At 63.3% G+C, this 110083-nt stretch carries 118 protein-coding genes, 1 pseudogene and 1 riboswitch (2 of these 120 running past the window's edge); of the genes and pseudogenes, 70 read left to right on the forward strand and 49 right to left on the reverse strand.

Features of this window, described 5'->3' with window-relative positions; translation table 11 throughout:
* Together LB571_RS15705 and LB571_RS15710 are read right to left on the reverse strand one after the other, a co-directional pair.
* Positions 1-78, reverse strand: partial view of an efflux RND transporter periplasmic adaptor subunit gene (locus LB571_RS15705; protein ID WP_015318882.1) — the beginning only. The gene continues 1074 nt to the left of window position 1, outside the view; only the first 78 of its 1152 coding nucleotides appear in the window; the start codon lies at positions 76-78; its stop codon lies beyond the left edge, outside the window.
* Positions 79-93: 15 nt separating this feature from the next.
* Complete coding sequence (locus LB571_RS15710) at positions 94-3270, reverse strand: efflux RND transporter permease subunit (protein WP_140617599.1); 3177 nt, start codon at positions 3268-3270, stop codon at positions 94-96.
* Between the two features lie 491 nt (positions 3271-3761).
* Here LB571_RS15710 and LB571_RS15715 point away from each other — a divergent pair, with 491 nt between their 5' ends.
* A complete protein-coding gene (locus LB571_RS15715) occupies positions 3762-4352 on the forward strand; it encodes a TetR/AcrR family transcriptional regulator (RefSeq protein ID WP_015318879.1) in 591 nt (196 codons plus the stop codon).
* A gap of 307 nt (positions 4353-4659) precedes the next feature.
* On the opposite strand, the gene LB571_RS15720 is transcribed toward LB571_RS15715, so the two are convergent.
* The 5 genes from LB571_RS15720 to LB571_RS15740 form a co-directional block, all read right to left on the reverse strand.
* Complete coding sequence (locus tag LB571_RS15720; protein WP_015318878.1) at positions 4660-5682, reverse strand: LacI family DNA-binding transcriptional regulator; 1023 nt, start codon at positions 5680-5682, stop codon at positions 4660-4662.
* Between the two features lie 31 nt (positions 5683-5713).
* Positions 5714-6505 (reverse strand): ATP-binding cassette domain-containing protein, encoded by a 792-nt coding sequence (locus LB571_RS15725; RefSeq protein ID WP_224595789.1) that lies wholly within the window; start codon positions 6503-6505, stop codon positions 5714-5716.
* 3 nt (positions 6506-6508) lie between these two features.
* A complete protein-coding gene (locus tag LB571_RS15730; RefSeq protein WP_140661452.1) occupies positions 6509-7495 on the reverse strand; it encodes an ABC transporter permease in 987 nt (328 codons plus the stop codon).
* A 118-nt stretch (positions 7496-7613) separates the two neighbouring features.
* Positions 7614-8549, reverse strand: coding sequence for a substrate-binding domain-containing protein (locus tag LB571_RS15735; RefSeq protein WP_224595791.1), 936 nt, complete (start codon positions 8547-8549; stop codon positions 7614-7616).
* 295 nt (positions 8550-8844) lie between these two features.
* Positions 8845-10002 carry a fumarylacetoacetate hydrolase family protein gene (locus LB571_RS15740; protein ID WP_224595793.1) on the reverse strand — a complete coding sequence of 386 codons (1158 nt, stop codon included), beginning with the start codon at positions 10000-10002 and terminating at the stop codon, positions 8845-8847.
* Between the two features lie 258 nt (positions 10003-10260).
* Between LB571_RS15740 and LB571_RS15745 the strand changes: the two genes are divergently transcribed.
* Positions 10261-10863, forward strand: a complete 603-nt coding sequence (locus LB571_RS15745; protein ID WP_224595795.1) for a 2'-5' RNA ligase family protein — start codon at positions 10261-10263, stop codon at positions 10861-10863.
* 125 nt (positions 10864-10988) lie between these two features.
* The gene (locus LB571_RS15750; RefSeq protein WP_140617345.1) at positions 10989-11342 is read left to right on the forward strand and encodes a nuclear transport factor 2 family protein; all 354 of its coding nucleotides are present in this window, start codon (positions 10989-10991) and stop codon (positions 11340-11342) included.
* Between the two features lie 93 nt (positions 11343-11435).
* On the opposite strand, the gene LB571_RS15755 is transcribed toward LB571_RS15750, so the two are convergent.
* Positions 11436-11915, reverse strand: coding sequence for an SRPBCC family protein (locus tag LB571_RS15755; RefSeq protein WP_140661449.1), 480 nt, complete (start codon positions 11913-11915; stop codon positions 11436-11438).
* Entirely contained in the window at positions 11912-12268 is a 357-nt protein-coding gene (locus LB571_RS15760) for an ArsR/SmtB family transcription factor (RefSeq protein WP_140661448.1), read from the reverse strand. The genes LB571_RS15755 and LB571_RS15760 overlap by 4 nt, the downstream gene beginning before the upstream one ends.
* 163 nt (positions 12269-12431) lie before the next feature.
* On the opposite strand from LB571_RS15760, the gene LB571_RS15765 reads away from it, so the two are divergent.
* Positions 12432-12782 carry an ArsC family reductase gene (locus LB571_RS15765; RefSeq protein ID WP_224595798.1) on the forward strand — a complete coding sequence of 117 codons (351 nt, stop codon included), beginning with the start codon at positions 12432-12434 and terminating at the stop codon, positions 12780-12782.
* Positions 12783-12881: 99 nt separating this feature from the next.
* Here the strand turns inward: LB571_RS15765 and LB571_RS15770 are convergent, their stop codons facing one another.
* The 3 genes from LB571_RS15770 to LB571_RS15780 are packed head-to-tail and all read right to left on the reverse strand — an operon-like array spanning position 12882 to position 15504.
* Positions 12882-13235 (reverse strand): DUF488 domain-containing protein, encoded by a 354-nt coding sequence (locus LB571_RS15770; RefSeq protein WP_015318868.1) that lies wholly within the window; start codon positions 13233-13235, stop codon positions 12882-12884.
* A gap of 23 nt (positions 13236-13258) precedes the next feature.
* Positions 13259-14515 (reverse strand): aminopeptidase, encoded by a 1257-nt coding sequence (locus tag LB571_RS15775; protein ID WP_224595801.1) that lies wholly within the window; start codon positions 14513-14515, stop codon positions 13259-13261.
* The gene (locus LB571_RS15780) at positions 14512-15504 is read right to left on the reverse strand and encodes a LysR substrate-binding domain-containing protein (protein ID WP_140617340.1); all 993 of its coding nucleotides are present in this window, start codon (positions 15502-15504) and stop codon (positions 14512-14514) included. Before LB571_RS15780 ends, LB571_RS15775 begins: the two co-directional genes overlap by 4 nt.
* 95 nt (positions 15505-15599) lie before the next feature.
* Here LB571_RS15780 and LB571_RS15785 point away from each other — a divergent pair, with 95 nt between their 5' ends.
* From LB571_RS15785 to sbmA, 3 genes are all read left to right on the forward strand, one after another.
* On the forward strand, positions 15600-15818 hold the full coding sequence (locus LB571_RS15785) for a hypothetical protein (RefSeq protein WP_015318865.1): 219 nt from the start codon (positions 15600-15602) through the stop codon (positions 15816-15818).
* A gap of 78 nt (positions 15819-15896) precedes the next feature.
* Positions 15897-17057, forward strand: coding sequence for a YbfB/YjiJ family MFS transporter (locus LB571_RS15790; RefSeq protein WP_224595803.1), 1161 nt, complete (start codon positions 15897-15899; stop codon positions 17055-17057).
* A gap of 113 nt (positions 17058-17170) precedes the next feature.
* Complete coding sequence (gene sbmA / locus LB571_RS15795) at positions 17171-18430, forward strand: peptide antibiotic transporter SbmA (RefSeq protein WP_015318863.1); 1260 nt, start codon at positions 17171-17173, stop codon at positions 18428-18430.
* A gap of 30 nt (positions 18431-18460) precedes the next feature.
* Here sbmA and LB571_RS15800 read toward each other — a convergent pair whose 3' ends face one another.
* Positions 18461-19468 carry a polysaccharide deacetylase family protein gene (locus LB571_RS15800; protein WP_224595805.1) on the reverse strand — a complete coding sequence of 336 codons (1008 nt, stop codon included), beginning with the start codon at positions 19466-19468 and terminating at the stop codon, positions 18461-18463.
* 259 nt (positions 19469-19727) lie between these two features.
* Here LB571_RS15800 and LB571_RS15805 point away from each other — a divergent pair, with 259 nt between their 5' ends.
* Together LB571_RS15805 and der are read left to right on the forward strand one after the other, a co-directional pair.
* Entirely contained in the window at positions 19728-20393 is a 666-nt protein-coding gene (locus LB571_RS15805) for a tetratricopeptide repeat protein (RefSeq protein ID WP_140715064.1), read from the forward strand.
* 61 nt (positions 20394-20454) lie between these two features.
* Entirely contained in the window at positions 20455-21885 is a 1431-nt protein-coding gene (gene der, locus LB571_RS15810; protein ID WP_224595806.1) for a ribosome biogenesis GTPase Der, read from the forward strand.
* 37 nt (positions 21886-21922) lie between these two features.
* Here the strand turns inward: der and LB571_RS15815 are convergent, their stop codons facing one another.
* The gene (locus tag LB571_RS15815) at positions 21923-22843 is read right to left on the reverse strand and encodes a LysR substrate-binding domain-containing protein (RefSeq protein WP_140724721.1); all 921 of its coding nucleotides are present in this window, start codon (positions 22841-22843) and stop codon (positions 21923-21925) included.
* 116 nt (positions 22844-22959) lie between these two features.
* Between LB571_RS15815 and LB571_RS15820 the strand changes: the two genes are divergently transcribed.
* The 7 genes from LB571_RS15820 (at position 22960) to LB571_RS15850 (ending at position 28524) form a co-directional block, all read left to right on the forward strand.
* A complete protein-coding gene (locus LB571_RS15820; protein ID WP_224582877.1) occupies positions 22960-24240 on the forward strand; it encodes an MFS transporter in 1281 nt (426 codons plus the stop codon).
* Between the two features lie 144 nt (positions 24241-24384).
* A complete protein-coding gene (locus LB571_RS15825) occupies positions 24385-25566 on the forward strand; it encodes a cell wall hydrolase (RefSeq protein WP_224595808.1) in 1182 nt (393 codons plus the stop codon).
* A 257-nt stretch (positions 25567-25823) separates the two neighbouring features.
* Positions 25824-26225 carry an AtpZ/AtpI family protein gene (locus LB571_RS15830; protein WP_015318857.1) on the forward strand — a complete coding sequence of 134 codons (402 nt, stop codon included), beginning with the start codon at positions 25824-25826 and terminating at the stop codon, positions 26223-26225.
* Between the two features lie 85 nt (positions 26226-26310).
* On the forward strand, positions 26311-27069 hold the full coding sequence (locus LB571_RS15835) for a F0F1 ATP synthase subunit A (protein ID WP_015318856.1): 759 nt from the start codon (positions 26311-26313) through the stop codon (positions 27067-27069).
* Between the two features lie 66 nt (positions 27070-27135).
* Complete coding sequence (locus LB571_RS15840) at positions 27136-27360, forward strand: F0F1 ATP synthase subunit C (RefSeq protein ID WP_013896722.1); 225 nt, start codon at positions 27136-27138, stop codon at positions 27358-27360.
* A gap of 62 nt (positions 27361-27422) precedes the next feature.
* The gene (locus LB571_RS15845) at positions 27423-28022 is read left to right on the forward strand and encodes a F0F1 ATP synthase subunit B (protein ID WP_015318855.1); all 600 of its coding nucleotides are present in this window, start codon (positions 27423-27425) and stop codon (positions 28020-28022) included.
* Between the two features lie 10 nt (positions 28023-28032).
* A complete protein-coding gene (locus LB571_RS15850; protein ID WP_015318854.1) occupies positions 28033-28524 on the forward strand; it encodes a F0F1 ATP synthase subunit B in 492 nt (163 codons plus the stop codon).
* 128 nt (positions 28525-28652) lie between these two features.
* Here LB571_RS15850 and LB571_RS15855 read toward each other — a convergent pair whose 3' ends face one another.
* Together LB571_RS15855 and LB571_RS15860 are read right to left on the reverse strand one after the other, a co-directional pair.
* Positions 28653-29348 (reverse strand): ribonuclease HII, encoded by a 696-nt coding sequence (locus LB571_RS15855; RefSeq protein WP_015318853.1) that lies wholly within the window; start codon positions 29346-29348, stop codon positions 28653-28655.
* A gap of 152 nt (positions 29349-29500) precedes the next feature.
* Positions 29501-30655 (reverse strand): PA0069 family radical SAM protein, encoded by a 1155-nt coding sequence (locus tag LB571_RS15860; protein ID WP_041163509.1) that lies wholly within the window; start codon positions 30653-30655, stop codon positions 29501-29503.
* Between the two features lie 150 nt (positions 30656-30805).
* Here LB571_RS15860 and LB571_RS15865 point away from each other — a divergent pair, with 150 nt between their 5' ends.
* Positions 30806-31333: a glycosyltransferase gene (locus LB571_RS15865; RefSeq protein ID WP_015318851.1), complete on the forward strand. Its 528-nt coding sequence runs from the start codon at positions 30806-30808 to the stop codon at positions 31331-31333.
* A gap of 28 nt (positions 31334-31361) precedes the next feature.
* On the opposite strand, the gene moaB is transcribed toward LB571_RS15865, so the two are convergent.
* The 6 genes from moaB to LB571_RS15895 all read right to left on the reverse strand — a co-directional run bounded on the left by moaB (position 31362) and on the right by LB571_RS15895 (position 35066).
* Positions 31362-31916 carry a molybdenum cofactor biosynthesis protein B gene (gene moaB, locus LB571_RS15870; protein ID WP_015318850.1) on the reverse strand — a complete coding sequence of 185 codons (555 nt, stop codon included), beginning with the start codon at positions 31914-31916 and terminating at the stop codon, positions 31362-31364.
* Complete coding sequence (locus tag LB571_RS15875) at positions 31903-32826, reverse strand: 4-(cytidine 5'-diphospho)-2-C-methyl-D-erythritol kinase (RefSeq protein ID WP_015318849.1); 924 nt, start codon at positions 32824-32826, stop codon at positions 31903-31905. The genes moaB and LB571_RS15875 overlap by 14 nt, the downstream gene beginning before the upstream one ends.
* A gap of 5 nt (positions 32827-32831) precedes the next feature.
* Positions 32832-33017 (reverse strand): membrane protein, encoded by a 186-nt coding sequence (locus tag LB571_RS15880; RefSeq protein WP_015318848.1) that lies wholly within the window; start codon positions 33015-33017, stop codon positions 32832-32834.
* A gap of 82 nt (positions 33018-33099) precedes the next feature.
* The gene (locus tag LB571_RS15885) at positions 33100-33963 is read right to left on the reverse strand and encodes a S49 family peptidase (protein WP_140724898.1); all 864 of its coding nucleotides are present in this window, start codon (positions 33961-33963) and stop codon (positions 33100-33102) included.
* Between the two features lie 78 nt (positions 33964-34041).
* Positions 34042-34842 (reverse strand): tRNA1(Val) (adenine(37)-N6)-methyltransferase, encoded by an 801-nt coding sequence (locus LB571_RS15890; protein WP_015318846.1) that lies wholly within the window; start codon positions 34840-34842, stop codon positions 34042-34044.
* A complete protein-coding gene (locus LB571_RS15895) occupies positions 34842-35066 on the reverse strand; it encodes a DUF2007 domain-containing protein (RefSeq protein ID WP_015318845.1) in 225 nt (74 codons plus the stop codon). Before LB571_RS15895 ends, LB571_RS15890 begins: the two co-directional genes overlap by 1 nt.
* Positions 35067-35254: 188 nt before the next feature.
* Between LB571_RS15895 and LB571_RS15900 the strand changes: the two genes are divergently transcribed.
* The 5 genes from LB571_RS15900 to LB571_RS15920 all read left to right on the forward strand — a co-directional run bounded on the left by LB571_RS15900 (position 35255) and on the right by LB571_RS15920 (position 40104).
* Positions 35255-36271 carry a polyprenyl synthetase family protein gene (locus tag LB571_RS15900; protein WP_015318844.1) on the forward strand — a complete coding sequence of 339 codons (1017 nt, stop codon included), beginning with the start codon at positions 35255-35257 and terminating at the stop codon, positions 36269-36271.
* Between the two features lie 100 nt (positions 36272-36371).
* On the forward strand, positions 36372-37040 hold the full coding sequence (locus LB571_RS15905) for a GntR family transcriptional regulator (RefSeq protein WP_140788101.1): 669 nt from the start codon (positions 36372-36374) through the stop codon (positions 37038-37040).
* Between the two features lie 106 nt (positions 37041-37146).
* Positions 37147-37740 carry a biotin transporter BioY gene (locus tag LB571_RS15910; protein ID WP_140661438.1) on the forward strand — a complete coding sequence of 198 codons (594 nt, stop codon included), beginning with the start codon at positions 37147-37149 and terminating at the stop codon, positions 37738-37740.
* Positions 37737-38186, forward strand: a complete 450-nt coding sequence (locus tag LB571_RS15915; protein WP_224595810.1) for a DUF1284 domain-containing protein — start codon at positions 37737-37739, stop codon at positions 38184-38186. Before LB571_RS15910 ends, LB571_RS15915 begins: the two co-directional genes overlap by 4 nt.
* A 142-nt stretch (positions 38187-38328) precedes the next feature.
* Positions 38329-40104, forward strand: a complete 1776-nt coding sequence (locus tag LB571_RS15920) for a tetratricopeptide repeat protein (protein ID WP_140617320.1) — start codon at positions 38329-38331, stop codon at positions 40102-40104.
* Positions 40105-40178: 74 nt separating this feature from the next.
* Here the strand turns inward: LB571_RS15920 and LB571_RS15925 are convergent, their stop codons facing one another.
* On the reverse strand, positions 40179-40640 hold the full coding sequence (locus LB571_RS15925) for a GNAT family N-acetyltransferase (RefSeq protein ID WP_224595813.1): 462 nt from the start codon (positions 40638-40640) through the stop codon (positions 40179-40181).
* A gap of 196 nt (positions 40641-40836) precedes the next feature.
* Here LB571_RS15925 and LB571_RS15930 point away from each other — a divergent pair, with 196 nt between their 5' ends.
* On the forward strand, positions 40837-41781 hold the full coding sequence (locus LB571_RS15930; protein WP_140617319.1) for a glycine--tRNA ligase subunit alpha: 945 nt from the start codon (positions 40837-40839) through the stop codon (positions 41779-41781).
* A gap of 3 nt (positions 41782-41784) precedes the next feature.
* Here LB571_RS15930 and LB571_RS15935 read toward each other — a convergent pair whose 3' ends face one another.
* Positions 41785-41961 (reverse strand): hypothetical protein, encoded by a 177-nt coding sequence (locus LB571_RS15935; RefSeq protein ID WP_181166353.1) that lies wholly within the window; start codon positions 41959-41961, stop codon positions 41785-41787.
* A gap of 195 nt (positions 41962-42156) precedes the next feature.
* On the opposite strand from LB571_RS15935, the gene glyS reads away from it, so the two are divergent.
* Positions 42157-44544, forward strand: coding sequence for a glycine--tRNA ligase subunit beta (gene glyS, locus LB571_RS15940; RefSeq protein WP_224595816.1), 2388 nt, complete (start codon positions 42157-42159; stop codon positions 44542-44544).
* A gap of 198 nt (positions 44545-44742) precedes the next feature.
* The gene (locus tag LB571_RS15945; protein WP_015318835.1) at positions 44743-45030 is read left to right on the forward strand and encodes a hypothetical protein; all 288 of its coding nucleotides are present in this window, start codon (positions 44743-44745) and stop codon (positions 45028-45030) included.
* Between the two features lie 71 nt (positions 45031-45101).
* Here the strand turns inward: LB571_RS15945 and LB571_RS15950 are convergent, their stop codons facing one another.
* Complete coding sequence (locus LB571_RS15950) at positions 45102-45488, reverse strand: hypothetical protein (RefSeq protein WP_015318834.1); 387 nt, start codon at positions 45486-45488, stop codon at positions 45102-45104.
* A 175-nt stretch (positions 45489-45663) separates the two neighbouring features.
* Positions 45664-46134: a hypothetical protein gene (locus tag LB571_RS15955; protein ID WP_140661433.1), complete on the reverse strand. Its 471-nt coding sequence runs from the start codon at positions 46132-46134 to the stop codon at positions 45664-45666.
* A 159-nt stretch (positions 46135-46293) separates the two neighbouring features.
* Between LB571_RS15955 and LB571_RS15960 the strand changes: the two genes are divergently transcribed.
* The 3 genes from LB571_RS15960 to LB571_RS15970 all read left to right on the forward strand — a co-directional run bounded on the left by LB571_RS15960 (position 46294) and on the right by LB571_RS15970 (position 49465).
* Positions 46294-47268 carry an L-threonylcarbamoyladenylate synthase gene (locus LB571_RS15960; protein WP_224595818.1) on the forward strand — a complete coding sequence of 325 codons (975 nt, stop codon included), beginning with the start codon at positions 46294-46296 and terminating at the stop codon, positions 47266-47268.
* A 9-nt stretch (positions 47269-47277) separates the two neighbouring features.
* Positions 47278-48708: an FAD-binding oxidoreductase gene (locus LB571_RS15965; protein ID WP_015318831.1), complete on the forward strand. Its 1431-nt coding sequence runs from the start codon at positions 47278-47280 to the stop codon at positions 48706-48708.
* Between the two features lie 190 nt (positions 48709-48898).
* Entirely contained in the window at positions 48899-49465 is a 567-nt protein-coding gene (locus LB571_RS15970; protein WP_041163896.1) for a DUF6101 family protein, read from the forward strand.
* Between the two features lie 41 nt (positions 49466-49506).
* Here the strand turns inward: LB571_RS15970 and ubiA are convergent, their stop codons facing one another.
* Positions 49507-50490: a 4-hydroxybenzoate octaprenyltransferase gene (ubiA, locus tag LB571_RS15975; RefSeq protein ID WP_224595946.1), complete on the reverse strand. Its 984-nt coding sequence runs from the start codon at positions 50488-50490 to the stop codon at positions 49507-49509.
* A 68-nt stretch (positions 50491-50558) separates the two neighbouring features.
* Complete coding sequence (locus tag LB571_RS15980) at positions 50559-51470, reverse strand: LysR family transcriptional regulator (protein ID WP_224523536.1); 912 nt, start codon at positions 51468-51470, stop codon at positions 50559-50561.
* A gap of 90 nt (positions 51471-51560) precedes the next feature.
* Here LB571_RS15980 and LB571_RS15985 point away from each other — a divergent pair, with 90 nt between their 5' ends.
* Together LB571_RS15985 and purD are read left to right on the forward strand one after the other, a co-directional pair.
* Entirely contained in the window at positions 51561-52382 is an 822-nt protein-coding gene (locus LB571_RS15985) for a phytanoyl-CoA dioxygenase family protein (protein WP_224595821.1), read from the forward strand.
* Between the two features lie 151 nt (positions 52383-52533).
* A complete protein-coding gene (purD, locus tag LB571_RS15990; protein ID WP_140617310.1) occupies positions 52534-53811 on the forward strand; it encodes a phosphoribosylamine--glycine ligase in 1278 nt (425 codons plus the stop codon).
* A gap of 19 nt (positions 53812-53830) precedes the next feature.
* Here the strand turns inward: purD and LB571_RS15995 are convergent, their stop codons facing one another.
* Both LB571_RS15995 and LB571_RS16000 read right to left on the reverse strand, forming a co-directional pair.
* Positions 53831-54997, reverse strand: a complete 1167-nt coding sequence (locus tag LB571_RS15995) for a glycoside hydrolase family 25 protein (RefSeq protein ID WP_411969708.1) — start codon at positions 54995-54997, stop codon at positions 53831-53833.
* An 83-nt stretch (positions 54998-55080) separates the two neighbouring features.
* Positions 55081-55317 carry a hypothetical protein gene (locus LB571_RS16000; protein ID WP_224595824.1) on the reverse strand — a complete coding sequence of 79 codons (237 nt, stop codon included), beginning with the start codon at positions 55315-55317 and terminating at the stop codon, positions 55081-55083.
* Positions 55318-55528: 211 nt separating this feature from the next.
* On the opposite strand from LB571_RS16000, the gene LB571_RS16005 reads away from it, so the two are divergent.
* Complete coding sequence (locus LB571_RS16005; protein WP_224595827.1) at positions 55529-57298, forward strand: acyl-CoA dehydrogenase; 1770 nt, start codon at positions 55529-55531, stop codon at positions 57296-57298.
* Positions 57299-57317: 19 nt separating this feature from the next.
* Complete coding sequence (locus LB571_RS16010; protein ID WP_015318822.1) at positions 57318-58070, forward strand: crotonase/enoyl-CoA hydratase family protein; 753 nt, start codon at positions 57318-57320, stop codon at positions 58068-58070.
* 8 nt (positions 58071-58078) lie between these two features.
* Here the strand turns inward: LB571_RS16010 and pdxH are convergent, their stop codons facing one another.
* Positions 58079-58696, reverse strand: coding sequence for a pyridoxamine 5'-phosphate oxidase (gene pdxH / locus LB571_RS16015; RefSeq protein WP_224595832.1), 618 nt, complete (start codon positions 58694-58696; stop codon positions 58079-58081).
* Positions 58697-58736: 40 nt separating this feature from the next.
* On the opposite strand from pdxH, the gene LB571_RS16020 reads away from it, so the two are divergent.
* The 4 genes from LB571_RS16020 to LB571_RS16035 all read left to right on the forward strand — a co-directional run bounded on the left by LB571_RS16020 (position 58737) and on the right by LB571_RS16035 (position 61795).
* Positions 58737-59198, forward strand: a complete 462-nt coding sequence (locus LB571_RS16020) for an RT0821/Lpp0805 family surface protein (protein ID WP_140715020.1) — start codon at positions 58737-58739, stop codon at positions 59196-59198.
* Positions 59199-59298: 100 nt separating this feature from the next.
* Positions 59299-60231 (forward strand): DnaJ C-terminal domain-containing protein, encoded by a 933-nt coding sequence (locus LB571_RS16025; RefSeq protein WP_015318819.1) that lies wholly within the window; start codon positions 59299-59301, stop codon positions 60229-60231.
* 105 nt (positions 60232-60336) lie between these two features.
* Positions 60337-61155 carry an enoyl-ACP reductase FabI gene (gene fabI, locus LB571_RS16030; RefSeq protein WP_015318818.1) on the forward strand — a complete coding sequence of 273 codons (819 nt, stop codon included), beginning with the start codon at positions 60337-60339 and terminating at the stop codon, positions 61153-61155.
* A gap of 52 nt (positions 61156-61207) precedes the next feature.
* Complete coding sequence (locus LB571_RS16035) at positions 61208-61795, forward strand: histidine phosphatase family protein (protein ID WP_015318817.1); 588 nt, start codon at positions 61208-61210, stop codon at positions 61793-61795.
* A 21-nt stretch (positions 61796-61816) separates the two neighbouring features.
* Here the strand turns inward: LB571_RS16035 and LB571_RS16040 are convergent, their stop codons facing one another.
* Positions 61817-62080, reverse strand: coding sequence for a DUF1344 domain-containing protein (locus LB571_RS16040; RefSeq protein ID WP_015318816.1), 264 nt, complete (start codon positions 62078-62080; stop codon positions 61817-61819).
* Between the two features lie 183 nt (positions 62081-62263).
* Between LB571_RS16040 and aroC the strand changes: the two genes are divergently transcribed.
* Together aroC and ribB are read left to right on the forward strand one after the other, a co-directional pair.
* Positions 62264-63379, forward strand: coding sequence for a chorismate synthase (aroC, locus tag LB571_RS16045; protein ID WP_224595834.1), 1116 nt, complete (start codon positions 62264-62266; stop codon positions 63377-63379).
* A gap of 93 nt (positions 63380-63472) precedes the next feature.
* Positions 63473-64573, forward strand: coding sequence for a 3,4-dihydroxy-2-butanone-4-phosphate synthase (gene ribB, locus LB571_RS16050; RefSeq protein ID WP_224595845.1), 1101 nt, complete (start codon positions 63473-63475; stop codon positions 64571-64573).
* 19 nt (positions 64574-64592) lie between these two features.
* On the opposite strand, the gene LB571_RS16055 is transcribed toward ribB, so the two are convergent.
* On the reverse strand, positions 64593-65813 hold the full coding sequence (locus tag LB571_RS16055) for an MFS transporter (protein WP_224595849.1): 1221 nt from the start codon (positions 65811-65813) through the stop codon (positions 64593-64595).
* A 120-nt stretch (positions 65814-65933) separates the two neighbouring features.
* Here LB571_RS16055 and LB571_RS16060 point away from each other — a divergent pair, with 120 nt between their 5' ends.
* The gene (locus tag LB571_RS16060; protein WP_224595852.1) at positions 65934-66542 is read left to right on the forward strand and encodes a TetR/AcrR family transcriptional regulator; all 609 of its coding nucleotides are present in this window, start codon (positions 65934-65936) and stop codon (positions 66540-66542) included.
* A gap of 90 nt (positions 66543-66632) precedes the next feature.
* The gene (locus LB571_RS16065; RefSeq protein ID WP_224595855.1) at positions 66633-67616 is read left to right on the forward strand and encodes a hypothetical protein; all 984 of its coding nucleotides are present in this window, start codon (positions 66633-66635) and stop codon (positions 67614-67616) included.
* Positions 67617-67732: 116 nt separating this feature from the next.
* On the opposite strand, the pseudogene bluB reads toward LB571_RS16065, so the two are convergent.
* A pseudogene (gene bluB, locus LB571_RS16070) lies at positions 67733-68407 on the reverse strand (5,6-dimethylbenzimidazole synthase); the annotation flags it as partial.
* 2 nt (positions 68408-68409) lie between these two features.
* Positions 68410-68592: riboswitch (cobalamin riboswitch) on the reverse strand.
* Between the two features lie 178 nt (positions 68593-68770).
* Between bluB and LB571_RS16075 the strand changes: the two are divergent.
* From LB571_RS16075 to LB571_RS16100, 6 genes are all read left to right on the forward strand, one after another.
* Positions 68771-69697: a histone deacetylase family protein gene (locus LB571_RS16075; RefSeq protein ID WP_224595858.1), complete on the forward strand. Its 927-nt coding sequence runs from the start codon at positions 68771-68773 to the stop codon at positions 69695-69697.
* A 3-nt stretch (positions 69698-69700) separates the two neighbouring features.
* Positions 69701-69952 (forward strand): exodeoxyribonuclease VII small subunit, encoded by a 252-nt coding sequence (locus tag LB571_RS16080; RefSeq protein WP_015318808.1) that lies wholly within the window; start codon positions 69701-69703, stop codon positions 69950-69952.
* A 92-nt stretch (positions 69953-70044) separates the two neighbouring features.
* Positions 70045-70311 carry a DUF2277 domain-containing protein gene (locus LB571_RS16085; protein ID WP_015318807.1) on the forward strand — a complete coding sequence of 89 codons (267 nt, stop codon included), beginning with the start codon at positions 70045-70047 and terminating at the stop codon, positions 70309-70311.
* Positions 70312-70350: 39 nt separating this feature from the next.
* Positions 70351-71271, forward strand: a complete 921-nt coding sequence (locus LB571_RS16090) for a pirin family protein (protein WP_140661418.1) — start codon at positions 70351-70353, stop codon at positions 71269-71271.
* Positions 71272-71344: 73 nt separating this feature from the next.
* Positions 71345-73282 (forward strand): 1-deoxy-D-xylulose-5-phosphate synthase, encoded by a 1938-nt coding sequence (gene dxs, locus LB571_RS16095; RefSeq protein ID WP_224595860.1) that lies wholly within the window; start codon positions 71345-71347, stop codon positions 73280-73282.
* 148 nt (positions 73283-73430) lie between these two features.
* Complete coding sequence (locus tag LB571_RS16100) at positions 73431-73724, forward strand: hypothetical protein (RefSeq protein WP_140724811.1); 294 nt, start codon at positions 73431-73433, stop codon at positions 73722-73724.
* Here the strand turns inward: LB571_RS16100 and LB571_RS16105 are convergent.
* Positions 73721-74122 (reverse strand): GFA family protein, encoded by a 402-nt coding sequence (locus LB571_RS16105; RefSeq protein ID WP_140617295.1) that lies wholly within the window; start codon positions 74120-74122, stop codon positions 73721-73723. The genes LB571_RS16100 and LB571_RS16105 overlap by 4 nt on opposite strands.
* Before the next feature lie 174 nt (positions 74123-74296).
* Here LB571_RS16105 and LB571_RS16110 point away from each other — a divergent pair, with 174 nt between their 5' ends.
* Positions 74297-75061, forward strand: coding sequence for a TlyA family RNA methyltransferase (locus LB571_RS16110; RefSeq protein WP_140724814.1), 765 nt, complete (start codon positions 74297-74299; stop codon positions 75059-75061).
* Positions 75058-76302: a class I SAM-dependent RNA methyltransferase gene (locus LB571_RS16115; RefSeq protein ID WP_224595868.1), complete on the forward strand. Its 1245-nt coding sequence runs from the start codon at positions 75058-75060 to the stop codon at positions 76300-76302. Before LB571_RS16110 ends, LB571_RS16115 begins: the two co-directional genes overlap by 4 nt.
* A 219-nt stretch (positions 76303-76521) precedes the next feature.
* Here LB571_RS16115 and LB571_RS16120 read toward each other — a convergent pair whose 3' ends face one another.
* The 3 genes from LB571_RS16120 to LB571_RS16130 form a co-directional block, all read right to left on the reverse strand.
* Positions 76522-77205 (reverse strand): transglutaminase-like cysteine peptidase, encoded by a 684-nt coding sequence (locus tag LB571_RS16120; RefSeq protein ID WP_181171246.1) that lies wholly within the window; start codon positions 77203-77205, stop codon positions 76522-76524.
* A gap of 235 nt (positions 77206-77440) precedes the next feature.
* The gene (gene tldD, locus LB571_RS16125) at positions 77441-78853 is read right to left on the reverse strand and encodes a metalloprotease TldD (RefSeq protein ID WP_140791883.1); all 1413 of its coding nucleotides are present in this window, start codon (positions 78851-78853) and stop codon (positions 77441-77443) included.
* Positions 78854-79025: 172 nt separating this feature from the next.
* Positions 79026-79586 carry an invasion associated locus B family protein gene (locus tag LB571_RS16130; RefSeq protein ID WP_015318798.1) on the reverse strand — a complete coding sequence of 187 codons (561 nt, stop codon included), beginning with the start codon at positions 79584-79586 and terminating at the stop codon, positions 79026-79028.
* A 378-nt stretch (positions 79587-79964) separates the two neighbouring features.
* On the opposite strand from LB571_RS16130, the gene coxB reads away from it, so the two are divergent.
* From coxB to LB571_RS16205, 15 genes are all read left to right on the forward strand, one after another.
* A complete protein-coding gene (gene coxB, locus LB571_RS16135; RefSeq protein WP_015318797.1) occupies positions 79965-80831 on the forward strand; it encodes a cytochrome c oxidase subunit II in 867 nt (288 codons plus the stop codon).
* 37 nt (positions 80832-80868) lie between these two features.
* Positions 80869-82521, forward strand: coding sequence for a cytochrome c oxidase subunit I (ctaD, locus tag LB571_RS16140; RefSeq protein WP_015318796.1), 1653 nt, complete (start codon positions 80869-80871; stop codon positions 82519-82521).
* 75 nt (positions 82522-82596) lie between these two features.
* Positions 82597-83541: a heme o synthase gene (locus LB571_RS16145; protein WP_140714998.1), complete on the forward strand. Its 945-nt coding sequence runs from the start codon at positions 82597-82599 to the stop codon at positions 83539-83541.
* A gap of 2 nt (positions 83542-83543) precedes the next feature.
* Positions 83544-83705 carry a hypothetical protein gene (locus LB571_RS16150; protein ID WP_015318794.1) on the forward strand — a complete coding sequence of 54 codons (162 nt, stop codon included), beginning with the start codon at positions 83544-83546 and terminating at the stop codon, positions 83703-83705.
* Positions 83705-84337 carry a cytochrome c oxidase assembly protein gene (locus LB571_RS16155; RefSeq protein ID WP_224595871.1) on the forward strand — a complete coding sequence of 211 codons (633 nt, stop codon included), beginning with the start codon at positions 83705-83707 and terminating at the stop codon, positions 84335-84337. Before LB571_RS16150 ends, LB571_RS16155 begins: the two co-directional genes overlap by 1 nt.
* 1 nt (position 84338) lies before the next feature.
* Positions 84339-85220 (forward strand): cytochrome c oxidase subunit 3, encoded by an 882-nt coding sequence (locus LB571_RS16160; RefSeq protein WP_015318792.1) that lies wholly within the window; start codon positions 84339-84341, stop codon positions 85218-85220.
* A gap of 160 nt (positions 85221-85380) precedes the next feature.
* A complete protein-coding gene (locus LB571_RS16165) occupies positions 85381-85533 on the forward strand; it encodes a L,D-transpeptidase family protein (protein ID WP_224595874.1) in 153 nt (50 codons plus the stop codon).
* A gap of 21 nt (positions 85534-85554) precedes the next feature.
* Positions 85555-85941, forward strand: coding sequence for a DUF983 domain-containing protein (locus LB571_RS16170; RefSeq protein WP_015318791.1), 387 nt, complete (start codon positions 85555-85557; stop codon positions 85939-85941).
* Entirely contained in the window at positions 85938-86693 is a 756-nt protein-coding gene (locus LB571_RS16175) for an SURF1 family protein (RefSeq protein WP_181763123.1), read from the forward strand. Before LB571_RS16170 ends, LB571_RS16175 begins: the two co-directional genes overlap by 4 nt.
* An 88-nt stretch (positions 86694-86781) precedes the next feature.
* On the forward strand, positions 86782-87792 hold the full coding sequence (gene ispH / locus LB571_RS16180; RefSeq protein WP_015318789.1) for a 4-hydroxy-3-methylbut-2-enyl diphosphate reductase: 1011 nt from the start codon (positions 86782-86784) through the stop codon (positions 87790-87792).
* A gap of 6 nt (positions 87793-87798) precedes the next feature.
* Positions 87799-88776, forward strand: a complete 978-nt coding sequence (locus tag LB571_RS16185) for a homoserine kinase (protein WP_140714996.1) — start codon at positions 87799-87801, stop codon at positions 88774-88776.
* Positions 88773-89306 (forward strand): ribonuclease HI, encoded by a 534-nt coding sequence (gene rnhA / locus LB571_RS16190; protein ID WP_015318787.1) that lies wholly within the window; start codon positions 88773-88775, stop codon positions 89304-89306. Before LB571_RS16185 ends, rnhA begins: the two co-directional genes overlap by 4 nt.
* Positions 89307-89350: 44 nt before the next feature.
* The gene (locus tag LB571_RS16195; protein ID WP_015318786.1) at positions 89351-89926 is read left to right on the forward strand and encodes a histidine phosphatase family protein; all 576 of its coding nucleotides are present in this window, start codon (positions 89351-89353) and stop codon (positions 89924-89926) included.
* A 122-nt stretch (positions 89927-90048) separates the two neighbouring features.
* Positions 90049-90330 carry a type II toxin-antitoxin system ParD family antitoxin gene (locus LB571_RS16200; protein ID WP_140714993.1) on the forward strand — a complete coding sequence of 94 codons (282 nt, stop codon included), beginning with the start codon at positions 90049-90051 and terminating at the stop codon, positions 90328-90330.
* Positions 90320-90631 (forward strand): type II toxin-antitoxin system RelE/ParE family toxin, encoded by a 312-nt coding sequence (locus tag LB571_RS16205; protein WP_015318784.1) that lies wholly within the window; start codon positions 90320-90322, stop codon positions 90629-90631. The genes LB571_RS16200 and LB571_RS16205 overlap by 11 nt, the downstream gene beginning before the upstream one ends.
* A gap of 4 nt (positions 90632-90635) precedes the next feature.
* On the opposite strand, the gene LB571_RS16210 is transcribed toward LB571_RS16205, so the two are convergent.
* The 3 genes from LB571_RS16210 to LB571_RS16220 all read right to left on the reverse strand — a co-directional run bounded on the left by LB571_RS16210 (position 90636) and on the right by LB571_RS16220 (position 92570).
* Complete coding sequence (locus LB571_RS16210) at positions 90636-91112, reverse strand: DUF2938 domain-containing protein (RefSeq protein WP_140617286.1); 477 nt, start codon at positions 91110-91112, stop codon at positions 90636-90638.
* Between the two features lie 93 nt (positions 91113-91205).
* Entirely contained in the window at positions 91206-91688 is a 483-nt protein-coding gene (locus tag LB571_RS16215; protein ID WP_015318782.1) for a peroxiredoxin, read from the reverse strand.
* 75 nt (positions 91689-91763) lie between these two features.
* The gene (locus tag LB571_RS16220) at positions 91764-92570 is read right to left on the reverse strand and encodes a protein-disulfide reductase DsbD domain-containing protein (protein ID WP_224595877.1); all 807 of its coding nucleotides are present in this window, start codon (positions 92568-92570) and stop codon (positions 91764-91766) included.
* A 172-nt stretch (positions 92571-92742) separates the two neighbouring features.
* Between LB571_RS16220 and LB571_RS16225 the strand changes: the two genes are divergently transcribed.
* The gene (locus LB571_RS16225; protein WP_015318780.1) at positions 92743-93351 is read left to right on the forward strand and encodes a YqgE/AlgH family protein; all 609 of its coding nucleotides are present in this window, start codon (positions 92743-92745) and stop codon (positions 93349-93351) included.
* Between the two features lie 153 nt (positions 93352-93504).
* Here LB571_RS16225 and LB571_RS16230 read toward each other — a convergent pair whose 3' ends face one another.
* A complete protein-coding gene (locus LB571_RS16230; RefSeq protein ID WP_224595881.1) occupies positions 93505-94296 on the reverse strand; it encodes an MBL fold metallo-hydrolase in 792 nt (263 codons plus the stop codon).
* Positions 94297-94394: 98 nt separating this feature from the next.
* On the opposite strand from LB571_RS16230, the gene LB571_RS16235 reads away from it, so the two are divergent.
* Positions 94395-95285, forward strand: coding sequence for a LysR family transcriptional regulator (locus tag LB571_RS16235; RefSeq protein ID WP_224595884.1), 891 nt, complete (start codon positions 94395-94397; stop codon positions 95283-95285).
* 49 nt (positions 95286-95334) lie between these two features.
* Here LB571_RS16235 and LB571_RS16240 read toward each other — a convergent pair whose 3' ends face one another.
* Genes LB571_RS16240 through thrC form a run of 4 tightly spaced genes read right to left on the reverse strand, consistent with a single transcriptional unit; the run spans position 95335 to position 101540 of the window.
* The gene (locus LB571_RS16240) at positions 95335-98223 is read right to left on the reverse strand and encodes an EAL domain-containing protein (RefSeq protein WP_140617282.1); all 2889 of its coding nucleotides are present in this window, start codon (positions 98221-98223) and stop codon (positions 95335-95337) included.
* Positions 98224-98226: 3 nt separating this feature from the next.
* Positions 98227-98823, reverse strand: a complete 597-nt coding sequence (locus LB571_RS16245; RefSeq protein ID WP_140661409.1) for a GNAT family N-acetyltransferase — start codon at positions 98821-98823, stop codon at positions 98227-98229.
* Between the two features lie 12 nt (positions 98824-98835).
* The gene (locus tag LB571_RS16250; RefSeq protein WP_140617280.1) at positions 98836-100128 is read right to left on the reverse strand and encodes a M16 family metallopeptidase; all 1293 of its coding nucleotides are present in this window, start codon (positions 100126-100128) and stop codon (positions 98836-98838) included.
* Positions 100129-100142: 14 nt separating this feature from the next.
* Positions 100143-101540 carry a threonine synthase gene (thrC, locus tag LB571_RS16255; protein WP_140823317.1) on the reverse strand — a complete coding sequence of 466 codons (1398 nt, stop codon included), beginning with the start codon at positions 101538-101540 and terminating at the stop codon, positions 100143-100145.
* Between the two features lie 129 nt (positions 101541-101669).
* On the opposite strand from thrC, the gene LB571_RS16260 reads away from it, so the two are divergent.
* Complete coding sequence (locus tag LB571_RS16260; RefSeq protein WP_140661407.1) at positions 101670-102401, forward strand: hypothetical protein; 732 nt, start codon at positions 101670-101672, stop codon at positions 102399-102401.
* Positions 102402-102443: 42 nt separating this feature from the next.
* On the opposite strand, the gene LB571_RS16265 is transcribed toward LB571_RS16260, so the two are convergent.
* The gene (locus LB571_RS16265) at positions 102444-103133 is read right to left on the reverse strand and encodes an HAD family hydrolase (protein ID WP_140617277.1); all 690 of its coding nucleotides are present in this window, start codon (positions 103131-103133) and stop codon (positions 102444-102446) included.
* A 178-nt stretch (positions 103134-103311) separates the two neighbouring features.
* Between LB571_RS16265 and LB571_RS16270 the strand changes: the two genes are divergently transcribed.
* The gene (locus LB571_RS16270; RefSeq protein WP_140617276.1) at positions 103312-104445 is read left to right on the forward strand and encodes a site-specific DNA-methyltransferase; all 1134 of its coding nucleotides are present in this window, start codon (positions 103312-103314) and stop codon (positions 104443-104445) included.
* A gap of 64 nt (positions 104446-104509) precedes the next feature.
* On the opposite strand, the gene LB571_RS16275 is transcribed toward LB571_RS16270, so the two are convergent.
* Together LB571_RS16275 and mutY are read right to left on the reverse strand one after the other, a co-directional pair.
* Positions 104510-105121: an HAD family hydrolase gene (locus tag LB571_RS16275; protein ID WP_224595887.1), complete on the reverse strand. Its 612-nt coding sequence runs from the start codon at positions 105119-105121 to the stop codon at positions 104510-104512.
* Entirely contained in the window at positions 105114-106253 is a 1140-nt protein-coding gene (gene mutY, locus LB571_RS16280) for an A/G-specific adenine glycosylase (RefSeq protein ID WP_224595890.1), read from the reverse strand. Before mutY ends, LB571_RS16275 begins: the two co-directional genes overlap by 8 nt.
* A gap of 53 nt (positions 106254-106306) precedes the next feature.
* On the opposite strand from mutY, the gene LB571_RS16285 reads away from it, so the two are divergent.
* From LB571_RS16285 to smc, 3 genes are all read left to right on the forward strand, one after another.
* Positions 106307-106807, forward strand: coding sequence for a DUF721 domain-containing protein (locus tag LB571_RS16285; protein ID WP_140878153.1), 501 nt, complete (start codon positions 106307-106309; stop codon positions 106805-106807).
* A gap of 268 nt (positions 106808-107075) precedes the next feature.
* Positions 107076-107819 carry a DsbA family protein gene (locus LB571_RS16290; RefSeq protein WP_015318767.1) on the forward strand — a complete coding sequence of 248 codons (744 nt, stop codon included), beginning with the start codon at positions 107076-107078 and terminating at the stop codon, positions 107817-107819.
* 123 nt (positions 107820-107942) lie between these two features.
* Positions 107943-110083, forward strand: partial view of a chromosome segregation protein SMC gene (smc, locus tag LB571_RS16295; protein ID WP_224595913.1) — the 5' portion only. It continues 1318 nt past the right edge of the window; 2141 of the gene's 3459 nt are visible here — the first part of the coding sequence; its start codon is at positions 107943-107945; the stop codon falls past the right edge of the window.

A 110083-nucleotide genomic window follows, 5' to 3' on the forward strand; every position in this document is an offset into this window, starting at 1 on the left:
ATCCAGCAGGTGGACACTGGCCACCGAGATCGCACCCAGCGCGACAGCCGTTCCCAACGCGATTTTCCATTTACGCATGATGATTCTCCAATCTTATTCGGCCGCTTCCGCCAGAGGAGGAAAGGCGGGTTTGGCCGTTGGTTCAGTGTGTTGAGAAGCGGGCTCGTCGCCGCCGCGCCGTTCGCGCAGCTGTTCGATGACCGCGTAGAAGACCGGCACGAACACCAGCGACAGGATGGTCGCGGCGACCATGCCGCCGAACACGGTGGTGCCGATGGACTGGCGGCTGGCGGCACCCGCGCCGGTGGCGATCATCAGCGGCACCACGCCGAGGATGAAGGCAAACGCGGTCATCAGGATCGGCCGCAGTCTCAGCCGAGCGGCCTCCATCGATGCCTCGACGATGCTGAGGCCTTCCTCGCGCCGCCGTCTTGCGAACTCGACGATCAGGATCGCGTTCTTGGCCGCCAGGCCGATCAGCATGACGAAGCCGATCTGCGAATAGACGTCGATCTGCATGCCGCGCACCCAAAGTGCGGCGAACGCGCCGAACAGTGCGAGCGGCACGGCCAGCAGCACCATGAAGGGCATCGCCCAGCTCTCGTACTGCGCCGCCAGGATCAGGAAGACGAAGACGATGGCGAGGGCAAAGACCACCGACGCGATCGACCCCGCCTTGAGCTCCTGGAAAGTGATGCCGGTCCATTCGAAACCGAAATCCCTGGGCAGCGCGGTCGCCGCGGCCCGTTCCATGGCGGCGACCGCCTGGCCCGACGAATAACCGGGAGCGGCGCCGCCATTGATGGTGGCCGAGGCGTTGTTGTTGTAGTGCGGCACGGTTTCCGGGCCGACGAACGGCACCAGTTTCCCCAACGTGCTGAGCGGCACCATGCCGCCGGAGGCATTGCGCACATAGAGCCGTGAAATGTCGGCTGCACCGGCACGTGAATCCTTGTCGGCCTGGATGGTCACCCGGAAGGTGCGGCCAAACAGGTTGAAGTCGTTCACGTAGAGCGAGCCGAGATAGATCTGCAGCGTGTTGAAGACGTCGGGCAGGTTGAGGCCGAGCAGCTTCGCCTTGGCGCGGTCGAGATCGTAGTTGAACTGCGGCGTCGAGGTCGAGAACGGCGAAAACAGCTGCTGCGGATTGATTTCAGGCTGCTTGCGGGCCTCGGCGATCACCGCTTGCGTGGCGTCGTTGAGGGCCGTGCTGCCGCGGCCGGTGAGGTCCTCGACGACGAATTCGAAGCCGCCCGTGGTGCCGATGCCGGGGATGGAGGGTGGATCGAAGGAGAGCGCGAAAGCTTCCGGAATCTGCATCAGCTTGCCACGCACGTCGCCGACGAGCTTCGAGGCGCTCTGGTCGGGGCCACGCTCCTCCCACGGCTTGAGGATGGCGAACTCGACCGCCGAGTTCGACTGCGCCGCGCTGGTGAGGAAGTTCAGGCCGCTGATCGAGCCGACGATGTCGACGCCTGGCGTTGCCTGCAGGATGTCGCGCGCCTTCTGGGCCACCGCATCGGTACGCTCCAGCGAAGCGCCGTCGGGCAGCTGGATGACGACGAAGAAATAGCCCTGGTCCTCGACCGGAAGGAAGGTCGAGGGCAGCTTTTGCCAGACGAAGTAGGTGGCGACCAGGCCGGCGGCGAACAGGCCAAGCATGATCCAGCGCAGCCGGATAAGGATGCGCACGCCATGGGCATAGGCATGCGACAGCCTGTCGAAGCCCGTGTTGAACCAGCGGAACAGGAAGAATTGCGTTTCGCCGCGATGGCGCAGGAAGGCTGCACTGAGCGCCGGGCTGAGCGTCAGCGAGTTGAAGGCGGAGATGCCGACGGAGATCGCCACCGTCAGCGCGAACTGGTTGTAGAGCTTGCCGGAGACACCGGGAATGAAGGCAACCGGCACGAACACCGCCATCAGCACCGCGGTGGTCGCAATGATCGGGCCTGTAACCTCGGCCATGGCGGCCTTTGTCGCCGCCAGCGGTTTCAGTCCGGCCTCGAGCTGTCGTTCGACATTCTCGACCACGACGATGGCATCGTCGACGACAAGGCCGATCGCCAGCACCATGCCGAGCAGCGAGAGCATGTTGAGCGAGAAACCCATCATCTCCATGATGACGAGCGTCGCCACCAGCGACACCGGAATGGCGATGGTCGGAATGATGGTCGTGCGCCAGCTCTGCAGGAAGATGAAGACCACGGCGACGACGAGCACCAGGGCTTCGCCAAGCGTGATCAGCACGTCATGCATCGAGGCCGAGACGAAGCGCGTCGTATCGTAGTGCATCGCATAGTCGACGCCCTTGGGAAAACGGGCCGACAGTTCCTGCATCTTGTCCTTGACGCGCTGCTGCAGATCGAGCGCGTTGGAGCCGGGCATCTGATAGACGGCGAGCACCACGGTCGGGTCCTTGCCGAAAAAGGCCGAGGACGAATATTGCAGGGCACCAAGCTCGATACGGGCGACGTCGCGCAGCCGCACCAGCGAGCCGGTGTCGGTGTTGGCACGCACGACGATGTCGCCGAATTCCTTCGGGTCGCTCAACCGGCCGACGGCGTTGACCTGCATCTCGAAGGCGGTGCCGGCGGGCGCCGGCGACTGGCCGATCTTGCCGGCCGCCACCTGGACGTTCTGTTCGGCGATGGCATTTTGCACATCGACCGCGGTGATGCCGAGATTGGCGAGCTTGTCCGGATCGAGCCAGACGCGCATCGAATAACGCCGTTCGCCGAAAATCTGCACGTCGCCGACACCAGGCAGCCGCTTCAGCGGATCCACCACCTGCAGATAGGCAAGGTTGGAGAGCGCCACCGGATCGACCGAATGGTCGGGCGAGGTCAGGTTGACGATGAGCACGAAGTTCGGGTTCTGCTTCTTGATCGTCACGCCGCCCTGGTTGACGATCGCCGGCAGCGACGAGGCGGCCTGCGAGACGCGGTTCTGGACGTCGACGGCGGCCGTGCTCAGGGAATAACCGACATCGAAGGTGATGGTGATGGTCGACGAGCCGTCATTGGAGCTCGTCGAGGACATGTAGGTCATGCCTTGCACGCCGTTGATCTGCTGCTCCAGCGGCGTCGTCACCGTGTCTGCCACCACTTGCGCGCTGGCGCCCGGATAGTGGGCGCTGACCACGACTTGCGGCGGTGTGATGTCGGGAAACTGCGAGACGGGCAGCAGGAAATAACAAATCGTGCCGGCGAGCACCATGATGATGGCGATCGCCGAGGCGAAGATCGGACGATGGATGAAGAAGTTTACCACGACACGCACGCCTCTCCGGCCGCTCTTGCCCGCCCGAAGGCGCTGGCGACCCTGGATAACTGGCCGCGCCCGTCCCGGGACCCTTCCCGTGAACGCAGCAACGGCACCTCGCGACGCTGCCCATCGGCAAGCGAACGCAACATGTTCTCGAACGCGCGGGGGTCGACCCCGTCTGCCTTCATGACCAGCCGGATCATCGGATCCCGGACGGCCTCATCTATGGTAAGATCGCGGCGCTGTGGCATTGGCCGGCTCCTTGTCTGTCGATTCGCAGCCCGTGCTCACGAACCGTTTTTCATCTCTTCACCGGCCGAGGCCGCATGATTGGCAATCTTTTCGTCCATCTCGATCTGGTAGGACCAGTTCACGACCTTGTTATTGACGACGGACGATATAGGTGTTACCAGTAAGTAACATTCTGGAAGTTACAGACCGGTAACACCCTAGTCAAGAGGTGGCCGAGGGTTTTTTGGAAACGAAAGGAGATCATGATGACAGACGGCGTCGTGGAGCGCTCTCGTCCCCGGGATCGGATTCTGGAGACGGCGCGTGACATGTTCCACAAGCACGGCATCAAGGGCGTCGGCGTCGACGCCATCACCGAGGCTGCCGGCACGAACAAGATGACGCTCTATCGTCACTTCGAATCCAAGGACGAACTGATCGTCGAATGCCTGCGCGCCAACGCACTGAAAGCTGGCGCGATGTGGGAAACGTTCGAGGCCGAGCATCCGGGTGACAAGCTCGCTCAACTTCATGCCTGGGTTCGCAAGGCCGCCGCCATGCTCAACACCGACGGCCGTGGCTGCGACATGGCCAACGCCGCCGCCGAGCTGACCGAACCCGATCATCCGGCAAGGCGCGTCATCAAGGAACTCAAGGAAGCCCAGCGCGAACGCCTGGTCGGGCTCTGCCGGGATGCCGGCATCGGCCAGGCCGAGCTTCTCGCCGATACGCTGTCGCTGCTGTTTGAAGGTGCGCGGGTCAGCGTGCAGACCGTCGGTGCCGAGGGCCCGAGCACGCAGTTCGTGCGGATGGCTGAAGGACTGATCGTTTCCTTCCGGGGCACTGCCGCCGGTTAAGTATTGCCGTGGCTGCTGGTGATTTTGCGGTCGCGCCGAAACGATGTCTGCTGCCCTATAGGCAGCAGACTATTTCCCGTTGACTGAACGAAAAAAGCCCGCTGCCGGGAGGAGGTGGCAGCGGGCTCGATTTCGAATGTGGCGCGGGAGGAGGTGCACCCCATTCAGCGTCGGCATCGCATCTGGGAGGAGTAGATGGCCGACAACCAGAACCTACGAGTTGCCCAATGATTCGGCAACAATGAATTGTGCATAGCTGCTGTGCAGATTTGCAGGGGCGGTCAGGTTCCCCAAAAGATGCGGGATCTCACTGCACGGGTACGTTTTCCCGGAAGATCAATCGCGGCTCGATGAATTTGCGGGTGAGATAGGGCGCCGATGATGCGATCGAGCCGAGCAGTTGGATCACCGACTGCTCCGCGATAAGCCTGGCGTTCTGGTCGATGACGACGTCGGCGAGGTCGTCGACGAGGTAGCCGCGTGTCTCCCTGGTCAGGTCGTGGCAGATGAAGACCGGCTTGCGGTTGGGCCTGGTTTCCCGGATCGCCTTGGCAATGCCGGAGCGCCCGGCGCCGACACAATAGATGCCGAGCAGTTCCGGCTCGTTGCGCAACGCTTTCATGGTTGCGGCATAGCTGGCGTCGGGCTCGTCATTGATCTCGACGGCGCTGCTGACGGTGAGGTTGGGAAACTCCTCGCCAAGCACGGAGCGGAAGCCCATCTCGCGCTCTTCATGGCCGCGATAGGAACGCGAACCGACGACCATCGCCAGCTGCCCCTCGCGGCCGCCGAGAAAGCGTCCCATCAAAAGTGCCGCCGTCCGTCCCGCCACGCGGTTGTCGATGCCGACATAGGCCGAGCGGGGAGCGGCCGGAATATCGGACACCAGCGTCACCAGCCGGATACCGGCCTCGACCATGTCGCGCAGGATGTTGCGCGTCCTGGGATGATCGACCGCGATGACACCGACGCCGTTGGCGCGCAGCGACAGCTTTTCGACCGCGGTCTGCAAGGCATTGGGCGAGATACCGGCGAGATTGTGAATCCGGCAGGACGCCACCAGCGGCAGGCGCGAGGCGTAGTCCTCGATGTGCTTTGCCAGGTCGTGCATGAAGTCGTTCGAGCCGATCGGCAGGAAGAATTCCAGGTTTGCGGGCCTCGAGGGAAGCGTCACCTGGTCGGCGACCGGCAGATAGCCGAGCTGCTTGGCGGCCTCCATGACGCGTTGCCGGTTGGCGGCACTCGCTCCGGGCCGGTTGTTGAGCACCCTGTCGACCGTCGCGGTCGACAGCCCGCAGTTCCTGGCGATGTCGGAGACGGTAGCCTTCATGCCGCAACCCTACACGTCGCTCCGTACGTCCTCAGTGCGCCGGCTTGCCGTCGGCGAGGGCGTCGCGGATGTCCTTGTCCGACATGCCGGTGATGATGCGCTCGACTTCCGCCACGGTTGTCGTCTTCGGATCGATGTCGTCGGCGACCACCTTGCCCCTGCGCATGACGACGATGCGGTCGACCACCTGGAAGACATGGTGGATGTTGTGCGCGATGAAGATGCAGGAGTGGCCGGAATCGCGGGCGTTGCGCACGAAGCTGAGCACGCCTTGGGTCTCCGCCACGCCGAGATTGTTGGTCGGCTCGTCGAGGATGATCAGGTCGCTGTCGAAATGCATGGCGCGCGCGATCGCGACCGCCTGCCGCTCGCCGCCGGAGAGCGAGCCGATCGGTGTCGTCGGCGGGATGTTCTTGGAGATTCCGACCTGTTTGAGCAGATCGCGCGCAACCGTGTTCATGGCGTCCTGGTCCATGCGGTTGAGGAAGCGCGGCGGCTTGATCGGTTCTCGACCCAGGAACAGGTTGCGCGCGATCGACAATTGCGTGACCAGGGCGGAGTCCTGGTAGATAGTCTCGATGCCGTGGGCGATGGCGTCGCTGGTATCGCGCAAGGTGACTTTCTTGCCGCGGATGAAAATATCGCCGCTGGTCAGCGGCACCGCGCCGGAGAGAACCTTGATCAGCGTCGATTTGCCGGCGCCATTGTCGCCCAGAAGGCCGACGATCTCACGCTCGTTGACATGGAAATTGGCGTCCACCAGCGCCTGCACGCGGCCATAGGACTTGCGGATGTTGTGCATGCGGATCAATGGCTCGGCCATGGTTCAAGTCCCCGCCTGGTGTCGGCGTTCCAGCCATGAATGCAACGCCATCATGCCAAGGATGATCGCGCCGATGAAGATGTTGTAGGCAAGGCCGGGCACGCCGATCAGCACGATGCCGTTGCGCATCACGCGCAGGATCAGGATGCCGAGCACGGTGCCGATGATGGTGCCGCGCCCGCCGGTGAGTGCGGTGCCGCCGATCACCACCATGGCGATCACCTCGAGCTCGTAGCCGGTGCCGCTGTTGGGGTTGGCGGCGGATGTGCGCAGCGAGGAGATGACGCCGGCAAGCGAGGCCATGACCGACGACAGGACGAACAGGCCGACCTTGACGCGATTGACATTGACGCCGCGGGCACGCGCCGCGTTGGGATTGCCGCCCGCCGCCTGGATCCAGTTGCCTGTCCGGCTTTGCGTCAGGACAAAGCCGAGCGCGATCGCCGCGGCGATGAACCAGAACAGCGACATGTAGATGCGGAACGGCCCGATGAAGAAGTCGCCGACCAGAGCCTCCGCCAGCCAGCTGCCCTCGGCACTCCAGGTGCGCTGCGGAAACCCGTCGGTGATGAAAAGCGCGCTGCCGCGCACCACCAGCAGCATGCCGAGCGTCACCAGGAAGGACGGGATCTTGAGCTGCGTGACGAACCAGCCATTGACCAGGCCGATCAAGGCGGCAACCACCAGCGCGACAAGGAAGCCCATTTCCAGCGAGGTGACGCCGGCATTGAACAGCGTCCACATCAGAACGGGCGAGAAGCCGAACAGGGACCCGACGGAGAGGTCGAATTCGCCCGAAGTCATCAACAGCGTCATCGCCAGCGCGATCAGGCCGAGCTCGACCGTGAAGGCCAGCGTGTTGGAGATGTTCTGCGGCGACAGGAAGTCGTGGTTGAAACCCCAGAAAACGGCGATCTCCACGATGAGCAGAATGAAAGGTCCGAATTCCGGCCGCGCGATCAGGCGTTGGATGAGCGAATGATTTTCCACTGGGAACCCGCGACATGGTTGAGACGGGCCGCGAGCTCCACCGCATCGGGTGGCATGCCACGGCGCAGGAAGATATCTGGCGCCGTGCGAAAAACGCGCGGCGCCAGGGGATCGCGGATTATTTGCCGGACAGGATCTTGTCGTAGACCGCCGCGGTGTCCTTCTCATAGAGCGCGCCGGTGATGACGTTGAAGCCCGGAGGAATGCCGCTGGCCGCCATGTTGGCGAGCGACAGCGCCACATAGCTGGTCGCCTGCGGATCCTGCCACTGGCCGGCATTGACATAGCCGTTCAGCACTTCCTGGGTGGTGTCGAGCGAGTTGCCCCAGCCGACCACCGGGATTTCGCCCGGCTTGACGCCGACCTGGTCAAACACGCGCTTGATCGAACCGGTTACGAGGTCGCCCAGGCCGATGATGGCGTTGACCTTGCCCTTGTGAGCGGTGAGGTAGTCGACCATGCGGTTGATCACCTCGGCCTGGTCGAGCGTCGCTTCGGTCACTTCATAGGTGATGCCGAGCGGGCCGAAGACGCTCTTGATGCCTTCTTCTTCCTGCACGCCGTAGGTGGCGCCGGGGATCTCGACCGGCATCCAGACGAAGTCGCCCTTCTTCACCAGGCCCTTGTCGACCAGATACTGCGCCCAGTGCTTGCCGAAAGTGACGTTGTCGCCGCCGACATAGGCGTTGAAACTGGCCTTGGGATCGGGCGTGTTGAAGTTGATGATCGGGACGTTGGCCGCGCGCGCTTCCTTGACGATCTCGACCAGGCTGCCCGGATCGGGGCTGGTGGTGACGATGCCGTCGGCCTTGGCCGAGAGGGCGGCGCGGACCGCCTCCTGCTGCGAGGCGACGTCGCCATTGTGGAACGACGTGTTGACGGTGTTGCCGGTGTCCTTGGCCCATTGCTTGGCGCCGGCGAGGAAGTAGGTCCAGACCGGGTCGGCCGGGCCGCCATGTGAAATCCAGTAGAACGTCTTGGCCTGCGCGGCTGCCGGAATGACCGTCAGCGCGATCAGCAGGCCGTAGAGCACAAGTCTTAGTCTCGTCAGCATTTGATTTCCTCCCGGTTGAAGATGATCCGTCCCTTGTTCCGGCTTCAGCCGGATTGCGTCTTTTTGCCAGCGCCGCTCGGATGCATAAGAGCATTCCCTTTTTCGACGAATGGCAAGCCTCCATCTGCAGATGTAGTTGGCGCCTGACGCGGCGCCATCAGCGACCCCATCAGATCGCATCAGTCGGGATGATTTTTCCCGGGCAGTCGGATGATTGTCGCCGAGAGCTCAGCCGGGCGGACTATCCCGATCACGTCTGGGCGGTCTCTGAGGGCGAAAGCCCCCAAAGAGCCGCTTAGAGCAGGCCGGCCTTGGCCAGGTCGCGCATCAAATGGCTGGCGCCGTAGGTCCAGTGCGGGCAATCGGGCGACAGCCGCACGCGGTTGACCAGCGCGCCGAATTTTTCCGACGAGATGGTGACGATGTCGCCGACCTTGTGCGTGAACCCCTTGCCCTTTTCGCCGCGATCCTTCGACGGCACGAACATGGTGCCGAGATAGAGCGCCAGCCCGTCCGGATACTGGTGATGCGGGCCCATGGCCGCGGCAACCAGCTCCTCCGGCGAGCGGCTGATCTCGGCCATCGAGCTTGCCCCCTCCAGCGAAAACCCGTCCTCGCCCTCGACCTTCAGGCGCACGACGGCCTGCTTCACGTCGGCGATGGAGAACGTGTCGTCGAACAGCCGGATGAAGGGGCCAAGCGAGGCCGAGGCGTTGTTGTCCTTGGCCTTGCCGAGCAGCAGCGCCGAACGGCCCTCGACGTCGCGCAGATTGACGTCGTTGCCGATGGTGGCGCCGACGATCCTGCCGCTCGAGGCGGCGATCATGGCGATCTCCGGCTCCGGATTGTTCCAGGTCGAAACCGGATGCAGGCCGACATCGGCGCCGAAGCCGACCGAGGCCATCGGCTGGCACTTGGTGAAGATCTCGGCATCTGGGCCGATGCCCACTTCCAGATATTGCGACCAGGCGCCGCGCGAAATCAGCTTGGCCTTGATCTCCATCGCCTCTGGCGAACCGGGCTTGAGCTTCGAAAGATCATGGCCGATCAGACCCGCAATGTCGGCGCGGATGGCGTCGGCCTTATCAGCCGAGCCACGCGCCTGTTCCTCGATCACCCGTTCGAGCAGGCTGACGACGAAGGTGACGCCGGAAGCCTTGATCGCCTGCAGGTCGACCGGCGACAGCAGAAAGGGTCTTGCCCGGTCGCGCGTGGCTTCGAAACTGTTGGACGCGATATCGTCGAGTGAACCGATCGGCTTGCCCGTGGCCGAGCGCACATGGCCGGCCGGGTCGGCCAATTCGCAGATGTCGCGCACGGTGGGCGCCGCGCTGGATGTGATGTCGAAGACGGTGCCGTCGCGCACCGTGACGACCAGGGGGTGCGAGGCATCGCCGCTCCTGGCGCGGCCGACAAACAAGCCTTCAGCGGGCAGATGTGTCGGGTTGGTCATGAGTTGGGTTCCTCGTTGAATCGAAAATGCTGGCCCGGTCGGCGCGGCACTTTCGCCGGATTCCATTCAAAGGTCTATCCCATCCAAGCAGTCGAGCGGTGGCCGCGAATATGCCGACTGGGTCATCCACGATGTCCGGATGTCAAGGACATCACCGGGCTTAGGGTCCGGTTACTTGAACTTGACTCAGAGAATTGTTCGTGTTTTGTTCTGGGCGCCAGAACAGAACGGAGGCGTTCCTTGGCGAGCGTATAGGTAATGTACCAAGGCGAACTAGATTTCGGAATTCCAGAACCGCCAAGGCGGCTCAAAAAGCCCGATCGTGTCTTCTTCGGCGTGTTTCTGCAGGCAGGGGATTATTTTCGGTTTGCTGATTGTCAAAGCCGGCTATGCGACAAATGTGGCATAGCCGGCTCACCGCTGATACCGGAGCGTTTTCATGTCAGCCAGCAGCATGTCGGGGACTACAAGCGGCTGCGGTCGAAGATCATCTTTGCGGCCACCCGATCGGGGCAGCGCGTCAAGATGCCTGCTTTTGAGATCACCTTTCGCCACGCCAGGAGCTTTCCTGGCCGCCCGGCGACAACAGGCCGACCGGCCAAGCATCCCTTCGTGCTTGTGGCCGATGTCGGACCGGTTTGTGAACTGAGCGGGAATCTCGGCGTCGAAATGCTGCGTGAAGGCCTGAAGGCGTCAGACGGGTTCGTCCCTCATATGACCCTTGCCTATGACCAGAAACTTATCCCACAACTGCCGATCGAGCCGATCAGCTTCGTGGCGCGGGAGTTCATTCTCGTGCACAGCCTGCGCGGGCTGACGCAATATGACTTTCTGGAACGTTGGCCGCTGATTGCGATGTAACGAAGGACGCGCTGGTTCGCGCGACACCCCATCCTGACAGGGTCATGTCAGCTATCGACCTGTCCGCGATGGCAGGTCCGCAAGCGGTTCCCTACTTGCAATGCGTCTGAACAGGAGGAACAAAAATGACCGTCACGGAAATCGCCAAGGAGTTCACCGAACTTCTCAAGCAGGGCAACAACGAAGGTGCTGCCGAAAAATACAATGCGGACGATATCATCAGCTACGAAGCGATGGAGGGACCGATGGCCGTCAGTCACGGCAAGGAGGCCCTCAGGCAGAAAAGCCAGTGGTGGCAAGAGAACCACGAAGTGCATGGCGGCTCGGTCGAGGGCCCTTATGTCAACGGCGATCAATTCGCGGTGCGCTTCACCTTTGACATAACGCCCAAGGCCACCGGCGAGCGTGTCACCATGGATGAGGTTGGCCTGTACACGGTCAAGAACGGCAAGATCACCGAAGAGCGCTTTTACTACTGAGGCCGGAAATCGGTCTTCCCAGCTTTGCTCTCTTTGCGGCAAGGTTGAAAATTTGCACGGCGGCCAGAGCGATCCTCTGGCCGCTGGGAGCGTTCAAATCGTCTTCACATACTGCGCAAGTTGATCGGCCACCGTGCCCCAGCCGTCGAAGAAACCCATCTCTTCATGGTTGTCGCGGGTGGCTTGGTCACGGTGAATGGCTGTGGCGGTATAGCGCGTACCCTGGCCATCCTGATGGAGCGAAATGACCGCGGTGATGAAAGGCTCGCCCGAGGGTCGATAGCCGGGCAGCAGCGCATCCGTCCACACCAGCCGCTCGTTGGGCACGATTTCCAGATAGCAGCAGTGGCGGTCACTGACCTCCTTGCCGTCGGGCGACTGCATGCGTGTCCGAAACAGGCCGCCCGGCCTGAGGTCGATCTCGCAGTCGGTGATCAGCCACGGCTTCGGCGTGAACCACTGCCTGACATGCTCAGGTGTCGTCCAGGCTCGCCAAAGCAATTCGCGCGGCGCATCGATTACGCGCTCCAGCGTCAGGTCCAGTCTAGGATCCGGCTTGAACGGATAGCTCATTTTTCTGTCTCCTTGAGGGTCATGACATAGGCATCGAACTGGTCGAGGCGGCGTTCCCAAACTGTACGCTGTTCGGCCAGCCAGCTTTCGGCGAGCTTCAACGGTTCAGGCGCAAGCTCGTAAGTCCTGACCCGTCCGGTCTTTTGCGAACGAACCAGCCCGCAGCCTTCGAGAATCTTGAGATGGTCGATGAAGGATGGCAGGGCCATCTCGAAAGGCTGGGCCAGTTCGCTGACCGAAGCAGGGCTCCTGTTCAGCCGCTCGACCACGCGCCGTCGCGTCGGGTCGGCAAGCGCGCGAAAAATGCCGTCGATCGGCGGGAGGCTTGGATTTCTACTCTGGAGGCTGGTCATCGATCGGTCCCCGGGTTGTCAAAGCGGTCGAAAATACTTAGGTAATTTCCTTAGTGTTGGCAAGCGCAAATTTACGGCAATGTTGGCCAAGCTGCTGGCCAAGCGGGAAGGGCGGTTTTAGGCTGCGAAACGGATTCGACTGTCAGCCCAAGGGAAGAGCACTTTGACCATCACCGTGTACGGCATCACCAATTGCGACACGATCAAGAAGGCGCGCGTCTGGCTGGAGAACCATGACCTTCCCTATCGTTTCCACGACTATCGGGCAGAAGGGATCGAGGCGGGCAAGCTGAATGGCTGGGTCGGCAAGGTCGGTTGGGAAAAGCTGCTTAACAAGGGCAGCACGACGTTTCGCGAACTGCCGGAGGCGGACAAGCAAGGCCTCGACGAGAAGAAGGCGAAAGCGCTCATGCTGGCCAAGCCGACAATGATCAAGCGGCCGGTCTTGGAGATCGGCGATCGGGTGGTGGTTGGCTTCAAGCCGGAGGTTTATGAGCAGACGGTGGGGAAGTAGGCGGAAGCGTCGCGACGTCCGATCTCCACCCTCGTGGGGGAGATGTCCGGCAGGACAGAGGGGGGCGCTGTCCCGCCTGCTTGCGAAGGTCCGAGCGCCTCAACCCGCGCTCAAATACTCCGCCAGCGCCACCGCATTATTGTGCGCCTCATCATGCGCGCCGTAGAGCAGCGTTACCTTGCCCTCGCCAAGCAAGCCGCGCAGCTGCGCAACCGCCTCACCATTCCCGTCGAGCTCAGCCCCGTACCGCTTCCGAAATTCCGCCCAACGTGCCGGCTCGTGCCCGAACCACTTCCGCAGGTCGTCGCTCGGCGCGATCTCCTTCAGCCACAGTGCCAGCGCGGCATGCTCCCTGCTGACGCCGCGCGGCCAGATGCGGTCAACCAACACCCGCTGCCCGTCATCGGCAGCGGGCGGTTCGTAAATCCGCTTGACCATCAGGTCGAAAGCCATTCGACCTCCCTACGCCGAACCCCTCAGGCCCACTCGCCCTTGCGCATCACCGGCACGCGGCTGCCATCCTTGGCGACGCCGTCAATGTCGATCTTGTCCGACCCGATCATCCAGTCGATATGGATGAAGCTCTTGTTGCCGCCGCGCGCCGCGATTTCGTCAGGGCTGAGCGAGGCGCCGTCGACGAAGCATTTCGAATAGCATTGGCCGAGCGCGATGTGGCAGGCGGCGTTTTCGTCGAACAGTGTGTTGAAGAACAACAGGCCGCTGGCCGAGATCGGCGAGGAATGCGGCACCAGCGCCACTTCGCCCAGACGACGCGCGCCCTCGTCGGTGTCGAGCACCTTCTTCAGGACGTCCTCACCTTTCGACGCCTTGGCCTCGACGATCCTGCCGCCCTCGAAGCGCACCGAGATGTCGTCGATCAGCGTGCCTTGGTAGGACAGCGGCTTGGTCGAGGAGACATGGCCCTCGACGCGCCGCGCATGCGGAGTTGTGAAAACTTCCTCGGTCGGGATGTTGGGATTGCAGGTGATGCCGTTCTTGGCGGTCGAGGCGCCGCCCATCCACTCATGGCCATCCGCCAGCCCGACCGTCAGGTCGGTGCCCGGTCCAGCGAAATGCAGGGCATGGAAATCATGGCTGTTGAGCCATTCGGTGCGGCCGCGCAGCGCCGCATTGTGCGCCGTCCAGTTGCCGATCGGGTCTTCCACATCCACCCGCGAGGCGGCGAAGATGGCGTCGGCGAGCTTCGCGACCGCCACATCGTCGGCATCGCCGGGGAAAACCTGCCTGGCCCAGGCCAGATCCGGATAGGCGACGATGTTCCAGTTGATGTCGAAGCCGGTGATCTTCTCCAGCGCCGGCTGGTAGGCCATCGAATTGGCCTTGTTGGCGCGCGCCACCTTCGCCGGATCCTGCGCCGACAGGAGCGACGGATCCTCGCCGCGCACGGCAAGCCGGGCTGCGTTGTTGGAGAAGGCCTTAGCCATGCCTTCGTAGAGCCAGCCGGCGGCATGGTCGAAGCCAGCATCGGCGCCGAAGCGGTAGCGCGCCAGCGTCATCTCGTCATCGTTGAAGATCGGCGTCACCAGCCCGGCACCGGCCTTGTAGGCGTGTTCGACGATGCGCCTGGTCAGCGGCAGGGCCGCGATCGACGATGTCAGCACCAGGTCCTGTCCGGGCTGCAATTGCAGCCCCACCTTGATGGCGACTTCCGCCAGCCTGTCGAGCTTCACCGGGTCGATCGTTGCGGAAACGCCGCGCGAATGTGTGGTCATGATCCTGCCTGTCGTCTTGGGATGTTCGATTGAACATAGACCGGTGCCGCGGTGCTTTCCACCGTGATCGTGCCGCTGGGCTCCGCGACCGACGATCCGAACCGCGCCATCGTCGCCGCGATCTCTTCCTTGATCCAGATCATGAAGTCCCGGACCTTGCGGCTCTCGGCCTTGGTGGCGGAGGTCACCAGCCAGTAGCCGAGGCCGCTCTGGGCGCGAATTCCGAACGGCGCCACCAGGCGCCCGTCGGCCAGCGCATCGGCCGTCAGCAATTGCCAGCCGAGCATCACGCCATGGCCGGCGATCGCCGATTCCAGGCACAGCATCGGGTCGGTGAAGCTCGCGCCTTTCTGGAAGGTAACGGGTTGAACGCCGGCGGCCGCGAACCAGCTTTCCCAGTTGATCATGGCCCGCTCGTCGGTGATGGCGCAGGTCTGGGCGAGGTCGCAGATCGACGTAAGTTTTCTGGCAATCCCGGGCGCGCAGACCGGGAAGACTTCCTGCGCCAAAAGCAGCTCCGCCTTTCCACCCGGCCATTTGCCGTCGCCAAGCCGGATGGCAATGTCGACGTCCGAGTGATCGAGATTGGCCAGCCGCACTGAAGCGTCGATACGCAGCAGCACGTTGGGATGCCGGTCGAAGTGCCGCGACAGCCGTGGCAGCAGCCATTTGGAGGCAAAGGCCGGTGCCGCCGAAACGACCAATGTGCACTGGCTGGCTTCGTCGGCCAGTGCCACGGCCTGGGCAAGCTCGCGAAATCCAGTGCCCAGGCGGGCCGCGAAGACGGCGCCGAATTCGGTCAGGACGAGGCCGCTGGTCGTGCGCTCGAACAGTGCCTGGCCGAGCTGTTTTTCGGTGCGGCTGATCTGCTGGCTGACGGCGCTGACGGAAACATTGAGTTCGCCGGCGGCGGCGGCGAGCGAGCCGAGACGGGCGACGGTTTCCACGGCGCGAAGGCCGTTGAGATGAACGCGGTTGAGCATGGCCATTTGAGATTTTCTAAACCGATCCGGCCGAAATCTCAATTGAAACGGATATCGAAACGGCAGACCTTATGGGTGGAAACAGGCCCATGGAGCCGGAAATGCTGAGCATGTTGCTGAAGGCCCTGGTCGCGGCCACTTCGCCGGATGACACGGACTGCGACTTCGATACGCTGAGTTGGCTGACCGATCCGCTTGCCCATCCCGCGCTGGGTGTAATGTCGGAGCGCGAACTCGGTGATGTGCCGTTCCGGTTGACGGCGCGCCGGACCGCGTATGAGACCGTTTCACCGAGCGCCGGTTTCGGCGATCGCTGCTGAGCGCGCGATCGCGATCAGGGCACTGGCCCAACACGAGGCGGATTGTTTCACCCGCTCGCACATCTATTGTGCACTGCAATGACTTCGCCCCAATCGACAGCGCTGCGTTACGCCTTCGCCGGCATGATCGCCATGGCCGTCGCCATGGGCATCGGCCGCTTCGTCTACACGCCGATCCTGCCTGGCATGATGGAGGAACTGCATCTGTCGCCGGCCAATGCCGGCTGGATCGCCTCGGCGAATTATCTAGGCTATCTCGTTGGCGCGTTGGCGGCGGCGGGCAGCTGGGCACATGGACGCGAGCGTTTGCTGATGCTGGGCGCCCTCGGTGCCAGCGCCGTGCTGGCCGCCTCGATGGGGCTGACCGACGCTATGGCCGCCTTCGTCGCCATTCGTTTTCTGGCCGGTCTGGCGAGCGCTTTCGTCATGGTGTTCATGGCCAGCATCGTTTTCAGCCATATCGCGGCCGCCGGGCGCGGCGACCTGCAGGCCTGGCATTTCGGCGGCGTCGGCCTCGGCATAGCGATATCGGCGGCGATGATGACGGTGCTGGTCACCGAGCATGCCGGCTGGGCGCAGGGCTGGCTGTGGTCGGGGGCGATTTCGGCTGGCGGCTTCGTCGCCGTGGCGCTGCTGGTGAACCAGGGTCCGCTCATCAATGGCGAGGTCGGCCGTGAACCGGCGCTGCCGAAAGATCGGTCGCTGATGAAGGTGATCGTCGCCTATGGCCTGTTCGGTTTTGGCTATGTGGTGACGGCGACCTTCCTCGTCGCCATCGTCCGCCAAGGCGGCGGCAGCCGCGTCTTCGAGGCCATGGTGTGGATGGTTGCCGGCCTTGCCGGTTTCCCTTCGGTCTGGCTGTGGCAGAAGATAGCGGCGCGGATCGGGCTTTATGCCGCCTATGCCTTGGGATGCTTCGTCGAAGTTGTCGGCGTTACCGCGAGCGTCGCCGCCGGCGGGCGCATGGGGCCGCTGCTTGGTGGCGTGCTGCTCGGCGGCACGTTCATTGCCATCACGGCACTTGGCCTGCAGGCCGCCCGGCAGCAGGCCCCAGCGTCGCCCCGGCGCATCTTTGCCCTGATGACCGCCTCCTTCGGGCTTGGCCAGATCATCGGCCCGATCGCGGCCGGGCTTTTGGCGCAGGCATCGGGCGATTTCTTCCTCGCCTCGATCGTCGCCGCGGCCGTCCTGGTCGTCTCCGGCGCCGTCACATGGTCGGCTGCGCCAAAATCGCCATGATTTGTGGTCTTGCTCTGCACCGGCATCGGGCAGGCATTTTCTTTCCCCCTAATGTGTGACCTTATGCCGGCTCAAACCTGCTGATTTGCGCATCGATCGAGGAATTCGCCACAGTGTTCGTATCCTTCTTCCCGCAGCCGAAGCTGTTCTTCTCTTCGGCCGCCATCTGGAGCCTTGCGGCGATCCTGTTCTGGTTTTTCGGCGGGGAGCAATTGGGGGCGGTTTTCGGCATGCCGCCTGCTGCTCCCGGAGCGCCACCCATCATCGGCATCGCCATTCTCGTATCGAAGCCATTTCTCTGGTTTTATATCTACTTCACGCTTTGCGTGGCCATCTTCTACGCGTTCTGGAGTTGGTATTCGCCGCACCCATGGCAGCGCTGGTCGATCCTGATGACGGCGGTCATCCTGTTCTTCATCTATTTCAACGTGCAGGTCAGCGTCGCCGTCAACGCGTGGTACGGCCCGTTCTTCGACTATGTACAGGGGCTGATGTCGGGGACCGGAAAGTCGACGAACGCCGAGTTCTACACCGGATTGGCCGACTTCTCATGGCTGGCCCTGGTCGGCATGAACGTGCAGGTGGTCAACGCCTTTATCGTCAGCCATTGGATCTTCCGCTGGCGCACAGCCATGAACAACTACTTTATCGAGAACTGGAGCAGGCTGCGCCATATCGAGGGCGCTTCGCAGCGCATCCAGGAAGATACGATGCGGTTCTCGCAGATCATGGAGGATCTCGGTTCCAGCTTTGTCCAGTCGATCATGACCCTGATCGCCTTCCTGCCGGTGATGATCCAGTTGCAGGCCCACATCAGCGAACTGCCGATCATCGGCGCGATCCCGCAGCCATTGGTGGTCGCGGCACTTGCCTGGTGTCTGTTCGGCACGATCTCGGTGATGATTGCCGGCATGAAGCTTCCCGGCCTGCAGTTCCGAAACCAGCGCGTCGAAGCCGCTTACCGCAAGGAGCTGGTCTATGGCGAGGATCATGCGGACAGGGCGCAACCCGCCACCACCGCCGAGCTGTTCGCCAATGTCCGGCACAATTATTTCCGGCTCTATTTCCACTACATCTATTTCAACGTCGTCCGGTACACCTACCTGCAGGCCGACAACATTTTCTCGCTGCTGATCCTGGGTCCGTCGCTGGTCGCGCACAAGATAACGTTCGGCGCGCTGAACCAGATATCGAACGCGTTCGGCAAGGTGACGGGTTCGCTGCAGTTCCTGCTTACCTCATGGTCGACCATCGTCGAGCTGCAATCGGTGCACAAACGCCTGCGCGCCTTTGAGGCGACGCTGCAAGGCGAGCCGTTGCCCGACATCGACCAGCGCTATCTGGCAAGGCAAGGGGCCGGGGATCCGGCCTAGGAATGCTCTGACGAAACGCCGGTTGGCGGCTCAGCCGCCAACCGGCGCCTGCTTCTGGCCGCCATCCTGCCGCGAGATGTAATCGCGAAAGCTGATGCACTCGACATCTGATTTGACGCAGACTTCGCCGGCAAAATGCTCCAGCGCATTCCAGTAGGCGCCGTCATTCATCAGCGTGAAGTGGAAGCCGAGTTCCAGCGGAAGGCGCTTGCCCCGATATTGCGCGTCGAAGGCGGCGCGAAACGCCTGATAGGTCCGGTCCGCGAACTCGCCGGCGTTGCTCGGCCGCTCGAAGCCGCCGGAATGGCGGACGTACAGATTGTAGTCCATGGCGATCACCGGCCGTGATTTCGGCCCTTCGGGAATCTGCGGCAGGGAAAAGCGGGTGACGCCGCCAACGGTCGGCGGCAGGGCAGGACCCATTGAAACGCCGCTGGCGTCGAACCGATAACCGGCTGTCGGGAGTGCCTCGTAAAGCGCTTTGCCAGTCGACAGATACGGCGCCCGGAAACCCGCCACCGCATGCCGCGCGAATTCCCGCCAGCCCTCGGGTTCGGGCGCAATGCCGTTGATCGCATAGGCGTTCTCAAAAATGTGCTCGAAAGAGGCGAACTCTTTCAGCCAGTCTGCCTTGCTCCAGTCCTTGCCGTCGAAATGACCGCAAGCGTGGCTGGCAATGTCGTGACCCTCATGGGCGGCGAGGCCGATCTGTTCCAGCCGCTCGGCCACGTCCTGCCTGGAGGCGGCAAAGCCGATGTTGGATTTGCCCGCCGTCTTGCCAGGCGCGGTGTATTGGCCGCGTGTCTCGGGCGACAGCAGGAAGACGCAGGACAGGAAATAGGTGAAATGCGCGCCGGTGCGCTGGGCCAGCGCCCGGCTGCGCTTCCACTGCGAGATGTCGCGCGCGCTGTCGAAGGAGATGATCACGATCTGCTTCGGCCTTGCCGGTGCTGGTGGCGCGGGCGGATCGGCCAGGGCCACGCCGGCGGTGGCGAGTGAGGCAAGCGAGAACAAAACAACGCGGGACAAACAAGGCATCGGCAAATTCACGGGCTCCGGGTGGTCGGCAAGCCGGCTATCGCGCAAATGTGGCGCCGGTGCGATTGGGTTTTCGTGGGTTTGCCCCCGGGGACAAACATTGGTTTGCCCGGGGGACAAACAGTTGTTTGCCGGGGACAAACATTTGTTTGCCCCGGGAATAGCCGATTTTCCGGCCGAACCCCTTCCATGCCGACAAAATTTCGCTAAAACGCGGGCTCATGAACCGCCCCGGCCCGGGGCAGGAATGGTTTGATTGATGTCCGACGACAGTTTTATTCGCGAAGTCAATGATGAGATGCGCCGCGAGCAGGCGCAGAAGCTGTGGGACCGTTTTGGCCCGGCCTTGCTTGTCATTGCGGTGCTTGTGGTGCTCGGCACCGCGGCCTTCGTCGGCTATCGCTATTGGGACGAGACGCGCGCCAATCGCTCCGGCGATGCCTTCTCGCAGGCGCTGAAGCTCGCCAATGACGGTAAGAACGATGACGCGCTGGCCGCGCTCGATCAGCTGGAAAAGGATGGCTACGGCGCCTATCCGCTGCTCGCTCGCATGCGTGCCGCGACGGTCAAGGCCAACAAGGGCGACGTCGATGCCGCCGTCAAGGACTTCGACGATGTCGCCGCCGACACCGCCATTCCCCAGGGCCTGCGCGACATGGCGCGGCTGAGGGCGGCGTTCCTGCTCGTCGATCATGGCTCCTTCGCCGACGTGTCGAGCCGCGTCGAGGCGCTGACGTCGGACACCAACACGCTGCGCCACAGCGCGCGCGAGGCGCTTGGCCTTGCCGCCTGGAAGGAAGGCAAGACCCAGGATGCGCTGAAGCTGTTCGATCAGATCGCCGCCGATGATGGCGCCCCGCGCAACACGCGCGAGCGGGCGACCTTGATGTCCGAGCTGATCCGCGGGTCGGGCAGTGCATCGTGACCCCTTGCCCAAGGCGCGCAGCGGTTTGGCACCACGACATGCGTGGAAGATGTAGGGTCGGATGACATTCAAAGTCGCCATCATCGGCAGACCTAACGTCGGCAAGTCGACGCTTTTCAATCGGCTGGTGGGAAGAAAGCTGGCGCTCGTCGACGACACGCCGGGCGTGACCCGTGACCGCCGCGTCCACGCCGCCAAGCTTTACGATCTGCATTTCGATGTCATCGATACCGCGGGCTTCGAGGACGCCGGCGCTTCGACCTTGCCAGGCCGCATGCGCGCGCAGACCGAAATCGCCATCCGCGAGGCGGATCTGATCTTTTTCACCATCGACGCCAAGTCCGGCCTGCTGCCGGATGACAGGACCTTTGCCGAGATCGTGCGAAAATCCGGCAAGCCGGTCGTGCTGGTCGCCAACAAGGCCGAGGCGAAGGGCGCCCAGGGCGGCATGCTGGAGGCCTGGGAACTTGGCCTGGGCGAACCGATCCCGGTTTCTGCCGAGCACGGCCAGGGCATGCCCGAACTGCGCGACGCCGTGATCGAAGCGCTCGGCGAGGGGCGCGCCTTCGGTGAAGACGAGGATACAGACGACGAAGAGGCCGCCGCCAGCGAGGTGCTGATCGGCGAGGACATCGCCGATCCGGACGCCGAGCCATCCTATGACGATACCAAGCCGATGCGCATCGCCGTCGTCGGCCGGCCGAACGCCGGCAAATCGACCTTGATCAACGCGCTGATCGGCGAGGAGCGGCTGCTGACCGGACCGGAAGCCGGCATCACCCGCGATTCCATTTCGGTCGACTGGGACTGGCGCGGCCGCCGCATCAAACTGTTCGACACCGCCGGCATGCGCCGCAAGGCCAGGATCCACGAAAAGCTGGAAGTGATGTCGGTGCAGGATGGCCTGCGCGCCATCCGTTTCGCCGAGATCGTCATCATCGTACTCGACGCCACCATTCCCTTCGAGAAGCAGGACCTGCAGATCGCCGATCTGATCATCCGCGAGGGCCGGGCACCGGTGATTGCCTTCAACAAATGGGACCTGATCGACAACCCGCAGGAACTGTTGGCCGAACTGCGCGAGAAGACCGAGCGGCTGTTGCCGCAGGCGCGCGGCATCCAGGCCGTGCCGGTCTCGGCCGAGACCGGACGCGGCCTGGACAAGCTGATGGATGCGGTGTTGAGAACGCACAAGGTCTGGAACAGCCGTGTTTCGACCGGCAAGCTCAACCGCTGGCTTGAAGCCATCCTGACGCATCACCCGCCGCCCGCCGTCGCCGGACGCCGGCTGAAGGTCAAATACGTCACCCAGGCCAAGACCCGGCCGCCGGGCTTCGTGGTCCAGTGTTCACGGCCGGACGCGATGCCGCAAAGCTATGTCCGTTATCTCTCCAACAGCCTGCGCGAAGCCTTCGACATGCCGGGCGTGCCGATCCGCATCGCGCTGCGCACTTCGGACAATCCGTTCGCCGGCCGCGCGAAGAAGCGTTAACCATAGGGGCGGCGACCCCCTCCGCCGACAGCTGCGGCTAAGCGACTTTCAGCAGGTTCTCTTTCATTTCGGCGCCCTCGGGCAACGCTTCGAACGCCGATTGCAGCAGGATGCCGGCCAGCCGCGCCGCGACCGGATCGAGCTCGGCGTCCTTCTGATGCAGATGCAGCGCCATCTTCGGCAGCGGCGGCAGTCCTAGCATTCCGGGCGCGAGCGCCCGGACATTCGCGGGCAGGCCGATATCGGTGCGGATCGTCAGCCCGAGGCCCGCCGCCACCGCAGCCCATATGCCGCCAAGGCTGGGGCTGGAGAACGCCATCCGCCAGGGCCGCCCGGCACGATCCAGCGTCTCGGTCGCCACGGTGCGCAGCAGGCAAGGCGCCTCGAACACGACCAGCTGCAGCGCCTCGCCATCGTGGGGGCCCGCCTCCATCGGTTTCGACGGGCCGATCCAGCGCGCCTGCACGTCGGCGACATGCCGGCTATACGGCAGCGTCGTACCATCATGCCAGGCGAGCGCAATGTCGAGGTTGCCGGAGAGGACACGCTCGGCCAATTCGTGGCTACGTCCAATCCGTGCTTCGATCCGAACCTTAGGGTGGGCGCGAGCGAAGCGACCGAGCACTTCCGGCAACACGGCCTCGCCGAAATCCTCCTGCAGGCCGAGCCGCACCCAGCCCTCCAGTTCGATGTCGCGGATTGCCAGGGCGGCCTCGTCATTGAGCTCGATCAGGCGCCGCGCATAGCCGAGCATCGTCTCGCCGGCTTCGGTCAGTGACAGGCCGCGCCCCGCTTTGCGGAAGATCGGCGTATCGGCCTGCTCTTCCAGTTTCTTCAGCTGCGCGCTGACGGCGGAGGTCGAGCGGCCAAGCCGCTCAGCTGCCCTCGCAAAACTTCCCAGGTCCATGCCGGTGACGAAAGTCCTCAGCACGTCGAGATCGAAGGTGACGCGGCGCATAAGATCATCCCTATTTTCAGGATTATTGATCAAAATATTCCTGATTTTATGGATGAAGCTATGGCGCTATATGCCTCCCGTCAAGGCCGCTCGGCCGGCGTCACGGGAATGGAATCATGTCTGCCACCGTCATTCGCAACGATTGCCAGCTATCCGGGCGAGGCATCGCCGCGGCCGGCCGGACCTTCGGCCCCAACCACCGCTGGAAGGTTCTTGGCATCGGGGTTGCCGCGAATGCCGGTTTCTCGGCCACTTTCTCCGGCATACCGGCAACGGCGGTCGTGCTTCGCCAGGGCTATCATTTGAGCAATGCCGAGCTTGGCCTGGCCCTCGGTCTTCTTGGACTGGGGGTTGCGCTCAGTGAGCTGCCATGGGGCCTGCTCACCGACCGCTGGGGGGATCGCCGCGTGCTTCTGATCGGCCTCGGTGCAACGGCGGCCTGGCTGCTTGCGATGGCGATGCTCGTCGTGCCGACAAGCTCAAGCATTCCCGATGTCACGTTGCTGGCGGCAAGCCTGCTCGTCACGGGATTGCTCGGCGGCAGTGTCAATGGCTCGAGCGGCCGCGCAATCATGGCCTGGTTCCGGCAGAATGAGCGTGGTTTTGCCATGAGCATCCGGCAGACGGCGGTGCCGCTTGGTGGCGGCCTTGGCGCGCTCGTCCTGCCTTCGCTTGCCCTGGCTTTCGGTTTCGCCGCGGTGTTCGGGCTTCTGGCGGCGGCATCCGCTCTCTCCGCCCTGTTCGCCTGGCGTTGGCTGCACGAACCGCCGATGGCGGGCGACGCCGTCTCATCTGATGTGGCCGGACCGGCACCGTTGCGCAACATCGAGGTCTGGCGCATCTCGACCGCCATCGGCCTGCTCTGCTTTCCGCAGGTGGCGGTCCTCACTTTCGCATCGGTGTTCCTGCACGACTTTGCCGGGCTTGGCACGACGGCGATCAGCGCCAGCCTCGCCGCTGTACAGGTCGGCGCCATGGTCATGCGCGTCTGGAGCGGCCGCTTTACCGACCGCCACGGCAACCGCCGTCAATTTCTTCGCTTGTGCAGTGCGCTGAGCGCGCTGGCCTTCGTGGTGCTCTGGTTGCTGGTTCTGGCCGCTCCCGCAACGCCTTGCAGCCAACCTTTCCTGATCGCTGTCCTGCCCCTGGTGCTTGTCGTTGCCGGCATCTCGGTCTCCGCCTGGCACGGCGTTGCCTATACCGAGCTTGCCACGCTTGCCGGTGCAGGCCATGTCGGAACCGCACTCAGCCTTGCCAACAGCTTTGTCTTCGTCGGCTTCTTCCTGGTTCCGGTGGCCATTCCAGGGCTGCTGCACCTCTGGTCATGGCCCGGCGTGTGGCTGTCGGCAGCCGCCTGCGCCCTGGTCGCCTGGCCGATCTTCCTGCGGCGGACCTGAGCCTCCCGCCGCAAAATCGCCCGACTTCGAACCCACGACCTCTAGCCGACCGAGAAAACCTGACCGACCTCGTTAACGTCCCATCAAGGTTAATGCATCATTTTGCTCTCCAGTGGGGTCAGTTGCGTTCCTGGAGAGAGTTCCGTGCATCGACGTGTCTTGAAGCGGCTGATGGCCGTCGCCGGTGAGAAACGCAGCCTTGTGTCTCCGTTCATCATTGGTCTCGGTATCTGGATCGGCTTTCCGACCGTCGCTGCCTACCAAGACATGACCAGCCTCGTTTCCGGCCTTGAATCGCCGACCACGCGCTGGAATTCCTATGTCGAGAAATCCGTCGCCGGTTCGGTCCACGCCGCCGAGATGCCGTTCGTCGATTCCGACGTCACCAGCTCGATCTCGGGTTCCGGTGTTCGCCTTCCCGGTGTCGGCGCCGTCTCGTTTCGCGGCAAGGGCGGCAAGGTCAGCGGGTCGCCCGACGAGGATCGCGTCGTGCGCGCCGACAAGAAGGGCCGCATCGTCCAGGTCTCTCCCGTGGCGCCACCGAAGAACTTCAATGCCGGCTCGATCTTCCAGCGGACCTCCTCGCTGATGCGGCCGAGCATGGACGGCGATCTGAAAATGGCCTTCGCCAAGCCGCGGATCAAAGGCAAGGAAATCCAGATCGCCGCGGCATTCCATGCGCGTGAGGACAAGAAGCCGGATCCCGGCGTGCCGGCCATGCTTGCGGCCCTGGTCAACAACGACCATCCCGATGTGCTGGCGACCGCCTATGCGCAATCCGCGCCGGACTATGCCAAGGCCTCGCCCTTTGAAGCCCTGCTTCAGGATGAAGAGCCCAACAGCGGCCGCTTCATTCCGCCGATGGCCAAGGGCGACCATTCATGGATCCAGAATCCGCTTCCGGCGAGCGTCTTCTCCGAGCCGGAGCAGAAGTGCCTGGCCAACGGCATCTATTTCGAGGCCCGCGGCGAAGCAGTGCGCGGTCAGGCCGCCGTTGCCCAGGTGATCCTCAACCGGGTCCGCAATCCCGCCTATCCCAATTCGATCTGCGGCGTCGTCTACCAGAACGACAGCTGGTTCAACCGCTGCCAGTTCTCCTTCGCCTGCGACGGCAGGAAGAAGCGCATCGACAATCCGGTCGCCTACAAGACCGCTCAGGATGTCGGCATGGCCGTCACCGCTGGCAAGATCTTCATTCCGGAAGTGGGATCGTCGACCCACTACTATGCCAATTACGTCCATCCCGGCTGGGCCCGCACGATGCAGAAGATGACCAAGATCGGCCTGCATATATTCTACCGGACCTATGGTGGTGGCTGGAGCTGAACGTTCCGCCGCCCGCCCGTCTTTTCGCGCGTTCGCACGGTCGATCGGAGAGCCATTGTCGCGGGGATTCGCGCGGCGCATTCCGCCGATCGCAAAGGGCACGATGTCGCACCTTTCTAATTATTTGATTTTATTAGCTAAAATAGACAGCGCGGAACTTCCCTCCGTGGCTTGACGGGCGCAAACCCTCTAACTATGTTGCCGGCGACTTTAGAAGCGGACGGACGGTGACGGTCTGCCCGGGCAGGGGGGTTGCGATGGCCGAGAAAAACAGGCCAGACGGAACCGGAGAAACCGGCCGCGGCAAGCAGCATGACCCCGAAATCCGCGACGACGATCTTGAGCGACGTCGGCGTGAACTTGGAGCATCGCTTGCGACAAGGCTGCCGAACCGGCTCGAGGGGAAAGACGACGCGAAACCAGTGACCGGATACGGTCAGGCGATCAAACTATCCAGCGAGTTTATCGCCGGGGTGGTGGTAGGCGCCGGCATCGGCTGGATCATCGACCGTATGGCGGGGACATCGCCGTGGGGCCTGATCGTTTTCCTGCTGCTTGGCTTTGGCGCCGGCGTGCTCAATGTCATGCGTTCAGCTGGCGTTGTGGCGGAATTCGGACAAGGTGCGAAGCCGCGCCGCGACCTGGACGACAGCAAATGACCGCCTTTCAGGCGGCATTTGGAAATAGCCGCCTACCATGCGGCAATGGTAATTTAGCCGTACGCGGCATTGACGGGGTTTGAACGTGGCAGCTGACAAGGTCGATCCGATCCACCAGTTCCATATCATCAAGCTGGTTCCGATCGAGATCGGCGGCTATGATCTGTCCTTCACCAATTCCGCGCTGTTCATGGTCGCGACCGTGGTCATTGCCGCGGCCTTCCTGTTCCTGACGACGTCGAGCCGCAGCCTGGTCCCCGGCCGGCTGCAGTCGGTCTCCGAAATGGCCTATGAGTTCGTCGGCAACATGCTGCGCGATGCCGCCGGCACGCAGGGCATGAAATTCTTCCCCTTCGTGTTCTCGCTGTTCATGTTCGTACTGGTCGCCAATCTGCTCGGCCTGTTCCCGTATTTCTTCACCATCACCAGCCACATCATCGTCACCTTCGGTTTGGCCATCATGGTGATTGGCACCGTGATCGTCTATGGATTCATGAAGCATGGCCTTGGCTTCCTGAAGCTGTTCGTGCCGAAGGGCGTGCCCCTCCTGATGATGGTGCTTGTCGTTCCGATCGAGGTGATTTCCTTCGTGTCGCGCCCGGTCAGCCTCTCGGTTCGTCTGTTCGCAAACATGCTCGCCGGCCACATCACGCTGAAGGTTTTTTCGGGATTTGTGGTCAGTCTCAGTGCGCTGGGTGCGCTCGGCATTGCGGGATCGATCCTGCCGCTGGCCATGGCGGTGGCGTTGACGGCGCTCGAATTGCTGGTGGCGCTGTTGCAGGCCTATGTCTTTGCGGTGCTGACCTGCATGTATCTCAACGACGCCCTCCATCCTTCGCACTAATCAGGTTTCCGGCACGACGCCGGATGGAATAGCAACGGAATTTTCAGATCCAAAGGAGTTGAACAAATGGACGCAGAAGCAGCAAAGTACATCGGCGCCGGCATCGCTTGCCTGGGCATGGGTGGCGCGGGCATTGGCCTGGGCAACATCTTCGGCAGCTACCTCTCGGGCGCGCTGCGCAATCCGTCGGCCGCCGACGGCCAGTTCGGCCGCCTGATTTTCGGCTTCGCCGTGACCGAAGCTCTGGGCATCTTCTCGCTTCTCATTGCGCTGCTGGCCCTGTTCGGCTGAGTACTGGGAAGATTGGACAGGCCGGCCGCGCAAGCGGCGGGCCTGATATCTGGGGATAGTCCATGTTCGTGACATCTGCCTTCGCGCAAGAGTCCGCGCCATCAGCCGACACCAGCCACGCTGCGACCGGAGGCGACACGCATTCCGGCACCAGCGTGCCTGCCGAAACGCACGGCACGTTTCCGCCATTCAATCCGGAGACGTTTCCGTCGCAGCTTCTGTGGCTGGCGATCACGTTCGGGCTGTTCTACCTGTTCCTGAAGCGGGTCGTGATGCCGCGCGTCGGCGGCATCATCGATGTCCGCAACGACCGCATCAGCCAGGATCTCGACCAGGCGGCCAAGTTGAAGGGCGAGGCCGACGCCGCCGTTGCCGCTTACGAGCAGGAACTGGCGGAAGCCAAGAAGAACGCGAACTCGATCGGCCAGCAGGCCAGCGATGCGGCGAAGGCGGAAGCCGACACCGCGCGCAAGAAGATCGAGGCCGCGCTCGATGAGAAGCTTGGCGAGGCCGAGGCACGCATTTCTTCCATCAAGGCCAATGCCATGAAGGAAGTCGGCAGCATCGCCGAGGATACCGCTTCGGCGATCGTCGAGGCACTCGTTGGCGGCAAGGCCAGCAAGGCCGAGATCGCGGCCGCGGTCAAATCCGTGGCCCGGTGAGGAGCGCATCATGGACGCTACATCTCTCGCAACGCTCTGGGCCACGATTGCCCTGATCATCTTCCTGGCCATCGCCATCTACATCAAGGTGCCCGGCATGATCGCCAAGGCGCTCGACGCCCGCGCCGCCAGGATCAGCAGTGAGCTCGACGAGGCCCGCAAGCTGCGCGACGAAGCCCAGCAACTGCTCGGCCAATACAAGAAGAAGCGCAAGGAAGCCGAGCAGGAGGCCGCCGACATTGTAGCGGCCGCCAAGCGTGAGGCCGAACTGCTGGCTGCCGACGCCCACAAGAAGACCGAGGACTACGTTGCCAGGCGCACCGCGCTTGCCGAGCAGAAGATCGGCCAAGCCGAGCGTGACGCGGTTGCCGAAGTGCGCGCCAGCGCCGTCGATATAGCCGTCGAGGCGGCACGCGCATTGCTCGCCGCCAAGGTTGACGCCAAGGCCGGAGCCGACCTGTTCAGGTCCGCGCTGCAGGATGTGAAGGCCAAGCTGAACTGAGCGTTCTTCAGTCGCTGACACGAAGCCGCCCGGGCAACCTGGCGGCTTTTTTGTTTGGGAGAAAGCGGCGCGTCAAAGCGGCCAATCTCCGCCCTCGTGGGGAAGATGGAATTGCCACTGCCGTCGCCCTACTCCAGCCCGGCCAAGCTCTCTTCCTCAACCACTTCAGTCCCGCCCAGCCGGAACGGCGCAAACGAGGTGCGATGCAGCCGAGCCACTGGCCCATGCGCCTCGATCGCCGTGCGGTGCCGGACCGTGGCGTAGCCCATATGCACTTCGAAGCCGTAGCGGCCGTGATGATTGCCGCAGCCGCGCATCATGCGGTCGCGCATGACCTTGGCGACGATCGAGGCTGCGGCGATCGATTGGGAGCGCTGGTCGCCCTTGATCAGCGCGCGCCCCTCGCAGGGCAATCCCGGCGGCACGTCGCGCCCATCCGCGAGCGCGAGCTTAGCCTGCACCGGCAGCCCGACCAGTGCGCGGCGCATCGCTTCGAGGCTCGCCTTGAGGATGTTGGTGCCATCGATGCCCTCGGCGCTGATCGACGCCATCGATACGCCGAGAGCGGAGCCGATGATGTGCAGGAACAGCGCTTCGCGCTGCAGGTGGCTAAGCCGCTTGGAATCGTCGAGACCCTCGGGAATATTGGCGGGGTCGAGCACCACTGCCGCCGCGACCACGGGACCCGCGAGCGGGCCGCGACCGGCTTCGTCCATCCCCGCGACCGGCCACAAACCATCGGCCATCGCCTTCGTCTCGAAGGAGAAATCGGGTTTCTCGACGATTTCGAAGAGAGGCGGAGAATCAGAACGCGCGCGAGCCATGTTGCGGCGAGGTTCGCATCGGCTCCGATTCTCCGCAAGTCCCTCCGGGTCGGGTGGGGCGCCGGACCGGGAGGGCACCGTCTGCAGGCCGGGGCAGGCCGGACGGGATTTCTTTGCCACGGCGGCAATGAACAGCCGAGGCGATTTTCGGTTCAGAGCAGCATCAACTGCTCCTGGTCCTTGCCGGCAGCGACGAACTGGTCGGTCCGCAGTGTACGCCGCTCGGCATTGAGGCCGAGCCGCTTGGCGGTGATTTCGAAGCGCCGGCCGATCTGCCAGGCATAGGGCCCGGCGCCCTTCATGCGCTTGCCCCATTCCGAATCGTAGTCCTTGCCGTCGCGCATCGAACGGACCAGCGACATGACGTGGCGGTAGCGGTCGGGATAGTGGCGCAGCAGCCAATCCTTGAAGATCGGGCTGACCTCCAGCGGCAGGCGCAGCACCACATAGCCGGCTTCGCGCGCCCCGGCATGGTGCGCCGAGTCGAGGATGCGTTCCATCTCCTGGTCGGTCAGGCCCGGAATGATCGGCGCCACCATCACCGAAGCGGGGATACCGGCATCCGAAAGCTGCCTGATCGCCTCCAGCCGCTTGGTCGGCGTCGATGCCCGAGGTTCCATCGTCCTGGCCAGCATGCGGTCAAGCGTCGTCACCGACAGCGCCACCTTGGCCAAGCCCCGCTCCGCCATGCGCGACAGAATGTCGATGTCGCGCACGACCAGGGCTGACTTGGTGACGATGCCGACCGGGTGGCCGCGCGCCTCCAGCACTTCGAGGATTTCGCGCATGATCCGGTACTGCTTCTCGATCGGCTGGTAGGGATCGGTGTTGGTGCCGATGGCGATGGTGCGCGGCTGGTAGCCATCCTTTGACAATTCCTTGTCGAGCAGGCGTGCCGCGTCGGGCTTGGCGAACAGCTTGGATTCGAAGTCCAGGCCCGGCGACAGGCCCATGAACGAGTGTGTCGGCCGCGCGAAGCAATAGACGCAACCGTGCTCGCAGCCGCGATAGGGATTGATCGACCGGTCGAAGGAGATGTCGGGCGATTCGTTGCGGGTGATGATGGTGCGCGGCTTTTCCACCTGCACCTCGGTCTTAAAGGGAGGAAGTTCCTCCAGCGAACTCCAGCCGTCGTCGAAGACATGCCGGCTGACAGGTTCGAACCGGCCGGACGGATTGATGCCTGCCGACCGGCCGCGGTTGCGGTCCGGACGGACCCGCATGCCGCTCTGCTCGATCATTGCATTGGCCATTTCGGCTCGTCCTGCTCCGAAGGCTGCAATGTCGGCTCGCATGATCGGTTCCATCTTCGCCCGCTCCCATGGACTGTCCATGTTGTGTCGAATCGCTCTGTTCATGAAATTATTCCTATTTTATCGATGAGAACAAATCAAGAACTTTCTATGGTGCGCTGCAAAAACTGGCGCCGACCAACGCTTTCCGCTATTCGGCTAATCATGCTCAGTGTTCTGATTGAAACGCACAATGACGAGGAGGGGCTCGCCCGTACGCTGGCGACGCTGATTGGCGGCGCGGTCGAGGGCGTGGTGCGTGAGGTTGTCGTCTGCGACACGGGCTCCAGTGACCAGACCCATCGCGTCGCCGAGCATGCCGGCTGCCACTATGTGGGGAGCGGGGGCATCGCCGCCGGCATCCGCCAGGCCAAGGGTGACTGGCTGCTGTTTCTCGAACCGGGTGCGAGGCTGGTGGAGGGCTGGATCGACGCCGTCGTCGCCCATACGGCCAGGCAGACAATAGCGGCCCGGTTCTCGCGGGCGCGGGGCAGCCGTCCACCGTTCCTGGCCCGGGTCTTTTCGGCAAACCGCGCGCTCGCCGACGGACTGGTGATCAGCAAGCGACAGGCGGCATCGCTGTCCAAGAATGCCGGCAGCGCCGAGGCCTTAGCGCGCGGGCTGGCGACCAGACGGCTCGACGCCGAAATCTGGCCAGCGCAGCCGAAGCAGCAGCACCGCTCTGGGGGGTGATTTTTGCAACGGCTCTGCGTGGCGTTGCTTACGACGCCGATTTGCCGCGCCGCAGATGTTCGTCCAGGCGCGGCATGATCTCGACGAAGTTACAGGGCATGTGCCGGTAATCGAGCTGTGGCTCGAGGATGCCGTCCCAGGCGTCCTTGCAGGCGCCGGGCGATCCCGGCAGCACGAAGACGAAGGTGGCGTTGACGACACCGCCGGTCGCCCGGCTCTGGATAGTCGAGGTGCCGATCTTGTCATAGGAAATGCGGTGGAACACTTCCGAAAATCCGTCCATGCGCTTTTCGAAGATCGGCTCCAGCGCCTCGGGCGTCACATCGCGTCCGGTAAAACCGGTACCGCCAGTGGTGATCACGACGTCGATGGCCTTGTCCCGCGACCACGCCAGAACGGCGTCGCGGATTTTTTCGCGGTCGTCGGTGACGATATCGCGGGCGGCCAGGATGTGGCCGGCCTTGGTAATGCGATCGGCCAGTGTCTGGCCAGATTTGTCGTCGGCCAGGCTGCGTGTGTCGGAAACAGTCAGCACCGCGATGCGCACCGGAATGAAGGCACGGCTCTCGTCAATTCTGGCCATCTCGCCCAGCCTCCGACGCCATGCTGCGCGTTGCCGCGACGAACCAGTCGGGCTGGCGGTCGCGGATCTCGGCCGCCGCGCGCTTGGCGACATTGCCGGTCTCGAACAGGCCGAAGCACGTCGCGCCCGATCCGGACATTCGTGAAAAGCCCGATCCGGCCTTATCAAGCCATGAAAGCGCCCTGCCTATGGCGGGCTGCATCGCAAGGGCTGGCCGCTCAAGATCGTTGCGGGTGATTTCCAGCCAGTTGCGCAGGCTGTGAAAATCGATGCTGCGCGGCAGCGGCGGCAGCGGCTCATTATCGCGACGGGAGAGTGCGGCGAAGATTTCCGTCGTCGAGACCGGCACGCCCGGGTTGACCAGCACGAGACCCAGTGCTGAAAAATCCGGCACCATCGACAGTTCCTCACCGATGCCGCGCGCGACCAGCGGCTTTGCCGCCAGGCACATCGGCACATCGGCGCCAAGCGAAAGACCGATCCGCGCCAGTTCGGCGCTATCGAGCTCCAGCCCCCAGCTCTCGGTCAGCCCGCGCAGCACGGCCGCCGCGTCGCTCGACCCTCCGCCCACGCCGGATGCGACCGGAAGGTTCTTTTCGAGCCTGATGCTTACCGGCGGCGTGCTCCGAACGCCGGCGGCCTGCCGCAGGGCGTCGCGGCCCTTCAGCACAAGATTGCCGCCATCGAGCGGTACGTCCGCCGCATAGCGGCCGGACACGCTGAACTCATCGGCGTCGGCCGGCGCGATCTCGATCCTGTCGCCAAAGCGCGTGAACACAGCCAGGCTTTCGATGAGATGATAGCCGTCGGCGCGCCTGCCGGTGACGTGCAAAGCTAGGTTTATCTTGGCGGGTGCGGCCCATGTCCGGACACGCTGACCCGATTCCGCAGTCTCGATTGCGAGTGAAATGAGGGTCAGTCCTTGGCCAGCCGGTATTCGCCGGTCTGCGGATCCTTGACCAGCGTTCCCATCGCGCCGTTGGCCGCCTGTTTTTCGGTGCGCCGCACCTTGGCCGTCACGCGTTCAGCCTCGCGCACGAAGGTGCGGTAACCGAAATAGGCGGCGACGCCGACGACGGCGAAAAAAATGAGCTGCGGCATGTCAAACTCCTACCACGCTGGGCCGGTAAGACCGGCCGGTCGGGTCTTTCGGGCAACCATGCTAGACGCTTTCATGGCTTTTTCAAAGCCCGAAGCGCGCCCACGATGCGCGCTCTTCCGCCGCATTGATGACGCCGCTGGCGGCAGCCGCCGCGATATCGGGCGCCGAAAAGCCCTTGCTCGAGCCGAACAGGCCAAAGCGGCCGAACAAACCGCGCGGCGCCGCCACCAGCCTGAGCTGGGTCTTCGGCCCGAAGCGGGTCTTCAGCACCGTGCGCATGTCGCCCAGCGCATCGACGAGGCCGAGCTCCAGGCCTCGCTTGCCGGTCCAGAAAAGCCCGGTGAACAGGTCCGGATCGTCCGCCAGCTTCGTACCGCGGCGCTCCTTGACCAGATCGATGAAGGTCTCGTGCACTTCGAGCTGCAGCACCTTGAGCCGCTCGACGTCTTCCTTCTTCTCGGGCTTGAACGGATCGAGCACCGCCTTGTTCTGGCCGGCGGTGTGGACACGGCGCTCGACGCCGATCTTCTTCATCAGTTCCGGGAAACCGAACGAGGCCGACACCACGCCGATCGAGCCGACGATGGAGGAGGGATCGGCGAAGATCTCATCGCCGGCGACCGCGATCATGTAGCCGCCGGACGCCGCGACATCCTCGACGAAGACCAGAACCTTTTTATTCTTCTCGACCGCAAGGTCGCGGATGCGCTTGAAGATCAGCCGTGACTGCACCGGCGAGCCGCCCGGCGAATTGATCGAGATCGCGACCGCCGGCGCCTCGAAGGAAAACGCCTTTTCGATCAGTCCGGCGGTGGAAGCAAGCGACAGGCTCGGCCGGAACTGGCCTCCGCCGGCCATGATGGTGCCGTGCAGTCGGATGACCGGAACGGTGACGACGGAGGAGCGCCAGGACTTCGGCAGCAGGCGGTTGAAAAGACGTTTCACGATGGCGTGGTCTCCGGCGATGGGTTGCAGGCATGTAGGGATTTCCCGGCCAACGGCAATGTGTAGGCCGCCAACAGCTCAGTCTCCGAACAGCGAGGCGAGCCCGTTGGTGATCATTTCGCTGCGCTCGTCGGGGCCGTTGCCCGATCGCGCGTGAAGCATCAGGGGCGGACGGATGGCGAGCTTTCCTCGTGCCCCAAGTGCCGCCCGCACGATAATGCGGATTGCGGCCGCGTCCGGGCGAGGGTGCACGGCGAGCATCTCGGCTTCGCCGAAGCGGCCTGAAATCGCGTCGAGAATGGCGCCGAGCTGCTCGGGCCGGGCGATGACGGCAAGTCCGCCGCGCGGCCTGACAACCGCCGCCGCACTGCGGATCCAGCTTTCGAACAGCCCGTCCTCCATGACGTGCGCTTCCTTTCTTAGCGGCTCGGGTGTGGCGCGGTCCCGTGCGGCGTTGAAAGGCGGGTTCATGATGACGAAGTCGAAATCATTGTCGGCAAGGCCGGTGGCGGCCCGGGCGCGGCCCGACACGGTGACATCGGCGACGAGCACGGCAGCGCGATCGCTGAGGTGCGCGTTGCCCGGATGGGCAAGCGTGGCTGCCGCGAAGGCCGCCATCTCAGGCGCGCGTTCGACCAGCACAGCCTGGGCACCCGGACAGCGCGACAGCACCGCAAGACCGGCAGCACCGGCGCCGGCCCCGAAATCGGCGAGCCGTCCGCCAAACGAGGACGGTACGGATGCGGCCAGCATCATTGCATCCATCCCGGCGCGATGGCCGCCATGCTTGGGCTGCACGAGCCAGAACCGGCCGCGGTGGAACGCGTCGACCGTGTGGGCCGGCGTATCCGGGACAAGGGCGGCTGGCGCGGCCGACATTATTTCCCCCGGATCTCGTTGGCGATGCCGGCATCGGTCAGGATGCGGCGCGCGGCGTCGGCCTGGTCGGCATCGACCATGACGCGTCGCGGCAGGATACCAAGCGAGCCGTCGAGCACGCTCATGTTCTGGTCGGCGACGAAGCAGCCGATCCCGGCATCGCGCATCAGCGATTCGACAAAGGAGATGATGACGGCGTCGTTGGTGCGGATGAGCTCTATCATCGCAAGAAACTCGCAGGTTGCGGCGTGCATGTAAACGTGCGGCCGCATTCCCGCATTTCCCGGCGTTGACACGCTGTCGCCGCCGCCGCGCCAATTCGCCACTTGCCGTGGCCGTGCCAGCGGCCCTAGAGTCTTGTCGGGACTAAGGGTGCCGTCGCACGCGTTATACCAAGACGGGAGTGATTGTCGTGGGTGTCGTTCTCAACATCGAAAACGGGAAGCGGGAGCCCGCCTCCATCAAGGATCTCATCGATCTGACTGCTGCCGATATGGGACGTGTCAACGAGCTGATCCTGTCCAAGGCCGGCTCCGACGTCGAGATGATCCCCGAGGTCGCCAATCACCTGATCTCGTCCGGCGGCAAGCGGCTCAGGCCAATGCTGACGCTGGCTGCGGCACAGATGTTCGGCTATGCCGGCGAGGGCCACGTCAAGCTCGCCACTTCGGTCGAATTCATGCATACGGCCACGCTTCTGCATGACGACGTGGTCGATGAAAGCGGCATGCGGCGCGGCAAGAAGACCGCCCGCATGATCTGGGGCAACCAGGCCAGCGTGCTGGTCGGCGACTTCCTGCTCGGCCAGGCCTTCCGCATGATGGTCGATGTCGGCTCGCTCGAAGCGCTCGACATCCTGTCCAGCGCAGCCTCGATTATCGCCGAGGGCGAGGTCATGCAGCTGGCCGCCGCCAAGAACCTCGAAACCACCGAGGACGAGCATTTCGCCGTCATCAAGGCCAAGACCGCCGCGCTGTTTTCGGCCGCCGCCGAGGTTGGCCCGGTCATCGCCCAGGCGACCCGCAACGACCGTGCGGCGCTGCGTTCCTACGGCATGAATCTCGGCCTTGCCTTCCAGCTGATCGATGATGCGCTGGACTATGGCGGCACCAGCAAGGATCTGGGCAAGAATGTCGGTGACGATTTCCGCGAGGGCAAGGTGACCTTGCCGGTCATCCTCGCCTACCGGCGCGGCAGCAAGGCCGAACGCACCTTCTGGAAGCGCGCCATCGAGGACAATGTCACCGACGACGCCGGGCTGGAAAAGGCGATCGGCCTGATGACCCGCCACGGCGCCATTGCCGACACGATCGGGCGCGCCCGCCATTTCGGCGAGATCGCCCGCGACGCGCTGGCGCCGCTGGAAGAGACGCCGCAGAAATCGGCGCTGATCGACGTCATCGACTTCTGCATCAGCCGCGTGAACTGAGCGCCTGACGGCTTCCTGCCGGCGGCCGTCAGTGAAAAGACGCCTGTGAATTCGCCCTGCCGTCTCGACAAGCAGCCCAGTCGCAAATTATCTATAAAACATGGCCAAGGGCACTGACGACACCATCGCGGTCCGCATCGGCAAGGTTTTGGCGGACCGCATCATCTCCGGCGCGATCGAGCCAGGGGCGAGGTTGCGGCAGGATCATGTCGCCGAGGAATTCAATACCAGCCACGTTCCCGTGCGCGAGGCCTTTCGCCGCCTCGAGGCGCAGGGCCTCGCCGTCAGTGAGCCGCGCCGTGGCGTGCGTGTCGCGGCCTTCGATCTGAGCGAGGTCAAGGAGGTCGCCGAGATGCGAGCCGCACTCGAAGTGCTGGCACTGCGCCAAGCCGCGCCGCATCTGACCTCGGCCATTCTCGACCAGGCCGAGGAGGCGACAAAAGCCGGCGACAAATCCCATGACGTCAGGTCGTGGGAAGAGGCCAATCGCGCCTTTCACCGGCTGATCCTGACGCCCTGTGGCATGCCCCGCCTGCTTGCCACCATAGACGACCTGCACGCGGCGAGCGCCCGCTTCCTGTTCGCGGCCTGGCGCTCGGAGTGGGAGACGCGCACCGACCAGGACCACCGGGCGATCCTCACCGCCTTGCGGCAGGGAAACACCGAATCGGCCGCGGCAACATTGGGACGGCATGTCCAATGGATTGGCCGCAAGCCGGTCAAGACAGCCTCCGGCGCCACGCGCGAAGCTTTCGCGATCGTGGGTTGAACGATCTTTTCCCAAGCCCAGGCTTGCTATCGCTCCAGAAATGTGGATTCGATAATAGATCGAAAACAGAAATTATCTATAATTCGGATCGACCGAAGGGAAGCCTATGACCAACCTCGCATTCTCGTCCGCCAGACCGTCCTTCAGCCCGCTGCGTCTCCAGCAGCGATCGCTCGGTTGGCAGGCCGGCGCCGTCGTGCTCGGCACGCTCTTCCTGGCGCTGTCCTCTTACATCGAGGTTCCGATGGTGCCGGTTCCGGTGACCATGCAGACCTTCGCCGTGACGCTGATCGGTGCGCTCTATGGCTGGCGGCTTGGCGCGGTGACGATCGCCGCATGGCTGGTCGAAGGTGCTGTCGGCTTTCCAGTCCTGGCCGGCGGCGCTGCCGGCATTCAGCATTTCGTGGGCCCGACGGGTGGCTATCTCTTTGCCTTTCCTGTCACCGGCGCACTGGTCGGTTGGTTGGCCGAGCGCGGCTGGAACGGCAACAGGGTTTTGCCTGCCTTCGCCGCCATGCTGCTCGGCAATCTTGCCTGCCTGGCTCTCGGCACAGCCTGGCTTGCCGTCATGATCGGCGCCGAGAAGGCCATCACCTTCGGCTTCGTGCCGTTCATCGTCGGCGGGTTGCTGAAATCGGCGCTTGGCGCCGCGACGCTGATGGCGCTCCCGCGCGGCAAGATGAACTTGCCGAAGCCGTGACGGTCAGGCTGCGCGCCCACCATCTCCTTTGCCTGCTCACCTATGTGGGCAAGGGATACAGCCCCGCTTTCACCGCCAATCATGACGGAATCGCGGAGCGCTTGAGCCGGGGCGAGGACATCCTCCTCGTTTCCGGACCAGACGACATCTGCGCTCCGTTGCTTGGCGAGCCGGAACCGCACTGCCTGCGTGACGGCGCGGCCGGGCGGGACCGGCAGGCCGCGGAAGACGTGGAAGCGCTGCTGGCTCGGCCGATCCGGCACGGCATCCGCCTCGATCTCGATGCCGCCATCCTGACAAGGCTGCGGCAGGCGTTTTCGACCGGCCACGTGCGCAAGGCGTGCGGCGGCTGCGAATGGAGCGGGCTGTGCGGCGCGGTGGCAAGCGGCGGCTATCGCGATACGCGGCTGCGGCGGCCTGTTGACGCGCAAAACCGTCCCATTTAGCCATGGTTTGTTAATCGGGTGACCCGATTGTGAATTTCAGGCGGATTGAAGCGCGACCCCAAAAAGGCCATGCTTTGCCTGGAAAGATCGAGTCTGGGTCGATCCGCTGACGCGGAGATGGCGCCTGGCTGAAAGGGATATGATGCAGCAAGGACGTGCGCGCTGGCTGACAAGGCTGGCAATTGTGACGGGCATGGCGATTTCGGCATTGCCGGCCTATGCCAAGCAATCCACCGAACCGGTCAAGATCTCGTCATTCTCGGGCGCCTATCTGGCTGCCAGGATCGCCGAGGGCGACAACGACCTCGACAGCGCCATCGCCTATTACAAGCAAGCCCTGGCCTTCAATCCTGGTGACACAGCCCTGCAGCAGAGCCTGATGCTGTCGCTGATCGCTCAAGGCCGCTTCGACGAATCGCTGGTCTATGCCGACAAGCTCAAGGAAGTGCCCGATGTCGAACGCTTCTCGCGCCTGGCGCTGGCGGTCGACACCTTCCACAAGAAGGATTTCACCAAGGCACAATACTGGCTCAAGCTGTCGCTGGAATCCGATCTCGACCGGCTGATCTCCGGCGTCATGTCCGGCTGGGCCGAGCAAGGTGCCGGCCAGGCCAGCGAAGCGATGGTTTCTATCGACAAGCTGCAGGGGCCGGACTGGTTCGGCCTGTTCAAATCCTTCCACCGCGCCCTGATCGCCGATGCGTCTGGTATGCCTGAAAAGGCCGAGGCTATCTATGCCGCGACGATGCAGGACACCACCGCCGGCGGTGCGGCGCCTGAAACCTGGATGCGCAATGCGCAGGCCTATGCCTCGTTCCTGGCCCGTAAGGGCGACAAGGCCAAGGCGATGTCGGTTCTCGACCAGGCCGAGGCGTTCTCGCCGGGCAAGCTGGAAATCGTCGCCTTGCGCGACAGGATCAGCAAGGGCGACAAGATCGCGCCCTTCGTGTCCGGTCCGTCCGACGGTGCTTCCGAAATCCTGCTCGATCTTGCCACCGCGCTCAACCGTGGCGGCGGCGAGCCATTCGTGCGCCTTTATTTGCAATATGCCTTGGCCCTGAAGCCCGACAGCGACGCTGCCCTCGTGCAGCTCGCCGCCGTGGCCGAACAGCTGAAGAACGGCGAGGGCGCCATCGCACTCTATCGGCGCATCCCCGACTCTTCGCCACTGAAGGAGATTTCGGACCTGCAGCTTGGCCTCAACCTTGCCGATCTCGACCGCCATGACGAGGCGATCACGCATTTGAAGGCCTTCGTCGAAGCTCATCCAAACGACATGCGCGCCTATCTGGCGCTCGGCGGTGTCTACTCCTCGAAGGAGGATTTCCGCTCCGCCGCCAATCTCTACGACAAGGCCGTCGAGGTGCTGAAGACACCGACCGCCGCCAATTGGAACATCTTCTACCAGCGCGGCATCGCCTATGAGCGGCTGAAGGAATGGCCAAAGGCCGAGCCGAATTTCCGCAAGGCCCTGGAATTGCAGCCAGACCAGCCGCAGGTGCTGAACTATCTCGGCTATTCCTGGGTCGACATGAACACCAACCTGAAGGAAGGGCTGGAGATGATCCAGAAGGCCGTCGATCTCAAGCCGAGCGACGGCTACATCGTCGATTCCCTGGGTTGGGCTTATTTCCGCCTCGGCCGGTTCGATGACGCGGTGCGCGAGATGGAACGCGCGGTCTCGCTGAAGCCGGAAGATCCGGTTCTGAACGACCATCTCGGCGATGCCTACTGGCGCGTCGGCCGCAAGCTGGAAGCCACCTTCCAATGGAACCAGGCCCGCGACCTGAAGCCGGATCCCGACGTGCTTGCCTCCTTGCAACAGAAGCTGATGAAGGGCCTGCCGCCGATCGAGTCCAACACGGCGCAGGAGACCCCGAAGGTCAAGCCGGAGCCGGTTCCCGCCCCGAAGGGGTGAAACGCCTTTTTGGAATCCGAACGGGGCTCTCGGAGCCCCGTTTTCGTTTTGATGTCCGTCTGCTCAGAACGCGCTCAGAACATCTTTCGATAGACGACGAAGCCAGAGCGTTCGCCGACCTTGTCATATAGCTTCATGGCGGTGTGATTGGTTTCATGCGTCAGCCAGTATACTCGGCCGGAACCGGCCTCCTTGGCGCGCTCGTAGACGCCTTCGATCAGCGCCCGGCCGACGCCTTTGCCGCGCGAGGCTTCGTTGGTGAAAAGATCCTGCAGATAGCAGTTCGGCGCGATTGCCGTCGTGCTGCGGTGGAACAGGTAGTGGACGAGGCCAAGCAACTCGCCTTCGTTTTCCGCGACCAGCGCATGCACTGGCTCATAGGCGTCGAAGAAGCGGGACCACGTCATTGCCGTGATGTCGCTTGCCAGCGCCGTCTCGCCCGAACGGCCATAGAAAGCGTTGTAGCCGTCCCACAGCGGCAGCCATCGGTCGAAATCCTGGCGCGTGACGGGGCGGATGGTGACGGGGTTGGACATGGCTTGACCTGTCGTCGTTGACATAGGTGATACAGGGCTTCGAAGAGAGCGCAGGTCGCCACGTCCGGCAATGGGCCAGCCGCTCACAAAGCTTTCGACCGGTCCTGCAAAGGTCGCGGGCGCGCGCCTTGCTTGACGCTTCGCCGCCGTGTCTCTAGGACGTGGCCGCAAGCTAGCCTGTGTCGCCGAGGCCACCGTGACGATTGAAATCCCAGCCCATATGCATCCCAGCCGCTCATTCCAGGGGCTGATCCTCACTTTGCACAATTACTGGGCGGCTTATGGCTGCGTCATCCTCCAGCCCTATGACATGGAGGTCGGCGCCGGCACCTTTCACCCGGCAACGACGTTGCGCGCGCTAGGGCCCAGGGGCTGGAACGCCGCCTACGTCCAGCCTTCGCGCCGTCCCAAGGACGGCCGCTATGGCGAGAATCCCAACCGGCTGCAGCACTATTACCAGTACCAGGTGATCCTGAAGCCCAATCCACCGAACCTGCAGGAGCTTTACCTCGGCTCGCTTGCGGCGATCGGCGTCGATCCTCTGCTGCACGACATACGCTTCGTCGAGGACGATTGGGAAAGCCCGACTTTGGGCGCCTGGGGGCTTGGCTGGGAATGCTGGTGCGACGGCATGGAGGTGTCGCAGTTTACCTATTTCCAGCAGGTCTGCGGCATCGAATGCGCGCCGGTGGCGGGGGAACTCACCTACGGCCTGGAGCGCCTGGCCATGTATGTGCAGGGCGTCGACAATGTCTACGACCTCAACTTCAACGGCCGCGAGGGCGCCGACAAGGTGACCTATGGCGATGTGTTCCTGCAGGCCGAGCAGGAATATTCGCGCCACAATTTCGAATACGCCGACACGGCGATGCTGCTCAGGCATTTCGAGGACGCCGAGGCCGAGTGCAAGGCGCTGCTCGAGGCCGGCGCGCCGGCCTCGAACGACAATCTGCCGATGCACAAGATGGTCTTCCCGGCCTATGACCAGTGCATCAAGGCCAGCCATGTCTTCAATTTGCTGGACGCGCGTGGCGTGATCTCTGTCACCGAGCGCCAGAGCTACATTCTGCGTGTGCGCAATCTGGCGAAAGCCTGCGGCGAGGCGTTCTTGAAGACGCAGGCCGGTGGATTGGCGGCCTGAGCATCAAGCGCCCTCGGTCATTTCGAGGGAAGCATTGATCGGCGGCAGGATCTGGCCGCTCGGACCAGCCATTGTCCTTAGCGCCTGCCGCACGCCCGGCATCGAGAAGGCGCCGTGGGCCTGCGCGGTGAAGCAGGCGCTGAGCGCAAGGATCTGAAGAAGTCTGGATGCCGTTTTCATTGTCGTTCAGCCAATAGTTCCCTGTCTGAGCGTGGGTCGCTTCAGCGCAGCTTTCGGTTCATGGAAATCTTTGATCCAAGGACGGGCGGGTTCGGCTCGTCCCGACAGGCCTATTGAAATTTATGGAAAGGGTGACAGCGGCCAGCCGAGTTGCTATGCCCCGCCCGGACCACTCTCCCGCATGAGCTGACCCCGATGCCTGACCTGCTTCTTGAACTTCGTTCCGAGGAAATTCCTGCCCGCATGCAGCGCAAGGCGGCGGGCGATTTGAAGAAGATGCTGACCGACGGTCTGGTCGAGGCGGGTCTCACCTATGAGGCGGCGCGTGAGTATTGGACGCCCCGGCGCCTGACGCTCGATATACGCGGGCTCACCGCACGCTCAAAAGACATTCACGAGGAAATCAAGGGTCCGTCGACATCGGCGCCAGAACAGGCGCTCCAGGGCTTCCTGCGCAAGGCCGGCCTGTCTTCGATCGCCGAGGCGCATGTCCATTCCGACCCGAAGAAGGGCGACTTCTACGTCGCCCATATTTCGAAGCCGGGCAGGGCGGCCGAAGAGATCATCGCCGGACTGGTGCCTGACCTCGTCCGCGATTTTCCGTGGCCGAAGTCGATGCGCTGGGGACCGGCCTCGGCCAAACCGGGCTCGCTGCGCTGGGTGCGCCCGCTGCAGTCGATCCTGTGCACCTTCGGCCCCGAGACCGAGGAGCCGGTGGTGGTCGATTTCGAGATCGACGGCATCCGTTCGGGCAACATCACCTACGGCCACCGTTTCCTCGCGCCCGGCGAAATCACCGTGCGCCGCTTCGACGATTATGTGGGCAAGCTGGAGGCGGGCAAGGTCGTGCTCGACGCCGACCGTCGCAAGGAGATCATCCTCGCCGACGCCCGCAACCTCGCCTTCGCCAACGGGCTCGACCTGGTCGAGGATGAGGGGCTGCTTGAAGAAGTGTCCGGGCTGGTCGAGTGGCCTGTCGTGCTGATGGGCGAGTTCGAGCAGGCTTTCCTTGCCATTCCGGCGGAAGTGATCCGGTTGACCATCCGCGCCAACCAGAAGTGTTTTGTCACGCGGCCGCAGGGGGAAAGCGAGGCGCTTTCCAACCGCTTCATCCTCACCGCCAACATCGAGGCGAAGGACGGCGGCAAGGAGATCGCCCACGGCAACGGCAAGGTGGTGCGCGCTCGCCTGTCCGACGCGCTTTATTTCTGGACGACCGACCAGGGCGACCTGCCCGATCTCGACCAGCTCCGGGCATCTGCCGAAAAATTCGGCCTCGATCTGAAGAAGCCGCTCGACCAGCGCATGGCGCGGCTCGACCATCTCAATGTGACCTTCCATGCCAAGCTGGGCACGCAGGGCGAGCGGGTGGGGCGCATCAAGCGATTGGCGGAAGAATTGGCGCCGGTCGTTGGCGCCGATCGTTTGCCTGCAGGTCGCGCTGCCGTTCTGGCCAAGGCCGATCTCACTACCGAAATCGTCGGCGAATTTCCCGAGCTGCAGGGCGCCATGGGCCGCAAATACGCGCTGCTGCAAGGCGAGCATTCCTCGGTCGCCGCAGCGATCGAGGAGCATTACAAACCGCAGGGCCCGTCCGATCGTGTGCCGACCGATCCGGTATCGATCGCTGTGGCGCTGGCCGACAAGCTCGACACGCTGGTCGGTTTCTGGACAATCAACGAGAAGCCGACGGGATCCAAGGATCCGTACGCGTTGCGAAGGGCGGCGCTCGGGGTGGTGAGAATTTTGATTGAGAACGGGATTCGATATCCACTTCTGCAATTGCCGGTGTACGAGGTTATAGAACCCAGCTATCGACCGAAAGTGTCTATAGTTGACGATCTGACTTCCGATGATTTTTACCGCGATGATTTCGACAACATTATCGAATCGATCGAGGACGATCAGGTGGAGCAGGTCGATCGCGAGTTGTTGGAAAGAGCGATCAGATTTGCGCGTAGGCAATTCGATCTTGAGAAGTTCGAAGATTCAAAATCTGAAGAAGATGGCTCACGGTATCACATTGAGATCAAGGGGCCGGTTTTTGATTTTGCCAACCCTCACCGCGACCTCCTCGCCTTCTTCCACGATCGCCTGAAAGTCTACCTTCGCGACCAGGGCGCGCGCCACGACCTCATCGATGCGGTCATTACTCCACAGTCCGATGACCTCCTGCAGATCGTGCGCCGCGTCGAGGCGCTCGGCTCTTTCCTCGACACCGAGGACGGCAAGAACCTGCTCGCCGGTACCAAGCGTGCCGCCAACATTCTGGCGGCCGAGGAGAAGAAGAAAACGGCGGTCGCCGAAACCGTCGAGCCGGCGTTGTTCCAGCAAGATGCGGAGAAGTCGCTGTTTGCCGCGGTGAATCAGGCCGAGAAGCAAGCCGGCGAAGCGATTCAAAACCAAGACTTTTCGGCTGCCATGCTGGCGCTTAGCGTGTTGCGTGAACCCGTTGATTCATTCTTTGAGCATGTTCTCGTGAATGATGAGGACCTGTCCGTGCGTGCCAACCGACTGGCGCTGCTCGCGCGCATTCGCACGGCTACCGGTCAGGTCGCGGATTTCTCGAAAATCGCTGGTTGAGAAGCACTTTGCCGAAAAGTCGGCACCGATTTTCTCGGACAAACGGTTTCCGTTTGTCCTGAGATCACGCCGGGATAGAGGGGCCGCAGGCCCCGGGAAAAATATGTTCCGGCCGGCCCTTCGAGCCGGCTTACAGTCATATGACGATGATCTCTCCGTGGCAAAAGGGGCGTGTTCCCCATCCCAACGGAGGCTTCCATGAATTCCGATCACGAAATCGAAGTGACAGAAGAAACCTCGGCTCCTGCCGAGCCGCTTGAATCCGCTTCCGAAACCGCCCTCGATCACGCCGCTGCGATCACGGTCGAAGCCGCTGATCTGTCTGACGAAGACGGAGATGGCGATGACGAGGAAGGCGACGATGAAGACGGTGAAGAGTCTGACGAAGACGACGCCGATGACACCGTGAAGGCCGAAGGCGATGACGCCGAAGAATCCGAAGACGGCGAGTCCGAAGACGACGACGACAAGGAAGAAGCAGCCTGATTTTCAGTTAACAGGTTCTCGAGGGCGGCGCTTTCGCGCCGCCCTTCCGCCGTCTTCCCAAATTGATTTGATCAGTTCTCCAGGATGCTGACGCGCACGCTGTTTTCATAGACGTCGACCTGGATCAGCGGCTCGCCATTGACGATGGCGCGCTTGGTCGAGGAACTCATCGCGCCAGGGCGCTCCAGCATGCGCTGCAGGTCGGCGCGCTGGTCGTTGGTCCTAAACCAGGCGTCGCCCTCGTCGTCGCCGTCGCGGCGATGGAATTTGTGCCAGTTGGCGCGGTCTTGCCGCACCATCTGCGCGGCGCCATCCAGCGCATAGCCGTCGCTCGCCTGGTGGTCGCGATCAGAAATGCGCGCGACATAGGATCCCAGCATGTCGTCCGCTTGGGCCACGCCACCAAGCAATGACGCCAACAGAAGCCCTGCCACGGTAACGGTCTTCGAATTTTTCATGAGCAACCCCCTCTGCCTTGAACGATGCAATTGCGTCCGCTGGAGCCGCTTGGCGAAAATCAGCCGCAGGGCCGCCAGCAAGATACTCTAGACGAAATTCGCCGGACAGTGGTGCGCAGGACGCCAGACCGCCGTCAAGCCGCTGCGCATTTTGCCCGTCCGGTTTGCGTGGTCGCTACTTGACCTTGCCGGCTCCTGAAGCAGGCTGGTGGGCTGGCGGTGGCGGCGCGGCTGCCGCCGGTGCCGCTGCTTTCCCGTGCGCTGCCGGCGCGGGGGCTGCCGAGGCTGTCGCCGTGGCGGGGGCGGTTGGGGTGGCTGGGGCCGTTGCCGCGGCCGGCGCCTTGGCCTGCATGGGTGTCGAGAAAGCGCCGCCGACGACGCCGCCCCTAATGATCATCGGGCTCTGCGCGAAGGAGTGCCTCGCCTCGGCCTTGCCGGGGATTGCCGCGACCTTTTCGTAGGTGACGTCAGGCTCGCCAAGCACAACGACGGACACAACATCGCTCGCCTTGCCGTCGGCCGCCTTCAGCGCAAGGATGGAGGGTGTCGAGGCCGGCGCACCGGGAAAGACCAGCGACGAGGCCTGAGCCCCGCCACCCATTGAGGCCAAAGTGATGGCAAGCGCTCCCCAGATACGAACAGACACCGACATAGCTCCCATTGCCCAGAAGCCGCACGATAGTACTCGGCGATTGATGCCGGCTTTCGTGGAAAGATGGCATTTTAGGAATTGATGAATTGCCAATGCCCGCTTGCCCCGGCGGCCCCGTCGTATTACGCAGCCGGCATCCGCGAGGTGACGAGAGTGGCTGAAATACTTGCCGTCGGCGAAGCGATGGAACCGGCGTTGGCGCTGCTCCTGGGCGGCGATGTCGTCGCCATCCCGACGGAAACCGTCTACGGGCTTGCCGGCGATGCCACCAACGGCATTGGCGTGGCGCGCATTTTCGAAGCCAAGGGGCGGCCGCGTTTCAATCCGCTGATCGCCCATGTCGCCGACATGGCGATGGCCGAGCGCATCGCCTCGTTCGATCCGCTGTCCAGGAAGCTCGCGCTTGCCTTCTGGCCGGGTCCGCTGACGCTGGTACTGCCACAGCGCCCCGGCAACGGCATTCATCCGCTGGTCACGGCCGGGCTCGACACGATCGCCGTGCGCATGCCGAGGGGTTTTGGCGGCGACCTGATCGCCAGGCTTGGCCGACCGCTTGCCGCGCCCAGCGCCAACTCATCCGGCAAGATCAGCGCGACGACGGCGCAGGCGGTGGCTGCGGATTTAGGCGGGCGCATCAAACTGGTGGTCGATGGTGGCGCCACGCCGGTCGGGCTGGAATCGACCATCGTCAAGGCCGAAGGCGAAAGGTTGCGCCTGCTTCGGCCCGGCGGCATTGCCGCCGACGAGATCGAGGCGGCCATCCGCGTGGAGCTGCTGCGCGGCGGCATTGCCGGCGTCGAGGCGCCGGGCATGCTTGCCTCGCACTACGCACCGGGCGCGGCTGTTCGGCTCAATGCCGGCACGGTTGGTGAAGGAGAAGCGTTGCTTGCCTTCGGCGACCAGCGCGCGGAAGGCTGGCGCGGCGCGACCGCTTTCCTCAACCTCTCGCTGTCAGGTGACCTGCGTGAAGCGGCAAGCAATCTCTTTGCCTACATGCAGGATTTGGACCGTAGCGGCGCGCGGATTATCGCCGTCGAGCCAATTCCCTTTGACGGGCTCGGCGAGGCCATCAACGACCGGCTCTCCCGTGCCGCCGCTCCTCGTGACAACGCACAGCCCACAACGTAGTTTTCCCAGATGACCGCAACCGCAAAGACACTCGATCCCGCCCTCATCGATCGTTTCGCGGCGATCGTCGGCGACAAATATGCGCTGCGCGACCAGCAGGACATCGCGCCTTATCTGATCGAGCGACGCGGCCTCTGGCACGGCGCGACGTCCCTGGTGCTGCGGCCGGGCAGCGTCGACGAGGTCAGCCGGATCATGCGGCTGGCGACAGAGACCGGAACGCCGATCGTGCCGCAAAGCGGCAACACCGGGCTGGTCGGCGCGCAGGTGCCGGACAGATCCGGTCGCGAGATCGTCCTGTCGCTATCGCGGCTGAACCGCGTCCGCGAGATCGATGTGCTGTCCAATACGGTCACGGTCGAGGCCGGTGTCATCCTGCAGACCTTGCAGGAAGCGGCCGATGCCGCCGACCGGCTGTTTCCGCTGTCGCTCGCCGCGCAAGGCTCCTGCCAGATCGGCGGCAACCTGTCGTCCAATGCCGGCGGCACCGGCGTGCTGGCCTATGGCAATGCGCGCGAACTGTGCCTCGGCGTCGAGGTGGTGCTGCCGACCGGCGAGGTGTTCGACGATTTGCGCAAACTGAAGAAGGACAACACCGGCTACGACCTGAAGAACCTGTTCGTCGGCGCCGAAGGCACGCTCGGTGTCATCACCGCCGCCGTGCTCAAACTGTTCCCGAAGCCGAAGGGGACGGACGTCGCCTTCGTCGGCCTGTCGTCGCCCGAAGCCGCCCTTTCCCTGTTCAGCCTGGCCATGGACCGCGCCGGGGCCGCACTCACGGCCTTCGAACTGATCGGCAAGCGCCCGTATGACTTTACCCTTGCGCACGCCCAGGGCGTCGTGCGGCCGCTGGCCGAAGACTGGCCCTGGTACGTGCTGATGCAGATATCGTCCGGCCGCTCGGCGGAGGATTCTCGGGCGCTGATCGAGGATGTGCTTTCGGCGGGTCTAGAGCAGGAATTCGTCGGCGATGCCGTCATCGCCGCCAGCCTCGGGCAGGGCGATGCCTTCTGGGATTTTCGCGAGCTGTTGCCCGAGGCACAAAAGCCGGAAGGCGCTTCGATCAAGCACGACATTTCGGTGCCGATCGCATCGATACCGCGCTTCATAAGGGAGGCCGCCGGCGCCGTGGCGTCAGTGAGCGCCGGCGCCCGCGTGGTCTGTTTCGGCCATATGGGAGACGGCAACCTCCATTATAACATTTCACGGCCCGTCGATGGCGACGACGAGGCGTTCCTGGCGCTCTATCATGCGATGAACAAGGCCGTGCATGACGTGGTGCGCAGCCTGCACGGTTCGATCTCGGCCGAGCACGGCATCGGTCAGTTGAAGCGCGACGAACTGATCGCCACCGCGCCGCCGATGGCCATCGATCTGATGCGCCGGGTAAAGGCTGCCTTCGATCCGGCGGGCATCATGAATCCTGGTAAGGTTATCTGATCCTTTCACCATCCTGTGGCTGGTGGCATTCCGATAACCATCCCTGAGATCAGCAAAATTTAACCGACTTTCTTAAGCGCGGCGGTAAGGAGCCGGCGCTACTGTTTCCCCATAACGAGGCCGGGAAAACTGGCCCGGAGAGAACCGGACACCGGCTCTCAGGAGACAGACAGGAAGGCGCTCTATGAACGTGAACACTGGACTGAAGCCAGTCTGGGCGGGACGCAACATGCGTCTCGACCCATTCCGCCTGCCGCAGGTGGTGAGCTATGCCACGCGCGACGATTATGGCGACGTAACCTTCACCATCGACCAGCGCGGCGCGGTGATCCGCCGCCTGCTCGAGATGAGCGGCCTGCCGGCGATCATCGTGCTGCCCGCCAATGCATTTCGCGGCGTCGCCGCCCGTGCGATGGAGGATCCGGAAGGCAATGTCACGGTGACCCTGGAACTCCTGCACAACGATCCGATGCTGTCGGTGCCGCTGCTGGTGGCCGACGATCTCGAAGACGTCGCCGCCGACTGGCGCGCCTGGGCCGACGCCTACCGTCTGCCGATGCTGCTGATCGAATCCGATGGCGTCGCCCGCACCCTGGAAGAATCGCTCGGCGCCGCCATCAAGACATTGCCGCCGCGGGAGCGCCGCAAGGGCCGCGTTTCCAATATGCGCCGCCCCCGCTTCCTTGCCCGCCGCAGAGCCGGTGACCTCGGCCTCAGGCTGGTGATCGGCGGTGAGGAGATCATTTCAAGAGACTAGCGTTCTTCTCCCCGTATAGAGACGGGGAGAAGGAAAAGCCACTACACCAGCGGCTTCAGCGCCACCCACAGTGCGCCGCCGATCAGGCCGAGGAAGATCAGCCAGCCGACCTGGTTATTCGACCGAAACAGCCGCAGGCACTGGTCTGGATCGTCGATATCCAGAACCGCGATCTGCCGGGCCATGTGGGCGCCGGCGGCGATCAATCCCGCCAGTGCCACCACCGGGGCCTGCGCCGAGGCGAAGGCGATGGCGAAGCAGATCAGCGTACCGCCATAAAGCCCCGCGAGCCATGCCTTGGTGTTGTCGCCGAACAGCCGCGCGGTCGAACGTACGCCGACAATGGCGTCGTCTTCCTTGTCCTGGTGGGCATAGATCGTGTCATAGCCGATCACCCACAGGATCGAACCGATATAGAGCATGATGGCGGGGCCATCGAGATCACCGAACTCGACCGCCCACCCCATCAGCGCGCCCCAGGAAAAGGCGAGGCCGAGAAACAGTTGCGGCCAGTTGGTTATCCGCTTCGTGAATGGATAGACAGCGACGATCACCAGCGAGCAGACGCCGAGCAGAATGGCAAAGCTGTTGAACTGCAGGAGAACCGCCAGGCCGACCAGGGCCTGCAGGACAAGAAACAGCCAGGCCCGCCGGCGCGTGGTCTGGCCGGACGGTAGCGGGCGTGAGCGGGTGCGTTCGACCTGGTTATCGATGTCATGGTCGACAATGTCGTTATAGGTGCACCCGGCGCCACGCATGGCGATGGCGCCAATCAGGAAGAGCACAAGGTACAAGGGCGCCGGCAGCAGCGAGAGCAGCGGGTCGCCTGGGCGCGGATAGGCGCTCGCCGCAAGTGACGCCGACCACCAGCATGGCCACAAAAGCAACTGCCAGCCGATCGGCCTGTCCCACCGCGCCAGCTGCGCATAGGGCCAGATCGCGCGCGGCAGCACGCGATAGACCCAATGGCGGTTCGGCGCATCGGCGACGCGACCCTGGGCCGCTTTTGACTGGACAGGTTCCATCGGCATGGAGTGGCAGCAGTGGCGGAAACCGTCAAGCGGCAAGCGGAGGAGCGGCGGCCCGCCAACCGTCACGACGCGAAGATGTCGCGTGTGGAAAACCAGACTTTCGCCACCGCGATGAAAGCCAGCGCCGCATTCGACACGCGCTGATGCGTATCGTGGGTGAGAATGATGCGCTGCATGGGCAGCGGATCCGACAGCGGTTTGCAGACGAGGCGCAAGCCGTCATAGCTGCGGTCGCCATGCGGGCGGGTATAGCTGACCGCGACGCCGAAGCCGTTGGCCACCATGCTGCGCTGGAGTTCGAACGAACTTGTGCGCATGTCGGCCACCGGCGACAGGCCACGGCCGCGGAACAGGTCGAGCATATGCTGCCAGCTATGCGGCTGGTCGGTCGTGATCAGCGGGTAGGCGGCCAGATCCGCCAGGCTGACCTCGGGGTGGCCCGCCAGTGCATGGCCCGCCGGCAGCAGCGCATGCGGCCGAAGCTCGTGCAGCAGGATGCGGGCGAAATGCGACGGCAGGCCGAGATCGTAGCTGAGGCCGAGGTCGACTGTGGCGTCCGCCAGGCGTCGCCCAAGCGTCTCGAACGTCTCGTCACGGACGACAACCGCGACCGCTGGATGACGTTCGGAGAAGGCGCGGATAAGGCCCGGCGCGAAAAAGGGCGCCAGATCCTCGAAGCAGCCGAGCACCAGCTCGCCACCGATGGCTGAATTGCCCGCCCCCAGGCTCATGAGTTCGTCGGTCTCGGCAAGAACCTGCTTTGCCTTCGCTACCACGACACGGCCGAACGAGGTCAGCGAAACGCCGCTTCCCCGCTGGCGTACGAATAGTTTCTGGCCGAAATCCCTTTCGATGGTGTCGATGGCCACTGAAACCGACGGCTGCGAAATGTTGATCGCTCGCGCCGCGCCGGTGACGCTGCCATGGCGGGCGACGGCGATGAGATAGCGGAGTTGCGTGAGCGTAAGGCTCATAGCCAAAACCTATGTGTCAGATGAGAAGTTATTATTTTACTGAATGAGAGGACATTGCGATAGTGGCCTCGATCCTGAGAGGAGGACACCATGGCTTCCCAAACCGCCACGCAGCCAATCGTCACCGAAATCATCGATGCGCGGACAATTGCCGACTACCAGCGTGACGGCGCGGTCTGTATCCGCGGCGCCTTCAAGGGCTGGGTCGACACGATTGCCGCCGGCATCGAGCGCAACATGCGGAGCCGCAGCGCCACCGCGTCCGACATCGCTGGCGGCAAGGGCAGCTTCTTCGACGACTACTGCAACTGGGAGCGTATCCCTGAATTCGTCGATGTCGTGCGCAATTCGCCGGCGGCGCGACTGGCGGCCGCGGTGATGCAGTCGCGCACCGCGCAGTTCTTCCACGACCATGTGCTGGTCAAGGAGCCCGGTACGCAGAAACCGACGCCGTGGCACCAGGACATCCCCTATTATTTTGTCGACGGCCAGCAGACGGTGAGCTTCTGGATCCCCATCGATCCGGTGAAGGAAGCGACGCTGCGCCTGATCGCCGGCTCGCACAGATGGGACAAGATGATCCTGCCGGTGCGCTGGCTGGACGACGGCAATTTTTACGCGGCCGAGGGCGATTATCGTCCGGTGCCCGATCCCGACACCGATCCGTCGATGAAAGTTGTCGAATGGGAGATGGAGCCGGGCGACGCCATCCTGTTCGACTTCAGGACGGCACACGGCGCGCGCGGCAATATGACCGCGGCCCGGCGCCGGGCGTTGTCGCTGCGCTGGGTCGGCGACGATGCCCATTATGTCGAGCGACCGGGCCGCACCTCGCCGCCCTATCACGGCCATGGCATGCAGCCGGGACAGAAGCTGCGCGAGGATTGGTTTCCGGTGGTCTTTCAGGGCTGAACGAGCGCCGGAATAGGGGCGGTGGTGGCCGGCGCCCTATTCGACAGGGATAACGTTCCCGTGCGCAATCCACCCTGATGCCTTGACCCGTCGCCCAGAGAGCAATAGCGGGTTGTTTTCTCTATGGGATAGGCGGCATCAAGAGGTGGCCATGAACGTTCTTCTTCTCGGCTCCGGCGGCCGCGAACATGCGCTGGCCTGGAAGATCGCCGCTTCGCCGCTGCTGACCAAGCTCTACGCGGCCCCCGGCAATCCGGGCATCGGCGGCGAGGCCGAACTGGTGAAGCTTGATATCACCGATCATGCCGCGGTCGTTGCCTTCTGCCGGGAGAAGAAAATCGATCTCGTCGTGGTCGGCCCGGAAGGGCCGCTCGTCGCCGGCATCGCCGATGATCTGCGCGCCGAAAACATCCGCGTCTTCGGGCCTTCGAAGGCCGCCGCGCGGCTGGAAGGTTCGAAGGGTTTCACCAAGGACCTCTGCGCCCGGTACAACATTCCGACCGCCGCCTATGGCCGGTTCGGCGACCTGGCCTCGGCCAAGGCCTATGTCGAGAAGACGGGCGCGCCGATCGTCATCAAGGCCGACGGGCTCGCAGCCGGCAAGGGTGTCACCGTCGCCATGACGATGGACGAGGCACGGGCGGCACTCGCTTCCTGCTTTGACGGGTCCTTCGGTGCTGCCGGCGCGGAGGTGGTGGTCGAGGAATTCATGACCGGCGAGGAGGCGAGTTTCTTCTGCCTCTGCGACGGCACCACGGCGCTTCCCTTCGGCACCGCGCAGGACCACAAGCGCGTCGGTGATGGCGACGTCGGTCCCAACACCGGCGGCATGGGCGCCTATTCGCCGGCCCCGGTAATGACGCCTGACATGATCGAGCGCACCATGCGCGAGATCATCGAGCCGACGATGCGCGGCATGGCCGAGCTTGGCGCGCCTTTCGCCGGGATTCTGTTCGCCGGATTGATGATCACGGAAAGCGGGCCGAAGCTGATCGAATACAACACCCGCTTCGGCGATCCCGAGTGCCAGGTGCTGATGATGCGGCTCAGGGATGACCTGCTGGTGCTGCTCAATGCCGCGACCGATGGCCAGCTCGCGCATATGTCGGTGCGCTGGCGTGACGAGGCGGCGCTGACCGTCGTGATGGCGGCCAGGGGCTATCCCGGCACACCGGAGAAAGGCTCCGTCATCCGCGGCGTCGAGGACGCCGCTGGTGAAGGCGTCCAGATTTTCCATGCCGGCACCGCAATCAATGGCGGTGCGCTGGTCGCCAATGGCGGCCGTGTGCTCAATGTCACGGCGAGCGGCGCCACGGTCGGAGAGGCGCAGGCGCGGGCCTATGCCGCCCTCGACCGCATCGACTGGCCGGACGGGTTCTGCCGCCGCGACATAGGCTGGCAGGCCGTGGCACGCGAGCAGGCCGGCTGAAGCTCCGACCGGGTGGCGGCTATCGCTGACCTCGGTCGAGGGTTGTCGAAGCGGTGCTGACCGGGTCGGCCGCGGCAAAGGCGGCGTCAAGCTGTTCGGGGGAACGCTGCCCGCCCCGCTTCCAGGCCACATATTGGACAATGCCGAACCCCGGCCGTCGCGGCACCGTCTTCACGACTGGCATGCGGAACCCGTCGCGAAATTTTGACCAGCGCGAACCAAGCACGGCGACCATTTCCTCGAAGGTCGGCGGCGTCGCCACATCGGCATAAATGGTGGTGGCCTTGCCGGCGAGCGCGGCTTCCCGCGAGAGCGGCACTGGTACGCTGGCAAGATAATCGGCAGGCACGTCGATCAGGCCACCGAAAGGCCATTGCTGGCGCAGAGTGACGGCATCCGTGGGCGCCACGTTGACGTCGATGTTGTCGGGTGTGCCGGCAACCCTGTAGGGACAACGGAAGCGGCCGCAATTGGCCTGCGCCGAGAACTGCCAGAGCGCGTAGCCCTGCCAGTTGCCCATCGGAAAATGCACGTCGATGTCAGGCTTATAGCGCGCGTACCAAAGCGGCAGCCGCGACAAGAGCCGGTATTTGTAGCGGTTGTCGGCGATATATTGGGCGGTCTTGCCGTTGGTGTAGAGCACCGGGAAACGGCCGATGCGCCGATGCACCTGGCGGGCGAACTCCTCGGCATCGTCGAGCGACATCCATTGCGAGGGATCGATGCCCTCGATGTCGAGGGCAATGAGGTCGTCCGGCGCGGGACCGGCGAAATCGAGGAAATTATTGGCCTGCTCGACCGGATTGCCGGGACGGGCGAGATGATAGGCGCCCCATTTCATGCCGAGCGCCTTGGCCACGACCCTGCGTGTCTGGAACAATTCGCGCGTCACCGCGTGGCGTTTCCACAGCGCCTTGCACAGTTTCACGTCAGTGTCGCCCCCGAGACAGAAATAGGGCGGCGGCATGCCGTCGGAAGCCTTGTTGATGAAGGCGACGATGCGCTTGTCGGTGGCAAGCTGGGCCCAGTCGATGGAATTGTATTCGTAGGCGTCGATGACGAGCGCGCGGTCAGCGCTCTTCCACGGCTCGGAGAAGTCCGAAGCCTTTGCCGGCATCGACAGCGCAATGGTCGCCGCGAAAGCGAGAAGCGCCGTGCGGCGAAGGAGGCGCGCCGTCCTTTTCAAAACAGGGAATCCCCGTTGATCAAGGGTAAATCCTGAACCGCTATGGTTAAGAAAATACTTCTCGGACCCTGTTGCGCGATAAGCTAGTGCCGGCCGAACGGCTGAAATTCGAACGGGTCGGGCGCGGGCTCCTGTTGCAGCGTACCTTCGGCGGCGCGTTTGCGGTGGTGGGCAAGCGAGCATCGCGGCGAGCACAATATGCCGCGATCCGACCAGTAGGCGGCACCGTTTGCCAAGTCCCCGTGATAATAGGAAAACCCCGTTCCCCGATAGGGCAAACCGCATTCGATGCAGCGATAGGCGTCAGGTCTGGCAAGCATGGGAATGTTCGGGTCGCTGGTTTTCCGTCGCCGGTCGATTTGGTCCGGCATCTGTCGAATTTAATACAGCCCTGCCTGATTGCAAAATCAGCGTGACAAAATTTGACGTTTACGTAAAAAGGCAATGGGCGACCGCCCAAAGGCGGATGGTTTTGCGGCGGCACTGGCTCTACGGTCGACGAGGCCGATGCATAAGGGAGGATCGAGCGGCATGTATCGGGCACCGGTCGAGGATATCGCGTTCACCCTGAAGCATGTGGCCGGCATGAAATCCGCCATCGACACGGGAGCGTTCGGAGACCTCAGCGAGGATCTGGTCGACGCCGTCCTTGGTGAGGCGGGCCGTTTCGCCTCCGAGGAGGTGGCCCCCCTTTATAAAATCGGCGACGAACATGGCGCCGTGCTCAGGGATGCCGCGGTGACCACGCCTCCGGGCTGGAAGGAACTCTATCGCCGCTGGATCGAAGGCGGCTGGAATGCGCTCTCCGGGCCGGAAGAGTATGGCGGCCAGGCCTTGCCGACCATGCTCGGCGTCGCCGCACTCGAAATGTGGAACTCCGCCGCCATGGCCTTCGGCATCGGCCCGACGCTGACCATGGGCGCGGTCGAGGCGCTCGACAAGCACGCTTCCGAGGAACTCAAGGCGACATATCTGGCAAAGCTCGTCTCTGGCGAATGGATGGGCACGATGAACCTGACCGAGCCGCAGGCCGGATCGGACCTCGCCGCCTTGCGCGCCCGCGCCGAGCCCGCCGGCGACGGCACCTACTGCCTCTTCGGCCAGAAGATATTCATCACTTACGGCGAGCACGATTTCACCGACAACATCATCCATCTGGTGCTGGCGCGGCTTCCCGATGCGCCGGCCGGAACGCGTGGCATCTCGCTGTTCCTGGTGCCGAAATTCCTGGTCGGCGACGATGGCTCGCTCGGCGCGCGCAACGACGTCTTCTGTTCCGGCCTCGAGCACAAGCTCGGCATCCATGCCTCGCCGACCTGCACCATGATCTATGGCGACGGTTTTCAAGGCGCCAGGCCTGGCGCCATCGGCTGGCTGATCGGCGAGGAGAACAAAGGCCTCGCCTGCATGTTCACCATGATGAACAATGCCCGCCTTGCTGTCGGGATGCAGGGCGTCGCGGTCGCGGAAGCAGCGACCCAGAAGGCGATTGCCTATTCCAATGAACGCCGCCAGGGCAAGGCGGCGGATTACGCCGGCGCCGGCATGGCGCCGATCGTCCATCACCCCGACGTGCAGCGCAATCTCCTGACCATGAAGGCGCTGACACAGACGGCGCGGGCGATCAGCTATTCCTGTGCCCACGCTATCGACATGGCGCGTGCCTCGTCTGGCGACGAGGCGGCGCATTGGCGCGACCGTGCAAATTTGCTGACTCCGCTCGCCAAGGCGTTTTCGACCGATGTCGGCGTGGAAGTTGCCTCGCTTGGCGTCCAGGTGCATGGCGGCATGGGCTTCATCGAGGAAACGGGTGCGGCCGCGTACTATCGCGACGCGCGCATCGCGCCGATCTATGAAGGCACCAACGGCATCCAGGCGATCGATCTGGTGACCCGAAAACTGCCGCTCGGTGGCGGCGAGCATGTGCATGGCTACATCGACGAACTGGCCGGTATCGCCAATGCCGTGCGAACGTCGAACCTCGAAGGTTTTGGCCGCACCGCCGACACTCTCGATCAGGCGCTCTCCGATTTGACGCAAGCGACGCGTTTCCTGCAGAAATTGTCGGCCGAGGGCCGGACGGAGGAGGCGCTGGCTGGCGCCACGCCGTATCTCCGGCTGATCTCGCTTGCCGCCGGCGGCGCTTATCTGGCGCGGGCCGCTCTTGCCGACCAGGGCCGCATCGCGCTTTGCCGCTTCTTCGCCGAGAACCTGCTTGGCGAAGCCAGCGCTTTGAAGGAGCGCGTCATCGATGGCGCCGTCAGCCTGGCTGCTGCCGCCGAGGCACTGATTTCCGCCTGACCTTCACAAGGAAAACACCGTGACAGACCACATCCTCGTCGACCGCCAGGGCGCCATCCAGATCATCCGCATGAACCGGCCGGACAAGAAGAACGCGCTGACGCGTGCCATGTATGCGAAAATGTCGGCGGCCCTTGCCGAAGGCGACGCCGATCCGGCGGTCCGCGTTCATGTCTTTTTCGGCGTGCCGGGCGCCTTTTCCTCCGGCAACGACCTTGCCGATTTCATGGTCGTGGCCACCGGCGGCGATGGCGGCACCGAAGTCTGGGATTTCCTGATCGCCCTGGCCGGGGTCGAAAAGCCCATCGTGTCCGGCGTCGACGGTATCGCGGTCGGCATCGGCACCACGATCAACCTGCACTGCGACCTGACTTTCGCCACGCCGCGCACCGTGTTTCGGACCCCCTTCGTCGATCTCGGCCTCGTGCCCGAGGCAGGGTCGAGCCTTTTGGCGCCCCGCATCCTGGGCCAGCAGGGTGCTTTCGCCCTGCTCGGTCTCGGTGAGGGCTTTTCGGCCGAGCGCGCGAAGGCCGCCGGGCTGATCTACGAGGTGGTCGAGGAAGGTGGGCTGGAGGCTTCGGTGCTTGCAGCGGCCGGCCAGATCGCGGCCAAGCCACCGCAAGCGCTCAAGATCGCGCGCGACCTGATGCGTGGCTCACGCGACGATCTGGTTGCCCGCATCGGGATAGAGAGCGAGCATTTCCGCGAGCGGCTGAAATCCGACGAGGCGCGCGCCGCTCTCACGGCATTCATGACCAGGAAAAAGGGCTGAAGGTTTTTTCAGGGATAGAGCCTGGCCTTGTCCCAGCCGCCTGCCGCGTTGCGTGAAAAGACCACGCGGTCATGCAGCCGGAACGGCCGGTCGTGCCAGAATTCGATCGTCTTCGGCACGATCCGGAAGCCCGACCAATGTTTCGGTCGCGGGATTTCGCCGATGGCATAACGCGCCGTGTATTCTGCGACCGCCTTTTCCAGCGCGAAGCGGCTTTCCAGCGGGCGCGATTGCTTCGACGCCCAGGCGCCGATGCGGCTGCCGCGCGGCCGCGTGGCGTAATAGCTGTCGGCTTCCGCATCGCTGACGAGCTCCACCGGACCGCGAATGCGCACCTGGCGGCGCAGCGATTTCCAATGGAAACACATCGCCGCCTTCATGCTGCCAAGAATCTCCTGGCCCTTGGCGCTCTCGAAATTCGTGTAGAACACAAAGCCGCTTTCATCGAACCCCTTGAGCAGCACCATCCTTACGTCCGGCATGCCCTCGGCATCGACGGTCGCCAATGCCACGCCATTGGCATCGTTGATTTCGCTCTTGCTAGCGTCGTCCAGCCATGCGGCAAAGAGGCGAAACGGCTCGGACGCCTCGGTAAAGTCACTGCTTGTTAACTCTGTGTCACTCATAGTTTTTCTCAAATTGTCACGAGACCAGGGAGGTTGCCGATTGTCGCGTATCGCGCAAGCTTTTGACAGCAGGCAATGGGGCGTTATCGCTTCAGCCAGCACGAAAGCGGCGATCGTGGCAGTCGTCCTGCCGCTCGCGGCCTGCGGTGCAGGTGGCTTCAGCCTGGAGAAGGCCGAAGTCGACCGCTCGATCCTGACCAGCAGCACATCGGCTTCGCCCAAGCCGGCCGATTCGGATCGCGACTCCGACCAGACGACGATCGGCAATGCGGTATCGTCCGCCGATATCGAGCAACTCGGCGGCCAGGCGGTGCCGTGGGCGAACACCGGCACCGGGTCGCGCGGCTCCATCACCGAACTGGCGGAATTGAAGGACAGCGGCCAGACCTGCCGCCGCTTCAAGGTTTCGCGCGAAAGCTTTGACGGCGTTGCCATGTTCCAGGGCGAACTCTGTCTTGCCGGTGCCGGCGGCTGGCGCATGCAGGGCTTCAAGGCACTCTGATTTTCCGCCGTTGATATGAAGGTCCGCTACTGGAATTTCTTCCTATGCGAGCGCATATAGGGGGCAAGTATGGACTCAACTCATTTCCAGGGCAGGAAGCATGCGCGACCCCTATGAGGTGCTGGGCGTTGCAAAGAACGCATCGGCCAAGGACATAAAATCGGCGTACCGGAAACTCGCCAAGAAGCATCATCCGGACCAGAATCCGAATGATCCCAAGGCGAAGGACCGTTTTGCCGCGGCCAATCAGGCCTATGAGGTCATCGGCGACGAGAAGAACCGTGCGGCTTTCGATCGTGGCGAGATCGACGCCGACGGCAAGCCGCGTTTCCAGGGTTTTGAAGGTGCGGCGGGCGGTGGCGACCCCTTTGCCGGGTTCCGCCGCCAGCAACAGGGCGCCGGAGGCTCGCGATTCGAGTTCCGCTCGGGCCGTCCGGGCGGCGATCCGTTCGACGGCAACAGCGATATTTTCAGCCAGATCTTCGGCGATGCCTTTTCAGGCGCGCGCGGGCCAGGCGCGGGCGACCGCCGCCAGACGGCGACAGCAGCCGACCTGAACGTCACGCTCGACGTCACCATCGAGGAAGCGGCCAATGCCGAGAAGGTGACGGCGATGTTCCCGGATGGCCGCAAGGTTGCGGTCAAGCTGCCGGCCTATGTCGAGGATGGCCAGACCATCCGGCTGAAGGGCCAGGGCGAGCAGGGACCGGGCCAACCCGGCGACGCACTGGTCAAGATCCATATCCGCCGGCATCCACGTTACCGCATCGAAGGCCGTGACCTGCACGCCGACCTGCCGGTTTCGCTGGCCGATGCGGTGCTGGGCGCCAAGGTGCCGGTCGAGACGCCGACCGGCAGGCTTGCGGTCAACGTTCCTGCCTGGTCGAGCTCGGACAAGGTCCTGCGGCTCAAGGGCAGGGGCTTGCCGGAGAAAGCCGGGGGCCATGGCGATCTCTATGCCCATGTGCGCATCATGCTGCCGGAAGGCGGCGACAGCGCGCTGGAATCGCTGTTGCGCGGCCAAAAAGGCTGATCGTGAGCTTTTGTCCCCCGAACTGTCCGGTTTGAACGCTTGAAGGGGCTCTGTGCCTGTGCGATAGGCACTCCACAAAGCAGATATCTTGCGGAGAACACGCATATGGCGGGTGGACAGGGCCTGATGGCCGGCAAGCGCGGCCTGATTCTTGGCGTCGCCAACAACAGGTCGATCGCTTATGGCATTGCCAAAGCCTGCGTCGATCACGGCGCCGAGATAGCGCTGACCTATCAGGGCGAAGCCTTCAAGAAGCGCGTCGAGCCGCTGGCGGCGGAACTGGGCGCCTTTGTCGCCGGCCATTGCGACGTAACCGATCCGGCGAGCCTGGACGAGGTCTTCGCCAATGTCGCCAAGCATTGGGGCAAGCTCGACTTCCTCGTGCACGCCATTGCCTTTTCCGATAAGGACGAGCTGACCGGCCGCTATGTCGAGACGACGCGCGACAATTTCCTGCGCACCATGGACATTTCGGTCTATTCCTTCACCACCATCGCCAAGCGCGCCGAAGCGCTGATGACCGAGGGTGGTTCGCTGCTGACGCTGACCTATTACGGCGCCGAGAAGGTCATGCCGCACTATAACGTCATGGGCGTCGCCAAGGCGGCACTGGAGGCCAGCGTGCGTTATCTCGCTGTCGACCTTGGCGCCAAGAAAATTCGTGTCAATGCCATCTCGGCCGGCCCGATCAAGACGCTTGCCGCCTCCGGCATCGGCGACTTCCGCTACATCCTGAAGTGGAACGAATACAATTCGCCGCTGAAGCAGACGGTCACGCAGGAAGAGGTCGGCGATTCCGGCGTCTATTTCCTGTCCGACCTGTCGCGTGGCGTCACCGGCGAAGTGCACCATGTCGATTCCGGCTACCACGTCGTCGGCATGAAAGCGGTCGACGCTCCAGATATTTCGACGGTCAAGGATTAGGTCTCCCCGCCTTTCCTCCTTCCAGGCCCTGGCCCGATCTCCGGAAGAGCTGATGTACCCGCTGGTTTATATCGTGCGCCACGGCCAGACCGCGTGGAATGCCGAGTTCCGGCTTCAGGGCCAGGCCGATACCGATCTCAATGCTCTCGGCCGCGAACAGGCGAGCGCAAACGGGCATCGGCTGGCCGAACTCGTCGGCGCTCCCCAGGAATTCGACTTCGTCGCCAGTCCGATGAGACGCACGCGCGAAACGATGGAACGCATCCGCGCCGCCATGAGGCTCGATCCGCTCGCCTATCGAACCGATATCAGACTGATTGAAGTCAATTTCGGCGATTGGCAGAGTTTTACCTTCGCCGAGCTTGAGAGGCAGTCGCCCGGCGCGAGCCGATCCCGCGCGCTGGACAAGTGGAATTTTCAGCCGCCAGGTGAAGGCGCGGAGAGTTACCAGATGCTGCTCGAACGGGTGAAGCCATGCTTCGGTGAACTTAGGGGGCAGACGATTTGCGTGACGCACGGGGGCGTCATGCGCACCCTGTTTCGCTTCGTGCTTGATATGCCCGAGGACGAGGCCGCGAACCTGGAGATACCGCAGGATCGCGTGCTCAAACTTGAAGGCAGGAGCCTGGAGTGGCTTTAGGGACGCCGGTGACGCCAACTCCTAGTTCGTGTCGCTGTCACCCGGCAGCTGCATGTCGGTGACGACGTTTTCGCCATCAGTCACATCGTAAGCAATGACGATGTCCATCCCCGGCTTCAGCGCATCGAGATCGGTTTCGGCGTTCAGCTTGTAGGATTTGCCGTCGTCCAGCGTCAGCGTCAGCGCATCCTTGTCGATCTTCTTGATCAGGCCTTCGGTCTGCCCGGCAAAGGCGGCGGTGGAGAGCAGCAGCGTGGCGGCAACAGCGCCAATCAGGGTACGCATCATCGTCCTCTTTGGTCATTGCGCCGGCCTGGGTGGCGGCGGATCCTCAACGGCGAATGGAGGAGAGCAGAAACCAACCGAATGTGTCAAAACTAAATCCGTCGGATCACAGTTTGACCACTGTGGAAAACGCCAATAGAAGGCTGGCTTCAGCCGGTTTCGATGCCGGGCAGGGCACTTTCCATGTCTCACAACACGTTCGGCCATCTTTTCCGCGTCGCCACCTGGGGCGAGAGCCATGGCGCGGCGCTCGGCTGCGTGGTCGATGGTTGTCCGCCGGGTATCCGTTTCACGCGCGATGAAATCCAGGCCGAACTCGACAAGCGCCGCCCGGGTCAGTCGCGCTTCGTCACGCAGCGCCGCGAGCCGGACGAAGTGAAGATCCTCTCAGGCTTCGTCCTCGACGAGGACGGCGCGACGATGATCACCACCGGCACGCCGGTGTCGATGTTGATCGAGAATGTCGATCAACGCTCGAAGGACTATGGCGAGATCGCCCGCCAGTACCGGCCCGGGCATGCCGACTACACCTACGACGTCAAATACGGCATACGCGACTATCGCGGTGGCGGCCGCTCCTCGGCGCGCGAGACCGCTGCCAGGGTCGCTGCCGGCGCGCTCGCCCGCAAGGTGGTGCCGGGCATGGTGGTGCGCGGCGCGCTCGTGTCGATGGGCGAAAAGTCCATCGACCGCGCCAACTGGAACTGGAATTTCATCGGCGATGCCGAGAACCCGTTCTTCACGCCGGATCCGGCTTCGATTCCTGTTTTCACGCGGTACCTCGACGGCATCCGCAAGGCCGGTTCCTCGGTCGGCGCGGTGATCGAGATCGTCGCCGACGGTGTGCCTGCCGGCCTCGGCGCGCCGATCTACGCCAAGCTCGACCAGGACATCGCATCCGGCCTGATGTCGATCAACGCCGTCAAGGGCGTCGAGATCGGCAATGGTTTCGAGGCCGCCCGCATCACCGGCGAACAGAATGCCGACGAGATGCGCATGGGCAATGACGGCAAGCCGGTGTTCCTGTCCAACAATGCCGGCGGCATCCTCGGCGGCATCTCGACGGGCCAGGCGATCGTCGCCCGTTTTGCGGTGAAGCCGACTTCGTCGATCCTGACGCCGCGCAAATCGATCGACAAGGACGGCAGGGATGTCGAAGTGATGACCAAGGGTCGCCACGATCCCTGCGTCGGCATCCGAGCCGTGCCGATCGGCGAGGCCATGGTTGCCTGCGCCATTGCCGACCATTATCTGCGGCACAGAGGACAGACGGGGAAGGGAATAGGCGGTAGGGAATAGGCAGTAGTCAGTGGTCAGCTGCCAGCCCGACCCTTTTATTCCCCTAACCCCTACTGCCCAGTCCCTATTCCCTGCGAGCGAAGCGAGCATTCCATGTCTTATGACCAGAAGAAGATCGTCGAAGCCATCCGCGCCTTCGAACGCGGCGAGATCGTCGTCGTCATGGACGATGACGGGCGCGAGAACGAGGGCGACCTGATCGTCGCGGCCGTCCATTGCACGCCGGAGAAGATGGCCTTCATCGTTCGCAACACGTCGGGCATCGTCTGCACGCCGATGCCGCGCGAGGAGGCTAAGCGGCTGAACCTCGCGCCGATGGTGGCCGACAATGATTCGGCCCACACCACCGCCTTCACCGTCAGCGTCGACTTCAAGCATGGCACGACGACAGGCATTTCGGCCGACGACCGCACGCTGACCGTGCGTAACCTCGCCAACGGCAATGTCGGCGCCTCCGATTTCGTCCGCCCTGGCCACATCTTCCCGCTCATCGCGCGCGAGGGCGGTGTCTTGATGCGCTCGGGTCATACCGAGGCGGCGGTCGATTTGTGCAAGCTCGCCGGCCTGCCGCCGATCGGCGTGATCTCGGAACTGGTCAACGACGACGGCACCGTCAAGCGCGGCCCGCAGGTCGCGGCATTCGCGGAGGAGCATGGCCTCAAGCAGGTATCGGTTGCCGACCTCATCGCTTACCGGCAGCGCAAGGAGACCCTGGTCGAGCGCGTCGCCTGCTCCGACATCGAGACGCTGGGTGGCAAGGCCCAGGTCTTCACCTACACGCTGCCCTGGGACACGATGCATCACGTCGCCATCGTCTTCGGCGACATCCGCGACGGCGAGGAGGTGCCGGTGCGGCTGCATTCGGAGGATGTGGTGACCGACGTGTTCGGCACCAGCCACCGGCTCGACGGCATCATGAAGGCGATGGGTGAGCGCAAGCGCGGCGTCATCGTCTATCTCAGGGAAGGCTCGGTCGGCGTTGCCCACCAGGAGCGCAACCGGCCGGCGCCAGGCGACCGCGAGGACCATGAAGAGGCGCGCCGGCGCGAGAGCGAATGGCGCGAGATCGGCCTTGGCGCCCAGATCCTGAAGGACCTCGGCATTTCATCCATCAACCTGATTGCCTCACGCGAACGCCACTATGTCGGCCTCGAGGGTTTTGGCATTCACATCGCCAAGACAGAGATCCTCTGATCTCGACAAACCCTGCCTGTCACTCGGCCGGGATTGCCGCCTCGCATCCTTCCAACTCGCATTCGTGGGTGGCGAGGCTGCGCTGGCCGAGCAGCACCGTGATCAGCGCGATAGCGCCTGACGTCACCGAGACCCAGAATCCGTTCTGGGCGCCGAATGCATCCACCACGGCGCCAGCGGCGAAGGAGCCCAGCGCCATGCCGATGCCGATCCCGGTGGTTACCCAGGTGATGCCTTCGGTCAGCATCGCTTCCGGGACATGCCGCTCGATCAGGCCGAAGGCGGTGATGAAGGTCGGCGAGATCGCCACGCCACTGATGAAGACAGTCAGCGCGAGCGCTGGCACGGTGCTGGCGGTAAGCGGCAGCAGTGTGCCGAGCGCGACCAAGGCAACCGCGATGGCGAGCTGGCGCTGCAGCGGTGCTTTCAGGTTGAGCGCGCCGATGATGATGCCGAGCACGAAGGAGCCCAGCGCATAGACGCCGATGACGAGACTGGCAGTGCCCGGCTGGCCGAGTTCCTTGGTGATCGCCACCGTGCTCACCTCCGTCGTCGCGAAGGTCGCGCCGATGAAGATCATGGCGAAGGTGATGATCTGAACCGGCCCCAGGCGGATTGCCGAGCCGCTGGAGCCATGGTCCACCGGCCGCACTTGCGGCTCGGTCGAACGCTGCAGAATGAAGGCTGTCGAGCCCAAGGCGAGGAACAGCGTGCTGACGGCAACGCCCGCTTCCGGGAACAGCGCGGCGCTGAGGCCCACAGATAGCGATGCGCCGGCGATATAGACCAGTTCGTCCGCCGCCGACTCGAAGGCGAAGGCGGTGTTCATCTCGGACCGGCCCCGGAAAATCTCGGTCCAGCGCGCCCGCACCATGGCCGGCATGCTTGGCATCGCCGCGGCCAGCAGCGCCGACGCGAACAGCGTCCATACCGGCCAGTCTTGATTGGCAGATGCGATCAGGGCCGCGAATGCGAGCACGGAGATGATGGTGGTGGGTACGACAACCCGCGTCTGGCCGAGGCGGTCGACCAACCTCGATATCTGCGGCGCCAGGAAGGCATTGGCCAAGGCGAATGTCGCCGAAACCGCACCCGCCACCCAGTATTCGCCACGCGTCTGCGACAGCATCGCCACGATGCCGATCGGGGCCATGGCGATCGGCAGGCGCGCCATGAAGCCGGCGGCGGCAAAGCCCCTGGCTCCGGGAGCGCGAAAGATTTCCGAATAGGGGTTTTGCATGATCCTGTTCCTCGACAAGGGGCGATTCAACAATTACATACGAGACGTATAAGTGTTAAATAGAGCATACGTCGCGTATGTCAATTGGCATACGGAGCGTATGTAAGTAAGGCCAGAAGCATGCATCGACCGCGTAAGGAGATGATCGCCGAGACACGCGCCAAGCTGATCGCCGCGGCGCGCCAGGCTTTCGGCACCATCGGCTATGCCGAAGCGTCGATGGATGATTTCACCGCGTCGGCCGGGCTGACGCGCGGCGCCCTTTATCATCACTTCGGCGACAAGAAGGGACTGCTTGAGGCGGTTATCGCCGAAATCGACGCGGAAATGGCGGCCCGGGTGAATGAGGTCGCGTCGCGGGCGCCGACCCGCTGGCAGCATTTCGTCGACGAATGCACCACCTATATCGAAATGGCGCTGGAGCCGGAAATCCAGCGCATCATGTTCCGGGATGGTCCGGCTGTGCTGGGCGATCCGGCACTGTGGTCGAATGCCAATGCCTGCGTCGGTTCAATGACCGATCATCTGACAGCGCTGCAGCGGGAAGGGGTGGTCGTCCCCGACGTCGACCCGGAGTCGGCAGCGCGGCTGATCAATGGGGCGAGCAGCCAGGCCGCGCAGCGCATCGCCAATTCGCAAGATCCCGAAGCGACATCGAAGATGGTGGTGGCCGCGTTCAAGCAATTGCTCGAAGGCCTGCTGAAAAAGCCGGAAGCGCTTTCAAGATGAACCACCATGGCAGTCCCGCCACTGCCTGCAATTGACAATAGCCGGTTTGAGCGCATCCTCCGCAGCCATCTCTGAGGGGAGATTCGGGGCATGTGGGATTTCGATATCGGCAGGTCGGTGTCCATCATGATGCGGACCTGGCCTTTCATTGTCTTTCGCATGATCGTCTATTTCGGCATCACGCTGGCCTACATCGTGGCCACCGGCACCGGCGCCTCCGTCGGCTATGGCGTCGGCCATATTTCTACCGATCCCGACGGACCATTGTCTTTTGCGATGTGGGGCGGCGTGGTCGGTTTCGGCATCGTCTCGATCGCCGTCTACTGGATCCGCGAATACATTCTCTACGTCGTCAAGGCGGGCCATATCGCCGTCATGGTGCATCTGATCGACGGCAATGATATTCCCGACGGCCAGAACCAGATCGCCTACGCGAAAGAAGTCGTGACCGAGCGTTTTGCCGAGGCCAACATCCTTTTCGTCGTCGACCAATTGGTCAAGGGCGCCATACGCGCCATCACCGGCCTGCTCGGCGGCATCGCGGCCTTCCTGCCCATTCCTGGCCTGAGCGGCCTGGTTTCGTTCCTCAACACGGTGATTCGCCTGTCGCTGACCTATGTCGACGAGATCATTCTCGGCTACAACATCCGCATCAGTTCGTCCTCGCCGTTCGAAACCGCGCGCCAAGGCGTTGTGCTCTACGCCCAGAACGGCAAGACCATGGTCAAGAATGCCGTCTGGCTAGGGGTCATCATGTGGGGCGTGTCGTTCGTGATTTTCCTGCTGATGCTGGCTCCGGCAGCCGCTATTCTTTACGTCATGCCCGGGCAGCTCGCCGGCTGGGCTTTCGTGCTGGCAATCGTCTTTGCCTGGGCTTTCAAGGCGGCCTTCATTGAGCCGTTCGCCATTGCCTGCCTGATGCAGGTCTATTTCAAGACCATCGAAGGTCAGGTGCCCGATGCCGCCTGGGACGCCAGGCTGGCCGAAGCCTCGTCGAAGTTCAGGGAACTCAAGGACAAGGCACTGGCTTCTTTCGGTGGCTCACGGTGGGGCACTGCCGGCGCGACGAGCTGATCAACCGGCCTCGCCGGCGCACCGGCGACGGTGCCGAGGCGCGCCACTGCTGATTTGAGCGGCGCTTCGCCTTGCGCGCGAAAAGTCTCGCTCATGATAAGCTCGGGCAACGGCAGCCGCCGGCCCCAGCCGTGTGTTTCGAGATCCGGCTTCGGTGCGAACTCGGAAACACGGCCGACGCAGAGATAGGCGATCGGTGTCACCTGGTCGGGAATGGCCAGCAAGCTTTTCAGCGCTTGCGCCTCGATGATGCTGACCCAGCCGACGCCAACGCCTTCGGCGCGTGCCGCCAGCCAGAAATTCTGCACCGCGCAGACCGTGCTGTAGAGATCCATCTCCGGATTGTGCCAGCGCCCCAGCGGCGAGCCTTTCGAGCGTTCGCGGTCGCAGGTGATGCAGATGTTGAGAGCGCTTTCGCAAATGCCTTCGAGCTTGAGCTTGCGGTAGAGCGCCTGCCGTTCTGCCTCGATTTCAGGCAGTTCCCCTTCTCGCGCGGCCAGGAACAGGTCGCGCACTTCCGCCCGCCGCGCGGCATCGCGAATGATAATGAAATTCCAGGGTTGCATGAAGCCGACCGACGGCGCGTGATGGGCGGCAAGCAGCAGCCGCGCCAGCACCTCGTCGTCGATCGCCTCCGATGTAAAATGGCTGCGGACGTCGCGCCGCGTGAAGATGGCGCGGTAAACAGCGTCGCGCGCAATCTGGTCAAATCCATCGCCCATTGGAGCGGTCATAGCTTCCGGCATCGCTTGTCCCCTTGCGATTGCAATCGATGTCATCCGCCTGACCATGCGGATGACGATGCCTGCCAGGCCGGTCTTCTGGCTCGGGATCAACCCGCGTCCGGTGCCTTCCCGTCATCGACAGTGGCATTTACCGGCGCGGTCCCCCTCACAGCGTTGGGCACGCCACGGAGTTCAACCGTGTTCCCGATTCTCCCGCCAGAGCATTTGCAGCCAAGTGGAATCACTTGGCGTCGCAAAATGCGGCTAAAACAAACAGCCCGGCGGGCACCAGGCAGTGGTTGCGACCTTACGCCGAAGGGCCGGCGCCGCCAATGCCCGCAGCGACATCAATGGACGCAGGTTCGATTTTCCCCAGCGATCAAGCCGCGACGCATGGCCATCACGGCGCAGGGGCACTAGATAGGGGGCATGGCCACCCGTCTCTACACGCACCCGATCTTTCTCGAACACATCACGCCGCCCGGTCACCCCGAGCGGCCCGACCGCCTGCGCGCCATCGAGCGCGTGCTCGACGACGAAGCTTTTGCCACGCTTGACCGCGTCGAGGCACCGCAAGGCGACGAGGCGACCATCCTCTACGCGCATCCCGCCGATTTCGTCGCGCGTGTCCGCGCCGCCGTCCCCGACGAAGGCATTGCCCGCATCGACGCAGACACCACTGCCAGCCCGAAAAGCTGGCAGGCGGTGATTACGGCGATCGGTGCCGCCAATGCCGCCGTCGACGACGTCTTTGCGGGCCGCGCCGACAACGTCTTCGTCGCCGCCCGCCCGCCCGGCCACCATGCCGAAAAGACCACGGCCATGGGCTTCTGCTTCTTCAACACGGCGGCAATCGCAGCGCGCCATGCGCAGAGGAAGCATGGCGCCGAGCGTGTCGCGGTCGTCGACTGGGACGTGCATCACGGCAACGGCACGCAGGATATTTTCTGGGACGATCCCTCGGTGCTCTATTGCTCGACGCACCAGATGCCGCTTTATCCCGGCACGGGCGCGAAGAGTGAGACCGGCGCCGGCAACATCATCAATGCGCCGCTGGCGCCTCGGACGGGCAGCGAGGTGTTTCGCGATGCGTTCCTGTCGCGCGTGCTGCCGGCACTCGACAATTTCGCGCCGGATCTGATTATCGTTTCGGCCGGCTTCGACGCGCACCATCGCGACCCGCTGGCGGAAATCAATCTGACCGAGGACGATTTCGACTGGGCGACCGGCCAGCTGATGCAGCGCGCCGCAATCCACGGCGGCAACCGGCTCGTCAGCCTGCTCGAGGGCGGCTACGATCTGCAGGGATTGGCATTTTCGGTCGCCGCCCATGTCGGGCGACTGATGAAAGGATGAATGATGACCGGTGAGATCAACGAAGACGTCAAGGCGATGAGCTTTGAACAGGCACTCGACGCACTGGAGAAGATCGTCGATGATCTGGAGCGTGGCGACGTACCGCTCGACCAGTCGATCCGGATTTACGAGCGCGGCGAGGCGCTGAAGGTTCATTGCGACCGGCTGCTGAAGGCCGCCGAGGACAAGGTCGAGAAGATCAGGCTGTCGCGCGACGGCAAGCCGGTTGGAACCGAGCCGCTCGACGCGGACTGAGGTCCGGAGCAGCCTTACCGGTTTTTGGACACGATCATCATTGAGGATACAGTTCGTCCCGATTGAAACGGACAAGAGGAGATACGGAAGCGATGTGCAGAAACATCAAGACCCTGTTCAATTTTGATCCGCCGGCAACCAACGACGAAGTCCGCGACGCGGCACTGCAGTTTGTCCGCAAGCTGAGCGGCACGACGCGGCCTTCTGCCAAGAACCAGCATGCGTTCGATCATGCCGTCGAAGCCATCGCGGCATCCGCACGCGAATTGCTCGATTCCCTCGAAACCCACCAGCATCCGCGCAATCGCGAAGAGGTGGCAGCCAAATTAAAAGCAAAAGCGGCGATCCGGTTCGCCTGATATGCCCAAGCGCCCACTGACCGCTGACGAGGAGAGTTCATGAGCTTCTTCCCCGGCAAGGACCCTGAGGCCGGCGATGCCTTCGCCAGCGACCAGATCGAGCTGATGGTTATCCCTAACGCCAAGGACATTGGCGGTTTCGAGGTGCGTCGCGCCTTGCCGACCGCCAAGCGGCGCCTGGTCGGGCCGTTCATCTTCTTCGATCGAATGGGTCCCGCGATCATGCGCGCGGGCCAGGCGCTCGATGTCCGTCCCCACCCGCATATCGGGCTGTCGACCGTGACCTATCTGTTCGACGGCAAGATCAGGCACCGCGATTCGCTCGGCACCGAAATGGTCATTCAACCCGGCGACGTGAACCTGATGACGGCCGGTCGCGGCATCGTCCACTCCGAACGCACGCCGCAGGAATTGCGCGGCGCGCCGATGTCGATCTCCGGCCTGCAGACCTGGTTGGCTCTGCCGGACGGCAAGGAAGAGGTGGCACCGGTGTTCGAGAACACAGCGGCGCTGCGGCTTCCCGAAATCGACGCCGAAGGCGTCAGCGGCCGCGTCGTCATCGGCGATTTCCAGGGGTTGCGGTCTCCGGTGCGGGCCGATTCCGAAACACTCTATGCAGATTTGCGGCTGGCGCCTGGCGCCAGCGTCAAAATCCCGCGCGATGCCGAGGAGCGCGCCATCTACACGCTGGAGGGCGAGGTTTCGATTTCGGGTGATGCCTTTCCAGCGGAACGGCTGCTGGTGTTCCGGCCCGGCGACGAGATCATCATATCGTCATCGATGGGTGCGCATTTCATGCTGTTCGGCGGCGCGTCTCTCGGTTCGAAGCGCTACATCTGGTGGAATTTCGTTTCCTCGTCCAAGGAGCGCATCGAGCAGGCCAAGCAGGAATGGAAGACCGGCCGCTTCGATATCGTTCCTGGCGATGAGAAAGAATTCATCCCGCTGCCGGAAGGCTGAGAAGATCGTGAGGGGCTGACCGTCCGCGTCAGCGACACGCATTTACTTTCGCCGGCCGGCGGCCTATCCGCCGATGAACAGAAAGTCTGGGCCCAACGTGAACGCAACGCCGCATACGCCGCTTCTCGATAGGGTTCGCGTCCCGGCCGACCTGCGCACGCTGGCCGAGAGCGACTTGCCGCAACTGGCATCAGAGCTTCGCCTCGAACTGATCGACGCGGTGTCGCGCACCGGCGGCCATCTCGGAGCCGGGCTGGGCGTGGTCGAACTGACCGTGGCGCTGCACTATGTCTTCAACACACCCGATGACCGGCTGATCTGGGATGTCGGCCACCAGGCCTATCCACACAAGATACTGACCGGCCGTCGCGACCGCATCCGCACCTTGCGCCAGGAAGGCGGGTTGTCGGGCTTCACCCGCCGAGCCGAGAGCGAATACGACCCGTTCGGCGCCGCCCACTCCTCGACATCGATATCGGCCGGCCTCGGCATGGCCGCCGCCCGCGACCTCTCAGGCGGGCGCAACAATGTCATCTCCGTCATCGGCGACGGCGCCATGTCGGCCGGCATGGCTTATGAGGCGATGAACAATGCCGGCGCGCTCGATGCGCGCCTCATCGTCATCCTCAACGACAATGACATGTCGATCGCCCCGCCAACCGGCGCCATGAGCGCCTATCTGGCGCGTCTGGCTTCCGGCAAGGCCTATGTCGGCCTGCGCGACTTTGGCAAGAAGCTGACCTCCTATCTAGGCAAGCGGGCCGATCGAGCCATCACCCGCGCGGTCGAGCATGCGCGCGGTTACGTCACCGGCGGCACCTTGTTCGAGGAACTCGGCTTCTATCACATCGGCCCGATTGACGGTCACAATCTGGAGCATCTCATCCCGGTCCTGAAAAATGTCCGTGACAACGGCAAGGGTCCGGTGCTGATCCATGTCGTCACCCAGAAGGGCAAGGGCTACGCGCCGGCGGAAGCGGCCGCCGACAAGTATCATGGCGTCAACAAATTCGACGTCATCACCGGCGCACAGGCCAAGGCGCCGGCCAATGCACCGGCCTACACCAAGGTGTTTGCCGAAAGCCTGATCCAGGAGGGCCGCGAGGACGACCGCATCGTCGCCGTCACCGCCGCCATGCCGGGCGGCACCGGCCTCGACCTGTTCGGCGAGGTGTTTCCGTCAAGGACTTTCGACGTCGGCATTGCCGAGCAGCATGCGGTGACCTTCGCCGCCGGCCTGGCGACGGAAGGCTACAAGCCCTTCGCCGCGATCTATTCGACCTTCCTGCAGCGTGCCTACGATCAGGTCGTCCATGACGTCGCGATCCAGAAACTGCCGGTGCGTTTCCCCATCGATCGCGCCGGCTTTGTCGGCGCCGACGGTGCCACCCATTGCGGCGCGTTCGACACCACCTTCCTGGCAAGCCTGCCGGGCTTTGTCGTAATGGCCGCGGCCGACGAGGCGGAATTGCGTCACATGGTGCGCACCGCCGCCAGCTATGACGACGGGCCGATCGCCTTCCGCTATCCGCGCGGCAACGGCGTCGGCGTCGACATGCCCGAGCGCGGCTCTGTTCTGGAGATCGGCAAAGGCCGCGTCCTCCGGGAAGGCAGCAAGGTTGCCCTCCTGTCCTTCGGCACAAGGCTGCAGGATTGCCTCATCGCGGCCGAGGAACTCGGCGCGGCCGGGCTTTCCACCACGGTCGCCGATGCCCGTTTCGCCAAGCCGCTCGACCAGGATCTGATCCGGCGGCTGGCCCGCTCGCATGAGGTTCTGGTGACGGTGGAGGAGGGCGCAATTGGCGGCTTCGCCAGCCATGTGCTGCAATTCCTCGCCCATGAAGGACTGCTCGAAAGCGGCCTGAAGGTACGCCCGCTGGTGCTGCCGGATGACTTCACCGACCACGCCAAGCCAGAGAAGATGTATGCCGATGCTGGCCTCGACGTCGCCGGAATCGTGCGCACCGTATTCACCGCGCTCGGTCATACGGTCCGCGCCCAGCGCGCCTGAATCAAAACCTCAACAGCTTGAATCAGTTTGCCGGCTCGATTTTATAAGGCATTGTTAACGTTGCCGTTTGGCGTTTTGCTTACCCTGTCCCTTGGCCGTTTTTCAACGCCGCCCTGCTAGATCACAGCCAGGCAGGGAGACAACGAGAATGAAGACGCTTCTGTGCGGCGCGGCCTTCTTGGCGGTGATGGTCGTACCGGCTGCCGCCGAAACGCCCTACGACCGCAATCTCGAAAAGGCGGCGATAGGCATTGTCGCCGGCAAGATGGGCGATATCCGCGGCGGCTTTTCCTACAAGCAAATTCCGCAGCTTGTGATGCCGCCGGATCCTTCGCCTGTATCACCTGTTGCGACCGGGCATGCGCGTGAGCAGGCTTCAGGCGGTCGAGACGACGGTTTGTCTCCAGCCATCGAGCGCCAGGCTCCGCGAACCATCTTCTAAAACCACATGTCGCGTACGCAGCGGCCGTCGCGCGGCAGATCGTCGTACGTGTCGAGACCATCGAAATGGTCGATCGGCAGATCGGCGACGGCCTCGGGGGGCGCCAGCCGGACATTGACGGCCATGCGTCTTCGACCCGAGGCGCTGGCGCGCAGTCCGCGCCAGCCGAGCACGCAGGCGCAACGCGGGCAGAACAGGATCTCGAGCGACGGGTCTTCCTGTCCGGCGCGCGTATAGCTGCCCATTGGCCCCGAAACGCGAATGCGTTCGTCGACATAATCATAGGCCCAGAGCGTGCCATAGCGGCGGCAAAGCGTGCAGTTGCAGGCCGTCACCGGGCCGGGGTCGCCCTCCAGCGTCCAGTGGGCGGCGCCACAGTGGCAGGTTCCCGTCAGCATTCGTTCTCCTTCGAGTTGCGACAAACAGAGGGCTCTTCGTGACCAATATTCTGCCGGACCCGGCATGATGGGCGCAAGCCGCAGCCTGGTTCGATGCACCAGCCGCTCTCGTAGGATCACTTTGGTCCATCTAATGTCCTTGCCTTCACCGCGGGCTTTCGTCAGAGAAGGCCGATGAACTCGCCTCTGCCAGCCAGCACACGCCAGCGGCTCGACGACCTGCTCGTCCAGCGCGGGCTGTTTGCCAGCCGCTCGCGCGCCCGCGACGCGGTGGAGCGCGGCACGGTGACGGTCGACGGCGCCATAGCCCGCAAGCCCGGCCAGAACGTTTCGCCGCAATGCGTTGTCGCCATCGACGATCCGGCGCAAGCCTATGTCTCGCGCGCCGCGCTCAAGCTGATCGCCGGGCTCGACCATTTCAGCCTCGACCCGGCCGGTCGCGAGGCCCTCGACATCGGCGCCTCGACCGGCGGTTTCACCCAGGTGCTGCTCGAACGCGGCGCGTCCCATGTCACGGCAATCGATGTCGGGCATGGCCAGATGCATCCTGATGTCGGTGGTGATCCGCGCGTGACCGTGATCGAGGGCCTGAACGCGCGCGATCTCACCGTTGCCGATCTTGCCGGCCGCAATCCGGATTTCATCGTTTCCGACGTCAGTTTCATCTCGGTGAAACTGGCGCTGCCGCCGGCACTCGCCATTGCCAATCCCGGCGCCGGTGCGATCTTTCTGGTCAAGCCGCAATTCGAGGCCGGTCGCGAGGCGATCGGCAAGGGCGGTTTGTTGAAGGATCCCTTCGATGCCGCCCGTGTCGCGGGCCTGCTGCAGGATTGGCTGGATGCCGTTCCCGGCTGGCGCTCGCTTGGCCTGCATCTGTCGCCGATCGAAGGTGGCGACGGCAATCGCGAATTCCTGCTCGGTGGGATCAAGGACCGATGAGCGTACGCTTCACAATACGAAAGCTCGGATCGCAGGGCGACGGCATCGCCGAAACCGAGAGCGGCGATCTGTTCATTCCCTTCACGCTGCCAGGCGAGATCGTCACCGCCGCGCGCGAGCGGGATCGCGCCACGCTGATGGCGGTGCTGGAAGCCTCTCCGCTGCGCGTCGAACCAGCCTGCCGCCATTTCACCGAATGCGGCGGCTGTGCCCTCCAGCATTTCGAGACCGAAGCCTATCGCCGATGGAAACGCGAAAAGGTGGTGCACGCATTGAAGGGCAAGGGCATCGAGTGCGAGATTGGCGAACTGGTCGCCTGCGCGCCGCAGTCGCGCCGCCGCGTCGTGCTTGCCGCCCGGCGCACGGACGCAGGCATGCTGCTCGGCTTCAATCGCCATCTGTCGCCCGAGATCATCTCCATATCCGAATGCCCGATCTCACTGCCCGAGATCGTCGCGGCACTCGGCCAACTGAGGGCGCTGGCCGAATTGATATGCGCCACCACCAAATCGTTCCGGATGGCGGTCACCGTTACGGGTTCCGGCCTCGACATCGCGGTGCACGAGTCAGGCAAGCTCGGCGAACACCAGCGCCGTATCGCCTCCAACTTTGTCATTGCGCAAGGCTTTGCCAGGCTGTCCATCGATGACGAGATCGTCATCGAACCAAGGAAGCCCGTGGTCATGTTCGGCAGTGTTGCGGTCGCCGTGCCGCCCGGCGCCTTTCTGCAGGCGACGGAGGCCGCCGAACGGACCATGGCCGAGATCGTCGGCGGACATCTGAAGCGTGCAAAAAAAATTGCCGATCTCTTTGCCGGTTGCGGCAGCTTTGCCTTGCGGCTGGCGGCGAAATCGGAAGTCCATGCGGTCGAAGGCGACGCGGCCGCGCTTTCGGCGCTCGACCGGGCATCACGTTTCGCGACCGGCCTCAAGCGGGTGACGGGCGAACGACGCGACCTGTTTCGCCGGCCACTGACCTTCAAGGAGTTGAACGCCTTCGACGGCCTTGTCTTCGATCCGCCGCGCGCCGGCGCCGAAGATCAGTCGAAGCAGATCGCCCGCTCGGATGTTCCATACGTTGCCGCGGTGTCCTGCAACCCGGTGACGCTGGCCCGCGACCTGCGCATTCTCATCGACGGCGGCTATACCTTGACCAGCGTGACGCCAATCGATCAGTTCCTGTGGTCGCCACATGTCGAGGCGGTCGCCTTGCTGGAAAAACCCAAGAAGAGGCGCGGCTGAGCACGGTTCGTTGAGACTGCTGAGGCCACAGAAAACCGCGCTTCCCAAGCGCTGCTGCGGGATCCTCCGGTTAAAGCGACTCCAGGAAGAATGGGTAGCGGTTTTCCGTCCGGAATTGCGTCGAAATGAAGAGAGAGCGGTTCAGCGATTCTATCAAACACCGAACCGCTCTAAAAAAGCCGCCGAACGCCTGTAATGCCTGAACCGTACGGTCCAGGCTCAATCTACGAGCTTTGCAGCATTCGCGAAGGTTTTCGGCGTGCCGCCTCGCTGGTTGACCGACTGCCAGACATTCGGATTCTGCTGCGATTGACGTTTCAGGAAGTAGTAGCCGGTTGCATTCCAGGGCCTGATTTGGTCGACCATATTGTCGAGGACAAGATCGCCTTTATCGGTTTTCACCGTCAGGATGGTGTGGCCCTCATTGTTGAGATCGCGCACGACCGTCATCAACAGCGCTTGCCGGGGAAATCCAGCCTCTTGAAGGAGCTTGCGTTTGTAGAGTGCGTAGATCTTGCAATCGCCTTTGCCGTCAACCGGATAATCCCAATGGTCCGCCATCGTGCCCCAGTGATCGAAATTGCTGACGGGTTTGATGGCGCTGTTCGCCTTCTGATTTATCCGCTTGAGGATGCGGAAGGTCCGCGCTGTCAGCTTGACATTCGCGGCCGGCAGAGCCGGCACCTTGCACTCTTTTGGGCGGCGATGACAGAAATCGATCCAACCGTAGGGGACGCTGGTGCTTCCACCCACGGAGGCAGAGCGCGACCCATCCATGGAAGATTGGGTCGATCGCGACTTGAACAAAGTCGACTGGGCCGAAGCCGGACTGGCTAGCAGCGATGCCGCACCAATCAACGAAACAAAGCCAAGCAGGAGAGCCAGGACGGGGGAGTGCCGCATTGCCAAAACCACCACCGCAACGAGGAACTGGTGCTGCGTTCGTGCGTGAGAGGCAGCCCAGGCAGTCAAAGACCTAATAATTTGTTAATGTGGATTGTGTCCACTTCAAGGTCCCGGCCGCCGAAAAGCCGGTCCCTGTCAGGCCGGCCCCTGTCAGGATCACAATGGGCATGGTGGAGGGCGCCTGCATCCGGAAACGTCACGGCGGGCGATGACACCGGAACGGCACCGAGTTTCAAACCCGCGTGCCGCCGACCGTCATCTGGTTCATCCTGAGATGCGGCTGGCCAACGCCGACGGGTACGCCCTGGCCGGCCTTGCCGCACATGCCGATGCCGTTGTCGAGCTTCATGTCGTTGCCGACCATCGAGACGCGGTGCATGGCATCAGGCCCGTTGCCGATCAGCATCGCGCCTTTGATCGGCTGCGTCACCTTGCCGTTCTCGATCATGTAGGCCTCGGTGCAGCCGAACACGAATTTGCCCGACGTGATGTCGACCTGGCCACCGCCGAAGGAGACGGCGTAGATGCCGTTCTTGACGGAGGCGATGATTTCGTCCGGCTCCATGTCGCCTGAGGTCATGTAAGTGTTGGTCATGCGCGGCATCGGCTGGTGCGCATAGCCTTCTCGCCGGCCATTGCCGGTGGCTTTCATGCCCATCAGCCGGGCATTCTGCCGGTCCTGCATGTAGCCGACCAGTTTGCCGTCCTCGATCAAGACGTTGCGGGCCGAAGGCGTGCCTTCGTCGTCGACGGTGAGTGAGCCGCGCCGCTCTGGGATGGTGCCGTCGTCGACGACCGTCACCCCCTTGGCGGCCACCTGCTGCCCCATCAGGCCGGCGAACGCCGACGTCTTCTTGCGGTTGAAATCGCCTTCAAGACCATGACCGACGGCTTCGTGCAGCATCACGCCCGGCCAGCCATTGGATAGCACGATGTCGAAAGTGCCTGCCGGGGCCGGGATTGCCTCCAGGTTGACCACCGCTTGCCGGAGCGCCTCCCTGGCGGCGTGCTTCCAACTATCCTCGATCAGGAATTCGCCGAATGCCTTGCGCCCGCCCATGCCATAGGAGCCGCTTTCCTGGCGGTCGCCGTCGCCGACGACGACCGAGACGTTGACGCGGACCATCGGCCTGATATCGCGCACTATCTGGCCGTCGGCACGAACGATCTCGACATGCTGCCAGGATGCGGCGATCGAGGCCGTTACCTGGCGCACGCGTGGATCCTCGGCGCGCAGCCAGGCGTCGATTTCTTGCAGCAGCTTCGCCTTGGCCTCGAAGGAAGGCGAGGGGATCGGGTTCTCGTCGCCGTAGAGATGGCGGTTGGTACGGGCGGGGGCTGCCGCAAGCGTGCCGGAATAGCCACCCTTGACGGTCGAGACTGCTTCGGCCGCGCGCAGCAGCGACGCCTCGGACAGGTCGCTGGAATGAGCGTAGCCGCTGGCTTCGCCGGCGACGGCCCGCAGGCCAAAGCCCTGGTCGGTGTTGAAATTGGCGGTCTTCAGCTTGCCATTGTCGAACATCAGCGCTTCGCTCTCGCTGTATTCGAGGAAAAGCTCGCCGTCGTCGGCGCCCTTGATGGTGTCTGCGACGATCTGCTTGATGCGGTCGTCTGAAATGTCGAATTGGCCGATCAGGCTGTTCATGGCGCGTCCGTCCGTGGGATGTTTGCTTTCCCCCGATGTAGGCGTGAAGCCGCGCCCACACAATCGGCAATGACGAATCGGCGCCGACGAATGATTTCGTTCGCTAAACGCAAGGCATGCGTCTGGGGTCGGCAAAAGCCGCGTCCAGGCCTGGTTCAGCGCGAAGCCGCGATCAGGGCAGAGCGGCGAAGCCTTCGGCGAAACCCTTGAGGTCGACGGGAATGCCGATACCCTCTTCCGGGGTCTGGAAAACGATGAATGTTGCCGACGTACCGGTCTTCAGCGTGTCGAGCAGCGGCTTTTCGAGAATGACCTCGGCATAACAGCCGTCCTGGAAGCAGCGCACGAAATAGGCGCGGCCAATGTCCTTGCCGTCGACGTTGAGCCCGAGGCCGTTCGGCAACAGCACGCCGAGCGGCGCCAGCACGCGCAGGATCTCGGCCTTGTTGTCGGCGGTGCGCAGCACGACGACCGAAAGCCCCATCTCCGGACGATCCTCGGCGACGACGTTCTGCATCATCACGCATTGTTCCGAGGTGGCGCCGGCCGGCGTGTCGCAGATGATCGACCATGCGCCATGGGTCGAGCGCACCGTGCCGCTTGGCTGGGCAGCATTGGCGTTGCCGGCGATGGACAGACCGGCCGCGCACAGGACCGCGAGAAACAGGGCGTTTGCCAAGGTTCTCGAAAGGCCCAGTCGCGTATGCCTCAGTCTCGAAAGCCAAGAGTTCATGACGGCTCCATTGCGAATCACGGCACTTTAAGCCGCGCCAATGCCAAGTAAAGGACGAGACCGTGGCCGAACTGTCCCTAAAAAGGCAATGCGGCGCTTTTCCTTGCCAAATTCGCCTGAATTACGACGCTTTGCGGGTGTCGCCGGCACAAGGCGTGCGGCCCGCCGAACATACGCGATTCGCCACTACGGCCATTGCCCCGGAAGAGCCACGTCAGCTTGCGCGCAAAAATGCCGCACGGTTTCGACCGCTCCTTTCTTGCGGAGGGAAAAAGAGTATGGTTTGAACCAGCTTGAGACTGTCCGGGATTCCCGTCCCGGCATTGTTGGTTATTCTCGCGGGCACAGCCGGCGAGAGACTGGGAGACGAAGAGGGCGATGAGAAAATTCCTAGCGAGCACCGGTGCTGCTGCCACGTTCCTCGCCTGCGGATCCGCTTATGCGGACCAGCCCAGGCCGTGGGAGACCGGCTTCCAGGCGCCTGCGACCGACATGATGCGGCAGATCGAGTGGTTCGGAAACTACACGATGTGGTTTATCATCCCGGTCACGGTCCTGGTGCTGTTTCTGCTGATCTACTGCATCGTCAAATTCCGCGCGAGCGCCAATCCGACCCCGTCCAAGACCAGCCACAACACGCTGATCGAGGTGATCTGGACCATCGGCCCTGTCGTCATCCTGCTTTGCCTCGCCATCCCCTCGTTCCAACTCCTGACCGCCCAATATACGCCGCCAGAAGAGGCCAAGCTGACCGTCAAGGCAACCGGCAACCAGTGGAACTGGGATTACGAATACCAGACCGACAACACGCTCGCCTTCAATTCGGCCATTCTTCAGGATGGCGATCGCGCCAAGGCCGGCAAGGAGGATCGCGCGGTCTATCCGCGCCTGCTCGCCGTCGACAACGAGCTGGTCGTGCCGGTCAACACGATGACCCGCGTGCTTGTCACCGCGACCGACGTGATCCATTCCTTTGCCGTGCCGTCCTTCGGCATCAAGATCGACGCCGTTCCCGGCCGCACCAACGAGACCTGGTTCAAGGCGGAGAAAGAAGGCCTCTATTACGGTCAGTGCTCGCAGCTCTGCGGCAAGGACCATGCCTTCATGCCGATCGCCGTTCGTGTGGTGTCGGACACGCAGTTTAAGACCTGGCTGGCCGCGGCCAAGACCGACCTACCAGGTGCCAACAAGACGCTCATGGCCGAGGTCGATGGCCAGAACAAGGTAGCGGCCGCCGGCAACTGATGCCGCGGGTTAGCAAGATTTAGGAACGGAGCGGAACATGGCAGACGCTGCAGCTCACGACGGGCACGACCACAAGCCGTATCATGGCTGGGTGCGCTGGGTCTATTCGACCAACCACAAGGATATCGGTACGCTCTACCTGATCTTCGCGATCATGGCCGGCATAATCGGCGGCGCGCTTTCGGTCGCCATCCGCATGGAGCTGCAGGAGCCTGGCATCCAGATCTTCAGCGGTCTTGCGCAGATGGTCTATGGCATGAACGGCGACGCCGCGATCGACGGCGGCAAGAGCATGTACAATGCGTTTGCCACCGCGCACGCGCTGATCATGATTTTCTTCATGGTCATGCCGGCCCTGATCGGCGGTTTCGCCAACTGGATGGTGCCGATCATGATCGGTGCTCCCGACATGGCGTTCCCGCGCATGAACAACATCTCTTTCTGGCTGCTGCCGCCGGCCTTCATCCTGTTGCTCACCTCGATGTTCGTGCCGAGTGCGCCCGGCGCCTTTGGCGTGGGCGGCGGCTGGACGCTCTATCCGCCGCTGTCAACTTCGGGCCAGCCCGGACCGGCGATGGATCTGGCGATCCTGTCGATCCACATCGCCGGCGCCTCCTCGATCCTCGGCGCCATCAACTTCATCACCACCATCTTCAACATGCGTGCCCCCGGCATGACGCTGCACAAGATGCCGCTGTTTGCCTGGTCGGTGCTGGTCACCGCCTTCCTGCTCTTGCTGTCGCTGCCGGTTCTGGCCGGCGGCATCACCATGCTGCTCACCGACCGCAACTTCGGCACGACCTTCTTCGCGCCTGACGGTGGTGGTGACCCGATCCTGTTCCAGCACCTGTTCTGGTTCTTCGGTCACCCGGAAGTCTACATCCTGATCTTGCCGGGCTTCGGCATCATCAGCCATATCGTCTCGACCTTCTCGAGGAAGCCGGTATTCGGTTACCTCGGGATGGCCTACGCCATGGTCGCGATCGGCGCGGTCGGCTTCATCGTCTGGGCGCACCATATGTATACGACGGGCCTGTCGCTCGATACGCAGCGCTACTTCGTCTTCGCCACCATGGTCATCGCGGTGCCGACAGGCGTGAAGATCTTTTCCTGGATCGCAACCATGTGGGGCGGATCGATCTCGTTCAAGCCGCCGATGCTGTGGGCGCTGGGCTTCATCTTCCTGTTCACCATCGGTGGCGTCACCGGTGTCCAGCTGGCCAATGCCGGCCTCGACCGGTCGCTGCATGACACCTATTTCGTCATTGCCCACTTCCACTACGTACTGTCGCTGGGCGCGGTGTTCGCCATCTTCGCCGGCTGGTACTACTGGTTCCCGAAGATGACCGGCTACATGTACTCGCCCGTCATCGCCAACACCCATTTTTGGGTCATGTTCGTCGGCGTGAACCTGATCTTTTTCCCGCAGCATTTCCTCGGCCTCGCCGGTATGCCGCGCCGCACCATCGACTATCCTGACGCGTTTGCGGGCTGGAACATGGTTTCGTCCTACGGTTCGTATATTTCGGCCGTCGGTGTGGTGATCTTCCTCTATGGCGTGTTCGAAGCCTTCCAGAAGAAGCGGATCGCCGGCGCCAACCCGTGGGGTGAGGGTGCTACCACGCTCGAATGGCAGCTGCCTTCGCCGCCGCCGTTCCACCAGTGGGAGCAGCTGCCGAAGATCAAATAAGGCGGCTCCCGCTCGAATACAAAACCGCCGGCCCGCCGGCGGTTTTGGCCAACGGAATGATGGACTTGAGTACGCATGGCCCTAGTCGACAAAACCAGCATTGACGAAGCGGGCTTCCGTATGTCGGAAGCTACGGCGGGCGATTTCTTCGCCCTGCTGAAGCCGCGCGTCATGTCGCTGGTGGTGTTCACCGCCTTTGTCGGACTGGTCGCGGCACCGATGACCATCAATCCGCTGCTGGCGGTGATCGCCATCCTGGCCATTGCGATTGGGGCCGGCGCCTCTGGCGCGCTCAACATGTGGTACGACGCCGACATCGACGCGGTGATGACCAGGACCGCCAGCCGCCCGGTGCCTTCCGGCCGGATCCAGCCGCACGAGGCGCTGAGCTTCGGCTTGGTGTTGTCGGTGCTGTCGGTGATGACGCTCGGCGTGTTGGTCAACTGGTTGTCGGCGACGCTGCTGGCCTTCACCATCTTCTTCTATGCCGTGGTCTACACGATGTGGCTGAAACGCTCGACACCGCAGAACATTGTCATTGGCGGTGCAGCGGGCGCCATCCCACCGGTCATCGGCTGGGCCGCGGTGACCGGGTCGGTCAGTCTCGAAAGCATCATCCTGTTCCTGATCATTTTCCTGTGGACGCCGCCGCATTTCTGGGCGCTCGCGCTGTTCAAGTCCGAGGACTATGGCCGCGCCGGCATCCCGATGATGCCCAACGTCGCCGGCCATGCATCGACCCGCCGTCAGATTTTCGCCTACGCGCTGGTGCTGGCCCCGGTCGGCGTGCTGCCCTGGCTGCTCGGCTACACGACGCCGTTCTACGGCGTGGCCGCCTTGCTGTTGGGGGCTGGTTTCGTCTGGTATGCCTGGAAAGTGCTTGGCATGGCCGACGATGACCGCGTCATGAAGCCGGCTAAGGCCCTGTTCGCCTATTCGCTGCTCTATCTCTTCGCAATTTTCGCCGCCTATCTGGCTGACAGTGTCGTCGAACGCGCGCTTGCCATGGGTGGGGCATGACCATGGCCGAGAAAGAACTCGAAACGGTCACCTTGACCGATCGCCAGAAGAAGGCCCAGCGCAGCCGTTCCATCGCCATCGGCGTGGCGCTGGCGGTGCTGGTCGTGATCTTCTACATCGCGACAATCGTGAAGTTCGGCCACAATTTGTCGGGCTCGATGTGATGAGCGCCGAGACGTCCAAGAAGACGGTAGGCAAGACCGGCAACCGCGTTGTCGCGGTTGTCTGCCTTGCTTTCTTCACCGGCATGATCGGCATGGCCTATGCAGCCGTGCCGCTCTACAAGATGTTTTGCCAGGCGACCGGCTATGGCGGCACGACGCAACGTGCCGAGAAGCAATATGCCGGCCGCGTGCTCGATCGCGAGATCACCGTTCGTTTCGACGCCAACATCGCCGGCGTGCCATGGGAGTTCCAGCCGGTCCAGCGCTCGATGACCATGAAGATCGGGCAGACCGTGCAGGCGCATTATCAGGCGACCAACAAGTTCGATCGCCCCGTCACCGGCCGCGCAACCTTCAACGTGCAGCCGGAACTGGCGGGTCCGTACTTCAACAAGGTCGAATGCTTCTGCTTCACCGATACGACGCTGAAGCCGGGCGAGACGCTGGACATGCCGGTCCTGTTCTATGTGGACCCCGACATCGTGAATGTGCCGGAATTGAAGGACGTGAGGACGATCACCCTGTCCTATACGATGTTCCCGGTCGAGAAGACCAAGCCGGTGGCGTCGTCCGGGCCGGCCCAGGGCAATAGCAAGACAGTTTCAGATACCGAAGGAAATCTCGGGGGTTGATATGGCAGACGCGCACGCAAAACCACACCATGACTACCATCTCGTCGACCCGAGCCCGTGGCCCTTCCTGGGATCGGTAGGGGCGCTTGTCACCGCTTTTGGCGGTGTCTGCCTCATGGAATACCTGAAAGGCGGCTCCTTCCCGATCTTCGGCGTCAACATCGCCAATCCGTGGCTGTTCTTCATCGGCATTGTGATCGTGCTGTACACCATGTTCGCCTGGTGGTCGGACACCATCAAGGAAGCGCATGAAGGCCACCATACGCGCGTCGTGTCGCTGCACCTGCGCTACGGCATGATCATGTTCATCGCCTCGGAGGTGATGTTCTTCGTTGCCTGGTTCTGGGCCTATTTCGATGCCAGCCTTTTTGCCGGTGAGGTGCAGAACTATGCGCGCCACACGTTTACCGGTGGTGTCTGGCCGCCGAAGGGCATGGAGGTTCTCGATCCTTTCCATTTGCCGCTCTACAACACCATCATCCTGCTGCTGTCGGGCACCACGGTCACCTGGGCGCACCACTCGCTCATCCATGGCGACCGCAAGGGCCTGATCAACGGCCTGGTGCTGACCGTCGGGCTTGGCATGCTGTTCACCATGGTGCAGGCTTACGAGTACATGCACGCGCCGTTCGGCTTCAAGGATTCCATCTACGGCGCCACCTTCTTCATGGCGACCGGCTTCCATGGCTTCCATGTCATCATCGGCACCATCTTCCTGCTGGTCTGCCTGATCCGGGCGATGAAGGGCGACTTCACCCCCAAGCAGCATTTCGGCTTCGAGGCGGCCGCCTGGTATTGGCACTTCGTTGACGTGGTCTGGCTGTTCCTGTTCGCCTCGATCTACGTCTGGGGATCGGTCGGCGCGGTGATCGAAGGCCACTGATTCAGCCTTCTGGATTTCGAGTTCGTTAGGGCGGCCGCGGCGACGTGGCCGCCTTTCTTCTTTTCGGCGCAAGGATCGCCAATCGATGAAAGATGCGGCTGACCTCAATTTGCGCATTTTATCGTCTTGGCATTCCGGCTCTTGCCGCTGAGAAGGTCTGGTGCGCGTCCACGAAGCGAAGCGGTTCGGCTGGTGGGGCTGTCTGCTTCAATTGGTCGACTGGACCGATGGCTGCATTGGGGTTACGGATTCCGACATGGACCAAATCTGGGCGATGGTGGCCGATGGGGCGCCGATCGAGATCGAGCAATAGCCATGAATGACGGCACTACGCATGAGTGAAGACAAGGCGATCTGGCCTCCGATCGATCCGATTTCGGCCGGCCTGCACGGCCGCTGCCCGCGTTGCGGCGAGGGGCGGCTGTTTTCCGGCTTTCTCACCGTCGGCAAGCGCTGCGTCAATTGCGGCCTCGACTATTCCTACGCCGATGCCGGCGATGGACCGGCCGTGTTCGTCATCCTGATCATCGGCTTCATCATCGTCGGTCTGGCGCTTTGGGTGGAAGTGACGCTGAGCCCGCCGCTCTGGCTGCATCTGCTGATATGGATCCCACTGGCCCTGGTGCTGTGTCTCACGGCGCTTCGGTTGATCAAGGGCGTGCTGCTCACCCTGCAATACAGCAACAAAGCAGCCGAGGGTCGGCTGGATCGCGGCGAATGAGCGAAGCGTCCCTGAAAGACCGCGGCCATTCGCGGCCACGATCGGCACTGTTGTTCGTCCTTGGCCTTGTGTTGTTCTTGATTCTGCTGGCGCTGGGCACCTGGCAGGTCCAGCGCCTGCACTGGAAGGAAGGCCTGCTGCAGACCATCGACCAGCGCACCCATTCGGCGCCACGACCGCTTTCCGAGGTGGAGAAGGAATTCGCCTCGACCGGCGACGTCGACTACACGCCGGTCACTGTCACCGGCACTTTCGTGCATTCCGGCGAGCGGCATTTCTACGCGACCTGGGAAGGGGATGCCGGCTTCAATGTCTATACGCCGCTGGCCCTCGACGATGGTCGTTTCGTCCTGATCAACCGCGGCTTTGTTCCCTACGACCTCAAGAATGCGGCGAAGCGCGCCAAGGGACAGGTAACGGGCAGGGTCACGGTCACCGGGCTTGCCCGCAACCCGCTGCCGGCAAAGCCCTCCATGATGCTTCCCGACAATGATGTGGGGAAGAACATCTTCTACTGGAAGGACCGCGACGTCATGGCCGCGAGCGCCGGCCTGCCGGCTGGGTTCACCTTGGTGCCGATCTTCATCGATGCCGACAAGACGCCAAATCCCGGCGGCCTTCCGGTCGGGGGTGTCACCATCATCGACCTTCCGAACAGCCATCTGCAATATGCCGTCACCTGGTACGGGCTTGCCGCGGCACTCGCCGCGGTGCTTGTCCTCCGGCTTCGCCGGCCCGCGAAAGAGGAATGAACGCAAGCGACGCCTCTCTTTCCACCGACACCCTTGACAGGGCAGGGGTAGGCACCTCATTTCGGCGCTGACCAACCGGCAGGATTTGATGCTTCACACAATCGCCAAGCCTCCTCTGACGATCCGGCTCTGCCAGCCGCGCGGTTTTTGCGCGGGCGTCGACCGTGCCATCCAGATCGTCGTGCTGGCGCTGAAAAAATATGGCGCCCCGGTCTATGTCCGCCACGAAATCGTCCACAACCGCTATGTCGTCGAGGGGCTGCAGAGCCTTGGGGCCGTCTTCATAGAGGAACTTTCCGAAATCCCGGCCGAACATCGGCAGTCGCCGGTCGTCTTCTCCGCGCACGGTGTGCCCAAGTCCGTGCCGGCGGATGCGCAGGCGCGCAACCTGTTCTATCTCGACGCAACCTGTCCGCTGGTCTCCAAGGTCCACAAGCAGGCAATGCGTCACCAGCGGCTTGGCCGCCATGTGCTGTTGATCGGTCATGCTGGGCACCCCGAGGTGATCGGCACAATGGGGCAGTTGCCGGAAGGCGCGGTAACGCTGATCGAGACCGAAGCCGACGCAGCCCGGCTTGTACCGGCCGATCCAAAAGCACTTGGTTTCGTCACCCAGACCACGCTCTCGGTCGAGGATACCGCCGGCATCATCCGCGCGTTGCAGGAGCGCTTTCCGGACCTGCAGGCGCCGGCGGCGGAATCGATCTGCTACGCCACCACCAACCGCCAGGAAGCGGTCAAGGACACCGCCCCGGGTGCTGACCTCTATCTGATCGTCGGCGCCCCCAATTCCTCGAATTCGCGCCGCCTTGTCGAAGTTGCGGAACGGGCAGGTGCCTCGATGTCGCTTCTCGTGCAGCGCGCCGCTGAAATTCCGTGGAATGACATCGGCACCATTTCGACGCTCGGCCTGTCGGCGGGAGCATCGGCGCCGGAGATCATCGTCGACGAGATCATCGACGCGTTCCGCCAGCGTTTCGACGTCACCATCGACCTGGCCGTCACGGCCACCGAAACAGAGGATTTTCCGGTCATGCGGGTACTGCGCGATGTCGAACTGACGCCGGCCGACATGGCCTTCGTCAATGGGACCGCGTGAACGGCCATGGCGGTCTATACCGACGTTGCGGAGGGCGAACTCGGCGCTTTCCTGAAGCACTACCCGGTCGGCGATCTCCTATCCTACAAGGGCATCGCCGAAGGCACCGAGAATTCGAACTTCCTGCTGCACACCTCGAGCGGCTCCTACATCCTGACGCTCTATGAAAAGCGGGTCGAGAAGGCGGATTTGCCGTTTTTCCTCGGGCTAATGGGCCATCTCGCCAGCAAGGGGGTGTCCTGCCCGCTGCCGGTGACCGCGCATGACGGCAGCGTCATCGGCACGCTGGCCGGCCGGCCGGCCGTGATCATCACCTTCCTCGAAGGACTTTCGCTGCGGCGACCGGCCGCAACGCATTGCGCCGAGGTCGGCAAGGCGCTGGCGGCGCTGCACCTGGCCGGCGCCGACTTTCCGATGACGCGTCCGAACGCGCTCGCCCTCGACGGCTGGCGCAAGCTTTGGGATGCGTCTCGCGGCCGCGCCGACGAGGTCGAGCCGGGCCTTGCGGCCGAGGTCGATGCCGACTTTGCCGATTTCGAGCGGAACTGGCCCAAGGGCCTCCCCGAGGGCATCATTCATGCCGATCTGTTCCCGGACAATGTCTTTTTCCTGGGCGAGAAGCTTTCGGGGCTGATCGATTTCTATTTCGCCTGTGACGATCTCTATGCCTATGATGTCGCCACCTGCCTCAACGCCTGGTGTTTCGAGAAGGATTTTTCCTTCAACCTTACCAAGGGCAAGGCACTGCTTGCCGGTTATCAAAGCGTGCGCCCCCTGAGCGATGACGAGAAAGCGGCGCTGCCGATGCTGGCGCGCGGTTCGGCGCTACGCTTCATGCTGACCCGGCTTTACGACTGGCTGACCGTCCCCGATGGCGGACTGGTGATGAAACGCGACCCGTCCGAATATATCCGAAGGATGCGGTTCCATCGGGCGATCAGATTTCCTTCGGAATATGGATTGGCCGAAAACGGGGTGTCATGAGCAAGCAGGTTGAAATCTTTACCGATGGCGCCTGTTCGGGCAATCCCGGCCCCGGCGGCTGGGGCGCCATCCTGCGCTTCAACGGCACCACCAAGGAACTCTTCGGCGGCGAGGCCGAAACCACCAACAACCGCATGGAATTGCTGGCGGCCATTTCGGCGCTGAATGCGTTGAAGGAGCCTTGCACGGTCGAGCTTCATACCGACAGCAAATACGTCATGGACGGAATTTCCAAATGGATCCATGGCTGGAAGAAGAATGGCTGGAAGACCGCCGACAAGAAGCCGGTCAAGAACGGCGAACTCTGGCAGGCGCTGGACGAGGCCAACCGGCGCCACAAGGTCACCTGGAACTGGGTGAAGGGCCATGCCGGCCACATCGAGAACGAGCGCGCCGACGAGCTGGCTAGGGAAGGCATGGCGCCGTTCAAGAAAGGGCCTTTCAGGCCGGTAGTGTCGGCGCCAAAGCCGGATGTCCAGGCAAAGCAGCCGCTGGCCCCGAAGGCGCGTCGTTCGACCCAGAGCTATTGAACTTCTGGCATTCGCTGCGCCCGGCCGACAGGAGAATTTCTGTTATGCCGATCGCCTATTACATCACCCATCCTCAGGTTCAGATCGACGCCAGCGTGCCCGTGCCGGATTGGGGTCTATCCGACATCGGTCGTGCCAGGGCGCATGCAATGCTGAACCAGCCGTGGATCGCATCGATCGGGCGTGTGGTGTCGTCGGGCGAACGCAAGGCCGTTGAAACCGCCGAGGTGCTCGGGCGGCACCTCGACCTTGCGGTGCAGGTGAGGGAACGGATGCATGAGAACGACCGGTCGGCGACGGGTTTCCTGCCGCCTCCGGAGTTCGAGGCGGTCGCCGACCGGTTCTTCGCCAATCCGCACGAAAGCATTCGTGGCTGGGAGCGGGCCATCGACGCACAGCAGCGCATCGTGAGCGAGGTCGAGGCCGTCCTCGGTGCCGGCGGCAGCAACATCGCCCTTGTCGGACATGGCGGTGTCGGTACGCTCCTGCTACTGTCGCTCAGCGGCAGGCAAATCAGCCGCGAAGCCGATCAGCTGGCGGGCGGCGGCAACTATTTCGCCTTCGATACCCACACGCGCCAAATTATTCATGGATGGCGACCGATCGACAGGCTGTCCTGATCGGCGTACCGCAGCCGTACTCGTAGCGCAAGGACAGGCTCTTCTCGCGACATCGCAGTTGCTCGAGGATGTGGATGGGAGTAATATTTCCCACTATCGAGCAATGCAAGAGAGGACGCAGCGTGGCGAACGTTGAAAAAATGAGCGTGGCTGTGACCCCACAACAGGCAGCCCTGATGCGCGAGGCCGTGGAGGCGGGCGAGTATGCCACTGCAAGCGAGATCGTGCGTGAAGCGATGCGGGATTGGCTGGCCAAGCGCGAACTGCGGCATGACGATGTTCGTCGGCTGAGACGGTTGTGGGATGAAGGCAAGGCAAGCGGGAGACCGGAGTCTGTGGATTTCGACGTGTTGCGAAAGGAAGCTCGGCGAGAGCTGACGGAAGCCTCGCGGAATGGCCGTTAGGCTAGTCTGGTCACCCGCGGCCAAGGCTGACCTCATCGACATCTACGTGACGATAGGCAGCGAAAACATACGGGCGGCCGATCGTTACTACGATCAGTTAGAAGCGCGGGCCATGCAGCTGGCAGACCAGCCGCGCATGGGTGTCAGGCGACCGGATATCAGGCCTTCCGCACGAATGCTGGTGGAGGCGCCTTTTGTACTGCTCTACGAAACGATTCCAAACACGGACGATGGCCCAGTGGAGTGGGTTGAAATCGTCCGTGTGGTCGACGGGCGGCGGGATCTGAACAGTCTGTTCTAGCTGTCTACCGGATCAGCAGCGCCGTACCGTAGAGCCCGAGCGCGAACACCGTGTGCGAGACCAGATTGAGGGCGCGGACCCGCATCGGATTCGGCCGCTTCGAGGCCGCCCAGCCGGCGCCCATGCCTGGCGCCAGCAGGAACCAGCCGGCGCCGACGGTAACGATGCCGAGGATGAAGGCCGGCAGGAAGGTCGGCGCGGCCAGCCAGCCCGCGCCCGCCAGCATCACCAGGATTATGCCGTAGGCGATGCCGACGAAGTAATGGAAGGCCCAGCCCAGCGCCTGTTCATACGCGTAGGGCGCCGCATCGCCGATATCGTCGTGAAACACCTTGTCGCGGAGGTGCCAGACCCAGCGCCCGACCGGCCCCCAGTTCGGGCGTGGCTGGCCGAACGCCTTGTGCAGGAAGAAGGCCCAGAGATCCATCAGGACGGTCGCGCCGACGCCGATCGCGACAGCGCGCCAGAAGATGTCAAACATCGTAGGATCCCCCCGAAAACCGGCAATTCTGGAGCGCGGCTGCTTGTCACGCGAGGCCGGCCATTGCGGCCTCGCGTGATTGGCCGTCGAAGTTCAGAGCTGGCCCAGAATATGAGCCGCGCCGGACTCGTCGACGCCGGGTTTGGTCTCGACATTGAGCGCGGTAACCTTGCCGTCGTCGATAATCATCGAAAACCGCTTCGAGCGCAGGCCCATGCCGCCACCGGAATAGTCGGCGTCGAGGCCGACCGCCTTGGCGAAATCGCCATTGCCGTCGGCGAGGAACAGGATCTTGCCTTCGCCGCCGGTGAAGCGCGCCCAGGCGCCCATGACGTGGACGTCGTTGACCGAAACGACGGCGATGGTGTCGACGCCGCGCGCCAGGATCGCGTCATGGTTCTCGAGATAGCCGGGCAGGTGGTTGTTGCTGCAGGTCGGCGTGAAGGCGCCGGGAACGCCGAACAGCACCACTTTCTTGCCCGGAAAAATCTCGGCCGACGTGATCGGCTTGGCGCCGTCCGCGGTCATGGTCTTGAAGGTCGCCTCGGGCAGCTTGTCGCCAACGGAGATGGTCATGAGTTCCTCGCTTGGAATAGGGAAAGACGCGTGCTTGCGTAACGAACTCGGCGGCTTCCTGCAACCATCGCGGCATCAAGGGAAAGGCAGCAACCCTTCGACCGCGCCCGCCGAACTCGTCAACGTGTAGTGAAGCCCGCCGTCGGTCGGCGTCGTCGAAGGGCGATCGAGGATCGGCACGGTGAAGATCAGCTTGCCGTCCTTTTCCGCGCGGGAAGGTGTGCCGAACATATAGTCGCGTTCGCCGGCAACGAAGAAATCCGCTGCCTGCGGATCGCCAGGAAAACTTGCCTCGACAACCAGCGTCTCGTGATCGCCGGGCAGCACCTTGATGCCGAAGTCAGGCTTTGCCGCAGCTGGCAGTGCGGTAAAACTCGCCTTCACCAGCGCCGCGTCGTCGGCATTATCGGGATCGGAAGCGGGGTCGACGCTCAGCCGTGTCTGCACGGGGATGCAGATGGATTCGCAAATGCCGAGAAAGACGTCGGCATCGATGACCGCCGGCTGGTTCGGCGCCGCCAGCGTGAACGTCACGGGCAAGGAAACCGGATAATTGTAACCGGCCCATTTGCCATAGCCATCATCGTGGCGCTGCGGCGCGGGAAAAGACAGTGTCGCATCGGCTATATTGGTGCTGGCCGAAACGTCGAGCTGCGGCGGCACACCTGCATCGCCCGGGTCGCGCCAATAAGTCTTCCAGCCGGGTTTGAGCGCGATATCGAGAACACCGTATATGCGGCCGGCGGCGTCCGGCTTGCCTGATGTCACCAGCCGCACCTTGCCGCCTTCGCTGTTGTACCAGGCGGATGAGGAGGCGCTGGCTGGGAGGGCGGCCGCCAATCCAATGGCGGCGCCGAGCAACAGGATTTTCAAGCTTTGCATGGCGGTGATTTGATCGTCCCTTCGTGGCCGCGCAATGATTTCATGGCCGTGCTGATATCATATTTGCGTGACCTTTGCGGGCAAGCCAAGGCCGGACTCGCAATATGAGCTTTGGTCGAATCCGCTACGGCGCATCTTTTCGGCGCCGGGGAAACGCGTTACCTTCCCTGGCATGGATTTGTTGCGCCACAAAAAGACAGCCGCCGGCCGCGGCTTTCTCGACGATCAGTTCCTGATTGCCATGCCTGGTATGAAGGACGACCGTTTCACGCGCTCGGTCATCTACATCTGCGCCCATAGCGATGAAGGCGCGATGGGCCTGATCATCAACCAGACGCAGCAGATGCTGTTCCCGGACCTTCTGGTACAGCTTGGCATCATGAACGAGCAGGAGGCGATCCGCCTGCCGGCACAGGCGCGCGATTTCGTCGTGCGCAATGGCGGGCCTGTCGACCGCAGCCGGGGCTTCGTCCTGCATTCGGGCGACTACCGTGTGGATTCCTCGCTCACCGTTTCCGACGACATCTGCCTGACCGCGACCGTCGACATACTGCGGGCGATATCGTCAGGACGCGGGCCGCGCCGCGCGCTCATGGCGCTCGGTTATTCCGGCTGGGGCGCCGGCCAGTTGGAAACCGAGATCGCTGAGAACGGCTGGTTGACCTGCCCGGCGACGCCGGAATTGCTGTTCGACGCCGACATCGAACGCAAATACGACCGGATTCTCGCCTCCATCGGCATCGATCTCGCCCATCTCAGCCTGGCCGCCGGGCACGCTTGAGCCTCGTCTTTGCCGGCCAGGGCCCCTTCGCCAGGTAAGGCGCAGCCGGAACGCTGCGCCGTTAGCGCAATCTCATCCCATGGCGGTGCGCGAGAGCTGTTCAGGCTTGGAATTGCGTAAACAGGCGAAACCGCGTGTCCGGCTTGTTATCCGCTATGCCGGCTCATAGCCGTACGCTCCGTCCTCACGCATCACGCGGCCGATGCCCGGCCAGCCAAGGTGCGCTCCGGCGATCCATGTTCCAGCCTCGGCCGCGTCGCGGAAAACCTTCTGGCGCGTTGCGCGTGCGATCGCTTGGTCGTCGTCATAGCCCCAACTCAACGCGGGATTGCCAAACTGCAAGGCCGGCACATGAACGATGTCCCCGAAGAACAGGAAGCGGGCCTCGTTCGTGTCGAAAGCGTAGCCGATGTGACCGGGAGCATGACCCGGCAGGGCAACTGCTCGCAGTCGCTTGGCCACCTGGTCGCCATTCCGCACGGGCTTCAAAATGGATCTGAACCGCGCAAGGTCTGTTTCGGCGAGAAAGCTCTCGACAGCTTCCTCGGCGATTACGATCGCTTTCAAATTCGGAAAGAGCACCCGGTCGTCCCGGGTCAAAAGCCCGTACACATGATCCTGGTGGGCATGGGTGAGAGCCAAGACCGTGATCGAGGCAGGATCGATGCTGGCTTCGGCTAGCGTCTGCTCGAGGCGTCCTGTTGTTGAGGCCCAGCCTCCTCCTCCACTGTCGATCAGAATGCCGTCAACGCCTGGACCTGCGAGGGCAAAGCAATTGACGGACAGGCGGAGCGCCCCTGCCTGCGCGACTTGCGGCACCGGTTTGTCGCGCGGGCCGTGCAGAAGGTCCGCCGGCATCTCGATATAGCCGTCCGAGAGCGACCAGACCCGCCAGGCGCCGGTGGTGCAGCCGAGGACGTTACCGCTGCGGAACGTTACGATCATAGAGTACCTCAATCTGCCGTTGCCGATCAAAGCTAGGACAGAGCCACCTATGAGGATAGGCCTGTTGCACAGCAAGGCCTCATGAGTGATACTCATGAATGATGAGAAGCGAACTGAACGAACTCGCCGCGTTCGCGATGGTCGCCCGGGAACGAAGCTTTACACGAGCCGCGGCAAAACTAGGCGTGTCTCAATCTGCGCTGAGTCACACTATCCGTGGGCTCGAGCAGCGGCTCGAGCTGCGGCTTTTGGCTCGAACGACGAAGAGCGTCGCGCCAACAGCCGCAGGGGCCGCTCTCTTGAAAGACCTGTCTCCGGCGCTTGAGCAAATCGCTGCTGCCCTTGACGGAGCGCGAAGCCTCAGGCGGCGCCCTGCGGGGCGCCTTCGAATTGTGATGTCACGCTCGGCCGCCGTAATGGTGCTGCTGCCACGGCTCGCGGCATTCGCGCAGGCCTACCCCGATATCGTTCTCGACGTTGTCACCACGACAGGCCCTGTAGACCTCGTTGCCGGCGAGTTCGATGCCGGTATCCAGCTCGGCGAGTATATTCAGAAAGACATGATCGCGGTACGCGTCACGCCGGAGTTGCGGCTGGCTGTGGTGGGATCGCCTGGTTATTTCTCATCACGAAGAATCCCGCAAAAGCCGAGGGATCTCAAGGATCATCAATGCATAGCCCTGCGTCTTCCAGGCGGTCCATCTCGGTGGGAGTTCGAGCGGGCGAGAAAGTCGGTCACGATCAACGCCAGCGGCTCGCTCATAATCGACGATACTCACCTGGTGATTGAGGCGGCGCTCGCCGGCGTTGGTCTCGGTCTCGCCTATGAAGAGCAAGTCGCGGAGTATATCGCGGAGCGACGGCTTGTCCGCGTCCTGGAGGAATGGACGCCGCCAATCGCAGGCTTTTTCCTGTATTATCCCAGTCGTCAGCTTCAGCCAGCGGCGCTGTCAGCATTGGTCAATGCGCTGCGACTCTCGCAACAATAGTGATGCATGTCGTTGTTCCGGAACCGAGGACACTTCCGGGTGACATGCATTAGGCCTGCGTGAGCGGATACTGCTCCTTCAGCGTCTTCAGCACCTGGTCGCCTGGCATCGGCGCGCCGAACATGAAGCTCTGGACATATTCGCATCCCATCTGGCGCAGCTCCAACGCATCGCGCTCGTCCGATATGCCCTCGGCGACCACCGAAAGGCCGAGCTCATGCGCCATGTTGACCATGGATTTGAGCAACACCGCGCGTTTTGGCGTGCTGTCGTCGACGAAGCTCTTGTCGATCTTGATGGTGTCGAACGGGAACCGCGTCAGATAGGCGAGCGATGAATAGCCGGTGCCGAAATCGTCCAGCGACAGGCCGATGCCGAGCTGCTTGAGCTTGGTCAGCACATGGGCCGTCTGCTCGGGATTGTCCATGACCAGCGACTCGGTCAGTTCGAGCCGGAAGCAGCGCGGCTTCAAATTGGCGCGCGCGATCACGGAACGCACGTCGCTGACCAGGTCGCGGCGGATGAGCTGGCGGCTGGACAGGTTGACCGACACCGACAGCGGCGCGTCGCCGATCTGCTTTTGCCATCCTGCCAGATCCTCAGCCGCCTGCTGCATGGCAAACAGCCCAAGCTGCACGATCAGCCCGCAGCTTTCCGCGACCGGGATGAAATCGGCCGGCGGGATCATGCCGCGGCGCGGATGGTCCCAGCGCAGCAGGGCCTCGAAGCCGGCGACGCTGCCATCCTCGAGCCGCACGATCGGCTGGTAGGCCAGCGTGAATTCGCGCCGCTCGATGGCGCGCCGCAGATCGGATTCGAACTGCAGGCGATCGGTGCCGACGGTGCGGAACGCCGGGCGGAACGGCTCGATCCTGTCGCCGCCGAAACGCTTGGCCTGGTGCATGGCGAGCTCGGCGTCCTTGACCATGTCCTCGGCCGAGGTTTGCGCCGAGGTCCAGGTGATCAGGCCGATCGAGGCGGTCAGCACGATTTCGCGCTTGGCAAAGGTGATCGGATTGTTGATCGCATGCTTGATCGCATCGGCCACGCCGGCGATGCGGGCAGGGTCCTGCTCGGACAAAAGCATCAGGGCGAACTGGTCGCCGGCGAAGCGCGACAGCGAATCCTTCGGCTTGAGCAGCCGGTGCAGGCGGCGCGCTATGGTGAGCAGGATGGTGTCGCCGGCCGAGATGCCGAGCCCGTCATTGACCTGCTTGAAGCGGTCGATATCGATGACGAAGACGGTCGGCCGCACCTTCTCTTCGGTGCGGGCGATCGAAATGATCGCCTCCAGCCGGTTCATGAACAATTCGCGGTTCGGCAGGCCGGTCAGATTGTCGTGCACGGCGTCGTGCAGCAGCCGTTCCTCGGATTTCTTCTGTTCGGTGACGTCGACCATGGTACCGACGCAGCGGATCACCTCGCCGTCCGATCCGATGACGGGTCGCGCGCGCAGGGCAAACCAGTGATAGTGCCCATCGGCGCCACGCAGGCGGAAATTCTGCGACACCCGGCCGCGGCGATGTTCCAGTACCACGTCGAGCGTGGTGCGGAATGTGTCGCGGTCGTCGGCATGCAACACCGGCAGCCAGTTGCGGGCGGCACCACCCAGGCTGTTGGGCGCAAGGCCGAGCTGGATGCTGACGTCGGGTTTGGTCACCACGCGGTCGCGCAGCACGTCCCAATCCCACACCGTATCGCCCGATCCCGCGACCGCCAGCGCCTGCCGCTCGAGGTCGGAGAATAGCCCCTGATGCAGCGCACCGCCAGCAAAGGCGTGCTGCATGACGGTGAAGCCGATCAGCAGGATGATCAGGATCAAGCCGCCGCCAAGTGCCGGCTGGGCGATGTCGTTATCGAGCATGCCGGTGATCGCCATCCACGATCCGCATAACCACAACAGCACCATGACCCAGCTGGGCACCAGCATAATCGCTCGGTCATAACCACGAATACCGAGGAAGATGATCAAGCCGAGCCCGGTCAGTGCGGTCGCGGCAAACGAGATGCGGGCGATGCCGGCGGCGACCGCCGGATCGACGATTGCGACACCGGCGATCAAGAGCAGCCCCAGAATCCAGACCAGGGCGCCGTAGCTGAAATGGCCGTGCCATCGGTTGAGGTTGAGATAGGCAAACAGGAACACCACGAAGGTCGCTGCCAGCGCCACCTCGGTGCCGGCCCGCCACATCTGCTCGTTGCCTGGCGAGATCTCGATGACCTTGTTGAGGAAGCCGAAATCGACACAGATATAGGCAAGCACCGCCCAGGCGAGGGCCGCCGTCGCCGGGAACATCGACGTCCCCTTGACCACGAACAGGATGGTCAGGAACAGCGCCAGAAGGCCGGCGATACCGATGACGATGCCGCGAAACAGCGTGTAGGAATTGACCGAATCCTTGTAGGATTCCGGATCCCAGAGGTAGACCTGTGGCAGCTTCGGCGAGGCGAGTTCGGCGATGAAGGTGATCACCGTGCCGGGGTTCAGCGTCACCCGGAACACGTCGGCGTCGGGGCTGGTCTGGCGGTCGAGCGCGAAGCCTTCGCTGGGCGTGATGGCGGCGATGCGCGTAGAACCCAGATCCGGCCAGAAGATGCCGGAATTGACCAGCCGGAAGTGCGGCGCCACGATCAGCCGGTCGAGTTGCTGGTCGGTGGTGTTGGCGAGCGCGAAGACAGCCCAGTCGCCGGTCGAGCGGGCATCGTTGGCTTCGACCTCGATCCGCCGCACGATGCCGTCCGGCCCGGGCGCGGTCGACACCTGGAAGTTCTCACCCTGGTTGCGGTAGATTTCGACGGCGCGCGAAAGATCGAGCGCGACATCGTCGCGGGCGATCTTGATCGGTTCTACGGCAAAGGCCGACGAAGCCGCGCACAGCGTCAGCATCGTCGCCAGAAGAAAGGCGAACAGCGGCCCGTTTCGCAGGGAATTCGTCAAAAATCAGTCCTTCGTTCCAGCGCCCGGCGGATCGTCGGCGATCCGGGCGTAGAGGTAGTGATCCTGCCAGATGCCGTTGATCCTGAGATAGGATCGCAGAAGTCCTTCGCGCCGGAATCCGGCTTTTTCAAGCACGCGGATCGACCTGATATTGTCGGGAATACAGGCGGCTTCGATCCGGTGCAACCTCAGCGTATCGAAGGCGAAGCGGGCCACCACCTTGACCGCGTCTGTCATCAGCCCGCGGCCGCCGAAGCGCTCGCCGATCCAGTAGCCGACATGGCCGCTTTGCGAGACGCCGTGGCGTATGTTGCCGAGCGTGATGCCGCCCGCGAGCTTGCCGCTCGACTTCTCGAAGATGAAGAAGGCGATCGCGGTTCCCTGTGCGTAGTCCTCGCGATAGCGGCTGATGCGCAGGCGCCATGCCGTGCGGTCGAGTTCGTCCGGGGTCCAGCGCGGCTCCCATGGCTCCAGGAACGCCCGGCTTTCGCCGCGCACCGCCGACCACTCGCGGTAGTCGTTGGTGAACGGCACGCGCAGCGTGACGAGGTTGCCCTTCAGTGCCGGCAGGTCACGGCGAAAGAAAGGGAGCGCGAACACGGCGCTTGGGACTTAGACGGCGAGCCTGCGGGCCGTGGTCTGCGTGCCCGGAAGCGAATCGAGGATCGCCTCGTATGGTGCCAGCGTACCCACGGGCCCGACAGCGGTAAGCGTCGGCTTGGTCGAGAACATCCGCGACGACAGGTCGGTAAGGCGCTCGATCGTCAGCGCCGCCAGGCGCTCCATCAGCTCTTCCTTCGCGATTGGCCTGCCGAAAAGGAGTAGTTGCCGCGCGATCTGCGAGGCGCGGCTGGCCGGGCTTTCGGCCGACATGATCAGCCCGGCACGATATTGGGCGCGCGCACGGTCGAGCTCTTCCTGCAGGATGCTCTCGCCGGCCTTCTGCAACTCGTCGATGATGACAGGCACCAGCTTGGCGATGTCGCTCTGCCCCGTCGCGGCGTGAACGCCGAATATGCCCGTATCGGAAAAGCCCCAGTGGAAGGCGTAGACCGAGTAACAGAGGCCGCGTTTTTCGCGGACCTCCTGGAACAGACGCGATGACATGCCGCCGCCGAGGATCATCGACAGCACCTGCGACGCGTAGAAATCCCGCACATGGTAGGCGCGGCCCTCGAAGCCCAGCACGATCTGCGCGTCCATCAGGTCGCGGTCCTCGCGGAAGTCGCCGCCGACATATTGCGCGTATTGCGGGATGGTGCTGTCGGCCTTGCTGCGGAAACCGCCGAGCCGGTTTTCGACCTCGCGCACGAACTTGTCGTGCTTGATGTCGCCTGCGGCCACGATCACCATGCGCTCGGCGCCATACTGGCGTTCGATGAAATCGTGCAACTGCTTGGAGGTGAAGGATTTTACCGTTTCGGGCGTACCCAGGATCGAGCGGCCGATGGTCTGGTGGCGAAAGGCCGTCTCGGTGAAACGGTCGAAGACGATGTCGTCGGGCGTGTCGTGCGCGGCGCCGATCTCCTGCAGGATGACGTGCTGCTCGCGCTCAAGTTCCTGCGGGTCGAATTCGGACTCCTGCAGGATGTCGGACAGGATATCGACGGCCAGCGGCACATCGTCGGAGAGCACCCTGGCGTAGTAGGACGTGGTCTCGACGCTGGTGGCCGCATTGATCTCGCCGCCGACGTCCTCGATTTCCGAGGCGATCTCGAAGGCGCTTCGCCGCTTCGTCCCCTTGAACGCCATGTGCTCGAGCAGATGGGCCATGCCGTGCTCGTCTTCGCGTTCATTGCGGGCACCCGACTTGACCCAGGCACCCAAGGCAACCGATTCGATACTTGGAAGGGTTTCGGTGGCGACTGTCAGGCCGTTCGACAGACGGCTTACCTCAACACCCATATGGCTCGTACTCCCTAACGCGCCGCCCGCGCGCGGCGACTGACGTAATCTTCCACCATTTTGAGGTCGGATGGAAGTACCGTGTATTTTTCCTCGAATGTCATCAATCCCCCTAGCCATGCGGGCAGGGCGGGCGAGACACCGCTGGCGGCTTCGACGGCGGCCGGGAATTTCGCCGGATGGGCGGTGCCGAGCACCACCATCGGCACGGCGCCCGCAGCCCTGGCCGCCGCCACATGCATGGCTGCCGCCGTATGTGGATCGAGCAGATAGTTGCTGTTTGCCAGCGTCGAGCGGATGGTGGCGGCGACCTCGTCCATATCGGCGCGGCCGGCGTCGAATTCGGTTCGCATACCGGCGATTTCCGCGGCTTCGATGGTGAAGGCGCCCGACTGCTTGAGGCCGGCCATGTAGCGCCGCACCGTTGCGGCGTCGCGGTTTGACGCCTCGAAAAGCAGGCGTTCGAAGTTCGACGAAACCTGGATGTCCATCGACGGCGAGGTGGTCGCAAAGACCCCTTTGGTCCGGTATTCGCCGGTCGCGAAGGTGCGTGCCAATATGTCGTTGTCGTTGGTGGCGATGACCAGCCGGTCGATGGGAAGGCCCATCTTCTTGGCGGCGTAGCCGGCGAAGATATCGCCGAAATTGCCGGTCGGCACGGTGAAGGAGACCGGCCTGTCCGGCGCGCCGAGCGACAATGCCGAGGAGAAATAATAGACGATCTGGGCCATGATGCGTGCCCAGTTGATCGAATTGACCCCCGACAGCGACACCTGGTCGCGGAAGCCGTGATCGTTGAACATGTCCTTCAGCAGGCCCTGACAGTCGTCGAAATTGCCCTCGATCGCCAGCGCATGGACATTTTCAGCCTTCGACGTCGTCATCTGCCGCTGCTGCACCGGCGAGACGCGGCCATGCGGAAAAAGGATGAAGATGTCGGTGCGGCTGCGCCCGGCAAAGGCGTCTATGGCCGCGCCACCCGTATCGCCCGACGTGGCGCCGACGATGGTGGCGTGCTGGTCGCGTTCGGCAAGCACATGGTCCATCAGCCGGGCAAGCAACTGCATCGCCACGTCCTTGAACGCCAGTGTCGGCCCATGAAAGAGTTCGAGGACAAAAGTGTTGGCGCCGGTCTGCACCAGCGGGCAGACGGCCTCATGGCGGAAGGTGGCATAGGCTTCGCGGACCAGGCGCTCGAAGACCGGCGCGGCGATCTCGCCGCCCAGGAACGGCATCAGCACGCGTATGGCCAGGTCGGGATAGGCGAGGCCGCGCATGGCTCGGATCTCGGATGGCGAGAAATGCGGCCATTCGCGCGGCACGTAGAGGCCGCCATCGCGCGCCAGGCCCGCCAGGATGGCGTCGGAAAATCCAAGCGCGGGCGCTTCACCGCGGGTGCTCACATAATGCATGTCACAGATCCGTTTGCCGCCTGTTTTTCCGTTCACCACAAGGTGGTTAATTTCTGCACCGGCTCTAGTCGCATTTTTGCCGCGCGGTTGATATACGTCACCAGCTTTGCGAGAGGGAAGTGCAGTTTCATGGCGTTTCGTATATCAAGTGGTCGCTTTTTGGCGGGTCTTGCGCTCACCGGCTTTATGCTTGCCGCCGCGGGCTGCCAATCAGGCGACAATGGCATCCTGAACCTCGGTTTCGGCAAGAAGGATCCGACGGCGCCACCCCCGCCGCAGGACCCCAAGGTGCTGGCCAGCCAGCTGAACGCCTATTGCCCAAGGGTGACGGTGCGCGACGGCACGGCCTTCTTCAATACCTATGTCAACGAGGTGCAGAAGCCCAAGCCGAAGCTCAAAAAGACCGGCGATGCCGCTGCGGATGCCGCGGCCCAGGCCGCCGCTGACGCCGCTGCTGCTACGCCGCCCGACGATTCGGCGAGGATCATTTATCAGGCGTCGATCAGCGACGTGACCCGCGATTGCAGCCGTGCCGACGGACAACTGACGATGAAGATCGCGGTTGCCGGCAAGATCGTGCCAGGACCGAAATTCACGCCCGGCACCATCACCATGCCGATCCGCACCGCGGTCATGCATGGCACTGACGTGCTTTATTCGCAGATCCACCAGTATCAGGTTCAAGTGACCGATCCCTCGGTCGCGACCCAGTTTGTCTTCACCGATTCCAATGTGGTCGTACCGGCGCCGACGGCGCAGGACTATCAAGCCTATGCCGGTTACGACGAAACCGCGCCGAAGGCGACGACCGACAAGCCGAGGAAGAAGACCCACAGGAAGAAGACGGCCGCGACGAACTAGGCGGCTGTCGGCCTGGCGTGCCTCCAGCCGGACGCACGCATCTCAGGCATCCGCCGACCACTCCGACAGAGCGGCAATGACACTCTTCAGTTCCGCCCAGCGGCGGATCACCGTCTCGGCACCGGCCTCTGTCAAGGCGTCGGCATGGCCGGGATAGCTGTGGCTGGCGCCCGTAAAGCCGATCACGCGCATGCCGGCGGCCTTGGCGCCGGTGACGCCGTGCACGGAATCCTCGATGACGAAGGTGTTCGCCGGGTTGACGCCGAGCTTTTCGGCGGCATGCAGGAACACGTCTGGAGCCGGCTTGGTCTTTCCGGTCGGCGTTTCCATCGCCGAGAAGATGCGCCCGGCGAAGAACGGCAACAGATGCACCTTCTCCAGCATGAACTCGATCCGCTCCGAACGTGAGTTGGAGCAGACGCAGCGTTGCGACGTGACCGAGGCGACCGCTTCGCGCACGCCTTCGATGGCGCGCACGTCGCTGCGCAGTTTGCGGTCGACCAGTTCCTCGGCGCGGTCGATCAGCGACACCTGGAACGGGATTTTGGACTTCTCCTCAATTCGTATCAGTATGTCCTTGAAGGTCAGGCCGGCATAGGTCTCGGCAATCTCCTCCGCCGAGATTTCGTATCCGGCCAGGGTTATCAGTTCAGCTTCGACCCGCGCGGCGATGATTTCGGAATCGACGAGCACGCCGTCGCAATCGAAGATGACAAGATCTGGCTGGGGCATGGTGATCCGAACGATGGAGGGTGGAGGAATGGCCGCTCAGGGCTCAAGCGGCGCGGCATACACCAATGGACACGGCTTCGCAAACTCCTCCACGGCATCGATAAAGCTTCACCGAATATTTACGCTGATCGGTAACCATAACGGGCAGTAAACAGTAACGCGTGCCTTGGGTGTAAAAATGTCAGCCGTGCGTCTTCTCGACGAGCTCTCCCACGCTCCCCAGCAATCCGAATGGCTGGACACGATCCTGAAAGGCGACTGCGTCGCGGCGCTCGACCGCCTGCCGGAAAAGTCGATCGACGTCATCTTTGCCGATCCGCCCTACAATCTGCAGCTCGACGGCGACCTGCACCGTCCCGACCAGTCCAAGGTCGATGCGGTCGACGACGACTGGGACCAGTTCGAGAGCTTCGAAGCCTATGACGCTTTCACCCGCGCCTGGCTGCTGGCGGCACGCCGCGTGCTGAAGCCCAACGGCACCATCTGGGTCATTGGCTCCTATCACAACATCTTCCGCGTCGGGGCCAAGATGCAGGATCTCGGCTTCTGGATTCTCAACGACGTGGTCTGGCGCAAGACCAATCCGATGCCGAATTTTCGCGGCCGCCGCTTCCAGAACGCGCATGAGACGATGATCTGGGCTTCGCGTGACCAGAAGGGCAAGGGCTATACCTTCAACTACGAAGCGCTGAAGGCGTCGAACGACGATATCCAGATGCGCTCCGACTGGCTGTTCCCGATCTGCACCGGCGGCGAGCGCCTGAAGAATGAGAATGGCGACAAGCTGCATCCGACTCAAAAGCCCGAGGCGCTGCTTGCCCGTATCATGATGGCCTCGACCAAGCCGGGTGACGTCGTGCTCGACCCGTTCTTCGGCTCCGGTACGACAGGCGCGGTTGCCAAGCGCCTCGGCCGTCACTTCGTCGGCATCGAGCGCGAGCAGGCCTATATCGACGCCGCCAATGAGCGCATCGACGCGGTGCGGCCACTCGACGAGGCGGATCTCACCGTGCTCACCGGCAAGCGCGCGGAGCCGCGCGTCGCCTTCGTCAGCCTGATCGACACCGGGCTGATGACGCCCGGCGCCACGCTCTATGACGCCAAGAAGCGCTGGGCCGCCAAGGTTCGCGCCGATGGGACCGTCGCGATCGGCGACAGTGCCGGCTCGATCCACAAGATCGGCGCCGAGGTGCAGGGATTGGACGCCTGCAACGGCTGGACCTTCTGGCATTATGAGCGCAGCGGCGGGCTTACCCCCATCGACGAACTGCGCCGCATCGCCCGGCTTGGCATGGAACGGGCAGGGGGCTGAGCTCTGCCGCCTGCCTCATATTTATTGATTCAAATGCTCAACGGATCGTCGCAAGCGATGGAGATCACGTCCTGATCCCCAATCGCTCAAGGTCTGCTTTAAGCGTGCTGGCATCGGTGAACAGCACCGCTTGCCAGCCGGCGGCCTTGGCGCCGTCGACATTTTTCTGGCTGTCGTCGATGAACAGCGTCGCCGATGGCTCGAGGCCGAACGCGGCCACGTGATGGTCGTAGATGCTACGATCCGGTTTGATCTTGCCAATCTCGCCCGAGATGGTGACGCCGCGCGGACGATCGAGGAAATCGAAGCGTTCGCGCGCTTCGGCCAGCGTGTCGGAAGCAAAGTTGGTCAGCATCGTCACATCGTGGCCGCTGTCGATCAGGCCGAGCATGATGGTGACACTGTCGTCATAGGCATGCGGCACCATCTCGTGCCAGTGGCGACGGAAATTGCGGATGTTTTCGGCGTGCTCGGGGTGCTCCGCGATCAGCAGCGCTTCGGCCTCTTCCCACGTCCGGCCGCGATCCTGCTCTATGTTCCAGTCATGCGTGCAGATATTGTCGAAGAACCACTTTCTCTCTTCGTCGTCGGGAATGAGGCGGCTGAAGGGAATGTTCGGATCGTAATGGATCAGCACCTTGCCGATGTCGAAAACGATGTGGCGGATTTCAGTCATGGGGCCTCTTTGCACTCAATGGCGACGGTTTTTTCGTCGCGCCGGGTATCGCAGCCTCGATTGCCTTTTTCATGACGGTGGGCAGCGCCTCGCCTGAAATCTCATGGGCGGGCGACCAGAAATACCCTGCCAGGGCATCACCTTTGATGTGGGCGCAAAAGACTTCGAGTTCGAGCGCGAAATGGGTGAACACATGCGCGATTGTCCCGGCGCGCCGCCAGTCGCCGGTAAAGGGCGCTGCCGCCTCTGTGGTGGCTCCGTCCACCCGCGCCGTCCAGGCGGTGGTCGGCACTTCCGTCATGCCGCCGAGCAGCCCTTTCTCAGGCCGCTTGCGCAAAAGAATGGCACCGTCGTCGCGCATGGCAACGAAAGCAGCCCCCCGCCGCAGCGGCTTGTCGGCCTTCGGCAGCCGCACCGGGAAATTTTCGGGATCTCCTGAAACAACGGCGCTGCAGTCCTCGCGCAGCGGGCACAGCATGCAGCGCGGCCGGCGCGGAGTGCATATCGTGGCGCCGAGATCCATCATCGCCTGGGCAAAGTCGCCGGGCCTTGTCGCCGGCATCATGCGCTCGACATGGACCCGTATCTCGGCCTTGGCTTCGCTGAGCGCGGTCGTGATCGAAAACAGCCGTGAGATGACGCGTTCGACATTGCCGTCGACGACGGCGGCGTGGCGGTCGAAGGCGATGGCCGTTATTGCCGCCGATGTATAGGCGCCGATCCCCGGCAATTCTCGAAGTCCGATCTCGGTGTCTGGAAACCGCCCGCCGCGTGCCGCCACCAGATCGGCGCAGGCCTTGAGGTTGCGGGCGCGGGAGTAGTAGCCGAGCCCCGCCCAGGCTTTCATCACATCCTCCGTCGGCGCCGCGGCCAGCGCTTCGACATCGGGCCATTTCTCGACAAAGGCGAGGAAATACGATTTCACCGCTTCGACGGTGGTCTGCTGCAGCATCACCTCCGACAGCCAGATACGGTAGGGATCGGGCCGCACACCGCGTGCATGCTCGCGCGGCGTCACGCGCCACGGCAATTCGCGATGATGCGCGTCATACCAGGCGAGCAGGCGCGACGCCGTATCATCCGAGATGGCCTTGCTGGTCTGGGCCTTGCGGGTCTGGTCTGCTGGTGCCATTGATCTTGCGTTGGCCTGGCCGGTATCTGCTGGGTCGTGGCTGGAGAACGCACATGGCAGGGAAAAGGCGCTTCGGCAATCCCGTTCCGGTGAGCGATCTCGCCACCGACATCCTCGACCCGGTGCTGCGCAAGCGGGCAGGCATCTCGATCGGTCTGGTCCAGTCGTGGGAAGAGATTGCCGGACCGCGCCTGGCCATCCACTCGCGGCCCGAAAAGATCCAGTGGCCGCGCCGCCTGCACGAGGATGATCCGTTCGAGCCGGCCGTACTGGTCATCGCCTGCGAAGGCATGGCCGCGCTTCATCTGCAGCATGAGACCGGCGAGATCATCAACCGGGTGAACGCCTTCCTGGGTTTCAGGGCGATAGGCCGCATCAGGATCGTGCAGAAGCCGATAAGCTCGGGAAGAGCCCGGCCCAAACCCACCCTCAGGGCGTTGAGCGCGGCCGAAAAGGCGAAATTGTCCGATACTGTCGGGCTTATAGAGGATGACGGGCTGCGCGCCTCGCTGGAACGGCTGGGGGCGACCATTCTGGGCGCAAGGAAAGCCTAGACGGCTGCAATGACCCCAGGGACTATCCCGAGGCCGTCTGGCCAAGGGCGAAGTGGAACGGTTACAGTTGCCCCGGTCGGCCCAAACGGAGACGATCCCCTTGGTTCTGATTGGAAACGGTCATAGGTTTGTCGTTAATCTCGCGCATTCGTGATCGCCCTTGTCAGGTTTCACGATTGGATTGGGGACAGGGATGCCTTAATTCGCGCCAACTCTCGCCTTTTCGTGCCTTTGCATTGCAAAATCCAACCCTTATCAGGTGATTCGTATGAGCCGTCCCCCGTTTGGCCAAAGCTTCTCTCGCAGAAACGTCCTGACATCGCTGGCCGCCATCCCGGCGGTGGCCCTGCTCGCCGCCTGCAGTGATTCCGGCGAAGAGGCGAAGGCCGCGGATGTCAAACCCGCGAATCCGGCAACGCCCGCAAAGCCGGCCACGCCCGCCGCGGTCCAGGTACCGGAAGCGCAGGGCACCGTCGACATGACCGAACTGATGAAGCCGGGCGCGCTGCCCGACAAGCAGCTCGGCAAGGATGACGCCAAGGTCACCATCGTCGAATACGCCTCGATGACCTGCCCGCACTGCGCGCATTTCGCCGAGACCACCTTTCCGGATTTGAAGGCCAAGTACATCGATACCGGCAAGGCGCGCTACATCCTGCGCGAATTCCCATTCGATCCGAGCGCCGAAGCCGGTTTCATGCTGGCGCGTTGCGCCAAGGATAACTATTTCCCGATGGTCGACGTGCTGTTCAGGCAGCAGGCGAACTGGGTCGGCGTGTCGAACACCAAGGAAGCGCTGCTGCAAATTTCCAAGCTTGCCGGTTTTACACAGGAGTCCTTCGAGGCCTGCTTGACGGACCAGAAACTTCTGGACGATGTGAGATCGGTCCAGAAGCGTGGCGCCAATGAATTCAAGGTCGACTCGACGCCGACCTTCTTCATCAACGGTAAGACCTACAAAGGGGCGATGTCGATTGAGGAAATGTCGGCCATCATCGACCCTCTGCTCTGACATCGGCTCAGTGCTGAAGCGGCAGCGCTCCGGCGCTGCTTGCCTCTCTATCCGTTCGCGCGCTCTGCGCCCTATCGCAAAACCTCGGTACACTCTTGCCGAACCGGTGTATGAGGCGCGCGAATGAAGTTTTCGCGCCTCCGCCTCCTTGGTTTCAAGTCCTTCGTCGAACCCGGCGAGTTCGTCATCGAACGCGGCCTGACCGGCATTGTCGGGCCGAACGGCTGCGGCAAGTCGAACCTTGTCGAGGCGCTGCGCTGGGTGATGGGCGAAAGCTCCTACAAGAACATGCGCGCGTCCGGCATGGACGACGTCATCTTTTCCGGCTCGGGCACCCGTCCCGCCCGCAACACCGCCGAAGTCACGCTTTTCCTGGACAACAGCGACCGCTCGGCTCCATCCGCCTTCAACGATGCCGACGAACTGCAGGTGTCGCGCCGCATCGAGCGCGAGGCCGGCTCGCTCTACCGCATCAACGGCAAGGAAGCGCGCGCCAAGGACGTGCAGCTTCTGTTCGCCGACCAGTCGACCGGCGCGCGCTCGCCCTCGATGGTCGGGCAAGGCCGTATCGGCGAACTGATCCAGGCCAAGCCGCAGGCCCGTCGCGCCCTGCTCGAAGAAGCGGCCGGCATTTCCGGCCTGCACACCCGTCGCCACGAGGCGGAATTGCGGCTTAAGGCGGCCGAGCAGAACCTCGAACGCCTGGACGATGTCGTGGGCGAGCTGGAAAGCCAGATCGAAAGCCTCAAGCGCCAGGCGCGCCAGGCTTCCCGCTTCAAGAACCTGTCGGCCGACATCCGCAAGGCCGAAGCAACGCTCTTGCACCTGCGCTGGACGCTGGCCAAGACACAGGAAGGCGAGGCGCGTTCGGCGCTGGCCACGGCAACGGCGCTCGTCGGCGACCGCGCCGCCACGCAGATGAACGCGGCCAAGGAGCAAGGCATCTCCGCCCATCGCCTGCCTGACCTGCGCGACGCGGAAGCCGCGGCTGCCGCGGCTTTCCAGCGCCTGTCGATCGCCAGGTCGCAGATCGAGGAAGAAGCTGGCCGTATCCGCAACCGGCAGGCCGAACTCGAACGTCGGCTGCAGCAGCTCGACGGCGACATTGCCCGCGAAGAGCGGATGGTGCGCGACAATGCCGACGTTCTCGAGCGCCTGCGTGCGGAAGAGGCCACGCTGAACTCCGAAAACGCCGGTGCCGCCGAGCGTGAGGCCACCACCCGCGCTGTATTCGAACAGGCCGCCTCGACGCTTGCGCAAAGCGAAGCCAAACTTGCCGCGCTGACCGCCGAGCGCGCCGAGGCCGCCGCCTCGCGCCACCAGATCGAACGGACTTTGCGCGAAACCGCGGAGCGTCGCGACCGCTTCGCCCGCCAACTCGCCGACGTCGACCGCGAATTGTCGGACATCCTCTCCAAGGTCGCCGGCTTGCCGGATCCGGCCGAGAAGCAGGTACTGGTCGAGCAGGCGATGGCATTGCTGGAGGAGTCCGAGGCGGCGGTGGAGCAGGCTGAACAGTCGGTCATCGACGGCCGTGGCGCTGAAAGCGCTGCCCGCCCGCCGCTTCAGGACGCCAAGGCGGAGCTGGCGCGGATCGAAACCGAAGCGCGCACGCTGGCCAAGATCCTGAACGCGGCCAGCGGCGATCTCTTCCCTTCGGTGCTGGAGCAGATCAGCGTCGAGCGCGGCTTCGAGACGGCACTGGGGGCCGCCCTTGGCGAAGACCTCGACGTGCCGCTCGACCGCAGTGCACCGGCGCATTGGGGCGAAAGCGAAATCCAGCCCGGTGATGCCGCGCTTCCGGAAGGGATCAAGAGCCTTGCCAGCGTGGTTCGCGCGCCGGCGCAACTAGCCCGACGTCTTGCGCAGATCGGTATCGTCGAGGCCGCTGACGGCCGCCGGATGCAGGGGTTTCTGGCTCCAGGCCAGCGCCTGGTCAGCCGCCAGGGTGCGCTGTGGCGCTGGGACGGCCTGACCGCCAGCGCCGATGCGCCGACCGCCGCGGCACAAAGGCTGGCACAGAAGAACCGGCTTGCCGAACTCGATGCCGAAGCGGTGCAGGCGACGCTTGTGCTGCGCCAGGCCGAGGAAGCGCTAGCGCAGGCCGAGCAGGCGCTCCGCCAGGCAAGCGAAGCCGAACGCAACACGCGCCAGGCGGGACGTGAGGCCCAGCACCGGCTGGACGCCGCCCGCAATGCGCTGGCCGAGGCGGAAAAGGCCGGCGGTGAACTATCGAGCCGGCGTGCCGCGCTGGACGAGGCGCG

The organism is Mesorhizobium sp. BR1-1-4, assembly GCF_020165375.1.
In the GTDB taxonomy this organism is placed as follows: domain Bacteria; phylum Pseudomonadota; class Alphaproteobacteria; order Rhizobiales; family Rhizobiaceae; genus Mesorhizobium; species Mesorhizobium australicum.

What these genes read in the sequence shown, in the direction of transcription:
- LB571_RS15775 (WP_224595801.1), bottom strand. Translation starts at nt 14,515, where the DNA reads ATGACCACACATTCGCGCGGCGTTTCCGCAACGATCGACCCGGTGAAG.
- LB571_RS16110 (WP_140724814.1), top strand. Translation starts at nt 74,297, where the DNA reads ATGAACTCGCCTCTGCCAGCCAGCACACGCCAGCGGCTCGACGACCTG.
- LB571_RS15860 (WP_041163509.1), bottom strand. Translation starts at nt 30,655, where the DNA reads ATGGAACCGATCATGCGAGCCGACATTGCAGCCTTCGGAGCAGGACGA.
- LB571_RS15950 (WP_015318834.1), bottom strand. Translation starts at nt 45,488, where the DNA reads ATGAAAAATTCGAAGACCGTTACCGTGGCAGGGCTTCTGTTGGCGTCA.
- LB571_RS16100 (WP_140724811.1), top strand. Translation starts at nt 73,431, where the DNA reads ATGAAGACGCTTCTGTGCGGCGCGGCCTTCTTGGCGGTGATGGTCGTA.
- LB571_RS16155 (WP_224595871.1), top strand. Translation starts at nt 83,705, where the DNA reads ATGAGCGCCGAGACGTCCAAGAAGACGGTAGGCAAGACCGGCAACCGC.
- LB571_RS16195 (WP_015318786.1), top strand. Translation starts at nt 89,351, where the DNA reads ATGCCGATCGCCTATTACATCACCCATCCTCAGGTTCAGATCGACGCC.
- LB571_RS15820 (WP_224582877.1), top strand. Translation starts at nt 22,960, where the DNA reads ATGTCTGCCACCGTCATTCGCAACGATTGCCAGCTATCCGGGCGAGGC.
- LB571_RS16185 (WP_140714996.1), top strand. Translation starts at nt 87,799, where the DNA reads ATGGCGGTCTATACCGACGTTGCGGAGGGCGAACTCGGCGCTTTCCTG.
- LB571_RS15845 (WP_015318855.1), top strand. Translation starts at nt 27,423, where the DNA reads ATGTTCGTGACATCTGCCTTCGCGCAAGAGTCCGCGCCATCAGCCGAC.
- LB571_RS15935 (WP_181166353.1), bottom strand. Translation starts at nt 41,961, where the DNA reads ATGAAAACGGCATCCAGACTTCTTCAGATCCTTGCGCTCAGCGCCTGC.
- LB571_RS15980 (WP_224523536.1), bottom strand. Translation starts at nt 51,470, where the DNA reads ATGAGCCTTACGCTCACGCAACTCCGCTATCTCATCGCCGTCGCCCGC.
- LB571_RS15895 (WP_015318845.1), bottom strand. Translation starts at nt 35,066, where the DNA reads ATGATAGAGCTCATCCGCACCAACGACGCCGTCATCATCTCCTTTGTC.
- LB571_RS15865 (WP_015318851.1), top strand. Translation starts at nt 30,806, where the DNA reads ATGCTCAGTGTTCTGATTGAAACGCACAATGACGAGGAGGGGCTCGCC.
- LB571_RS15780 (WP_140617340.1), bottom strand. Translation starts at nt 15,504, where the DNA reads ATGGCCATGCTCAACCGCGTTCATCTCAACGGCCTTCGCGCCGTGGAA.
- LB571_RS15785 (WP_015318865.1), top strand. Translation starts at nt 15,600, where the DNA reads ATGCTGAGCATGTTGCTGAAGGCCCTGGTCGCGGCCACTTCGCCGGAT.
- LB571_RS16230 (WP_224595881.1), bottom strand. Translation starts at nt 94,296, where the DNA reads ATGATCGTAACGTTCCGCAGCGGTAACGTCCTCGGCTGCACCACCGGC.
- LB571_RS16290 (WP_015318767.1), top strand. Translation starts at nt 107,076, where the DNA reads ATGAGCCGTCCCCCGTTTGGCCAAAGCTTCTCTCGCAGAAACGTCCTG.
- LB571_RS15770 (WP_015318868.1), bottom strand. Translation starts at nt 13,235, where the DNA reads ATGGCTTTCGACCTGATGGTCAAGCGGATTTACGAACCGCCCGCTGCC.
- LB571_RS15840 (WP_013896722.1), top strand. Translation starts at nt 27,136, where the DNA reads ATGGACGCAGAAGCAGCAAAGTACATCGGCGCCGGCATCGCTTGCCTG.
- LB571_RS16215 (WP_015318782.1), bottom strand. Translation starts at nt 91,688, where the DNA reads ATGACCATCTCCGTTGGCGACAAGCTGCCCGAGGCGACCTTCAAGACC.
- LB571_RS16075 (WP_224595858.1), top strand. Translation starts at nt 68,771, where the DNA reads ATGGCCACCCGTCTCTACACGCACCCGATCTTTCTCGAACACATCACG.
- LB571_RS15920 (WP_140617320.1), top strand. Translation starts at nt 38,329, where the DNA reads ATGCAGCAAGGACGTGCGCGCTGGCTGACAAGGCTGGCAATTGTGACG.
- LB571_RS16085 (WP_015318807.1), top strand. Translation starts at nt 70,045, where the DNA reads ATGTGCAGAAACATCAAGACCCTGTTCAATTTTGATCCGCCGGCAACC.
- LB571_RS15805 (WP_140715064.1), top strand. Translation starts at nt 19,728, where the DNA reads ATGTCCGACGACAGTTTTATTCGCGAAGTCAATGATGAGATGCGCCGC.
- LB571_RS16205 (WP_015318784.1), top strand. Translation starts at nt 90,320, where the DNA reads ATGGCCGTTAGGCTAGTCTGGTCACCCGCGGCCAAGGCTGACCTCATC.
- LB571_RS15890 (WP_015318846.1), bottom strand. Translation starts at nt 34,842, where the DNA reads ATGTCGGCCGCGCCAGCCGCCCTTGTCCCGGATACGCCGGCCCACACG.
- LB571_RS15790 (WP_224595803.1), top strand. Translation starts at nt 15,897, where the DNA reads ATGACTTCGCCCCAATCGACAGCGCTGCGTTACGCCTTCGCCGGCATG.
- LB571_RS16005 (WP_224595827.1), top strand. Translation starts at nt 55,529, where the DNA reads ATGTATCGGGCACCGGTCGAGGATATCGCGTTCACCCTGAAGCATGTG.
- LB571_RS16145 (WP_140714998.1), top strand. Translation starts at nt 82,597, where the DNA reads ATGGCCCTAGTCGACAAAACCAGCATTGACGAAGCGGGCTTCCGTATG.
- LB571_RS16115 (WP_224595868.1), top strand. Translation starts at nt 75,058, where the DNA reads ATGAGCGTACGCTTCACAATACGAAAGCTCGGATCGCAGGGCGACGGC.
- aroC (WP_224595834.1), top strand. Translation starts at nt 62,264, where the DNA reads ATGTCTCACAACACGTTCGGCCATCTTTTCCGCGTCGCCACCTGGGGC.
- LB571_RS16130 (WP_015318798.1), bottom strand. Translation starts at nt 79,586, where the DNA reads ATGAACTCTTGGCTTTCGAGACTGAGGCATACGCGACTGGGCCTTTCG.
- fabI (WP_015318818.1), top strand. Translation starts at nt 60,337, where the DNA reads ATGGCGGGTGGACAGGGCCTGATGGCCGGCAAGCGCGGCCTGATTCTT.
- LB571_RS16175 (WP_181763123.1), top strand. Translation starts at nt 85,938, where the DNA reads ATGAGCGAAGCGTCCCTGAAAGACCGCGGCCATTCGCGGCCACGATCG.
- LB571_RS15725 (WP_224595789.1), bottom strand. Translation starts at nt 6,505, where the DNA reads ATGGCCGAGCCATTGATCCGCATGCACAACATCCGCAAGTCCTATGGC.
- mutY (WP_224595890.1), bottom strand. Translation starts at nt 106,253, where the DNA reads ATGGCACCAGCAGACCAGACCCGCAAGGCCCAGACCAGCAAGGCCATC.
- glyS (WP_224595816.1), top strand. Translation starts at nt 42,157, where the DNA reads ATGCCTGACCTGCTTCTTGAACTTCGTTCCGAGGAAATTCCTGCCCGC.
- LB571_RS15815 (WP_140724721.1), bottom strand. Translation starts at nt 22,843, where the DNA reads ATGCGCCGCGTCACCTTCGATCTCGACGTGCTGAGGACTTTCGTCACC.
- LB571_RS16210 (WP_140617286.1), bottom strand. Translation starts at nt 91,112, where the DNA reads ATGTTTGACATCTTCTGGCGCGCTGTCGCGATCGGCGTCGGCGCGACC.
- LB571_RS16265 (WP_140617277.1), bottom strand. Translation starts at nt 103,133, where the DNA reads ATGCCCCAGCCAGATCTTGTCATCTTCGATTGCGACGGCGTGCTCGTC.
- LB571_RS16090 (WP_140661418.1), top strand. Translation starts at nt 70,351, where the DNA reads ATGAGCTTCTTCCCCGGCAAGGACCCTGAGGCCGGCGATGCCTTCGCC.
- LB571_RS16270 (WP_140617276.1), top strand. Translation starts at nt 103,312, where the DNA reads ATGTCAGCCGTGCGTCTTCTCGACGAGCTCTCCCACGCTCCCCAGCAA.
- LB571_RS16025 (WP_015318819.1), top strand. Translation starts at nt 59,299, where the DNA reads ATGCGCGACCCCTATGAGGTGCTGGGCGTTGCAAAGAACGCATCGGCC.
- LB571_RS15850 (WP_015318854.1), top strand. Translation starts at nt 28,033, where the DNA reads ATGGACGCTACATCTCTCGCAACGCTCTGGGCCACGATTGCCCTGATC.
- purD (WP_140617310.1), top strand. Translation starts at nt 52,534, where the DNA reads ATGAACGTTCTTCTTCTCGGCTCCGGCGGCCGCGAACATGCGCTGGCC.
- LB571_RS15855 (WP_015318853.1), bottom strand. Translation starts at nt 29,348, where the DNA reads ATGGCTCGCGCGCGTTCTGATTCTCCGCCTCTCTTCGAAATCGTCGAG.
- LB571_RS16170 (WP_015318791.1), top strand. Translation starts at nt 85,555, where the DNA reads ATGAGTGAAGACAAGGCGATCTGGCCTCCGATCGATCCGATTTCGGCC.
- der (WP_224595806.1), top strand. Translation starts at nt 20,455, where the DNA reads ATGACATTCAAAGTCGCCATCATCGGCAGACCTAACGTCGGCAAGTCG.
- LB571_RS16040 (WP_015318816.1), bottom strand. Translation starts at nt 62,080, where the DNA reads ATGCGTACCCTGATTGGCGCTGTTGCCGCCACGCTGCTGCTCTCCACC.
- LB571_RS15965 (WP_015318831.1), top strand. Translation starts at nt 47,278, where the DNA reads ATGACCGCAACCGCAAAGACACTCGATCCCGCCCTCATCGATCGTTTC.
- coxB (WP_015318797.1), top strand. Translation starts at nt 79,965, where the DNA reads ATGAGAAAATTCCTAGCGAGCACCGGTGCTGCTGCCACGTTCCTCGCC.
- dxs (WP_224595860.1), top strand. Translation starts at nt 71,345, where the DNA reads ATGAACAGAAAGTCTGGGCCCAACGTGAACGCAACGCCGCATACGCCG.
- LB571_RS15740 (WP_224595793.1), bottom strand. Translation starts at nt 10,002, where the DNA reads ATGACCAACCCGACACATCTGCCCGCTGAAGGCTTGTTTGTCGGCCGC.
- LB571_RS15925 (WP_224595813.1), bottom strand. Translation starts at nt 40,640, where the DNA reads ATGTCCAACCCCGTCACCATCCGCCCCGTCACGCGCCAGGATTTCGAC.
- LB571_RS16120 (WP_181171246.1), bottom strand. Translation starts at nt 77,205, where the DNA reads ATGCGGCACTCCCCCGTCCTGGCTCTCCTGCTTGGCTTTGTTTCGTTG.
- LB571_RS16260 (WP_140661407.1), top strand. Translation starts at nt 101,670, where the DNA reads ATGGCGTTTCGTATATCAAGTGGTCGCTTTTTGGCGGGTCTTGCGCTC.
- rnhA (WP_015318787.1), top strand. Translation starts at nt 88,773, where the DNA reads ATGAGCAAGCAGGTTGAAATCTTTACCGATGGCGCCTGTTCGGGCAAT.
- moaB (WP_015318850.1), bottom strand. Translation starts at nt 31,916, where the DNA reads ATGGCCAGAATTGACGAGAGCCGTGCCTTCATTCCGGTGCGCATCGCG.
- LB571_RS16220 (WP_224595877.1), bottom strand. Translation starts at nt 92,570, where the DNA reads ATGCAAAGCTTGAAAATCCTGTTGCTCGGCGCCGCCATTGGATTGGCG.
- LB571_RS16105 (WP_140617295.1), bottom strand. Translation starts at nt 74,122, where the DNA reads ATGCTGACGGGAACCTGCCACTGTGGCGCCGCCCACTGGACGCTGGAG.
- ubiA (WP_224595946.1), bottom strand. Translation starts at nt 50,490, where the DNA reads ATGGAACCTGTCCAGTCAAAAGCGGCCCAGGGTCGCGTCGCCGATGCG.
- LB571_RS16235 (WP_224595884.1), top strand. Translation starts at nt 94,395, where the DNA reads ATGATGAGAAGCGAACTGAACGAACTCGCCGCGTTCGCGATGGTCGCC.
- LB571_RS16035 (WP_015318817.1), top strand. Translation starts at nt 61,208, where the DNA reads ATGTACCCGCTGGTTTATATCGTGCGCCACGGCCAGACCGCGTGGAAT.
- LB571_RS16000 (WP_224595824.1), bottom strand. Translation starts at nt 55,317, where the DNA reads ATGCTTGCCAGACCTGACGCCTATCGCTGCATCGAATGCGGTTTGCCC.
- LB571_RS16285 (WP_140878153.1), top strand. Translation starts at nt 106,307, where the DNA reads ATGGCAGGGAAAAGGCGCTTCGGCAATCCCGTTCCGGTGAGCGATCTC.
- LB571_RS15720 (WP_015318878.1), bottom strand. Translation starts at nt 5,682, where the DNA reads ATGAAGGCTACCGTCTCCGACATCGCCAGGAACTGCGGGCTGTCGACC.
- tldD (WP_140791883.1), bottom strand. Translation starts at nt 78,853, where the DNA reads ATGAACAGCCTGATCGGCCAATTCGACATTTCAGACGACCGCATCAAG.
- LB571_RS16225 (WP_015318780.1), top strand. Translation starts at nt 92,743, where the DNA reads ATGGATTTGTTGCGCCACAAAAAGACAGCCGCCGGCCGCGGCTTTCTC.
- LB571_RS15760 (WP_140661448.1), bottom strand. Translation starts at nt 12,268, where the DNA reads ATGACCAGCCTCCAGAGTAGAAATCCAAGCCTCCCGCCGATCGACGGC.
- LB571_RS15830 (WP_015318857.1), top strand. Translation starts at nt 25,824, where the DNA reads ATGGCCGAGAAAAACAGGCCAGACGGAACCGGAGAAACCGGCCGCGGC.
- LB571_RS15745 (WP_224595795.1), top strand. Translation starts at nt 10,261, where the DNA reads ATGTACCAAGGCGAACTAGATTTCGGAATTCCAGAACCGCCAAGGCGG.
- LB571_RS15910 (WP_140661438.1), top strand. Translation starts at nt 37,147, where the DNA reads ATGACCAACCTCGCATTCTCGTCCGCCAGACCGTCCTTCAGCCCGCTG.
- ribB (WP_224595845.1), top strand. Translation starts at nt 63,473, where the DNA reads ATGTCTTATGACCAGAAGAAGATCGTCGAAGCCATCCGCGCCTTCGAA.
- LB571_RS16055 (WP_224595849.1), bottom strand. Translation starts at nt 65,813, where the DNA reads ATGCAAAACCCCTATTCGGAAATCTTTCGCGCTCCCGGAGCCAGGGGC.
- thrC (WP_140823317.1), bottom strand. Translation starts at nt 101,540, where the DNA reads ATGCATTATGTGAGCACCCGCGGTGAAGCGCCCGCGCTTGGATTTTCC.
- LB571_RS15800 (WP_224595805.1), bottom strand. Translation starts at nt 19,468, where the DNA reads ATGCCTTGTTTGTCCCGCGTTGTTTTGTTCTCGCTTGCCTCACTCGCC.
- LB571_RS15755 (WP_140661449.1), bottom strand. Translation starts at nt 11,915, where the DNA reads ATGAGCTATCCGTTCAAGCCGGATCCTAGACTGGACCTGACGCTGGAG.
- ispH (WP_015318789.1), top strand. Translation starts at nt 86,782, where the DNA reads ATGCTTCACACAATCGCCAAGCCTCCTCTGACGATCCGGCTCTGCCAG.
- ctaD (WP_015318796.1), top strand. Translation starts at nt 80,869, where the DNA reads ATGGCAGACGCTGCAGCTCACGACGGGCACGACCACAAGCCGTATCAT.
- LB571_RS16080 (WP_015318808.1), top strand. Translation starts at nt 69,701, where the DNA reads ATGACCGGTGAGATCAACGAAGACGTCAAGGCGATGAGCTTTGAACAG.
- LB571_RS16160 (WP_015318792.1), top strand. Translation starts at nt 84,339, where the DNA reads ATGGCAGACGCGCACGCAAAACCACACCATGACTACCATCTCGTCGAC.
- LB571_RS16060 (WP_224595852.1), top strand. Translation starts at nt 65,934, where the DNA reads ATGCATCGACCGCGTAAGGAGATGATCGCCGAGACACGCGCCAAGCTG.
- LB571_RS15735 (WP_224595791.1), bottom strand. Translation starts at nt 8,549, where the DNA reads ATGCTGACGAGACTAAGACTTGTGCTCTACGGCCTGCTGATCGCGCTG.
- LB571_RS16275 (WP_224595887.1), bottom strand. Translation starts at nt 105,121, where the DNA reads ATGACTGAAATCCGCCACATCGTTTTCGACATCGGCAAGGTGCTGATC.
- LB571_RS16065 (WP_224595855.1), top strand. Translation starts at nt 66,633, where the DNA reads ATGTGGGATTTCGATATCGGCAGGTCGGTGTCCATCATGATGCGGACC.
- LB571_RS15985 (WP_224595821.1), top strand. Translation starts at nt 51,561, where the DNA reads ATGGCTTCCCAAACCGCCACGCAGCCAATCGTCACCGAAATCATCGAT.
- LB571_RS15880 (WP_015318848.1), bottom strand. Translation starts at nt 33,017, where the DNA reads ATGCCGCAGCTCATTTTTTTCGCCGTCGTCGGCGTCGCCGCCTATTTC.
- LB571_RS15945 (WP_015318835.1), top strand. Translation starts at nt 44,743, where the DNA reads ATGAATTCCGATCACGAAATCGAAGTGACAGAAGAAACCTCGGCTCCT.
- pdxH (WP_224595832.1), bottom strand. Translation starts at nt 58,696, where the DNA reads ATGAGTGACACAGAGTTAACAAGCAGTGACTTTACCGAGGCGTCCGAG.
- LB571_RS15905 (WP_140788101.1), top strand. Translation starts at nt 36,372, where the DNA reads ATGGCCAAGGGCACTGACGACACCATCGCGGTCCGCATCGGCAAGGTT.
- LB571_RS16250 (WP_140617280.1), bottom strand. Translation starts at nt 100,128, where the DNA reads ATGGGTGTTGAGGTAAGCCGTCTGTCGAACGGCCTGACAGTCGCCACC.
- LB571_RS15750 (WP_140617345.1), top strand. Translation starts at nt 10,989, where the DNA reads ATGACCGTCACGGAAATCGCCAAGGAGTTCACCGAACTTCTCAAGCAG.
- LB571_RS16150 (WP_015318794.1), top strand. Translation starts at nt 83,544, where the DNA reads ATGGCCGAGAAAGAACTCGAAACGGTCACCTTGACCGATCGCCAGAAG.
- LB571_RS15715 (WP_015318879.1), top strand. Translation starts at nt 3,762, where the DNA reads ATGACAGACGGCGTCGTGGAGCGCTCTCGTCCCCGGGATCGGATTCTG.